Genomic DNA, 110,315 nt, shown 5'->3' on the forward strand with positions numbered 1-110,315 from the left:
TGGCCGCGGGCTGCTCGTACGTGGCCTGCTGGCCGTACGGAGCCTGCGGAGTCTGGGGGGCCTGGGACTGTGCCTGGACCTGCGCCGGTTCCTGGTACGCGGGCTGCTGGACCGTCGGCGGCTCGTACGCCGGCGGGGGCGGCCACTCGGGGTTCACGGGAGAGGAGGCAACGGGCTGCTGGGGGTACGCGGACTGCGGCTCGTGGCCCTGGGGGGTCTCGTACTCGCCGCTGCGGCGGAAGCTCTCGGTCATGGAACAGAGCTTGTCCCGCGTGCATGAGAGCTGGCTGAGTGCTCCCTGAGAAGCCCGACAGAACCTCGTATGCCCGAAATAAAGACCTGCGGGGACCCTCTACGGACCTGCGGAAACCCCCGCTCGCGCGGCTATTCGCAGCCGCAGGAACGCCGTACGACCAACCGCGAAGGGAACAGTTTCAGCCGCTCCCGGCGGGAACCGGCCACCCGTACGCCGTCGTCGAGGACCAGGTCCACGGCCGCGCGGGCCATGCCCGAGCGGTCGGAGGCGACCGTGGTGAGCGGCGGGTCCGCCAGCGCCGCTTCCTTGATGTCGTCGAAGCCGGCCACCGCCAGCTCGCCGGGTACGTCGATGCGCAGCTCGCGGGCCGCGCGCAGCAGGCCGATCGCCTGGTCGTCGGTGGAGCAGAAGATGGCCGGGGGGCGGGTGGCCGGGTCGGCGAGGATCTCCAGGGCGGCCTTGTAGGCGTCGTACCGGTTGTAGAGGACCTGGTAGAGGCGGCCCTCCGTGGAGACGCCCGCCTCGTCCATCGCGCGTCGCCAGCCCTGGACGTGGTCGGAGACCGGGTCGCCGACCGCGGGGGTCTCGGCGATGCCGCCGATACAGGCGACGTATTCGTAGCCGTGCTCCAGCAGGTGGCGGACGGCGAGGTGGGCGCCGCCGAGGTCGTCCGTGACGACGGCGACGTCGTCTATCGCCTCGGGGCGTTCGTGCAGCAGGACGACCCGGGCGTCCCAGGCGTCGATCTCCGCCGCCGCGTTGTCGTTGAGGGCGTGGCTCACCAGGATCAGCCCGGAGACCCGCATCCCGAGGAAGGCCCGCAGATAGTGGACCTCGCGCTCGGCGACGTAGTCGGAGTTGCCGACCAGCACCATCTTTCCGCGCTCGGACGCGGCCTGTTCGACCGCGTGCGCCATCTCCCCGAAGAAGGGCTGGCGCGCGTCCGGCACGATCAGGCCTATGAGGTCCGTGCGCCGCGATGCCATCGCCTGGGCGACTCGGTCGGGCCGGTACCCCAGTTCCTTGATCGCGGCGAGGACACGCTCGCGCGTGGCCGGGGCAACCGGCCGGGGTCCGTTGTTGATGACATAGCTGACGACGGCAGTCGACGTCCCTGCCAGTCGCGCTACATCATCCCTGGTTACCTTGGCCACGCGCGGAGTCTACGCGGATGGACCCGCTCTGGGCAGGGCGTAAGGACTTCGTTACTACCCGCCCGGAGCGCGGACCATGCCGTGCGCCGTCAAGCGTGTACCGCAGGTCATGCCTCGGCGGTGACCTCGGCGGACTCCTCCACGGCGTCCAGGGCGGCCGAATCGCCCGTGGCGCCCGCGTTCTCCGACTTTGCGAGGGCCGCCTTGGCCTTCGCCTCGTCGCTCGTGCGGTCGCCCTTCTCCGGCGTAACGAATCGATAACCGACGTTCCGGACGGTCCCGATCAGCGACTCGTGCTCGGGGCCGAGCTTCGCGCGCAGCCGTCGTACGTGCACGTCGACCGTGCGGGTGCCACCGAAGTAGTCGTAGCCCCAGACCTCCTGGAGGAGCTGCGCGCGTGTGAAGACGCGGCCCGGGTGCTGGGCGAGGTACTTCAGCAGCTCGAACTCCTTGAAGGTGAGGTCGAGGACCCGGCCCTTCAGCTTCGCGCTGTACGTCGCCTCGTCGACGGAGAGGTCGCCGTTGCGGATCTCCATGGGGGAGTCGTCGTTGACGATCTGCTGGCGGCCCATGGCCAGCCGCAGTCGTGCCTCGACCTCGGCCGGACCGGCCGTGTCGAGCAGTACGTCGTCGATGCCCCAGTCGGCGGTGACGGCCGCGAGGCCGCCCTCGGTGACGACGAGGATCAGCGGACAGCCGGGTCCGGTGGAGCGGAGGAGCTGACACAGGCTGCGCACCTGGGGCAGATCACGCCGGCCGTCGATCAGGATGACGTCGGCACCGGGGGTGTCGACGAGAGCGGGTCCCTCGGCCGGAGCCACGCGCACGTTGTGCAGCAGCAGGCCGAGGGCCGGAAGCACCTCGGTCGACGGCTGAAGGGCATTGGTCAGGAGCAGCAGAGAACTCATACGTCTGGTTCCTCCTCGGTCCCTGCGAGGACGTTTGCGGCACTGCGGCACTGCATGCACGATCCCGAAGCCCCGTACAACCTGCGGTCACCTTGCGTTTCCCGCTTCGTATACAACGCGTTCGAAAGCACAAAAGGACTCGGGGGCTACGCTGCCCGAGTCCTCTGCCCAGCAGAATAGCCCACATGAGCACTGGTCCGGCAGGTCATGTGACGCGATCTTTCGCCGTCCCGCACTCTGAGACGGCTGATCGCACCCCTCTGCGGAGGTTTCTGAGCACCGACGACGGGGTGACGATCGATGCCGTATACGAGCCGGGAGGCGTTGTATACGACGCTTCGACGCCATCTTCCGATCATCTGGCGTTCGTCGTCGCGCACGGTTTCACGGGCGATGTGGACCGCCCGCATGTTCGACGGGTGGCGGAGTCGTTCGCGCAGTACGGCGCCGTGGTGACGTTCTCCTTCCGGGGCCACGGCGCCTCGGGCGGACGTTCGACGGTCGGCGACCGAGAGGTCCTCGACCTGGCCGCCGCCGTCAGATGGGCACGTGAACTCGGGCACACCCGGGTCGCCACGGTCGGCTTCTCGATGGGCGGCTCGGTCGTGCTCCGGCACGCGGCGCTGTACGGGCCGAAGCACGAGGGGCGCACGGACGCGGTGTCGGACGCCGTGGTTTCGGTGAGTGCGCCGGCCCGTTGGTACTACCGGGGTACGGCCCCCATGCGCCGCGTGCACTGGCTGGTGACCCGTCCCGAGGGCCGCCTGGTGGGCCGCTACGGCCTCCGTACGCGCATCCACCACCGGGACTGGAACCCCGTACCCCTCTCCCCGGTGGAGGCGGTGCCCCGGATCGCGCCGACCCCGCTGCTGATCGTGCACGGCGACCGGGACGGCTACTTCCCGGTGGACCACCCCCGGATGCTCGCGGAGGCGGCGGGGGACGCGGGCGAACTGTGGCTGGAGCCGGGCATGGGCCACGCGGAGCACGCGGCGGACGACGAGCTGTTGCGGCGCATCGGGGACTGGGCGGTCGCACAGGCGGGCTAGCCTGAGTGCTGTCACAGCCGATTGATTGAGGAAGCAGAGATGCCAAAGGTCACGGTGCGCTACTGGGCCGCCGCGAAGGCCGCGGCCGGGGTCGCCGAGGAGCCGTACGACGCGGCCACCCTCGCCGAGGCGCTCGACGAGGTCCGCGAGCGACACCCCGGCGAACTCGTCCGCGTCCTGCGCCGATGCTCGTTCCTCATCGACGGTGACCCCGTGGGCACCCGCGAACATGAGACGGTACGGCTGGCCGAGGGCGGCACGGTCGAGGTGCTCCCGCCGTTCGCAGGAGGGTGAGCGCAGGGCTATGAGCGACCAGCAGCAGCCGTACGGGCAGCAGTACGACGGCCAGTACGAGGGCCAGTACGGCGACGCGTACCAGCACCAGAACCAGGGTTACGACCCGTATCAGCAGCAGCATCAACAGCAGCAGCCCCAGGCGCAGGCCTGGCCCGGGCAGCAGCAGGCGTACGACGAGGCGCAGGCGCAGCAGTACACGCAGCAGTGGCAGGGCCAGACCTGGGAGACCCAGATGCAGGCCCCGGTGCAGACTCCCCAGGTTGTCCCGGCCGCGGTGGCCGAGGTGCCGGAGACCCCGTACCTGCCGCCGCAGAGCGCTGCCGGGGACACCACCGGGTACGGGCCCGCCACGGTCGCGGGCAACGCCCGGATCACCGACGCGCAGCGGGCCCGCCTCGAAGGGCGTTCGCCGATCATCGAGCCCGGGATGCAGCCCGCCGCCCTCGCAGCGGTGCTGGGACTGCTCCTGTCCGGTACGGCGGCCATCGGGTCGTACGCGCTGGTCGTGCCGCTCGTCGTCCTCCAGGCGGTCACCGCGGCCGGCTGGTTCCGGCTGAACGGCATGTGGCCGGCCCGGCAGGGCATCGCCCTCGCCTTCGCGGGCGGGCTCACGGCGGACGTGGCGCTGCTGGCGGCGGGGCGCGAGAACGGTCCTGCGGCGATCCTCGGCACGCTCGGTGCCTGGGTCCTGCTGACCCTGGTGCTCCAACTCCGGTCCCACGCGGATCCGGACACCCGGATGTACGGCCTGATGGCGACGGTCGCCTCGGCGGCGCTGACGATCATCGCGGCCGGTCACCTCGCGGCGGACCCGGACGCGGTGAGCGTCGGGGCGGCGGCGGTCGCGGTGGCCGTACTCGCTCGTGCGCTGCCGTTGCCGACACCGGCCTCGGTGGTGGTCGCCCTGCTGGCGGCCGCGGGGGCCGGGGTCGCGGTCGGCGGGATGACGGATCTGGGGAGCGAGGGCGCGCTGCTCGGGTTCGCGGCGGGCGTCTGCGCCCTCGTCGGACACCGGGTGGCCAGCTACGACTACCCGTCGCGGTTCGTGCACTTCACGGCCGGGGTGGCGCTGCCGTTGGCGGCGGCTGCTCCGGCGGTGTATCTGGTCGGGCGGGCGCTGACCTGAGGACCTGAGGAGCCGACTGCCCCGGCGGGGCGGATCGGAGGCGGATCCGGAGCGTTCGGCGCTTCGGGTCCGCCTTTCTGCATGCCCGAACAGTCCCGCCAACAGTCCCTCCGAGCACGTGTGTTGTGCAATGCGAAATTTTGTATTGCAGATGTAGTGCTCGGCTGGGCGTACCTCCTACGTTCCCCTCTCAACAGACCGGTCCTCACCCCCACTCACCCGTCATCCGGGCCCTTCGACGGGCCCGGACACCCTTCGAGGGATTCGAGGAACTTCGATGAACGCACGTTCCGTACGCGGTGCGGTGGCGGTCGCCGCCACCCTCTGTGCGCTGGCCGGCGTCGCCGCGTGCAACGTCCAGTCCGACAGCGACACCGCCGCCGACGCCAGTGACAGTGCCTCGGGCGCCACGCAGGCCAAGAACCTCAAGGTCGGCTGGTCGACCATCTACCTCACCCCGTCGTGGATGCAGCAGACGCTGAAGATGCTCCAGACCGACGTGGACAAGCTGAAGTCGAGCGGGAAGGTGTCGGCGTTCGAGACGTTCAACGCCAACGGCGACACCTCGCAGCAGATCGCGCAGATCCGCGCCATGATCCAGCAGAAGTACGACGTGATCCTGGTCGACGCGGGCTCGTCCACCGCGCTGAATCCGGCCCTTGAGCAGGCCGTCGCCGCCGGGATCACGGTCGTCGCCTTCGACTCCCTCCCGACCAGCACGAAGGTGATCCGGGTCGGGACGGACCAGAAGGCCTGGGGCTCGATGATGGCCACCTGGCTGGCCAAGAAGCTGGACGGCAAGGGCAGCATCATCGCCATGAACGGGCCCGCCGGGGTCGCCGTGAGCGAGGACCGCTGGTCGGGCGCCGAGGCGGTGTTCAAGAAGTACCCGGACATCAAGATCGTCAGCAATGTGCACAGCGAGTACAACCTCGCCCCGGCCGCGCAGGCCTTCGCCTCCGCCTACTCCGCGCACTCGGACATCGACGGCGTCTTCTCGCAGGGCGGTGCCCTGTCGGCGGCGGCGCTCCAGACGCTGGTCAAGCAGGACAAGAAGCTCGTCCCGATCACCGGCGAGAACTACAACGGCTTCCTGAAGCTGTGGCAGAGCAAGCAGAAGGAAGGTTTCTCCTCCATCGCCACCGCCCAGCCCAACTACCTGTCCGTGATCGCCCTGGAGGCGGCGATAGCCAAGCGCGAGGGCGCGTCCGTCCCGCAGGACATCACCGTCCCGCTGCCCGAGATCACCGACGACAACCTCGCCCAGTACGCCAAGCCGGACCAGCCGGACGACTCCTACCCGATCAACGACATCTCCCAGTCCGAGATCGACAAGCTCATCGGCAAGTGAGCGGGTGACGACCGTGGCGCTGCTGAGCGTGGAGAAGGTGTCGAAGTCGTTCGCGGGCAACCGGGTGCTCACGGACGTGAGTTTCGAGGTCGGGCCCGGGGAGGTGCTGGCGCTCGTCGGGGAGAACGGGGCCGGCAAGTCCACCGTGCTCTCCCTGATCACCGGGCTCCTGACACCGGACTCGGGCCGCGTCGTCTTCGACGGCGCTCCGGTTGCCCGGGCGTGGTCTCCCCACCGCGCCCGGGCCGCCGGGATCGGCTCCGTGCACCAGGAGCTGAGCCTCAACCCGCACCAGAGCGTCGCGGAGAACGTCTTCCTCGGATCCTGGCCCTCCCGGCGGGGCCTGGTCCGGGCCCGGGACCTCGCGGCCCGCGCCGAGCCGCTGCTCGCCCGGGTCGGCCTGGACGTCGACCCGCGTACCCCGGCAGGCCGACTGCCCCTGGGCCGGCAGCAACTGGTCGAACTGGCAAAGGCGTTGGCGGGCGACCCCCGCCTCCTCATCCTCGACGAGGCCACGTCCGCGCTGGACGAGGACCAGGTGGCCGCCGTGTTCCGGGTGGTTCGTGAGCTGCGTGAGGCGGGCGGCGCAGCGATCTTCGTGAGCCATCGCATGGCCGAACTCTTCGCCATCAGCGACCGGTTGACGGTCCTGAAGGACGGTGCCGTGATGGCGACCCGGGACCGGGAGGACACGGATCACGACGACATCGTGCGGTTGATGGTGGGACGGGAACTGTCGGACCTGTTCCCGCCGAAGGCGGGTTGCCGAGCGGCGACGGTCTGGGCGGCCGACGCAGACCCCCGAGGTCCGTCCGCCGCGGGCGGCACGGACGGGGAGGCCGCCCTGGCCGCCTCTCCGGGCGGAGGGCCTGCCGCCTTGCCCGGTGCGCCGGCGACCACCGCACCCCCCGGCTCCGTCAGCGCCCCCGAGCCCCTGCTCCGAGTGCGGGGGCTCACCGTTCCCAGGGCCTGCTCCGGCATCGACCTCGACCTCGTCCCCGGGCGGATCACCGGACTCGGCGGACTCCAGGGGCAGGGCCAACGCGAGGTGCTGCGGGCCCTGTTCGGGCTCGTCCGGCACACCGGGGCCGTCACCCACGACGGCCGTCCGGTGCGCCTCGCCTCTCCCCGGGACGCCATCCGGCACCGGATCGCGTACGTGCCCGAGGACCGCAAGACCGAGGGCGTGCACGCCGTGCGCAGCGTGCGCGACAACCTCGTACTGCCCAGCATGCGCGAACTCGCCCCGGCCCGGCGGCTCACCACCGTCTCGCGCGGTGCCGAGGCCGCGCTGGTCGACGAGTTGATCGGGCGGCTGCGGGTGAAGGCGGCCTCGCCCGCGCAGGAGGTGCGGCGGCTGTCCGGCGGCAACCAGCAGAAGGTCGCGCTGGCCAAGTGGCTGCCGACCGGACCCCGGGTCCTGCTGCTCGCCGAGCCGACCCGGGGCATCGACATCGGGACGAAGCGCGAGATCTACCATCTGCTGCGCCGCCTGGCCGACGACGGCCTCGCGGTGCTCGTCACCTCCGGAGACACCATGGAACTGGTCGGCCTGTGCGACGAGGTCGCCGTCCTGTACGAGGGGACGGTCGTCGACCGCCTCAGCGGCCCCGAGCTGACCGAGGAACGCCTGGTCAGGGCGTCCGTCATGGGCACTACTGCCGACGGCACCGGGAGCGTGGTCCGTGCGTGAGCGCCTCACGGGTGCCGCACGCGGCAACACCGACCTCCTCGCCCTGGCCGCCCTGTTGCTCGTGCTGCTGGTCGCCTACCAGCACTACGACTCGACTCTCCTCACCCCCGCGTCGATCACCATCCTGTCCGCCCAGTTCCTGCCGCTGATCCTGGCGGCGGCCGGACAGACGACGGTGATGCTGCTCGGCGGGATCGACCTGTCCCTGGGCGCGGTGCTCGGCCTCGCCATGGCCGTGTTCGCGACGTACGACGCCCAGGGCGCGGGCGGAGTGATCACGGCGGCCGTACTCGCCCTCCTCGTCGCCGTCGCCGCCGGAGCCGTCAACGGCACGCTCGTCGCGTACGCCGGACTGCCCCCGATCGTCGTCACGCTCGCCGCGTCGTTCCTCTGGGGCGGGGTCACCCTCGTGGTGCTGCCGCAACCGGGCGGGACGGTGCCCGGCGGCCTCGTCGACGCGTACAACAACGGCTGGAACGGGGTCGCGCTGCCCGCAGTGGCCGTAGCCGTAGTGCTCGTCGGCTGGAAACTCCTGCGCACGACTCGCCACGGCCTCGCGCTCTACGCCGTCGGCGGCAACGAGCACGGCGCCTACGCCAGCGGCCTCCACACCCGGGCGGTGAAGATCTCGGGGTACGCGCTGGCCGGCGCGTTCACCGGGCTCGCCGGGATCGGGCTGGCCGTCCAGACCGGCTCGGCGGATCCGACGATCGGCGCCCCGTACACCCTCAACTCCATCGCCGCCGCCGTGCTGGGCGGCATCAGCTTCTTCGGCGGGGTCGGCCGGATGCGCGGCACGGTGCTGGGCGCGCTGGTGATCGGCCTGCTGACCAACCTGCTCCTCTTCACCGGCATCTCGCCGTTCTACCAACTCGTCGCGCAGGGCGTGATCCTCGTCGTCGCGCTCGCCCTGAAGACGTACCTCACGAGGGAGGCGGCCGTATGAGCAGCCTTGCTGTGTCGGTGGCCGCGCTGCGCGGGAGTCGTGCGGCCTGGGCGTTCGGCGTGCTCGGGGTCACCTGGCTCGCCGCCGTCCTGTTCGCGGACGGCTTCGACAGCCTCGCCAACTTCCGCTACCTGGTGCAGACGGCGTCCTTCCTGGGCATCGTCGCCGTCGGCCAGACGCTGGTCGTCATGATGAGCGGCATCGACCTGTCGGTGTCGGGCGTGGTCGCCCTGTCGGCGGTGGTGTGCGCCAAGGTCGCCTCCGGTACGGGCGGCGGCGCGACGGGCATTGCGGTGGCGCTGCTGCTCTGCGCGCTGGTCGGCGCGGTGAACGCGGCCGGGGTGGTGTGGCTGCGCGTACCGCCGATGGTGATGACCCTCGCCAGCGGCACGATCCTGGCCGGTGCCCTGCTGGTGTACACGGACGGTTCGCCCAGCTCGGCGCAGCTGCCGCTGCTGGACGCGCTGGCCAACGACCGGGTGTTGGGCGTCCCTTGGGCGTTCGTGCTGTGGCTGGCTCTCACGGCCGCCGCGTTCTGGCTGCTGCACCTCTCCCGCACGGGCCGGTACGCCTTCGCGCTCGGCGCCGGCGAGGACGCGGCCAGGGCGTCCGGGGTGCCACTGGTCACGACGGCGTTCATCGCGTACACGGCCTGCGCGCTGCTGGCGGGTGTGGCCGGCCTGGTGCTCCTCGGCTTCACCGGCACCAGCTCGCTGACCATGGGAAACCCGTACCAGCTCCTCTCGATCGCCTCGGTGGTGCTGGGCGGCACATCGATCCTCGGGGGCCGCGGACACCTCCTCGGCACGGTCGGCGGCGCCCTCCTCCTCACCCTCCTGACCGCGCTCCTCACCTCCTGGAACCTCTCGGAGGGCGTACGGCAGGTGGTCCTCGGCCTGCTGATCATGGGTCTGCTGCTGGTGTACGCGAGGGAGCGCCGTACATGACGACGGAGGTCGAGGGGTTGCTGCGGGACCTGGTGCGCATCCCGAGCGTCAACCCCCGTGGCGGGCCGGGCGACGGCGGTGAGACGGCCGTCGCGGAGTACGTCCGGGACTGGCTGCGACGGCGGGGCGTACGGGCCGAGTTGTACGAGGTCCTGCCGGGCCGCCACAACGTCGTGGCCGTCGTACCGGGCCGCAGCGCGGAGGCGGTCCTGCTGGAGTCCCACCTCGACACGGTCGAGACGGACGGCATGACCGTCGACCCGTACGCCGGGGAGATCCGGGACGGCCGGCTGTACGGGAGGGGCGCCTGCGACGCGAAGGGTCCGCTGGCGGCGTTCATGCTGGCCCTCGCCGACTTGGCTCTGGGGGAGCCGCCGCCGCGCACGGTCGTACTGGCGGGGGTCTGCGACGAGGAGCACGCGTACCGGGGTGTCCTGCACCTGCTGGACACCCTGGCCGACCGCTCGGTTGTGGGCGCGATCGTAGGCGAACCGACGGGACTGGTCCCGGCGGTCGCGCACAAGGGGGTCGTCCGCTACACGATCCGTACGAGGGGCCGGGCCGGGCACAGTTCACGCCCCGAGGAGGCGGTGAACGCGATCACCCTGATGGCACCGGTCATCGCCCACCTCGCCGCCCACGCCCCGACCACCCCTCTCCACCCCCTCCTCGGCCCGGCGACCCGCACGGTCACCCGTATCCGGGGCGGCACGGGCCCCAACACGATCCCGGGAGTGTGCGAGGCGGACATCGACCGCCGCACACTTCCGGGTGAAGACCTGGACACCGTCTGGCAGGCCGACCGGACCGAACTGGCCGCCCTGGGCGCCGAGGTGGACCCACCGTTCACGGTGGACCCGGCCCTGGAGACGGCATCCGACGCGGACATAGTCACGGCGCTGCGCGAGGCGCTCCGCGAACACGGCCATCCGTACGAGGTACAGGGCATGCCTTTCGGCACGGACGCCAGCAAGTTGGCGGGGGCGGGGATCCCGTCGGTGGTCTTCGGCCCGGGAAGGGTGGAGGACGCACACGCGGCGGAGGAGTCGGTGGAGGTGAAAGAGGTGGAACTGGTAACGAGGGTGGTGATAGCGACCCTTAAGGGGCGCGGGGCTGTGTCTGTTCGCGGCTCCGCCGCAGGGCGCGACCAGCCACAACGCACCCGCACCCGCCCACCATCGGAAAGGCCCCCCACATGCGCCTGACCCCTCACGTCACCCTCGTAGCCAGCGGAGCATACGGTTTCGACCTGACCGACCCCCTCGACTGCCACGCCTACCTCGTACAGGGCGCCAGGCACACCGCCCTGATCGACGCAGGAGCAGGAAACTCCCCCCTGCCCCTGGACCTGGACGTGGCCCCACCGGACCACCTCCTCCTCACCCACGCCCACGCCGACCACGCAGGCGGCGCAGCCGAACTGGCCACCCGCCGGCCCGAGTTGCGCGTAAGAGCCGGCGCAGCCGCCACGCACTGGATCGCGACCGGCGACGAACAGGGCATCAGCCTCGACAAGGGCAAGGCGGCCGGCTACTACCCACCCGACTACACCTTCGCCCCCTGCCCGACGGTCGAGCCCATCGCCGACAACGAGGAGATCGACCTCGGCGGCGGAGTGGTCCTGCGTGCCGTCGCGACCCCCGGCCACGCCGACGGCCACACCTGCTACCACCTGCGCACCCCGGACTACACCGCCCTCTTCTCCGGGGACTGCGTCTTCACCGGAGGCCGTATCTCCCTCCAGAATCTGCACGACTGCCGAGTACCCGAGTACGCGGCGAGTCTGACCAGGCTGGCGGCCCTGGACGTCGACGCCCTCTTCCCCGGCCACCACGAGATCTCGCTCGCCCGCGCCGGACGCCACCTGGCCGCAGCCCGCGACACGGTCGCCCGCGGACTGCTGCCGAGGAGTACGACATGACGGACACCCCGACCCCGGGCTCGCCGGCCCGCCGCAACCAGTCCTCGTCGCTGCGCCGCGCGCTCACCGTCCTGGAGCACGTGCGCGACCACGCGGGCCCCGGCCGGGGCATCTCGCTCACCCGGCTCGCCGAGGATCTCGCCATCAACAAGAGCACGGTGCTCCGGCTGGCCGCCCCCCTCATCGACGCCGACCTGCTGGTCCGCGACCGCGAGACGGGCTGGTTCCGGCTCGGCCACGGGACGCTTCGGCTCGGTCAGTCGTATCTCTCCTCGCTCGACCTGCGGACCGTGGCGACGGAACCGCTGCGGCTGCTCCAGCACGCGGTGGGGGAGACCTGCCATCTCGTCGTCTACCAGCCGCCGGACATCGTCTACATCGACAAGGTGGAGAACGAGACCAACGTCCGGATGGCGTCCCGGGTCGGCAGCCGGGTCCCCGCGTACCGCACGGCCGTCGGCAAGGCGATCCTCGCCTGGCTGGGCGAGGAGGAGTTCCAGGTCGTGGTCGCCGCCGGGATGCCCCCGGTCACCCCGCACACGACGACCGACCCGCAGCGGCTGCGCGCCGAGCTGGACCGGGTCCGGCGGGAGGGCTACGCCATCGACGACCGCGAGAACGAGCCGGAGGTGCGGTGCGTGGCCGCGCCCGTCTTCGACCACACCGACGCGGCGGTCGGGGCGGTCAGCGTGTCCGGCCTCACCACCCGGATGACGCCCACCCGGGTCCGCGAGGTCGGCCCGATGGTCGTCCGGACGGGCCTGGAGATCTCCCACGTCCTCGGCTCCTCCCGGGCCAGGGACAAGGACAACGGCCACTGACCCCGCGAAGGAGCCGCACGATGAAACCGCCCTCGGAGTCCTCGACGCCCACGGCGTCCCCGCTGCTGGACACGTCTGTGGCGCCCTCGACGCCCGTGGCGTCCCCGACGTCCCCGCCCCCGCCCCCGTCGGCGTCCGCGTACGTCTTCGTGGAGGACCTACGAGCCGAGGGCCCCACCACCGTCCTGGACCGCGTAGTGAACACCTATGGCTGCGACACCCTCACCGTCGCCGCCGCCTACCACCGCGCCCGCGACGTCACCCCGCACGGCCCGGCCAGGGTCACCCTGCGCGGGGACGGCGCCCACTTCGTCCCGCCCGCCGACCTCTTCGACGGGCTGCGCCTCACCCCGCCCACGCAGCCGGGGGCGGCGGAGGAGCCGCTCCGCGAGATACGGCGACTGACGGCCGAGCGGGGAGCCGCCCTGCACGGCTGGACCGTCTTCCTGCACAACACCACCCTCGGCCTGGCCCACCCCGACGTCACCCAGCAGAACTGCTTCGGCGACCGGGCCGCCCCGGCCGACCTGTGCCCGGCCCACCCCGACGTACGGGCCTACGCCGTGGCCCTGGCCCGCGCGGTGGCCCGCCAGGGCGTGGACGCGGTGGTCGCCGAGTCCCTCCACTACGGCACCTTCGGCCACGGCTACCACCACGAACGCAGCTTCGTCCCCCTGGGCCCACTGGAGGACTTCCTCCTGGGCCTGTGCTTCTGCGACCACTGCACCGCCCGCGCCCAGACCGCCGGAGCCGACCCCGAAGCGGCCCGCACCGAGGCCGCACGGCTGGTCGGCCGGGTGCTGGACGGCGCGGAGCCGCACCTCGCCGAGCTGACGGCCCCCGACGCGCTCCCCGATCCCCTCGCCGCCTACGTCCGTACCCGCGCCGCCACCGTCACCTCCCTGGCGGCGACCGTCGCCGACGCCGTCGCCGGCGAGGGATCCCAGCTGCTCTTCCTCGATCTGACCGGTGCGGTCAAGGGCTACGCGGACGGCCGTCCGACCGGCGCCCTCGCCGTCGACGAGGCCTGGCGGATCGGGGTCGACCCGGCGGCGGTCGGCGCGGTGGTCCCCGGATACGTGGTCCTCGCCTACGCGCGGGACGCCGAGCGGGTCGCGGACGACACCGCCGCCTATCGGGACGTACTGCCCGACTCCTGCGCCCTGCGCGTGGTGCTGCGCCCTGGAGCCCCCGACACCACCTCCGCCGAGCACCTCGCGGCCAAGGCCGTCGCGGCCACCGGGCCGGGCGGGGCGGACGCCGTGGACTTCTACCACTACGGCCTCGTGCCGTTCCCGGTGCTGGACCGCGTCCCGGTGGCCTTGGCGGCCTTGACGGCGTTGGCGGCGCCGGGGAAACGTCACACCTGATCTACAACCTCCACACCCCGCCCCCTGCCACGCCCGCCCCCGGGTACCGTCGCGAGCATGCGTGCATTCCGAATTCTCCTCATCGTGGCCGTCGTCCTCGGCGGCCTCTTCGTGATCGCCGACCGCGTCGCCGTCGGCTTCGCGGAGGACGAGGTCGCGGACCGCCTCAAGGCCAGCGAGGGCCTGGCCACCACCCCGGACGTGTCGATCAAGGGCTTCCCCTTCCTCACCCAGGTCGCCGGCGGCGAACTCGACGACGTCGAGGTCGGCATCAAGGACTACGAGGCCGCCACCGGGGTCTCCGGCCAGAACATCCGCATCGACGACCTGAACGCCCAGATGCGCGGCGTCGAGTTCACCGGCGACTACAGCTCCGCCACCGCGGCCACCGCCACCGGCAGCGCGACCATCTCCTACGACCAGCTCCTCAAGGCCGCCAACGCGCAGGAGACCCAGCTGCCGCTGGGCATCACCGCGAAGGTCGTCGGCCTCTCCGACGGCGGCAACGGCAAGATCAAGGTCGCCGTCGAGGTGAGCACCCTGAAGCAGCCCGTGTACCTGCTGAGCAGCGTCACCGTCGTCGACGGGAACACCGTCCGGGTGCGCGCCGACTCGATCCCCAACCTGAACGACGACATCCAGCTCGCCGACGCCGAGGTCCAGTCGATCGCCGACTTCGAACAGAAGATCGAGGGCCTGCCCGGCGGCATCGAGCTGGACTCGGTCGAGGCGGGGAAGACCGGTGTGGACATCTCGGTGAAGGGTTCGAACGTCAGCCTGGCGGGGTAGGACGCGTCAGGCCGACAACCGCCGCCCGGGACGAGGGCGTCCAACTGGCGAGACGGGACTGTCCGTACAGCAGATGGGTGACGGGCGCATGCCCGCCGCCCCGGCCCGCACCCCTGTGGCGAGGGCACCCCTCCCCCCTCGTATCCCACATTGTGGACGATCGCATCTCACCATACGACATGCCGGTGACATCCCCGGCAATCCGTCCCTACGATCGACGCTATGCAGCGACAGGCGGACCTCACGAAGCGGCGGGCAGTAGACCTGTGCCGCGTCGCCGCCATGCTCTGTCGCCCTTTCTGAGCGGAAGCGCGCGGCCTCAGCGGCCCCATTCCTTCCGCACCCCTGGCGCCCTGATCCAAGGGCCCGGTGCGCGAGTCGCACCCCGCCACCCCTGCCATACCTGCCCCCGCAACTGCCCCGGAGGAGAAACAGCATGAGCCGCAGCGACGTACTGGTCGACGCCGACTGGGTCGAGGCCAACCTCGACAACGCCGACATCGCCATCGTCGAGGTGGACGAGGACACGTCCGCCTACGAGAAGAACCACATCCGCAACGCCATCCGGATCGACTGGACCAAGGACCTCCAGGACCCGGTCCGCCGTGACTTCATCGACCAGGAGGGCTTCGAGAAGCTCCTCTCGGCGAAGGGCATCGGCAACGACACCCTGGTCGTCCTCTACGGCGGCAACAACAACTGGTTCGCCTCGTACGCCTACTGGTACTTCAAGCTGTACGGCCACGACAGCGTCAAGCTGCTCGACGGCGGCCGCAAGAAGTGGGAGCTGGACGCCCGCGAGCTGGTGGAAGAGGTCCCCTCGCGCGCCACCACCGACTACAAGGCCAAGCCGCAGGACAAGTCCATCCGTGCCTTCCGCGACGACGTGGTCGCCGCGATCGGCTCGCAGAACCTGGTCGACGTCCGCTCGCCCGACGAGTTCAGCGGCAAGCTGCTCGCGCCTGCCCACCTCCCGCAGGAGCAGTCGCAGCGCCCGGGCCACGTCCCGTCCGCCCGCAACATCCCGTGGTCGAAGAACGCCAACGACGACGGCACCTTCAAGTCGGACGACGAGCTGAAGGAGCTCTACGCCGACGAGCAGGTGGACCTCGCCAAGGACACCATCGCCTACTGCCGCATCGGTGAGCGTTCCGCGCTCACCTGGTTCGTCCTGCACGAGCTGCTCGGCGTGGAGAACGTCAAGAACTACGACGGCTCCTGGACCGAGTACGGCAGCCTGGTCGGCGTCCCGATCGAGCTCGGCGCCAACAAGTAAGCGAACCCCCGTACACCCCGACCGGCCTTCCCTGCCGTCCGGTCAAACCCCTCTTGGAGTAAGACATGTGTGGAGCGAAGGCCGGCGGCCCGGACGCCTCGACGATCAAGCCCGGTGAGACCACGATCCAGGGTCAGGTGACCCGCGACGGCGAGCCGGTGGTCGGATACGTCCGCCTGCTGGACTCGACCGGCGAGTTCACCGCCGAGGTCCCGACCTCGGCGACCGGGCAGTTCCGCTTCTACGCGGCCGAGGGCACGTGGACCGTCCGGGCCCTCGTCCCCGGCGGCACGGCGGACCGCACGGTCGTCGCCCAGACGGGCGGCCTCGCCGAGGTCGCGATCGCCGTCTGACACCCGGTGTCCGAAGGGCCGTACCCCGTGGTTCCGGGGTACGGCCCTTCGCCGTGCACGGGCCTACCCTGGACACATGTACGCACGTCGTCGGCACGTGTACTTCGCCATGATGGGCACCTGCATCACGCTCTTCGTCCTGGCCTGGTCCGTCGTACGCCTGTGGTCGATGCCGGTGGCGGTCGGCATGTGTCTGGTGGCGATGGTGATCCCGCCCCTGGCGGCGATGACCGCCAACCGCCGCGGCCCGGACGACCGCTGGTGGGACGACCCGTCCGGCGACCCCAAGTCCGACGAGTGGTGGGACGAGCTGGACGGCAAGAGACGGCGACAGCAGTAGACGGAGAGGGCCCGCATGGGACGTACGGGTACGAGAGTGTCCACCGTGGTGCTGGACGCGCACGACGCGCACGAACTGGCCGGCTTCTACCTCCGCCTCCTCGGCTACGAGATCCGCCGCGAGGAACCCGACTGGGTCCTCATCGGCCCACCGCCGGGAGAGGAGGGCGTCTCCCTCTCCTTCGAGACCGAGCGTGCCTACGTCCCCCCGGTGTGGCCCACCCGCATCCCCGGCGACCAGCAGATGATGCTCCACCTGGACATCGAGGTCGACGACCTGGCGGGGGAGACGGCGAGGGCGGTGTCGGAGGGCGCCCGCCTCCACGACTTCCAGCCCCAGGACGACGTACGAGTCCTGCTGGACCCGTCGGGACACCCGTTCTGCCTGTGGACGCAGGCCACGCCCTGATCAGCCCCGGTCGCCGCGGCCGAACTCGATCCCCGTGACGGCCGTGCCCGCCAGTCGGTCGGCCAGGGAGCGGCGGCTGGGGGAGAGGACCGGCAGGGCGTTGCCGACGAAGACGAGGACGGCCGTCGCCCAGACCAGCGTCGAGAGCACGAACTGGCCCTCGAACAGCAGGACGCAGGCCAGCGCGTAGACGGCGACGTCCGCCGTGGTGGTGACGGCGGCGCGCAGAACCGCACGGCGCGGGGCGGCCGAAGTGACCGGGGCGACCTTCAGGCCGAGCAGGGCCTTGCCGATGGTGCTGCCCGTGAACGCCAGTGCGGCCCACTGGTAGAGGAACGTGCCGAGGATCAGCAGGACGAAGGCCTGCTCCACGTACAGGACCGCCTTGTTCCACAGCACGAGACCGAGTTCCGCCGACGCGTCGATGAAGGCGCCGCGCGACATGAGCAGTTCCAGGCCGCCGCGCGCCGCCAGGACGGGCACGTCGGTGACGAGCGCGGACACACGGTGGAAGGTGAGCACGGCGAGGGCCGAGGCCCCCGCGACCACCAGCGCGAAGTCGATGAACCACGCCACGACACGGCGAAGCTTCGGCATGGAGTCCCCCATTGGTCACGTTCAGTCACGATTCGGTGCATCAGCGTAGTGACGAGACGTGGGGGAGTGGCGGGTTCACCGGGGATCAACTCAACCGGGTGAACGGTTCAGTAGACGAGTGCCTGTGTCCCGTCCGCCATCGCCTCCTGGACGAACACCTGCGCGCCCGCGATCCGTACGCCCTCGATGACGTCCTTCTCCGTGATGTCCCGGCGGGCCGCGCACTGGGTGCAGAGGGTGAGGCGGCCGGCCGCGAGGACCGAGTCGATCAGGTCGGGCAGCGGCGCCGCGTGCGGCAGCTCGAACTCGGCGGCCCGGCCCGGCAGCGCGAACCACGCCGACTCCCCGGTCAGCCACAGCGACACCTCGACCCCACTGGCCACGGCCACCGCCGCCACCGTGAACGCCTGAGAGCAGCGCTCGGGGGCGTCGGCCCCCGCTGTCACCTTGATCACGAGCTTCTTCGCCATGCCCGAATCGTAATCAACTTCCTTGCAACCCAAGGCGTTGGCCATGGGTCTCCTGTGCGCGCGGATAGGGAATCCGTGCTTCGCGTTGCGTGGGGGATGTCTTGGAAGTGCCGGAAGCGCCGGAAGTGCCCGAAGCACCGGAAGTGCCCGAAAGACCTGCGCGTCGGCGTGGGCGTACCACCCTGCTGATCGCCACGGCCGCCGTGCTCGGGCTCGTCGCCGGAACCTGCGTCGGCTACCTCGTACAGGCCGACCGCGACCCCACCCCGCTGCCCTCGCTCTCGCAGGTCACGCTCGCGCAGGCCGAGGGGGAGGCACCCGAGCCGTTGTCCGCGGCACGGGACCGGCGGGTGCGGACCGACGGGGATCTGCGGAAGCTGCTGCTGAAGAAGCCGAAGGGGGCGAAGGAGGCCGAGTTCCTGACGGGCGGGGACGGCTGGATGGACCTGGCCGGCTACGCGGCCGAGTACGACGAGTCCGGCAACATGTTCGGCAGCTTCCTGGGCTCCGAGTTCCGGCGGGCCGCCGTCACAGGCTGGGAGGCCGGTGACACGAGTGTGGAGATCCGGCTGGTCCAGTACCGGCAGGAGGAGACCGTCGCCGCCCCCGAGGCCGCCGAGAACGGCCACTACTGGGCCGAGCAGGAGGACGGCACCAAGAGCTACCCGGTCCCCGGTACCGGGGACGGAACGGCGTACGTCCACACGGAGCCGGTCGCCGAGCTGGAAGGCGTGTCGGCCTACAACGCCGAGGCGTATGCCTGGCGGGGTGACATCGCCATGGAGATCTGGGTCTACGACTCCAAGCCGATCTCCAAGCAGCTGATCGTGGACCTCGCCAAGCGCCAGATGGAGCAGCTGTGACCGAGCCAGAGTCCGTACCCGTGACTGAGTCCGACCCCGGCCCCGACCCCGTACCCGTACCCGTACCCGTACCTGAATCCGAGGCTGTACCGGCCAGGAAGCGCCCGCGTCCGAGCCCGCGCCGTGTCGCCCTCGCCCTCGGGTCGGTCCTGCTGGCCGGGGCCGTCGTCGCCGGGGTCGGCTACACCGTCGTCACCGTGGCAGGGGCGGACCGGGACGCGGGCGCGCCCGCGTTCGAGTTCCCGAAGCCGACGGCCGACGACGACGCCAAGGCGGCGGCCCCGTCCGGGCTCGCCGGGGTGCTCGTGCCGTACGGGGAGAGCGGCTGGCACCGGGGTCCCGACCTCGGCGAGTTCGGGTACGACGCCCAGCTGAGCGGCGCCCAGGCGACGGCGCTGCGCAAGGAGTCCCTGAGCGGGCTGCCCCGTACCCAGCGCAAGCAGCTGGAGAAGCAGATCGACAGGCAGCGGATCAAGGGCATGGCGATGCGCAGCTACCTCAGCGAGGAGGTGAGCGACCTCAGTGACAACGAGGGCGTCTACACCGTGAACGTCGTGCTGGCGCGCATGGGCAGCTCGGCGGCCGTACGGGACCTCGGAACCTTCCAGCAGGAGTTCCTCGACGCCCTGGACGTCTTCCGCGCGGGCCCGGAGATCAAGGGCCACAAGAACGCCAAGTGCTTCCTGCCGCCCGAGGACGACGAGGAGGACGCGTCGGACGGTCCCGGCCTCGAAACCATGTACTGCTCCGCCTACCAGGGAGACGTCCTGGTCACCGCCACCGCCGACGGTCCCGCACCACTCGACACCAAGGGAGTCGCGATGCTCCTGAGCGAGCAGCTCGACCGCATCGCCGCGCCGGGGGTGGCGGTATGACCGAGCCCACAGTTACCGAGCCCACAGTTACCGAACCCGCAGTCACTGAGCCCGTGGCTACGGAGCCCGTCGTCGCCGTACCCCCGGTGCGCAAGGACCGCCGGGTCCTGCGGGCCGCCCTGCGCTGGACCGCCGCCGTGGTCGTCTTCGCGGCCGTCGGGGCGTCGGCGGCGTACGGGATCACGCGGATGGAGCGGACGGACGTACCGGGGCTGGCGACCGCGTCGGACGGGCGGTGGGAGTACCCGGAGATCAGCCTGCCGCCGCTGCCGTCCGGCAGCCCGGGGCCGTTCGCCGAGGGGAACACGGCCGGTACCCACCACGCCGATCTGCGCGCCCTCGTACTGCCCGCTCCCGAGGGGGCGACGGAGGACAAGTCGCTGAGCGGCTCGGACGGATGGCTCGCGCCGAGGGTCCTCCTGACGGAGTTCGCCGACGAGGGGGAACGGGACACGTTCCGGCAGAAGCTCGTCGACGACGGCCTGCGCCACATCGCGGCACGCGGCTGGACCACCGAGGACGGTACGCACACCCGTATCTATCTGCTCCGCTTCGAGAGCGCGGCCGTCGTGGACGACCTGTTCGCCGCCGACTTCGCCGCGTTCAGCAGCGCGGGACTCCAGATGCGCGGCGCCGACCTGACCGAGGTCGACGAGGACTTCCCGGCGGAGGCCGCTCGGACGGAGGACATCCAGCCTGCCGTCTACACCGAGTCCGAGCCGTACGGCGCCGAACAGGTCCGCTACGCCTACCTCGCCGCCGGGGACACCCTCGCGCTGATCATGCAGTCCCGGAAGGGCGAGGCCCCGGCGGTGCCCTTCCAGCAGACGGTGACCCTCCAGAGCCAGCTGCTCGGCTAGTACGGGCCCACCTGGCAGAGAGAGCCGGGCCCAGGCCGCGTAAGCTTGGGCCCGGCTCTTGTGCACACAACCGATCGTCCGAGGAGCACCCCGTGCTTGAGGCATTCTTCGAAGCCCTGCTGGTTCTGGTCGCCGTCGGCGTTCTCGCCTTCGCCGGTCTGACGGTCAAGAAGCTGTACCAGGGTCAGCGCTGACCCCCGTCTGACCCCCGTCACCACGAATCGCAGGAACTGCCGCTCATGATCGAGATCCCGTCCGACCTGCACAAGGATCTTGTGCCGCTCGTCTTCCTGCTCGGCAAGTGGGCCGGCGCGGGCGTCCACGACTTCCCTGGCGCCGAGAAGTGCAACTTCGGGCAGGAGGTCACCTTCACGCACGACGGACGTGACTTCCTGGAGTACCACTCCCACTCGTGGGTGCTGGACGCCGACGGCAACAAGGTCAGGCCCCTGGAGTCCGAGTCGGGCTACTGGCGCATCGACGCCGACCGCAAGGTCGAGGTCGTCATGGTCCGCCAGGACGGTGTCGTCGAGGTCTGGTACGGCGAGCTGGCCGCCAAGAAGCCCCAGATCGACATCGTGACCGACGCCGTGGCACGCACGGCGGCCTCGGGTCCGTACAGCGGCGGCAAGCGGCTGTACGGCTATGTGAACAGCGACCTGATGTGGGTCGGCGAGAAGCAGACCCCGGACGTCGAGCTGCGCCCGTACATGTCGGCCCAGCTGAAGAAGGTCGTCACCCCGGAGGACGTCGAACGCTGGGCGAAGGCCCTGCCGGACGACATGCCGGACGACGGGATCGCTTTCTTCAAGTAGACCTAGACTCTGTGGTGTGGTGAGCACCGATTGGAAGAGCGACCTCAGGCAGCGCGGGTACCGGCTGACCCCCCAGCGGCAGCTTGTGCTCGAAGCCGTGGACACCCTTGAGCACGCGAGCCCCGACGACATCCTCGTGGAAGTGCGCAAGACGGCGTCGGGGGTCAACATCTCCACGGTCTACCGGACCCTGGAGCTGCTGGAGGAACTGGGGCTGGTCAGCCATGCCCACCTCGGGCACGGGGCGCCGACCTACCACCTCGCCGACCGGCACCACCACATCCACCTCGTCTGCCGCGACTGCGACAACGTGATCGAGACGGATGTCGCCGTCGCCGCGGACTTCACCGCCAAGCTGCGCGAGACCTTCGGGTTCGAGACCGACATGAAGCACTTCGCGATCTTCGGGCGCTGTGAGGACTGCGCGCAGAAGGCCGCCAAGGCTTCCTCTGCCAAGGTTTCAACTACCGAGTCGTAGGCTTGTGCGTATGAAGAGCCCTCTGCTGTCCCTGCCCGGCGCCGTCCCCGCCGAGGGCGTGGACGAAGGCGTCGCCGCCCACTACGGCGAACTGTTCCGTGAACAGCGTGCCCTCGCCGAGGGCACCGGATTCGTCGACCTCTCCCACCGCGGCGTGATCACCGTCACCGGCGACGACCGGCTGAGCTGGCTGCATCTGCTGCTCACCCAGCACGTCAGCGACCTGCCCGTGGGCGAGGCCACCGAGGCGCTGGTGCTGTCGGCGCACGGTCACATCGAGCACGCCCTGTATCTCGTCGACGACGGCACGACCACCTGGGCCCATGTGGAGCCGGACACCCAGGAGGCGCTGATCGCCTACCTGGAGTCGATGAAGTTCTTCTACCGCGTCGAAGTCGCCGACCGGACAGCTGAGTTCGCCGTCGTCCACCTCCCCGCGGGGGCGATCTCCGAGGTGCCTGAGGGGGTTGTCGTACGGGAGACCCCGTACGGGCGTGATCTCTTCCTGCCGCGTGCCGAGCTGGAGTCGTTCGCCGAGAAGGCCGGGCCTGCGGCGGGGCTGCTGGCGTACGAGGCGCTGCGGGTCGAGCAGCACCGGCCGCGGCTCGGCTTCGAGACCGACCACCGCACCATCCCGCACGAGCTGGGCTGGATCGGCACGGCGGTGCATCTCCAGAAGGGCTGCTACCGGGGCCAGGAGACGGTCGCCCGCGTCCAGAACCTGGGCAAGCCCCCGCGCCGGCTCGTCTTTCTGCACCTGGACGGCAGCGAGGTCCATCTGCCGCCGGCCGGCACGGAGTTGAGGCTCGCGGACGACGGGCCCGACGGCCGCAAGATCGGGTTTATCACGACGTCCGTACGGCATCACGAGCTGGGGCCGGTCGCGCTGGCGCTGGTGAAGCGGAACGTGGCGCTGGACGCGCGGCTGGTCGCGGACAACACGGCTGCTGCGCAGGAGGTCGTGGTCGAGCCGTAGCAGCCGTACGACCGCTCCTACATCTCCAGCAGGACCGTGAACGGGCCGTCGTTCGTCAGGCTCACCCGCATCTGTGCGCCGAAGCGGCCCGTCGCCACCGTCGCGCCCAGGGAACGGAGTTGGGCGACCACCTCGTCGACCAAGGGTTCGGCGACGTCGCCGGGGGCTGCCGCGTTCCAGGTCGGGCGGCGGCCCTTGCGGGCGTCGCCGTACAGGGTGAACTGGCTGATGACGAGCAGCGGGGCGTCGATGTCGGAGCACGACTTCTCGTCCGCGAGCATGCGCACCGACCAGAGTTTGCGGGCCAGTTGGGCCGCCTTCTCCTTCGTGTCCTCGTGTGTGACCCCGACGAGGACGCACAGGCCCTCGCCCGTGATCTCTCCGGTCACTTCCCCGTCCACGACGACACTCGCGCCGTCCACCCTCTGCACCACTGCACGCATGCGCCCATCATGCCGTGCCGACGTGGTGGCTCTGTCGCGGGATTCTTTTTGATCCTTAAGCCCCCATCTGGGGCCGTTCGGGGGCACTCGGTCACATAGCGGCCACTTGGGGTGGCACGATGCTCCCATTCGCCTGTCGAGGGAACGGTAGAGGCACATGAGCACACCGAGTACCGGGCGGCCTCATACGGCCGCCGCCGCTCCGGCTGCTTCGATCGGTTCGTTGCTGGCCGCCGATCCGCCCGAGCACGATCTGACCGTGCTGCGGCTGACCGAGCTGCGCGCCCTGCGCCGGGACGCCCAGCGGGACGAGGCCGACCTCAGTTACGTACGGCGGCTGCTACAGGGGCGTATCGACATCCTGCGCGCGGAACTGGCGCGGCGCGGGCCCACGTCCGTGGTCGCGGTGGGGGAGGGGTCGGTCGTCGAGCGGCTGTCGGAGATCCTCACGGACGCGCCGGCGCGGCAGCGGTCGTCCGCGCGGCATGTGACGCTCGGGACGCCGCACAGCGAGGAGTACGGGCGGCTGGCGGCGGAGATGCTCGCCGAGGTCGAGCTGTCGGATCTGGACGCGCGTACGGATCCGGAGCTTACGGCGGCGATGGGGAGGTTGGTGGGGTACGAGCAGCAGGTTTCGCGGCGGCGGCAGGGGTTGCAGCGGACGGCGGACGACTGTAGCGGGGAGATCGCGCGGCGATACCGGGAGGGCGAGGCCCAGGTGGAGGACCTGCTGATCTGAGGGCTTTTCCTCGCCCCCGCCGCCCCTACCCGTCCCTGGGGGCTGCGCCCCCGAACCCCCGTATCGCGCTGAACGCGCTCGTCCTCAAACGCCGGACGGGCTGGATGTGGTGCCGGCCGGGGGTTGGTCTTTCAGCCCGTCCGGCGATTGAGGACAAAGGTGGGGTCTGGGGGCGCAGCCCCCAGGGATGGGAACGGGTAGGGGCGGCGGGGGCGAAAAAAATCCGCGCGACACCCCCGCGACCTCCCCCCTAGCCTGGCCCCATGACCCCCCGTGATGCCATCGACATACGCCCCGTCAGCGAAGACGGACTCCGGGAGTGGACCCGGGCTCTGAGTACCGGGTTTCTTCGGTCGCCCGAGGTCAGTGATGTGGAGCTGGAGGCGCGGCGCGGAGGGTTTCTGCCGGGGCGGACGCTCGGTGCGTTCGACGGCGGGCGATGTGTCGCGACCTTCCGTTCGTTTCCGCAGGAGCTGAGTGTCGGTGGCGGCGCCACCGTCCCCGCCGACGCCATCTCCAACGTCACCGTCTCCCCCACCCACCGCCGCCGAGGCATCCTCACCCGCATGATGGGTCAGGACCTCGCCGCCGCGAAGGACCGCGGGGACGTCGTCGCCACGCTGATCGCCGCCGAGTACCCGATCTACGGACGGTACGGCTTCGGCCCCGCCACCTGGACCTCCGAGTGGACCATCGACGTACCGCGCACCGGCCTCGACCCCCGCTGGGCGGGCCCGACGGACGGCGGCCGTATCGACCTCGTGGACGCGGAGGACGTACGGAAACTGGGACCCGAACTGCACGCGCGGCTCGTGCGGCAGCAGCCGGGTGCCGTCAGCCGTGACGAGCGCTGGTGGCAGGTCAACACCGGGGTGGTGCGGTTCGGGGGGTCCTGGGACGAGCCCTTCTACGCCGTCTACCGTTCGGCGGACGGGGAGGTCGACGGGCTTGTCTCCTACGAGGCCGACGACAAGTGGGAAGCCAAGCAGCCGCAGGACACCGCCGAGGTGAACTGGCTGATCGCCGCGACTCCGGCCGCCGAGCGCGCCCTGTGGCAGTACCTCTGCTCGATCGACTGGATCACCAAGGTCAAGACCGGCTGGCGGGCCCCGGACGACCTGCTTCCCTTCTTCCTGCCGGACCCGCGCGCCGCCAGGCTCACCGCGCACGCGGACTGGCTGTGGGTGCGGATCCTGGATGTCGTACGGGCTCTGGAGGCTCGTCCATACGACAGCAGTACAAGTGGTCGCGGTCTTGTCCTCGACGTCGTCGACGCGGACGGGTTCGCCGGTGGGCGGTACCGGCTGGACGTGTCCGCCGAGGGCGTCGGGTCATGTGCGCCCGCAACGCGCGACGCCGCCGAACTCACCCTCGATGTACGGGAGTTGGCCGCGCTCTGGCTCGGTGACGAGTCGGCCGTGCGGCTTGCCGCGCTGGGGCGGGTGCGGGAAGAACGAGCGGGCGCCGCCCGAGTGGCCGACGCCCTGCTGCGTACGTCCAGGCGCCCTTGGTGCCCGGACATCTTCTGATCCGACCTCTCTTCCGCGACTCGTGGTGGCTGCCGAGCTCCAGGCTCCCCTCCGGAGAAGAGTTCGGCAGCCAACCTGCTGAAGGTTTGACCATGTTGCCGAAGTTGGTGGTCATTGGTATTCATTGGCAGCCAACTTCACTGTACTTATCTCCACTTGGAGGCGTCTCATAACCACCTTCACTGGAACTGCCCAAAGATGGCGGGAAGTTGTAGTGTTTGGTTGTGGAGCCTCAGAGGTCACACCGCGAGGTGGCCGACGCCCTGCGCACCCGGATCAGGACCGGTGAGCTGCGGCCCGGCCAGCGCATGCCCACCCAGGCCAGGCTGGCCGAGGAGTTCGGGGTCGAGCGGGGTGCCGTACGCGAGGCGTTGCGCGTCCTGCACGCCGAGCGGCTGCTGACCAACGTCAGCAAGGGGAGTCCGGCGACGGTCGCGCCCGATCCCGGACCCGCGCTGACCGGCCCCGCCGCCCCGCCGCTGCCCACCACCGTCGCCCTCGCGCCCCGTATCGAGGCGGCCTTCGCGGTGCCGCACGTCTCCATCGACGCCCTGTGTCTGACGGCCGTCTCGCTCACCCTCGCCATCGGTGAGCCGCTGCGGCAGATCCACACCGGACGACTGAATCCGGCCAGGATCGACGTCCGGGTGCTGCTGCCGAGCCGGGACATCGACCTCGCGTGGCCGGCGCCGGTGGCCCTGGCGGACGGCTCCCCGGCCGGGTCCGAGGCCACCAGCCTGTTGCAGCGCCGCTGGCTGGCCCAGCGCAACGCCCAGGGGCAGGTGCTCCGGCACAATCTGCTGGCCCTGCGCGCCACGCACGGTATCGACGTGCGCGTCTCCTTCCGGGCCCTCCCGTTCACGCCACCGGTGAAGCTGTATCTGCTCAACGAGTCGGAGGCGCTCTTCGCGTACTACACGCTGAAGAGGCGCGCCGCGGAGATCGACCACGAGCAGGTGGAGATGTACGACGCCGAGGGCGTCCGGTCCATGCTGTTCGCGTTCGAGCAGGGTGCCGGACTCCGGGACACGACCTTCGTGGAGCAGTCGCACCTGTGGTTCAACGCGCTGTGGGAGACGATCAGTTCGGAGCTGACGCTCACGGACTGAGGTCTCCCACAGCGGTCTACGACGGTCACAGGGCGGGGCCCGTGACCAGCAGGGCGAGGACCACCGCCCCGATGGAGCTGATCGTCGCGTTCTTGGCCTTGATGCCTACGGTGAGCAGGAGCAGGCCTACGACACCTGAGGTGCCGTACTTCCAGCTGATGAGCTGCTGGAAGCCGCTGATGAAGACGGCGGCGAGGAGGGCGATGGCGGGCATGGTGGTTCCTCCTTCAAGCTCAGGGGCGGTGGCAAGGTGATGGAGGGGAGGTAAACTTATGCCAACTTCACCAAGTTGGCAACCAACTCTGAGTATGTTGTCCCCACTTGGCCCCTAGTCATAAACAACTTTCAAACAACTCCCCATAGATGGATCGAAGTTGTAGCGTTTTGGTCGTGACCCAGGAGAACGTGGCAGTGAACGGCAGCAGAAGACAGTCGCCCCAGGAGATCGCCGACGCCCTGCGTGACCGCATCCGCAGTGGCGACCTACGGCCGGGCGACAGGCTGCCCACCCAGGCCGAGCTGGCCGAGGAGTTCGGGGTCGAGCGGGGTGCCGTACGGGAGGCGCTGCGCGTCCTGCACTCCGAGCGGCTGCTCACCAACGTCAGCAAGGGCAGCCCGCCGCGGGTCGCCGCGATGACCCTGCCCCGGGAAGGGCCCCAGCCGACGATGGTGGGGCTGGCGCCGCGGCTGACGGAGGCGTTCTCGGCGCCGCACGTCCGGATCGACGCGGCCTGTCTCACCGCGGAGACCCTGATGCTGGCCGTCGGCGAACCGGTCCGGCTGATCCACGAGGGCCGCCTGCGACCCCAGTCGATCGACGTACGCATCCTGCTGCCGTCCCGGGACATCACACTGGCCTTCCCGGTCCCCGTCGACGACACCGGCGACGCCGCCGAGGCCCCGGTCCACCAGCGCTGGCTGGCCCAGCGCAACGCCCAGGGGCACGTCCTGCGGCACAACCTGCTGGCCCTGCGCTCCTCGCACGGCATCGACGTACGGGTGACCTTCAGGGCGCTCCCGTTCACCCCGCCGGTGAAGCTGTACCTGCTCAACGAGACCGAGGCGCTCATCGCGTACTACATGATCGCCCGCCGCGAGGAGGCGGTGGAGAGCGGAACGCTCGACATGTACGACACCCTGGGCACCGAGTCACTGCTCTTCTCGTTCGGCAAGGGGGCCGGTGAACGGGACACGGCGTTCGTCGAGCAATCCCAGAAGTGGTTCGACGCCCTCTGGGAAACCATCACTTCGGACCTGACACTCTCCTAGTGACTTCAGATACGAGGCAGACCGGACCGGGCGCCGCAGAGAACGTGAACGAAATCGAGAACGAGATCGAGAACGACCTGGTGGAGAGTCTGCGGCAGCTGATCGCACCCGCCCGCGTCGTCCTCTGGGACTTCGACGGGCCGATCTGCCGGCTGTTCGCGGGCTATTCGGCCGAGCGGGTGGCGATCCGGCTGGTCGACTGGCTCGAAGGCCGGGGGCTGCACGGCCTGTTGACGGACCGGGAACTCGAATCCCTTGATCCGCACCAGGTGTTGCGCGCCGTCGACCGCAGACACTCCGGCAGCGACCTGGTGGCGGAGCTGGAGGAACGCCTCACCCAGGAGGAACTCCGGGCGGTGCCCAGGTCGATGCCCACGCCGTACGCCGACATCCTGATACAGACCTGGAAGGCCGTCGGATCCAGACTCGCGATCACCACCAACAACTCCCCGAAAGTGGTGCGCACTTACCTCGCGGGGCGCAATCTGACCAGGTGCTTCACGCCGCACGTCTACGGCCGCACCCAGGATCTCCATCTCCTCAAGCCGGATCCGCACTGCCTCAACCGCGCCCTGAACGCGATGGGCGCGGCCCCGTCCGCGGCCCTGATGATCGGCGACACCCCCTCGGACTACTTCGCCGCACGCGAGGCCGGGGTGCCCTTCCTGGGCTACGCGCGTAACGAGGAGAAGGAGAAGACGCTCAGGGCAGCGGGCGCGGAAACGATGGTCGACTCGTTGGCGCCGGTGCTACGGGCGGTCCGCAGGCAGGCGCGGGCCGGTCAGGCCTGAGTCATCAGCAGTGCGAACACCACGGCCGCGCCCACGGCCAGGCCGTTGTGACGCGACCTGATTCCGACGAAGATCGTGCTCAGCAGGATCAGGCCGAAGAGCCCGAGTCGTAGCTGCGCCAGCATGCTCAACGCGAACTGGCATAACCCGTAAAGCACTTGAAGAAGAAGCATGTCCCCCACCCGCACCTTCCACAGCAGTCAATCACTCAACTTGTCGTTCCAATTGGACTGGTTGCCTTCGGGATTGGTCTTCCCGGGTAGGGAGATCCCTTAACTGCCCTGCTCAAGTGGTTGGTTGGTTGACGCAAATTGGTGTGGCCGCGGTCCGGAAGAGGTACGGTCGATGTGTGGGTGAGCAACAGGACAACCAGCGTGGCACCGAGGGCGGCGGCAGGGAGTTCGAGCGGATCCTGGCCGAACTGATCCTCCGTATGTCCGGCGACGAGGGGACACCCGCGCTCTATCCCCTGGGCTCTCTGCTGCCTCCCCAGCGTGAACTCGCCCAGGAGTTCGGGGTGTCACGGGACACCGTCCAGCGGGTGCTGCGCGTGCTCACCGACCGGAACCTGATCGAGTCCCGGCAGGGCAGCGGCTCCCGGGTGATCGCCGTACCGGAGCCCGCGCCGCGTACGGCCGGAGCCCAGCCGGGCGGTGCGGTACGGGTCGCGCGTCCCGGGCGTACGACCCTGGCCCCGCACATCCGCGAGGCGTTCACGAAGCCCGAAGTCACCCTGGACGTCTCCACGTTGACCTCCGAGTCCCTCCAGGGGCACATCTGGCTCCAGGCGGAACGGATCAGGACCGGGGAGATCGTCGCCCCCCGGAGCATCGCCCTGCGCATGCTGCTGCCCACCGACGATCTGCCGCTGCCGTATCCGCGGGCCAAGGGCGACGCGGCCGACACCCGCCCCGTGGACCGGCTCCGGGCCATCACCAGCCGGCACGAGACCTCGCTGCGCCATGTGCTGGGCATGCTGCGGGCGGAAGGGCTGGTGGAGAACGTCGAGGTGGCGATCCGGCGGGTGCCGATCGTCCCGACGTTCAAGCTCTATCTGCTCAACGGCACGGACGCGCTGTTCGGAACGTACGAGGTGGTCGAGCGTCCCATCGTGCTGGAGGACGAGACGAAACCCCTTGCCGCGATCGACGTCGTCGGGATCGGCGCCACCCTCATGCACTATGTGCGGGGCGAGGAATCCCCGGATTCCGGTGGATCGGATTCCGGTGGTCCGGAATCCCAGGGGTCGGTGTTCGTGGCGAGTATGCAGTCCTGGTTCGACTCGGTCTGGACACTCCTCGCGAAGGACTGACCGCCCGAAGATGATTCCGCGACCGCCTCGACGACCGGTGCGTGCGAGCCGACCACGAAATCCGCTCCCTGGCCCAGCATTTCGCGCGCCCGGTCGCCGTACGGGGTGAATCCCAGGAAACGTACGCCCGCCGCGACGGCCGCCGTCAGATCCGTCAACTGGTCGCCGATGAGCAGGACCTGCTCCGGCTTCGGATCGCCGAGAAGCCGTAATGCCCGACGGATCGAATCCGGATGGGGTTTCATCAGCCGGGGATCGTGCGGATCGCGTCCGCAGATCGCCTCGAAACGCCGCAGCAGACCGATGTGTTGAAGGTATTCCCGTACGGGACCCTCCGCATTGTTGCTCACGATCGCCAGGGGTTTTCCGCGGGCGTGCAGCGTTTCGACGAGGTCGCCCGCGCCGGCCGTCTCCCGGGCGAGACGCACCGCCGAACGGACCGCGGCGTATTCGTGCCGCTCGACGATCTCGTCCGCCCAGTCGAGCGGTCCGTCGAGGGCGGGCGCGTGCCGGTCCGCCATGGCGGCCAGCAGGCGGAGGATGCCGTGCGAGTCGGCGCAGTCCCGGACGTCCGCGTCCAACCCGGTGCCGGGCCACGCCTGTTCCGCCCGGGCCTTGACCTCGTCGGCGATGTGCCCGGTGGAGGCGCCGCCGAACAGGTCGCAGACGGGGCCGTCGAAGTCGATCAACACCGCGTGTGTGTCGCGCAACAGGGCGCGCAGGCGGTGCGGGTCCTGGGCGCGGGGGTCACCGGGGGCGCCACTCATGAGCCTCCTCGTTCGTCGGAATGTACGTCGGGCGCGCACCCGGCGCTCAATCGCCCGGTGCGGGGACACCGATGCGGGCGGCGGATCGGCTTCTGGCAACATGCTCATTCACGGAGGGGCGGAGGAGTACCGTGCATCTCTCCTCCACCATGGACGTGGGCCCCGTGGGCCCATCGGTGCGGGACCGTCGGTGCGGGTCACGAGGGGTGCCGGGAAAGGGCCCCACGGGTTCCGGGGGGCGAGGCGGGTCCTCACGGATCCTCATGTGTCCTCAGGCAAGAGAGCGGGCGATGTCAGCCGAACGAGTGTCTCCGGCTCCGGAGCGAGCCGTCGATGTGACCCCCGCGAACGCCGTCCAGGAGACGTTCCAGGGCTACCACCACGTGACGCATGTGATCCCGCTCCCCGGGGCCGCCCCGGACGGCAGCCGGGTGCGCGGCAAGGTTCGTGAGCCGCGCGCCAACCTGCTCTGGTTCGACCGGCGTTGCTTCGTCTCGGAGGAGCAGTTGCTGGGTGACCTCCAGGGGCGCGTCGACGGCATTCCCGAGCTGATCGAGGCCGGGGACATGCGGTTGCAGCGGTTCATCGAGGGGCGGACGCTGGCCGCGCGCCACCGCTCGGGCCGGGAGGTGCCCGGCGAGGTCGTCGACCAGGTCCTCGCGCTCTTCGCGCAGATGCTCGCCATCTCGGCGGACACCCTGAAAACGCCCCGTGTGTGCGAGCCCGAGGACCGGGCCACCGACCCCAACAGCTCGGAGTTCCTGGAACGGCTCATCACCTTCGCCGAGGAGCGCGTCTACCGGCGGAATCTGGCGGACTTCGAGTCCCTCTTCGACGCGTTGGGTATCGAGGCGGACTCCTTCAAGAAGCTCAGAAAGAACGTTTCGGACCTGACCGAACGTCCCTTTTGTCTACTCCATGCCGATCTGCACCGGGAGAATCTCATCCTGGACCGGGAGAACAGGCTCTGGACGATCGACTGGGAACTGGCGATGTTCGGCGATCCGCTCTATGACCTGGCCACGCATCTGTACCTCATGCGCTATCCGGAAGGGCAGCACAATTCCCTTGCCGAACGCTGGAGTTCGCTCGCCGAGCAGGTCAGGCCGGGCAGTGCGAAGAACTGGGAGAGCGATCTCCCCAAGATCATGGATTTCAAGCGCGCGCAATCGGTTTTCACCGACGTGATCCGTGCCACGCAGATTCTTGGTTCCGGTGCCAGGTTCAACTGGCCGCAGCTTTATCGCGAGGCTTCGAAAGTGCACGGGGCTCTGTTGGGCGGAGCGGAGCCCCTGGGGCTTATGGGTGTACCAACTCTTCGGTATGTCATGACATCCCTGGTGCGGTGGCATCGTGAACGGCGGAACCGGAATCGGAGTGATCGACAGGGGAATGATCACCAGGATACGGAAATCGCTTTCCCTTGAACTCATTTGAGTGACTCCAGCCTCGTTGGCCACATGAGTGTTCTACAGTCGGTATCCAGCACTACGCACACGAGGCACAGGAACTCCATTGGGCACACCCCCTGCCCCGCACCCCACCGTGTACGGCCTGTTCGTTGAACTGGCGTGCAAAAAGGGGGAGTTGCTCGAAGGGCACCACAACTCGAACTACGTACTCGCGCTGACGCCTGAATTGGCGCAGGTCCTCCGCTGCCGGGAGGGCAGACCGGTCATGGTCCGGATACCCCGCTGCGGCCTGCCGGTCGTGGCGGTGAAGACCTGGCCGGACGAGGAGGCGAGGATCCTCGACGCCATCAGGAGCACCCTGCCGGGCGTGCCGCAGTGCCTGACGCAGGACTGGGGGAAGTCCAGCCTGTTCGACTTCGTGCTCGGCCGCCCGCTGTCCGGCGACTCCCCCCGAGGGACCCCCGTCGACCGTGGGGTGATCGCGACGATGGCCGGCATTCTGGCGAGCCTGACGCTGGTACCCCTCGAAAAGCTGCCCCCGCTGCCGCCGGGCTGGCCCCAGGGCGACGACAGCCGGGCCTTCCTGCGGCACCTGATCCAGCGTGCGGACCGGGTCGTCCGACAGGCCAACACAACCGTCTACGGCCCGCTGTTCCGGGCCCTGGGAATCCCCGACGACGGTCTGCGGAGAATGGCCGGCCGGGTACCGCGGATGACCAGCCGGCCGTACAGCGTCCTGCACGGCGACCTGCACCGGGCCAACGTGATCGTCACCGCCGACGAGCCGCCGCGGCTGATCCCCGTCGACTGGGAACTCGCCACCTACGGCGACCCGTTGCACGACCTCGCCATCCATCTCGTGCGCATGGGCTACCCCGAGGGACAGGCCAAGGAGGCGATCGAGGCCTGGGCGGAGGCGATGCGCCGGGTGAGCCCGGCCTCGGTGCGCGGGCTGGACGAGGACCTGCCCCAGTACCTCGCCTTCGAGCGGGCCCAGTCCGTCTACCCCGACGTGATCCGCGCGGCGTACGACCTGGAGCGGTCGCCCGACCCCCGGCAACTGGTGAAGTCCGTGCGGAGCGTGCACCGGGCGCTGACGGCCGCCGCGGAGCCGCTCGCCCTGCGGGACGTCCCGGACGAGGGGGAGATCGAGGAGGTGCTGGTCCGCTGGACGTTCTTCCGGCTCGGCGCACCGGTCGACAGCGGGCGGGAGACGGAACCCGTCCACTGGAAGCCGGGCCGCGACCACCCGCACCTGCCCGATTTCACCGACGCCCAGGTCACCGACGCGCTTCTCGCCGAGCGCTCGGCGGCTGCCCGCAACGTGCGCACGGGCACGGCGGACGTGAATCCGGTGGTGCGGGTGCGGGGCCGGCGCGACCCGGTCCTCGTACGCCGCCCAGGCAGGACGCCCTCTCCCCGGCGCGAACCGGGTCTGCACGCCGAGCACGTGGTGCTCCAGCTCATCGAGAACGCGGGCGTCCCGGTGGCGGTGCCGCGTGTGCTGGCCATGGGCGACGACGGCGACCCGGCGGGTCCCTTCCTCATCCACACGTACGTCGGTCAGGGTGACGGCGGCACACCGCCCCGGCGCCCGCTGTCCGGTCTTCGGCTGTACGAGGCCGACGACCTGGTCGACCAGCTCTGCGCCCTCACCGCGGTCGACTACTTCGCCCTCGACCCGACGGCCACCGCCGGAGTCTTCTACGAGCGGATGACGGACCGGCTCGTCCGGCTGGTCGACGCGCTGCCCGACGAGTCGCGCCGCCTCGCCGAGCGGTCCGGCCTGCCCGGTCCCGACCGCCTCCACCGCATCCTGTCCCGCTACCGGGTCAGCCCGCGCACCCCCACGCTCCTGCACGGCGACCTGCGCCTCTGGAACCTCGTACGCCTGAACGAGGAAAGGTTCTCTCTGGCTCTCGTCGACTGGGAGCGTGCGATGGTGGGCGACCCCCTGTACGACCTGGTCCGCCACTTCCACCTCGCCCGCTCCCGCCCGGTCATGCGGCACCGCATGCTGCGCCGCTGGGAGCTGACCCTGCCGCCGCACTACACCCGCGACTGGCGGCGCGACCGGCGCACGTACCACCGACTGGAGATCGTCCGCTCCGCGTACGTCGACCTCGACCGGCTGGCCACCCGCACCGACCTGGAGGCACTCGACGTCGGCCGGGCGGTGGTGTCGGTCCAGGCGACCGTGGTCGCCGCGCTGACCGCGTTGAACCTGGAGCCGGGACCGATCCTGTAACTGTTTCCCGGAGTGGAGGCGGAGGTTCCGAGAGTGCGTACTCTCCCTTCCATGGCAGAGATCGGGCTGCGCGAGCGCAAGAAGCGGCAGACGTACCAGAACGTGTCCGACATCGCGATCGGGCTCTTCCTCGAGAAGGGCTTCGACGCGGTGTCCGTCGCGGAGATCGCCGCCGCGGCCGGGATCTCGAAACCGACGCTGTTCCGGTACTTCCCCGCCAAGGAGGATCTCGTCGTGCACCGCTTCGGGGATCACGAGGACGAGGCGGCGCGGGTGGTCCGGGCAGCCCGTGCGGCGGCTGGCGCGGGCGCGGGTGCGTCGCCGGTCGACGCGCTGCGCCGGCAGTTCCTCGACGGGCTGAGCCGCGAGGACCCGGTCACCGGCCTCAACGACGCCCCCGAGGTGCTCGCCTTCCACGGTCTGCTCTACGGCACGCCGTCGCTGGTCGCCCGGGCGTACGAGTACCAGCAGCGGTCGGAGGCCGCGCTCGCCGGCGCCCTGGGCGGCACCCTGGCGGCCCGGCTCGCGGCCGGGCAGATCATCGCCGTACAGCGGATCCTCGCGCAGGAGAACTGGCGGCGGATAGCCGCGGGGGAGGCGGTGGAGGCCGTGCGCGGGGACGCGGTCGAGGCGGCGGAGGCGGCGTTCGGGCAGCTGGATGTGGGGCTGCCGTGGCTTCGGGACATGAGCCTCGGCGACGCGACTGACAAGACTGGGTAAAATATTTAACTCGGTTACGTTATTTCGGTAGGCTTGCTGGAATGACGCCACCCGACTCCCCGCTCCGCGACGCCCTGCACCGCGAACGTGCCCATCACGACGTCTGCCGTGCCGCCCTCGCCGCGATGATCGCCGGCGCCCAGGAGCATGTCGTCACCGGTGAGGACGTCTCCGCCTCCGGGGCGGACGCGGAAGTGCTCGGGTACCAGCTGCGCAGCAAGGCGAAGGAGCTGGGCGAACTGCCCGAAGGGCCGTTGTTCTTCGGCCGGTTGGACTTCGGGGAGGGGGACGGCGGGGGTGATCACCGCGGTGCGCGCTATCACATCGGGCGGCTGCGGATCTCCGAGCATCCGACCCGCCCGCCCCTCGTCGTGGACTGGCGGGCCCCCGTCTCCCGCGCCTTCTACCAGGCGAGCGCCCGCGATCCACAGGGTGTGGATGTGCGGCGGCGGTTCGGCTGGGCACCCGGCAGTACGGGGGACTCCGCCGACCTGACCGGCCTGGAGGACGAGCACCTGGTGGAAGGGGAAGAGCAGCCTGTGGATGGCGCGGACGGGCTGGTCGCGCGGGAGATCGCCCGGCCCCGGGTCGGGCCCATGCGGGACATCGCCGCGACGATCCAGCCCGAGCAGGACGATCTCGTACGGGCCGGGCTCGGCGTCTCTGTCTGTGTGCAGGGCGCCCCCGGCACCGGCAAGACGGCCGTCGGGCTGCACCGGGCCGCGTACCTTCTCTACACCCACCCCCAACGCGTCCAGCGCGGCGGCCTGTTGATCCTCGGGCCCAACCGCACGTTCCTCTCGTACATCTCGGAGGTGCTGCCCGCCCTCGGCGAGACGGGCGTACGGCAGTCCACGGTCACGGACGAGATCGCGGGCCCGGGTCGTCCCGTGCGGGCGGAGGACGACGAGCGGGCCGCCGTCGTGAAGCACGACGCGCGGATGGCGGAGGTACTGCGCCGGGCGCTGTACGCACGCGTGGTCACCGAGGGGTATCCGAACTCCCTTGAGGTGCCGGACGATTCGTACCGGTGGCGGATCCCCGCGGCGGAACTGGCGCGGATCGTGGCGGGCGTACGGGCCGAGGAACCGCCGTACGGCGTGGGGCGCGAGCGGGTACGGACGCGGGTGGTGGCCCGTGTCCAGCGGGAGGCTGAGCGGCGGGCGGGGGCGCAGTCCAACGGCTGGGTGCGGCGGATCGAGCGGGCGCGGCCGGTCGGGGCATACGTGGAGGCGGTGTGGCCGAGGGTGCGTCCGGAGGAGGTGCTGGCCGAACTCCTCGGCGACGAGCGGGCGTTGGCGCGGGCCGCCGAGGGGCTGCTGGCGGCGGAGGAGCAGCGGGCGGTGCGCTGGGCGCGTCCGCCGAGGTCGTGGAAGTCGGCGCGCTGGTCGGCCGCCGATCTGGTCCTCCTCGACGAGGTCGCGGGCCTGATCGAGCATCCCGAGGGATACGGCCATGTCGTGATCGACGAGGCGCAGGACCTCTCCCCGATGGAGTGCCGGGTGATCGCGCGCCGGGCGCCCTACGGCTCGCTGACCGTCCTGGGCGACCTGGCCCAGGGCACCACGCCGTGGGCGGCACGGGCATGGGAGCCCCTGCTGGGCCACCTGGGCAAGCCGGACGCCACGGTGATCCCGCTGACGACCGGGTTCCGGGTGCCGAGGACGGTGGTCGACTTCGCCAACCGGCTGCTGGAGAGGCTGGAGGTGGCGGTGCCGCCGGCTCGATCCCTGCGCGGGGACGGGGAGTTGAGGGTGGTGGAGGCCGCGGATGTCGCCGGGGAGGTGGTGGCCGCGGTGGGGCGGGCGTTGGGTGGGGAGGGGTCGGTGGGGGTCGTGGCGGCGGAGGGCGAAGTGGCCGCCGTACGGGAGGTGCTGGGGGCGTCGGGGGTGTTGGACGGGGGCCGGGTCGCGGTGATGTCGGCGAAGGCGGTGAAGGGGCTGGAGTGGGACCACGTGGTCGTGGTCGAGCCCGCCGCGATCGTGGAGGGGGAGGGGGCGACCGGGCGGGGGCTGCATCGGCTGTATGTGGTGCTGACGCGGGCGGTGTCACGGCTGGAGGTCGTGCATGGGCGGCTGTTGCCGTTCTGAAGGTGTTGGAGAGGGGTGGGGCGCCTTAAGAGGGGTGGGGCGCCTTAGCGGAAGGCGCCCCACTGTCGCTGCTTCAGAACTTCAGAGCAACGGGATCAACTGCTCTTCCTCGTAGGTGAGATGGGCTTCGAGTTCGAGGGTGAGACGCTCGACCTCCGCCCGGACGGCGGCGGGGTCGGTGTCCTCGCCCTCGCCGTCGCCGGAGAGAGCCCTGCGCAACTGCTCGACGAGGGCGGCGATCCGCTCGTGCTCGGTGCGCAGGCGTTCCAGGGCGGGGGCCGACCGGGGGTGGCGCTCGGCGAGGAAGGGGAACAGGCCGATGTCCTCGCCGGTGTGGTGATTGTGCAGCCCCGCGCAGAAGGTGAGGCAGTTGGCGCGCAACTGGGCGCCGAGGGGCGAGGTGTTGCTCGTCGCCTCGCTCATCTCCTTGCGTATCAGGGCGAGTTCATGCCGGAAGGCGTCGTGGACGACCTTGATGGCCTCGCCCATGCCGGACGCGTTGATACGGGGCGGCCCGCCCTGCGCGATCTCGTACAGGGCGACCACGGGAATGATCCGGTCGGTCTTCTCCTGGTACGTGGCCCACCCCGGCTCGGCCTCGACGGCACGCGCGAAGATCCGGTCGCGCTCCTCGCGGTCGAGGACGACGGCACGGGCCTCGTAGGTGAACACGCCTGACTCGACGGTGACTTGGGGGTGGGCGAGGATGTTGCGGTACCAGTCGGGATGCCTGGAGGAGCCCGCGGCCGAGGCGATGACGAGGACTCGCTCGCCGCCGTCGGGGAGGTAGCCGAGGGGTGTGGTGTGCGGGGTTCCGGTACGGGCGCCGGTGGTGGTGAGGAGAAGGAGACGGGCACCTTCGAAGTAGCCGCCTACCTGGCCGTGGTTGGCCCGGAACTCGTCGATGACGGGCTGGTTGAAGTCGTTGGGCATGCTCTGCTTTCTGTGCGAGTGGTTTCTCTGTCGGTCACACGGACTCCCCGAGGAAAAGGGGGAAGCCCGTGGAAAGGGGGAAAGAGAAACCGGCGGGCCCCTGGCCCACCCCGACCTCACTCAGAGGCCGGGCACCCAACTCGCTCACGGCACAAGGCCGACCCGGCAGTCATGGGGATTACGGTATCAAGGGGGGCGATGACGAACCCCTCCCTTACTCCGGCCGCGCTTCCTCTCCTCTTCCTGGACGTCGACGGACCGCTGATCCCGTTCGGCGGGACACCGGAGCAGTATCCGGACGGCTATCCGACGTACGAGCCCGCCCGGCGACCGCGACTCCCGGCGTCCGAGGCGAACCCTCTGCTGCCCAGGATCGACCCCGCACTCGGGCCTCGACTCGCCGCGCTGGGTTGTGAGTTGGTGTGGGCCACGACCTGGATGGGCGAGGCGAACGAGTGTGTCGCGCCGTGGCTGGGGCTGCCGGACCTTCCGGTGGTGGCCTGGCCGGAGCCGGGCTCCGATGCCTCGCCCGAAGTGCCCGGCGTGCACTGGAAGACTCGCCCTCTTGTCGAGTGGGCGGCCGGGCGGGACTTCGTCTGGCTCGATGACGAGATCGGTGGGGGCGATCGGAGGTGGGTGGCGGCGCACCATCCGGGGCGGGCCCTGCTGCACCGGGTCGATCCTCGGTATGGGCTGCGGGACGCGGACTTCGGGGTCGTGGAGGCGTGGCTCCGCTGATTCGGGATCCGGATTCGGCTACCGCTCCGGATTCGGCTCCGGATGCTTACTCCTTCGTCATCGAAGTGGTTGTGGCACGCGTACTACTCTGTGGCTCCTGAACAGCTGTGCGGCACAGGGGTTTTGGGAAGGTGGGCGGCGATGCCGCTGAGCGCCGGGGAATCTGGGGCCGTCGGGGCGTCCGTCGGCGGTTATGTGCTGGGCGAGCGGCTCGGCAGTGGTGGTATGGGGATCGTCTACCTGGGGAGTTCGGCCTCGGGGCGGCAGGTCGCGGTCAAGGTCGTGCACGCGCAGTACGCCCAGGACGAGGAGTTCCGTACCCGGTTCCGGCAGGAGGTCGCGGCGGCGCGGCGGGTCAGCGGGGCCTTCACCGCCTCCGTGGTGGACGCCGATCCGGACGCCGAGGTGCCCTGGATGGCGACGCTGTACGTGCCCGGGCGCACCCTGGCCGACATCGTCAGCAAGGAAGGGCCGTTGGCCGGGCGGGAGTTGCGTACTCTCGCCCTCGGGCTCGTCGAGGCGCTGCGGGACATCCACCGGGCGGGTGTCGTGCACCGGGATCTCAAGCCGAGCAACGTCCTGATGGCCGAGGACGGGCCGCGCGTCATCGACTTCGGGATCTCGCGCGCCGTCGACAGCCAGGCGCTCACCGTGACCGGCCGGCTGATCGGCACCCCGCCCTTCATGTCCCCGGAGCAGTTCGCGGCGCCCCGGGACGTCACCGCCGCCTCGGACGTGTTCTCGCTGGGCTCGCTGCTGGTGTACGCGGCCACCGGCAACCGTCCTTTCGACGGGGAGAGCCCGTACATGACGGGCTATCAGGTCATGCACGAGGCGCCCGCCCTGGACGGCGTGCACGAGCCCCTGCGGAGCATCGCCGAGCGCTGTCTGGACAAGGATCCTGGCGCCAGGCCCGAACTCACCGAGCTGTATGGGCTGTTCAGGGCGCTGCCGGACGCGGCCACCGCCACTCCGGACGTGGTCGCCGCCACTCTGGGCGCGGTCGCCACCCCGCCGGACATGGCTGCCACCTCGGGCGTGGCCGGTCCGCCGGCCGGTCCAGGGCATCGGAGGGTCTCCCGGCGGTCCGGTGGTGCGACGACCGTGACCGGGGGCGGCGGTCGCGGGCGACGGGTGCGCCGCCTGGTCGTCGTCGGGGCGGCCCTGGCCGTCACCGTGGTGTGCGCGTCGGTGTACCACCTGGTGTCGAGTTCGAGGACCACGGACGGTCCGCCCGCGGCCGACGCCCCCGCCTCCCTCACCCCGGCGCTTCCCACCGGCTGGCAGCCCTGGCAGGCGAGCCTCTTCCGGCCCGTCAAGGACGAGTCCCTGATCTTCAACGCGGACAGCGTGGATTCCGGCTGTGTGTCCGGTGGATCCGCTGTGTACTGCTCGGGGACCGGCTTCACGGTCGCCCGGATCGACGCCGCCTCGGGCCGCGTCGACTGGCGGTTCGGCAGCAGCCCCCTGTCCGCCGAGCGGCCCCTCGGCGTCCGGGACGGGATCGTGTACGGGGCCGACCAGCCGAACGTGACCGACGTGCAGTCGACCCAGCGGCTGTTCGCCCTCGACGCGAAGACCGGGAAACCGGTCTGGACCCGGGAGATCGACGCGGGCCGTGGCGCCGCCCTGTTCGACGGCGGCGTTCTGGCGATGCCGGACGGGGCGAGGGAGTTCGTCGCCGTCGACGCCAGGACGGGCAAGGACATGTGGCGCACACCGGCGACGTCGTCGGCCGGCACCGCGTGCGACGTGCTGGTCCTGGGCGGTGTGCCCTACGGCACGTGCCTCGACGCGGACGATCCCACCCAGGGCTCGAACGCCCTCCTGCGCCTCGACCCGGCCGACGGCACGCCGCATGAACTCGCCGAACTGCCCCTGGACGCGCTGCCGCTCGGCGTGGTCGGTGGGCAGCCGCTGTTCGCGCTGCCGCGGCAGGCGGAGTGGGAGTCGAACGACGGGCGGGACGAGGCGTACAAGGCGCTGCTGCGGGTGAACCCGACCAGCGGTGCGGTCGTCGAGATCCCGCTGGCGGGGACACCGCGCGGCACGGTCACCCTCGTCGACGGGGTGGTGTACTGCGTACGGCCCGACGGGACCGTCACCGCGAACGGGGTGAGCGACGGGGCTCGGCTGTGGCAGGCGGGCACGCAGGTGGAGAACCTGTCGGCGCCGGTGCGGTCGGTGACGTACGACGAGTTGTACTTCGCCAATCGGTACGGTCGGTTGCTTGCACTGGACCGTGGGACGGGTGGGGTGCGGTGGAGTACGGACAAGCTGGGGGACGGGGGGACTTCGGCGGAGGACAGGTTTCCCAGCGTGTTGCTGGTGCAGGACGCGATTGTGGCCGTGGCGGGCGACACGGCGTTCTCCGTCCGGGCGGACGGGTCTGCGGCGCGCACGCCGACGCCGGCTGCACCGGCCTCGAACTGACCGGTGCAGCCGCCTGCTCTAATGCGTTCGGCTGCGGGCCCGGTGGGGGGCTGGTCGCGCAGTTCCCCGCGCCCCTAAAAGCCCGTCCGTCCCGATGCGTTTGGCTGCGGGCCGGTGGGGGTTTGCCGCGCAGTTCCCCGCGCCCCTAGGAGGGCGCTTCGCGCCCGTCCAAACCGCCCAGCCTGCGGGCATGCGTGCCGCTAGGGGCGGCACGGGTGGGCGCAGGCGGCACCCCGTAAGCGCCGGGCTGCGCGACCCACCCCCCCGCCCCAGCGTGCCCGCTCAGCCGCCCACGTACCCCGCCAAGTGCTCCCCCGTCAGTGTCGAGCGTGCCGCCACCAGGTCCTCCGGAGTGCCCTCGAAGACGATTCGGCCGCCGTCGTGGCCTGCGCCGGGGCCCAGGTCGATGATCCAGTCGGCGTGGGCCATCACCGCCTGGTGGTGTTCGACCACGATGACCGACTTGCCCGCGTCCACGAGGCGGTCGAGGAGGCCGAGCAGGTGTTCGACGTCGGCGAGGTGGAGGCCGGTCGTCGGTTCGTCGAGGACGTACACGCCACCCTTGTCGCCCATGTGCGTGGCCAGCTTGAGGCGCTGGCGTTCGCCGCCTGAGAGGGTGGTGAGCGGCTGGCCGAGGCTGAGGTAGCCGAGGCCCACGTCGGCCAGGCGGTCCAGGACTCGGTGCGCGGCCGGCGTACGCGCGTCGCCCGCGCCGAAGAACTCCTCCGCCTCCGTCACCGACATCGCGAGCACCTCGCTGATGTCCCGGCCGCCCAGGCGGTATTCCAGCACCGCCGCCTGGAAACGCTTGCCCTCGCAGTCCTCGCAGGTCGTCGCCACCCCCGCCATCATCGCCAGGTCCGTGTAGATGACACCCGCACCGTTGCAGGTCGGGCACGCACCCTCCGAATTCGCGCTGAACAGGGCCGGCTTCACCCCGTTGGCCTTGGCGAACGCCGTACGGATCGGGTCCAGGAGTCCCGTGTACGTCGCCGGGTTGCTGCGCCGGGAGCCGCGGATCGGGGTCTGGTCCACCGACACCACCCCGTCGGTGACCGCGCCCTTGGTGTCCACCAGCGAGCCGTGGATCAGTGAGCTCTTGCCCGATCCCGCCACGCCCGTCACCACGCACAGCACCCCCAGCGGGATGTCCACATCCACGCCCTGGAGGTTGTGCTTCGTCGCGTTTCGGATCGGGAGCGTGCCGGTGGGTTTCCGGACCGACTCCTTCAGCGTGGACCTGTCGTCGAAGTGGCGGCCCGTGACCGTGCCGCCCGTCCGCAGGCCCTCCACCGTGCCCTCGAAGCAGACCGTGCCGCCCGCCGTACCCGCCCCGGGGCCGAGGTCGACGACATGGTCGGCGATCGCGATCACCTCGGGCTTGTGCTCCACGACGAGCACGGTGTTGCCCTTGTCGCGCAGCCGCAGCAGCAGGTCGTTCATGCGCTGGATGTCGTGCGGGTGCAGGCCGATCGTCGGCTCGTCGAAGACGTACGTGATGTCGGTGAGGGAGGAGCCGAGATGGCGGATCATCTTGACGCGCTGCGCCTCGCCGCCCGAGAGGGTGCCCGAGGCGCGGTCCAGCGAGAGATAGCCGAGGCCGATCTCCACGAACGAGTCGAGCGTGTGCTGGAGCGCCGTGAGCAGCGGGGCGACCGAGGGGTCGTCCAGGCCGCGTACCCATTCCGCCAGGTCCCGGATCTCCATCGCGCAGGCGTCGCCGATGCTGAACTTGCCGATCTTCGACGACCTCGCGCCCTCGCTCAGCCGCGTGCCCTCGCACTCGGGGCAGGTCGTGAAGGTGACCGCCCGCTCCACGAAAGCGCGGATGTGCGGCTGCATCGCCTCCTTGTCCTTGGACAGGAACGACTTCTGGATCTTCGGGATCAGGCCCTCGTAGGTGAGGTTGACGCCGTTGACCTTGACCTTCGTCGGCTCGCGGTAGAGGAAGTCCTGCATCTCCTTCTTGGTGTAGCGGCGGATCGGCTTGTTCGGGTCGAGGAAGCCGGACTCGGCGTAGATGCCGACGGTCCAGACGTTGTCCGACTTCCAGCCGGGGATCGTGAACGCGCCCTCGGCGATCGACTTCGAGTCGTCGTACAACTCGGTGAGGTCGATGTCGGAGACCGCGCCCCGGCCCTCGCAGCGCGTACACATCCCGCCGGTGCGGTTGAAGGTCGCCTTCACTGTTTTTGTTTTGGCCGCGCCGCGGTCGACCGTGATCCCGCCGCTCGCCCGCACCGACGCCGTGTTGAACGAGTACGCGCTCGGCGGGCCGATGTGCGGCTGTCCGAGCCGGCTGAAGAGGATGCGCAGCATCGCGTTGGCGTCGGTGGCCGTGCCGACCGTGGAGCGCGGGTCGGAGCCCAGCCGCTGCTGGTCGACGATGATCGCGGTCGTCAGCCCTTCGAGCACGTCGACCTCGGGCCGCGCCAGCGTCGGCATGAAGCCTTGCAGGAACGCGCTGTACGTCTCGTTGATCAGCCGCTGCGACTCCGCGGCGATCGTGTCGAACACCAGGGAACTCTTGCCGGAACCGGAGACACCGGTGAACACCGTCAGCCGACGCTTGGGCAGCTCGATGCTGACGTCCTTGAGGTTGTTCTCGCGCGCACCGAACACACGGATGAGGTCATGACTGTCGGCGCTGTGCGGCTCGGCGGCCGGCTTCGGGGCCGGCTGGGCCGACTTCGGGGGCCTGCTCATCGGGTCTCCGTATCGTCCGGTTTTCTTACATCCTTACGGTCTCTTGCGGGTGTATCTAGCCTTTCGGCTTCTGCGAGATCCGTACGAGGTTGCCCGACGGGTCCCGGAACGCGCAGTCGCGCGGGCCCCACTGCTGGTCCATGGGCTCCTGGAGCACCTCGGCGCCGGAAGCCCGTACCTTCTCGAACATGGCGTCGAGGTCGTCGGTGCGGAAGACGAACATGGGCATGACGCCCTTGGTGAGCAGTTCCTGGAGGGCGTCGCCGTCGGCCGGGGAGCGGCCCGCGTGCGGTTCGGAGAGGACGAGTTCGAGGTCGGGCTGCGCGGGGCTGCCGAGGGTGACCCAGCGGAAGCCGCCGGAGGCGACGTCGTTGCGGACCTCGAAGCCGAGCGCGTCGCGGTAGAAGGCGAGCGCCTCGTCGGGGTCGTTGACCGTGATGTGGCAGTAGTGCAGTGCGATGTCCATGCCGACCACGCTAGGCGGCGGCCGTACGGCCCGCTTCTCGAATCCTGCTCGGCATGTTTTCGGCCGCGGCTTCGGGAGCGTCCGGGCTCGGTACGGGGTTCCGGCTGGGCCGCGTGAACACCTTCGCCACGCACGCGGGCATCGCCGTCACCGCGTCGTGCCCCCGCCCGCGGTACGCGCTCGGCGTCTCCCCCACGATCTCGGTGAACCGCGAGCTGAACGAGCCCAGCGAGGTACAGCCGACGGTCATGCACGCGTCGGTCACGCTCATCCCGCCGCGCAGCAGCGTCATCGCCCGCTCGATCCGCCGGGTCATGAGATAGCTGTACGGCGTCTCGCCATAGGCGGCCCGGAACCGCCGCGAGAAGTGCGCAGGCGACATCAGCGCGTGCTTGGCCATCGTCGGCACGTCCAGCGGACGCGCGTACTCCCGGTCGATCAGATCCCGTGCCCGACGCAGATGCGCGAGGTTGGCGAGTTCCTGCGGGTCCATGCGGCGACCGTACCACCGGGGTACGGGGGCCGGTCAGGGCCTGAACGACCGGCCCCAGGGGCGTTGCGGCCCCCGCGCGAGGGCATCAGACGGTGATCTCCCGGCACAGGCCGCCCTCGTCGTCGTACAGCTCCAGGCCGAAGCGCAGTCCGAGCCGGGAGAGGAGCGTCGCGAGGGCGTCGAGCCCGTCCGGGGCGATGACACCGTTCAGCAGGATGTCCGGCCCGTCGGCCGGCTCGAGGTCGACCCGGCACCAGCCCGTCCCGACCTCGTACGCGTCCCAGGACGACGACCGGGACGTCCAGCCGGCCCGGACGAAGTGCTCGGCCACGGCCGAGGCGTCGAGGTGCCCGCGCAGCACACCGCACAGGTTGTTGCCGGCCTCCCGTAGAGCGGGGGCGAGATCCGGGCCGTCGTCCGAGGTGTCCACGATCGGATTATCGGTGTTCGGCGGAATGGGGAGCCCCCGTAGGATCCAGGGGGCGGGCCGTCCTCGCTCCGGGGTACGCCTGGTTGACCTGCGAAGACGGAGGCATCGGCACCATGGACGACGAACGGCCGCTCAAGGAGCTGGACGCCGGGCTGGAGGCGGCGGCGGACGTGTTCCAGGGGCTGCGGCCGAGGCTGTTCGGGATCGCCTACCGCGTCCTGGGCAGTGTGTCCGAGGCCGAGGACGTGGTGCAGGACGCGTGGGTGCGCTGGCAGGGCGCCGACCGGGGCGCGGTGCTGGATCCCGGGGCGTTCCTGGCGAAGACGACCACCCGGCTGGCGATCAACGTGGCCCAGTCGGCACGGGTCCGGCGCGAGGCGTACGTCGGGCCGTGGCTGCCCGAGTTCGTGGACACCCGGGTGGATCCACAGGTCGGCGCGGAGCGCGGCGAGGCGCTGGAACTGGCCGTACTGCTGGTCCTGGAGAAGCTGAACCCGGTCGAGCGGGCTGCCTATGTGCTCAGGGAAGCGTTCGACTACCCGTACGACGAGATCGCGGGCATGCTCCAGCTGGGCCAGGCCAACACCCGGCAGATCGTCAGCCGGGCCCGTAAGCGGCTGGCCGCCGAGCGCCGCGCCCCCGTCGACACGGCGGAGCACCGGCGGCTGCTGGAAGCCTTCGTCGCGGCGGCCCGGGACGGTGACGTCGCCGCGCTGGAGGACGTCCTGTCCGCCGATGTCGTCGCCTACGCGGACGGCAACGGCATGCGCGGCGCGGCACGGCTGGCGGTCCTGGGCGCCGGACGCGTGGCCATGATCACCGTCTTCGCCAAGAAGTTCTTCCCCGGTGCCGACTACGGCATCGTCGAGGCCAACGGCGGCCCCGCCCTGCTGATCGCCCAGGACGGGACAGCCGTCGCCCTGATGAGCGCCACCGTCGGACCGGACGGGATCGACGGGCTGTACTGGATCCTGACACCCGAGAAACTGAGGGCGTACGAGCGATCGGCGAACCGGCTCGCCGGGCCGTCGGACGGGGGTTTTCATGAGTGACAGTGACAGTGACAGTGACTTCGACATTGACGTGATCGTGGTCGGCGGTGGGCCCACCGGCCTGATGCTGGCCGCCGAACTGCGGCTGCACGATGTGCGCGTGGTCGTGCTGGAGCGGGACACGGAACCGACCCCGGTCGTCCGCTCGCTCGGTCTGCACGTACGCAGCATCGAGGTGATGGACCAGCGCGGACTCCTCGAACGGTTCCTCGAACACGGCAAGAAGTACCCGGTCGGCGCCGGTTTCTTCGCCGGCATCACCAAGCCCGCGCCCGACCTGGACACCGCGCACGCCTACGTACTCGGCATCCCGCAGACCCTCACCGACCGCCTCCTGGAGGAGCACGCCGTCGAAGCCGGCGCCGAGATCCGGCGCGGCTGTGAGCTGGTCGGGCTGAGCCAGAGCGAGGACGGGACCGGGGTCACGGCGGAACTCGCCGACGGTACGAGGCTGCGCTCGCGCCACCTCGTCGGCTGCGACGGCGGCCGCAGCACCGTGCGCAAGCTGCTCGGCGTCGGCTTCCCCGGCGAGTCCGCCCGGGTCGAGACGCTGATCGGCGAGATGCGGGTGGACGTACCGCAGGAGACGGTGGCCACCGTGGTGGCCGAGGTCCGCGAGACGCACCGGGGCTTCGGCCTCGGGCCCCTCGGGGACGGGGCGTACCGAGTCGTCGTACCGGCGGCGGGGGTGACCGAGGACCGCTCGGTCCCACCGACCCTCGACGAGGTGAAACGGCAGCTGCGGGCGTACGCCGGTACCGACTTCGGCGTGCACTCCCCGCGCTGGCTCTCGCGTTTCAGCGACGCCACCCGCCAGGCCGAGCGCTACCGCACCGGCCGGGTCCTGCTGGCCGGCGACGCGGCGCACATCCACCCGCCGGTCGGCGGGCAGGGCCTCAACCTCGGCATCCAGGACGCGTTCAACCTCGGCTGGAAACTGGCCGCCGAGGTGCGCGGCTGGGCACCGGCGGACCTGCTGGACAGCTACCACGCCGAACGGCACCCGGTGGCCGCCGACGTCCTGGACAACACCCGCGCCCAGATGCTGCTCCTGTCCGCCGAGCCGGGCCCGCGGTCGGTGCGCCGGCTCCTGTCGGAACTGATGGACTTCGAGGACGTCAACCGCTACCTGATCGAGAAGATCACCGCGATCGGCGTTCACTACGACCTCGGCGAGGGCCACGAACTCCTCGGCCGCCGCCTGCGCGACGTACCCCTGAAGCAGGGACGCCTGTACGAGCGGCTGCGCACCGGCCGAGGCCTCCTCCTCGACCGGACGGGCGGCCTCTCGACGGCGGGCTGGTCGGACCGCGTCGACCACGTCGTGGATACCGGACAGGAGCTGAACGTGCCCGCGGTACTGCTGCGACCGGACGGGTATGTCGCGTGGGCCGGTGCGGAGCAGCGCGAACTGCGCGACCGGCTGGCGAAGTGGTTCGGACCGGAGGTGCCATGACCCTGCAGATGAAGTTGGTCGCGATAACGCTCGACTGCCCTGATCCACTGGCTCTGGCGGAGTTCTACCAGCAGGCCACCAGCTTCGAACCCCACCCGAAGTCGGACGCCGACTTCGCGGGTCTCAACCGTGAGGACGGACTCCTCCTCGGTTTCCAACGGGTCGACGACTACCGGGCTCCGCGCTGGCCCGGCCAGGCCGTCCCCCAGCAGCTGCACATGTGCTTCGACGTGCCGGACCTGGACGAGGCAGAGGCCCGACTGCTGCAACTGGGCGCGGGCAAACCGGATCACCAGCCGCACGACCCCACCAGGGCACGGGTCCTGACCGACCCGGCAGGTCATCCCTTCTGTATCTGCCGGGCTTTGCTGGGGGGTTGAGGAGGGCCCACGTAACCTCTTCCTGTGCCCGTCCCCCGCCTGCATCGCGTCGCCGTTCTTGTGCTCGAGGGTGCTAAGCCACTCGATGTCGGGATTCCCGCGCAGGTCTTCTCGACCCGCGCGAGCATGCCGTACGAGGTGCGGGTGTGCGGGGCGGCGCCGGGTCCGGTGACCGGCGGCGACGGTCTCGCGTACTACGTCGCCGACGGCCTCGACGCGCTCGCGTGGGCCGACATCGTCTTCGTGCCCGGTTATCGGTTCCCGGACCGCGACGATCCGCCGCAGGCCGTCGTCGACGCGCTGATCGCCGCCCACGCGCGCGGTGCGCGGCTCGCCGCCATCTCGACCGGCGCCTTCGCGCTCGCCGCCACGGGCCTGCTCGACGGCAGGCGTGCCACCACGCACTGGCACTACACGCGGGCACTCATGGCCAGGCACCCGCTCGTCCAGGTCGACGAGAACGTGCTGTTCGTCGACGAGGGCAGCGTGCTCACCTCGGCCGGCGCCGCCTCCGGCATCGACCTGTGCCTGCACATCCTGCGCGGCGACCTCGGCGTGGCCGCGTCCAACCACGCGGCCCGGCGGCTGGTCGCGGCCCCCTACCGCAGCGGCGGCCAGGCCCAGTACGTGCCCCGCAGCGTCCCCGAGCCGCTCGGCGAGCGGTTCGCCGACACCCGCGAGTGGGCGCTGCACCGGCTCGGCGAGCCCCTCACCCTCGACATACTGGCGCGACAGGCGGGCGTCTCGCCGCGTACGTTCTCCCGGCGCTTCGTCGAGGAGACCGGCTACACGCCGATGCAGTGGGTGATGCGGGCCCGGATCGACCTGGCCCGCGAACTGCTGGAGCGCTCCGAGCGCGGTGTCGAGCAGATCGCCGCCGACATCGGGCTCGGCACCGGCGCGAACCTGCGTCTGCACTTCCAGCGCATCCTCGGGACGACTCCGAGTGAGTACCGGCGCACGTTCACCCGAGGCGAGTGACCTACTCACATACGGGCATGGCGGGATCCTTTCGAACCATGGCGATCCCGCCACTGTCAGCGGCGCCGACCGCGCGCGAGCCTGGGGGCGAAGGGTCTGGACGGAAAGGGACACCACTCATGACTCGCATCGCCATCAACGGATTCGGCCGCATCGGACGCAATGTGCTGCGCGCCCTGCTGGAGCGCGACAGCGCCCTGGAGATCGTCGCCGTCAACGACCTCACCGAGCCCACCACCCTCGCCCGGCTGCTCGCCTTCGACAGCACGGCCGGCCGGCTCGGGCGCCCGGTGACCGTCGACGGGGACACCCTCGTCGTCGACGGCCGCCGGATCAAGGTGCTGGCCGAGCGCGAACCGGCGCAGCTGCCGTGGGCCGAACTCGGCGTCGACATCGTCCTGGAGGCCACCGGCCGCTTCACCTCGGCCAAGGCCGCCCGCGCCCACCTCGACGCGGGCGCGCGCAAGGTGCTCGTCAGCGCGCCCTCGGACGGCGCCGACGTCACGCTCGCGTTCGGGGTCAACTCCGACTCGTACGACCCGGCCGTGCACACGATCGTCTCGAACGCCTCCTGCACGACCAACGCGCTCGCGCCGCTGGCCAAGGTGCTCGACGACCTCGCCGGTATCGAGCACGGGTTCATGACGACGGTGCACGCCTACACGCAGGAGCAGAACCTCCAGGACGGTCCGCACCGCGACGCCCGTCGCGCCCGGGCCGCCGGCGTCAACATCGTGCCGACCACGACCGGCGCCGCCAAGGCGATCGGCCTGGTGCTGCCGAACCTCGACGGCAAGCTGTCGGGCGACTCGATCCGCGTACCGGTGCCGGTGGGCTCGATCGTCGAGCTGAACACGACCGTCGCCCGCGACGTGACCCGCGACGACGTGCTGACGGCGTACCGCACGGCGGCGGAGGGCCCGCTGGCAGGCGTCCTCGAATACTCGGAGGACCCGCTGGTGTCGTCGGACATCGTGGGCAACCCGGCCTCGTCGATCTTCGACTCGGCCCTCACCCGAGTCGAGGGCCGTCACGTCAAGGTGGTCGCCTGGTACGACAACGAGTGGGGCTTCTCGAACCGTGTGATCGACACGCTCGAACTCCTCGCCACCGGCTGACGGGACGCAGTCACTTCTCTCGAGGGCTCTGGTCGACCGGTCTGGTCGGCCAGGGCTGTCAGGCTCTCAGCCGGGCGGCAGCGCGCCGAGAACGGCCGCGAGGCTGTACGGGTCACGGCGGGCGATGTTGTGCCCGACGGGAATCTCGTGAACCCGCCAGCCCGGGTCGTCGCGCAGCCGTTCGGTCAGGGCCACGAACGGGCTGCCCGCCCACGCGCCACCACTGATGTACGTCCGGCCGAGGGCGGGGCCGGGACTGCCTCCCAGCCTGATCGACTGGACGAAGCTCGGCATGGGATGCGGTCGCGCACGAGGGTCGAGCCCCTCGGGCACCGCGACCCATCGACCGTCGGCACGGGCGCCAGCTATGAACGACTCCCGGAAGCTGTCGCTGGTCAAGGACCAGCACGAATCCCCGTCGTCCGGGACATAGGCGTCGATGAAGACGAGCTGATCGAGGCGGTCGCCGAGCCGATCCGCGACACCGGCGATCACCATCCCGCCGTAACTGTGCCCGCACAGCGCGAGGGGGGTTCCGTCGCTCCGGTCGACGATCTCGGCCACCTGGTCGATATGGGTGTCGAGGTTCGGCGGACGGTCCACATCGACCGGGCCGTCCAACTCCAGCCCCGACAGCGTCACCGCCTCGACGTGATGCCCGCCCCGGCGCAACTCGGCGGCCACCGAGTCGAACACCCACCCGCCCTGCCAACCCCCGGGCACCATCACGAACTTCACCGCGCCATCGTAGGCCAGACAGAACCGGACGAGTCCGGCTGGTAGGCAGGGGAGCGACGACCCCAGCCGACAGGGGCCGAGCGTCCCGTCGGTGGTCGGGTGAGGGTGGCGGTCACGGTGGTGGGAGGCGGGGGTCGCGTCGGTGGTCGGGTGAGGTTGGCGACGACGGCGGTAGGAGCCGAGCGTCCCGCTGACGGCTAGGTGAGGGTGGCGGTCACGGTGGCAGGAGGCGAGGGTCGCGCCGGTGGCCGGGTGAGGTTGGCGACGACGGTGGCAGGGGCCGAGCGTTCCGCCGACGGCCGGGCGATCTTGGCGGTCACGGCGTCGAGGCCCCGCTCCAGGTCGGTCGCGAACGATGTCCCGGCGTCCATGTCCGTGCCGTCGTACACGGCCGTGGCCGGCGCCGGGAAGCGGCCTGTGGCCGGCATGCCAGCCGTCACCTGCGGGCCGGAGGCGTGCTGCCGGTCGAGCTTGGACAGACCCGTCGCGCGCTCGGCCCGCAGGTTCGCGGTCTCCCGCCTCATCGCGCCGATGACGTAGGCGCTGACGGTCTCCACGGCACGGCGCGCATGACGGTGTCGAGGTCGGCGAGCCCGTCGAGGGCGGCCGGCTCGGCCTCGGTCACGGCGAGCCCGTTCGGACCCGGGGTCGGGCGACCGCCAAGCACGTCGGCCATCCATACGGGACGGAGAGCGGCGACCTGCCTGGTGCGCCGGGCGAGGACGCGCAACGCCTCCCGCCCGTCACCGGGCTGCTCCTCGGGGTGGATCTCGGGCGTGGCCCCATCACGAACAGCCGCCCGGACAAGGCGCGTTGGCCACAAGCAGGCGTCAAGCAGGCGTCAAGCAGGCGTTACGCAGGCGTCCCGGCCCGCGAGGCGCGCTCGGTCAGGACCGCGCGGTCCTGAACGCGAGATACCGGCTGAAGGCTTCGTGGCTGTCGGGGGTGAAGGGCCACTCCAGCAGGGCCGACCGCAGCTCCGGCTCGGTCAGCCGGCCATGCCAGGCGACCTCATCAGGATCGGCGGCCACGGCCTCTGGCACCACGGCTTCGTGCACGCCGAGCCAGTGAGGGCTCAGACCGCTGCGGTTGAGGAACGTGAACAGCAGGCGCGGCTGCACACGGACGCCCAGCTCTTCGGCCAGCTCCCGCGCGGCGGCCCGTTCATAGGACTCACCGACACCCACGGCGCCACCGACCACGACCTCGTACAGCCCGGGGAAGCGCGACAGCTGCTCCGACCGCCGGTGAACGAGGATCCGCCCACGCTCATCACGACACACCGTCACGGCGACCCGGTGCAGCCAACCCTCCCGGACGGCCTGCCGACGGCTGACCACCACCCCCAGCACACGATCCTGATCGTCGACCCGCTCCACCAGTTCGTCCACGACGCACACCCTGGCAGGGCCCACTGACAACGCCGCCTCTGCCGACCGGAGCGCCCAGCCGCAGTGGCGTAGCGCACTTTTGCAAGCGCCTGCTTGCAATAGTTAGCAACGGTGCGGCAAGCTGGACTCATGGCATCGCTCAACGTCGGCAATCTTGGTGAGTATCTGCGTGAACAGCGGCGCACCGCGCAGCTGTCGCTCAGGCAGCTCGCCGATGCCGCCGGGGTGTCCAATCCGTATCTGAGCCAGATCGAGCGCGGGCTGCGCAAGCCGAGCGCGGAGGTGTTGCAGCAGGTCGCCAAGGCGCTGCGGATCTCCGCCGAGACGCTGTACGTCCGGGCCGGCATCCTCGACGCCGAGCGTGACCGGGTCGATGTGGAGACGCGTGCCGTCATCCTCGCCGATCCGACCCTCAACGAACGGCAGAAGCAGGTGCTGCTTCAGATCTACGAGTCCTTCCGCAGGGAGAACGGGTTCGAGATCGCCGATCCGGACAGCGCGCCGGCCTCGATGGACGTCCCTGTGCCGGACGTTCCGGACACCGACGCGGATACAGCGGATGCAGCGGACACGGCGGATCCGGACGAACACATAGGCACCGGCAGCGACGCCGACGCCGACCCGCAACAGACGGCCAGTTGATGCAGTTGATGAGCTGATGCATGTGCAGCACGTGAGACCGGCCCGACGTTCGCCGCAACCCAAAACCCTCAGCCCCAAGCAACCCGGGAGGACCATCACCATGGCCATCACCGACGACCTGCGCAAGACCTTCAGCGACCCCACCCCGTTCTACTTCGCCGCCGGCACCGCCGACCTCGCCCTTCAGCAGGCCAAGAAGGTCCCCGGTCTGGTCGAGCAGCTGCGTACCGAGGCGCCGGCCCGGATCGAGGCCGTCCGCGGCACCGACCCGAAGGCGGTCCAGGAGAAGGCCGCCGCCCGTGCCAAGGAGGCGCAGGAGAAGGCCGCCCTCCGTGCCAAGGAGGCGCAGGAGACCATCCAGACCAAGGTCGGCGAGTTCATCGGCACGCTGGACGGCGACCTGAAGAAGCTCGGCTCCACGATCGACGCCGACCTCAAGAAGCTCGGCGAGAGCGCCCAGGACCTCGCCCTGCGCGGTGTCGGCGTCGCCGCCGAGTACGCCGTGAAGGCGCGCGAGACGTACGAGAAGGTCGCCGAGCACGGCGAGCAGGCCGTGAAGACCTGGCGCGGCGAGGCCGCCGAGGAGATCGAGGAACTGGCCGTCGCCGTCGAGCCGAAGTCCGAGCCGAAGGCCGAGTCGGCCGAGGTCAAGACGGCGACCGCGGAGACGACGCCCGCCCCCGTCGAGGCCAAGGCCGCGCCCGCCCCGGCGAAGAAGACCGCCGCCAAGAAGGCCCCGGCCCGCAAGCCGGCCGCCAAGAAGACGACTCCGCCCGCCAAGTAGGCAGAGCCGAGCGGGTGAAACCGCGTGTACGGGGACGGGTCGGGCACTCCATGCGTGCCCGGCCCGTTCTCCGGGTAGCGGGTTTGCGGATACGGGTACGGTGACCGCAGATACGAACTGACGGACTTGGTGGTGGACGTTGTGCTGATGCAGGGGTTCGCAGGGTTCATGTGGCTGCTGAGCGTGGCCCTGATCGTTTTCAGCGGCTTCGCGCTGATCGACGCCGCCGTGCGCCGCGAGGACGCCTACCGGGCGGCGGACAAGAAGACCAAGCCGTTCTGGCTGATCGTCCTGGCCCTCGCCTTCGTGGTGAACCTGATCTTCAACATCCTGTCGTTCCTGCCGATCATCGGCCTGGTCGCGACGATCGTGTACATGGTCGACGTACGCCCGGCCCTGCGCGGTCTCCCGGGCGGTGGCCGCAGCCGCAGGGGCGGCGGCTCCAGCAGCGACGGCCCGTACGGCCCCTACAACGGCGGCCGCTGAAGCCCGAGGGCTACGCCACTCGGTCCAGCAGCAGTACGGCCAGGTCGTCCGTCAGCTCCCCGCCGTTCAGTCTGCGCACCTCGCTCACGGCCGCCCGGAGCAGCTTCTCGCCGCGCAGGCCCTGGGCCAGCTGACGGCGGATCATCGCCACCATGCCGTCCTGGCCGAGCCGTTCCCGCCCCTCGCCGACATGGCCCTCGATCAGGCCGTCCGTGTAGAGCATCAGCGTCCACTCGGCCCCCAACTGCACCTGCGTACGGGGCCAGCGCGCCCCCGGCAGCAGCCCCAGCGCGGGGCCGTTGTTGTCGAACGGCAGCAGTTCCGCCACAGCGGATTCCGAGGGCCCCGTAGACCCCGTAGACCCCGTAGACCCCGTAGACCCAGAAGACCCCGAAGACCCCGAAGGCACGGGCGCCGGGCGCACCAGCAGCGGGGCCGGGTGGCCGGCCAGGCACAGGCCCGCGCTGCGGCCGTCCGGCGCGATGTCGACCGTACAGAGCGTCGCGAAGATCTCGTCGTTCTCGCGCTCGTGCTCCAGGACCTGCTGGAGCGTGCCCAGCAGCGCGTCGCCGCACAGGCCCGCCAACGTCAGCGCGCGCCACGCGATCCGTAGCTCCACACCGAGCGCCGCCTCGTCCGGGCCGTGCCCGCACACATCGCCGATCATCGCGTGGACCGTGCCGTCGGGCGTACGGACCGTGTCGTAGAAGTCGCCGCCGAGCAGCGCGCGGGAGCGGCCGGGGCGGTAGCGGGCGGCGAAGCGCAGCGAGGAGCCGTCGAGGAGCGGGGTGGGGAGCAGGCCGCGTTCGAGGCGGGCGTTCTCCTGGGCCCGCAGTCGGGACTCGGTGAGCCGGCGTTCGGCCTTGTCGGAACGTTTCCTCTCCACCGCGTAGCGGATCGCGCGGCTCAGCAGCCGGCCGTCCAGCTCGTCGCGGAAGAGATAGTCCTGGGCGCCGACGCGCACGGCCTCCGCGCCGCGTTCGGCGTCGCCGGAGGCGGTGAGCGCGAGGACGGCGTGCCGGGGCGCGAGCCGCAGGACGTGCTTGAGCACCGCCAGCTCGTCGTCGTTGCCGTCCTCCGTGTGTGGGGGCGCGGGCAGCGCGAGGTCCAGCAGGATGCAGTGCACGTCGTCGGTGAGCAGCCGCTCGGCCTCGGTGAGGTTGCGGGCCGTACGGATACGGATCGGCTTGCCCGCGGCGTCGAGCAGCTCGGGCACGACGGGCGAGCCGCCCGGGTCGTCCTGGATCAGCAGCAGGGTCAGCTGCGTGCCGGTGCCGGTCCCGGCGGTGATCCCGGTCGCGCCGGCGGAGTCAGGGCCGGGTGTCGTCCCGGCGGAAGGGCCACGGGGGCCGGGGCCACCGGGAGCGCCTGCGGAGGGCGTTCCTCCGGGCACGGCGGGAGCCTGCGCCTGACCGTTCTCGACGGCCGGGATCGCTCTCTGCCGCGGTACGGGTACGGGCATCGTCGTGGGTTCCTTCCCTCCCCCCGAGGGCACGATGGGCGAGGGGTCTCGATCCACCGACCGGGACCATAGCGGTTGACGGGGCAGGAACGGAATGGTGGGGCGGCGCGTCGGCGGGGTGGCACAGGTGTCATATGCCGTGTTCCGTAACGCACTTGGGCACGGGGTTGCCCCTCAGGGGATGACGAATGTCACGTCCGCGGGAGGGGCTGAGGGCGCTCGTGGGTGCGGTGGGTCACGTGGGGCGGGTCACGCGCTGTACGGAATATGCCGTACGGCGTGAAAAGTTCCGTACGTGATGGTTCGCGGGGTCAGTTGGGCCGGACCACCCCGAGTATCGGCATCGACCCCGCTCCCGCGATCGTCACCGTCCGCCCCGGCCGCGGGGCGTGCACCATCGCGCCGTCGCCCACGTACATCGCGATGTGGCTCGCGTCGTCGAAGTAGACGATCAGGTCACCGGGGCGCATGTCCTCGACGTCGACGTGGGGAAGCTGCGCCCACTGCTGCTGCGAGGTGCGCGGGATGGTGACGCCGGCCGCCGCCCAGGCCGCCGAGGTCATCCCCGAACAGTCGAACGAGCCCGGACCCTCGGCGCCCCACTCGTACGGCTTGCCTATCTGGGCCGTCGCGAACTCCACGGCTTTCTTGCCCTGCGCGGTCGCCTTGCCGTCGATGTCGTCGAGGATGCCGGAGCTGAGCCAGGACGTCTGCGCCTTGTAGGCGGCCTCGCGCTCCAGCTCCGCGAGGCGTTCCTTCTCCTCCTTCTCCAGCTCGGACTCCAGCTTCTCGGCCGCCGCGATCTGCTCCTTGATCGTCTTCTGGGCGGCGGCCTTGGCCTTCCGGCCGGCCTCCAGCTTCGTCCACTGGGCCGAGGCGTCCTGCGTGTACTGCTCCAAGTCCTGCTGGGTGCGGGTCATTTCGGCGAGCAGGCCCGTGGTCGCCTTCTGGCCCTGCCGGACCCGGCTGACGCCCTCCAGCCAGGCCTGCGGATCGTCGCTGAGCCACAGCCGCGCCTCCGGCGGCAGGCCTCCGGAGCGGTACTGGGCGCGGGCGGCGGCACCCGCGCGGTCCTTCAACTCGGCCAGCCGCTCCTGCCCCTTGACGATCTCCCGGGCCAGCTCGACGATCTCGGTGGACTGGCGCTCGGTCTCCTCCTCCGCCGCGTTGTACGCGTCCGTGGCGACCGCGGCGTCGTGGTAGAGCTTCTCCAGCCGCTTGCGTACGGCTTCCAGGTCCTTGTTCGGCGGCAGCGTCACGCTCGGGGTCGTCGTGGGCGACGGGGTCGGTGCCGGAGCCGCGAACGCGGTGCCCGCTCCGCCGAGGACGGTGACCGCGCAGACCAGTCCCACGGCTGCCGCGCCCCAAATCCGCTTGCCGGCTCCCATTCCCCGTACCCCCGAACCTTTCGCCCACTTGATTAACCGTCAGTAACTTACGGACGCCTGGGGATGGTGACATGTCACCGCGAAAAGAAACAGGCCTCCGGCGAGGTGCCTGCCCCTCCCTTGTCCTCCGCATGTGTGACGAACGAGGTACGGAGATCGTTGCCCGTGATTCGTGAGCAATTTGGGGCGCCAGGGAAGTAATCAAATATGCCAAAAGGTAGCTAAAGTGGCGCCAACGCCCCCCACTCCACGGTCACTTCCCCCTGCCGCCACCGCGCCGGCCCGTCCAGCACGGGCCAGTCCGCCGTCAGGTCCCGCACCGCCCGGATCCAGCGCTGGCGTGCCCCGTACGAGGCGTAGGGCGCCGCCGCTGCCCACGCGCGGTCGAAGTCGCGCAGGAAGGCGTGCACCGGTTCGCCGGGGATGTTGCGGTGGATGAGGGCCTTCGGGAGGCGCTCGGCGAGGTCGGAGGGGCGGTCCAGGGAGCCGAGCCGGGCCGCGAAGGTGACCGTGCGCGGCCCTTCCGGTCCGAGGGCGACCCACACGTGCCGCCGCCCGATCTCGTCGCACGTCCCCTCGACGAGCAGCCCGCCCCCGGGGACTTCGGTGACCGGCGCGAGCCGGGCGCACAGCCGCGCCCAGACGCCGGCGACCTCGCCCTCCTCGTACTGCCGCAGCACGTTCGCCGCGCGGATCAGCGCCGGCCGTTCCGGGACCGGGATCTCGAAGCCGCCGTGCCGGAAGACGAGCCCCTCGCGCTCGTACGGTTTCGCCGCCGCGACCCGCGCCGGTTCGATCTCGACGCCCACCACGCGCGCGCGTGGCGCCACGGTACGCAGCCGCGCGAGCAGCTCGACGGCCGTCCAGGGCGCGGCGCCGTACCCGAGGTCGACCGCGACGGGGGAGGGGGTGCGGCGGAGCGCGGCGCCGTGCGTGGCCGCGATCCAGCGGTCCATCCGGCGCAGGCGGTTGGGGTTGGTCGTCCCGCGTGTGACTGTTCCCAAGGGTCGGGGCGTCGATGTGCGGGCAGCCATGGATACGAGGGTAAGGGGTGGCCAGGTATCGAACGGTTGAGCGTAAAGGGTAATGATTGGGTAAAGAGGAAATGGGTTGCGTTCTTCTGGCGTTGACCCTTCGGACCTCTGTCGGACCTTTGGGAAAAGAGATCCGCGCAGGACGGCAGGAGAACGAGGCTGGAGGAGGAACGCCACGTGAGCCAGTACATCGGCAGGCTGGGGCGCCGTCGCAGGCCCCGCCGCGTCGCCATGCTCTCCGTGCACACCTCCCCCCTTCATCAGCCCGGCACCGGCGACGCCGGCGGGATGAACGTCTACATCGTCGAGCTGGCGCAGCGCCTCGCCGCGATCAACATCGAGGTCGAGATCTTCACCCGGGCCACCACGGGCACCCTCCCCCCGGCCGTCGAGCTGGCCCCCGGTGTCCTCGTCCGGCACGTCGACGCGGGCCCCTACGAAGGCCTCGCCAAGGAGGACCTCCCGGCCCAGCTGTGCGCCTTCACCCACGGCGTCATGCAGGCCTGGGCCGGCAACCGCCCCGGCTACTACGACCTCGTCCACTCGCACTACTGGCTCTCCGGCCACGTCGGCTGGCTCGCCGCGCAGCGCTGGGGCACCCCCCTGGTGCACGCCATGCACACCATGGCCAAGGTCAAGAACGCCGCCCTGGCCGACGGCGACAACCCCGAACCAGCCGCCCGCGTCATCGGCGAGATGCAGGTCGTGGCCGCCGCCGACCGGCTCGTCGCCAACACCGCCGAAGAGGCCGACGAACTCGTACGCCACTACGACGCCGACCCCCGCAAGGTCGCCGTCGTCCACCCGGGCGTCAACCTCGACCGCTTCTCCCCGGCCGACGGCCGCGCCGCCGCCCGCGCCCGCCTCGGCCTCCCGCAGGACGCCCTGATCCCCCTCTTCGCGGGCCGCATACAGCCCCTGAAGGCCCCCGACGTGCTGCTCCGCGCGGTCGCCGTCCTCCTGGACGAGCGCCCCGAGCTGCGCTCCCGGATCGTCGTCCCCGTCGTCGGCGGCCCGAGCGGCAGCGGCCTGGCCAGGCCGGAGGGCCTACAGAAACTCGCCGCCCGGCTGGGCATCGCGGACGTCGTGCGCTTCCGCCCGCCGGTCGGCCAGGAGCAGCTCGCGGACTGGTTCCGGGCGGCGTCCGTCCTGGTCATGCCGTCCTACAGCGAATCGTTCGGCCTGGTGGCGATAGAGGCGCAGGCGGCGGGCACACCGGTCCTGGCGGCAGCGGTGGGCGGCCTCCCGGTGGCGGTGGCGGAAGGACGTACGGGATTCCTCGTACAAGGCCACGATCCGGCCGCCTACGCGCGCGTGCTGCGCGATTTCGCCGACGACGAGACCCTGTCGGCCCGGATGGGCGAGACGGCGGCCCGGCACGCGAAACGTTTCGGCTGGGATGCCTCGGCGGCGGCCACGGCGGACGTCTACACGGCCGCGATGCAGGCCCACAGGCGTCGCGTACGCTCGCTGCATGGCTGATGCGGCGTCGATCATCGAACAGGTCCTCACCGAGGCGGACCTGGAGTGGGAGAGCCCGAACCCCGGCAACTACGTCGTAAAGCTCCCGGGCACCCGCAAGTTGTCGACGACGGTCTCACTCCTGGTCGGCAAGCACTCCCTCTCCCTGAACGCGTTCGTGATCCGCCACCCCGACGAGAACGAACCGGGCGTCCACCGCTGGCTCCTGGAACGCAACCTCAAGCTGTACGGCGTGAGTTACGCGGTGGACCGCCTGGGCGACGTCTACGTCACCTCCAAGCTGCCTCTCTCCGCGATCACCCCGGAGGAGATCGACCGTCTGCTCGGCTCGGTCCTGGAGGCGGCCGACGGCGGCTTCAACACCCTGCTGGAGCTGGGTTTCGCGTCGGCGATCCGCAAGGAGTACGCCTGGCGCGTGTCCCGGGGCGAGTCGACCCGCAACCTGGACGCGTTCGCCCACCTGACCCGGCGTCCTACGACGGACTGACGTCTCCTACGGACCGACTCCGCCGCTGAGCCGGTAGCGCCCGGGCGGCACACCCACCAACTTCTTGAAGTGCCGCGTGAGATGCGCCTGGTCGTAGAACCCGGTGGCGGCGGCGACCTCGCCGGGAGCCTGCCCGTCGAGCAGCAGCCGCCGGGCGCGCTCGACCCGCCGCGCGGTCAGATACTGATGCGGCGGCATCCCGAAGGCCGCACTGAACGCCCGTACGAGATGCGCGGGATGCGCGTGCACGAGCCGCGCGGCCTCGTCGAGCGCGATCCCGCCGACGAGCCGCTCGTCGAGCAGCTCGCGCAACTGCCGGGCGAGCGGCGGATCGGCGCGCGGAGGACGAGGGGGTACGTCCGTCGCCCGCAACCGCGTACGCAGCCGCTCCGCGACAAGCGCCAGCCGACTGGCCGCCTCGAACTCCTCCCCGGCCTGCACGAGCGCCCCGTGCAACTGCCCGACGCGCAGCCGCAGCAGGGGATCGCGCAGATCGGGCCGGTCGACGGCGGCCCCGATGAACTCGTCGCCGAGATGCGTGGAGTCGAGATACAGCACCCGCTTGCGGAACCCGTCCGGAGTGGCGGCCGACCCGTTGTGCGGCACATGCGGCGGCAACAGGGTCACGGTGTCGTGCGGGGTACCGCGCTCATGCCGGTCGAGGTCGTACCGTACGGCGCCGTCGTCGACGATGAGCAGCGTCCAGGTGTCGTGTACGTGCATCGGGTACGCGTACTCGGTGAAGTGGGCGTGGAAGACCTCGACGACGCCCGTCACGGCCGGGCGCCAGGCGGAGACTTCCTGCCGGGTGGCCATGCAAAGAACGTACAAGACGGGATCGTACGGGACTCGGCAGTCTCGAAGCATGAGCACAGAGACCCCCGCGGGCACCGCCCCCACCCCCGCTCCGACCCGCTTCGACACGAAGATCGCCGTCCTGCTGCGCGAGGACCTGGAGCCCTGGCAGCGCCTGAACGTGACGGCGTTCCTGGTCAGCGGCCTGGGGACGACGGTCCCAGAGGTGATCGGCGAGCCCTACGAGGACGGAGACGGAGTGCGCTACCTTCCGATGTTCCGCCAGCCGGTCCTGGTCTTCGAGGCGACGAAGGAGACGCTGACCGCCGCCCACGCGCGCGTGCTGTCCCGTTCCCTCCCGCGCGCGGTGTTCACCGGCGACCTCTTCGCCACGGGCAACGACCACGACAACCGGGCGGCGGTACGGGCCGTACGGACCGGGGAGCTGGATCTGGTGGGGCTCGCGGTGTACGGGCCGAAGAACGCGGTGGACAAGGTGATCAAGGGGTCGCGGATGCACCCGTGACGGTGTCGGCGGGCGCGGGTTTCTCGCTTGCGTCCTGCACCGGTTCCTCCTCGGGAACCCGCCCCATCAGCGCCCAGTACCCCACCCCCGCCACCGTCCCCACGACCGCGCACAGCCCCCACAGCCACTCCGCGCCGAGGTGGTCGATGACGAAGCCGGACATCAGTGGGGCGACGAGGCCGGCGACCGACCAGGCCATCGTGTACATGCCCTGGTAGCGACCGCGGCCGTGCAGCGGGGACAGGCGGACGACCAGCCCGGTCTGGGTGGGCGCGTTGACGATCTCGGCCAGGGTCCAGACGCACACGGTGAGGATGAAGACGCCGACCGACCCGGCGAAGGCGGTGAGCCCGAACCCGTACCCGGCGAGCAGGGACGAGGCGAGCAGCAGCCGGCGGGCGTCCCGGTGTTCGATGAACCGGGTGACGGGGATCTGTAGCACGACCACCAGTACGCCGTTGACGGCGACGACCATCCCGAAGTCCGCCGGGGTGAACCCGGCCTCGCCCATCGCGATCGGCAGCCCGACCAGGCCCTGCTGGAAGATGAGCGCGACGAGGAAGGCCAGCCCGACGACGCTCATGAAGCGCCCGTCGCGCAGCACGGTCCCGAGCCCGACGGAGTCCTCCTCCGCCTGCTCGGCCTTCGTGGCCCGCGTCGGCCGTGACTCGGGCAGCTTCATGAAGATGATGACCGCGCAGGCCAGCGTCATCCCGGCCTCGACGAGGAACCCGGCGACGTAACTGACCTCGACGATGAAGCCGGCCCCGGCGGAGGAGACGGCGAAGCCGAGGTTGATGGCCCAGTAGTTCAAGGAGAAGGCGCGGACTCGGTCCTCGGGCCGCACGATGTCGGCCATCATCGCCTGGACTGCGGGCCGCGAGGCGTTGCTGGCCATGCCGACGAGAAAGGCGACGGCGGCGATGGCGACGGGGTCGTGCATGAACCCGAGCAGCGCCACGGAGAAGGCGGTGGACGACTGGGCGATGAGGAGAGTGGGCCGACGCCCCAGCCGGTCGGTCATGACACCGCCGCCGATCGACGACACCACCCCACCGAGCCCGTGGAGGGCTACGACGAGACCGGCGTACGAGGCGGAGTACCCGCCGTCGAGGGTCAGATAGATCGCCATGAACGTGGCGACGAAGGCCCCGAGCCGGTTGACGAGGGTGCTGGTCCACAGCCACCAGAACTCGCGGGGCAACCCGGAGACGGACTCTCGGGCGGCGCGTTTCAGGGCGGCGAGTGACACAGGGATCCCCCACGAACGTAAGCAGCACAGATGGTGGTGACAACTTACGAGCGTGCCTCTCGGAGGAGCCACTCAATTAACAGATCCCGTCAACTGTCCGGTTGCCGGGCGGCCGAGCAAGGGATCAGGACGTTCTATTACGCTCGGGGCATGGCCGACGCACCGTACAAGCTGATCCTCCTCCGCCACGGCGAGAGCGAATGGAACGCGAAGAACCTGTTCACCGGCTGGGTGGACGTCAACCTCACCGACAAGGGCGAGAAGGAGGCGGTCCGCGGCGGTGAGCTGCTCAAGGACGCCGGCCTGCTCCCCGACGTGCTCCACACCTCCCTCCAGAGGCGCGCGATCCGCACGGCCCAGCTGGCCCTGGAGTCCGCGGACCGCCACTGGATCCCCGTGCACCGCAGCTGGCGTCTGAACGAGCGCCACTACGGCGCCCTCCAGGGCAAGGACAAGGCCCAGACGCTCGCCGAGTTCGGCGAGGAGCAGTTCATGCTGTGGCGCCGCTCGTACGACACCCCGCCGCCGCCCCTCGAGGACGGCACGGAGTTCTCCCAGTCCGACGACCCGCGCTACGCGACGATCCCGCCGGAGCTGCGCCCGCGCACGGAGTGCCTGAAGGACGTCGTCGTCCGCATGCTCCCGTACTGGTACGACGGCATCGTCCCGGACCTGCTGGCGGGCCGTACGGTCCTGGTCGCGGCCCACGGCAACAGCCTCCGCGGCCTGGTCAAGCACCTCGACGGCATCTCCGACGAGGCGATCTCGGGCCTGAACATCCCGACGGGCATCCCGCTCGCGTACGAACTGGACGCCGACTTCAAGCCGGTGAAGCCGGGCGGTACCTACCTGGACCCGGACGCGGCTGCGGCGGCGATCGAGGCGGTCAAGAACCAGGGCAAGAAAAAGTAGGTTGCACGATCGTGCCCCCGACCTGCGCACACGGCGCGGATCGGGGGCATTTTCGTGGCCAGGGCCAGGCCGATCGGCAAGATTGCACAACCCCCCACCCGCCCCGTCAGTCTCACGCAGGTGAAGGCACCACCCGATTCACCTAACAGGGGAAACCACGCCATGCGCATACGCGCCACCGTCGCCACAGCTACCGCCGCTGCCCTCAGCGCCGCTCTGGCCGTCACCGCTCTCGCCGCCCCGGCGGCCGGGGCCGACCAGGACGACTCGGCCTCGAAGTTCTCGAACATCGACGTCAACCACGACTGGCAGGACTACACCGTCGGCGTCGAGGCCGCGAAGAAGAGGCTGATCCCGATCTCCACGACGGTCACCGACCCGTCCGGCATCAGGAGCGTGTCGGTCGAGCTGCGGCGCGGAGACGACCCGGAGAAGCCCGACGCGGTCATCACCGCGTCCGCCAACTGCCACGAGATCAACGAGATCACCTCCTGGTGCGAGGGACTCCTGACCGCCGACCCGAAGGTCAACCTCCACAGCAATGCCCTCGCCGGTCTCTGGTACTTGAGCTTCACGGCTGTGGACGGTGACGGAAACGTCACCCGCGCGGACGGCCTCTACGACCTCACCTCCTTCGCCCGCATCAAGCGCACGACCTACATGACCCAGACCGACGCCACCCCCGAGCCGGTGACGAAGGGCAAGAACCTCACGGTCAAGGCCCAGATGACCGTCGCCAGCTGGGAGACGAACAAGAACGTGCCCCTCATCGGGCACCAGGTGCTGCTCCAGTACCGCAAGGGCACGAGCGGCGCCTTCGTCACGCTGAAGAAGATCAAGACCGACCGCAACGGCTGGGCCAAGGCCACCGTGAAGGCGACGGCGGACGGCGCGTACCGCTACACCTTCGCGGGCACGAGCCTCACCCTGCCCGCGGCCGGCTGGACCGACTACGTCGACGTGAAGTGAGGCTCGGACGGGCCGGTGAGGTGACCGTCCCGGAAGCAGCAGCATGACGAAGGGCTCCGGCACGGTATGTGCGCCGGAGCCCTTCACTGTCGTACGAGACCCCCGTCAGCGTCCGGGGAACCCGGGGCCGCTGCTTCCTGGCGGCTCCGGCAGATTGGTCCGGGGCGAGGCGGGGGGCAGGCGCGGGTGGTCGGGGGAGATTCGCGATGGGCTCCGGTACCCGATCTCGGGCACGCGGGACTCGAGGCTGCTGCTGCTCGGCACACTGGGCACCCACGGCAGCCTGCGCCGGCGGGGGGCTTGCCGCGCGGGGAGGGTGACCGACTGAGACGGTGTGGGCGTCACCGAATCTCGCTCCGGGAGCGGCTCGACAGCCGGTGCGGGTGAGGGCGCTTCAGCGGCTGACGGCACGTAAGGCAGCTTGCGCCGGCTAGGGGTCTGCCGCGCGGGGACGGTGATCGACTGCCGCTTCCCGGGCGGATCGAGGGCCGGTGCGGGTGGGGTCCCCGGTTGCGCCCGGTTTCCGGTGGAGGCCGTGCGAGGCAGCTCGCCTGCGCGACGCTGCGGGCGCGAGGACGCTACGGGCTGCTGGGGGCCGACGACGCCCGGTGTGCGTGCCGGGGTTCCCCTGGCGGCCCTGCGAGGCAGGACGCGTTGAGAGGGCGTCGTCGGCTGCCGGGACGGTACGCGAGGTGGGGGCAGTGGCCCGTTTCCCGGGGCGCCGGGGGTCGTGGGGGCAACGCCCCGTACGGATCCGGTCGGCCTGGGAGAGGACGGTGGCGGCGTTCGTGGTGTCGGCGGTACCTGGGGCATCGGGTCTCGCGGCGCAGGGGGTTCCGTGCTGCGAAGTGTCTCCGGCCTTTTCGGCACCGACGGCCCGCTGGTTCCGGCGTGTGAGGTGCTCGGCTGCGGCACGCGCTCCGGTCGGGCGGCCGACCGCTCGGGCGTGGGCGCGGGGGGCGCGGTGCGGTCGCTGTTGGAGCCGGGCCGGCCGAACGCCTCATGAGACGCCGACGGGGTCTTCGGCTGAGACGGGGGCACCTGCCCTGGCCCGTTCGGGAGGGCGGCCGGGGCAGTCAGGGCGACCTGCGACTCCACCGGTTCCGGTACGCCGACGACCGGCGACGACACCAACTCCTTCCTGCACAGCGTCAGTTGACGTTGGAGGTTGATCCACCGCCACGCCGCCACAGCCTCCGCGAGCATCCTCGTCAGGTCGTCGATCAGGCCTACGAGGGGTACCGAGATCGCGTACACGAGGAGCTTTCCGAACGCCCGCGCCCAGAGCTGCTCCGCGTCCCCCGTCAGCGCGCTGACGCAGGCGGCCGTGACGGCGTCCGGGCCGCCCGTCAGGGTTCGTTGGACGGAGGCGGCGAAGAACAGCTCCGGCAGGTCGTGGCTCTTCCCCGGTCCCCCCGGGGTCCGCAGCTCGTCCAGTACCCCGATCACCGCGGCCCCCGCCTTGACCACCGCTCCGGGCGCCCACTGTCCGGGGTCACCGGGCGGCGGCTGCACTCCGGGGAGGAACGTCGCCAACTCCCCGTACGATCGCGCCACTTCGTACGCCAGCGCCGTCACGTCCCCGCCCGGCGCGGGCGTGGCCCGGTGTATCGCGATCAGGCGCTCCCGGGCCCAACCGGCCATCAGTTCCTGGTTGTTCACCCCGAACTCCCTCGTTCGTCGTGAACTCCCAGGTTCCTCCCACCGAACCCCTCGCGGGAGGGCGCACACCGGAGACACGGAAACCGCCGGCTGCGCGCAACGCGCCCCCTTACCGTCGGCGCACCACCCCACCGCTCAAGACCCTGCCCCGTGGTTCCCGCCGGTCTCGGCCAGGTGGTGGAAGGCCTGTGTGGTCCGGGGATGGGCGATCTCGTCCAGGAGGTGGCGCCAGTCGGGGTCGGCGACGGTGGGGTGGGCCCGGTCCCACGCGGTGAGCAGCGGGGCGAGATCGCTCTCGCGGGGGTCGCGGGGTACCTCGGCCGGGGATTCCTTCGTGGTGCTCGTCTGCGAGGGCAGCGTCCGCTTCATGGGGTCTCCCTTCCGGGGCGGACCGCGAGCCGGGCATCCGGTGCGCGGTCCGCCCGCGGAGTCACCGGGTTCTCACACCGTCAGCGGCACCGGATGGATCTCGTCGGCGAGATGACCGGCGCGCTCGTGGATGCGCTGGACCGCTTCCGCGGAGGGGGCCTCCGAGAGGCAGTAGACCGTGCCGGAGGCGGGGTCCGCCCAGGCCTTCTCGAAGTGGACCGACTCGTCCTTCTCTATGGCGAGGTCGGCGTTGTGGGCCTCACGCAGCTGGTCGGCCGTGATGCCCTTCATGTCGTGGTGGACGTCCATGAACCGGGGCATGGCGTCGCACCTCCTATCCCTGATCCGATCTGTGATCTTCTGGCGTACGGGGTGCCGCCTGTCTTCCATCCTCTGCCCGTACGCCCACCCTGGCGACCCCGTACGCGGCCCTCCCGCTACTTGAGGCCGATCTCCTCGCAGGCCGCCTCGTACTCCGGGGTGCAGATGTCCTGGACGGTGTAGATGCCGTCCTGGATCACCGTGTCCTTGATGTTGTCCTGGGTGAGCGCCACCACGGGGACCAGCATCGACGGGATCTGCTTCTGCGTCGGGCTGTCGACGTTGTCGCGGGTCAGCGCGTCGAACTCGATCGAGCGGCCCTGGACCTTGGCCACCGCCATGGACGCGGCGTTGTTGGCCTCCAGGATGAACGACTTGTAGACGCTCATGTACTGCTCGCCCGAGACGATCCGCTGCACCGCCTCCAGGCTCGCGTCCTGCCCGGTCACCGGCGGGATCGTGCTGGCGCCGGCCTCCTTCATCGCGTCGATGGCCGCGCCGGCCATGTCGTCGTTCGCCGAGTAGACCGCCTTGATGTTGCTCAGTCCGACGGACGTGATCGCGGCCTCCATGTTCTTCTTGGCGATCTCGGGCAGCCAGTCCTTGGTGTTGTACGACGCCGCGATCTGGACCTTGCCCTGCAACTCGTTCATCGCGCCGGTCTTGAACCGGTTCGTGTTCGGGTCCGTGAGCGAGCCGTTGATCATGACGATCTTGCTGGTCGCGGCCTTGGTGCCGAGGGCCTCGACGATCGAGCGGCCCTGCACCTCGCCGACGAGCTCGTTGTCGTGGGAGACGTACGCGTCGATCGGGCCCTCCGCGAGCCGGTCGTACGCGATGACCGGTATGTCCGCGTCCTTGGCCTTCTCGATGGCCGGCGCGATGGTGTGGGCGTCGATCGCGTCCACCACGAGGACGTCGACCTTCTCGGCGACCATCTCTTCGAGCTGCTGGTTCTGCTTGGTCTTGTCCGCCTCGGCGTTGGCGTAGAGGACCTTGCCCTTGCCGTTGGTGAGGGCGGTGACCTGCTTCTTGAAGAGCGGGTAGTCGAACTTCTCGAAACGCGTCGTCTTCTTGTCGGGCAGAAGGAGTCCCACAGTGATGTCGTCGCCCTTCTTGGGCTCCGCGGAACCGCTGCTTCCACTGGCGCTGTCGATGACGCCGCACGCGGCGAGCGAGAGGGCCGAGGCGGCGGCCGTCACCGCGATCGCGGTACGACGTGCGGCGATCCGACGGGGGGTACGAGCGTTCACGGGAGGTGCCTTCCAGGCGGGGAAGCATGACGAACCCAGATACAGATACGGAAGCCAACGCCGGGACAGCACGTAACGTCAAGAAGCACTGGTTAACGAGATGGCAACAGGGTGCCTGTTGTGCATGTACAGCGCCAGAGCGTCAACTGGTGTGAAGTGTATGCCCGTTCGGCGACGACCGGGGCCGCCGTCCCCCGGTCCGGAACAGGGCGAACGGCACCACCGCGCACAAAAGAACCCCGCTCTCTCCACATGGGGAGGGAGCGGGGTCCCGGTGACTGACGCCGGGCGTCAACCGCACTGACAAGGGGCACCCGACTGGCAGCCGCACCCGCAGCCGGAGCCGCAGCCGCAGGCGCCGAACAGGGGCAGATGCTTGATCTCGGCGGGATGCTGCGTCTCGCGCTCCTGCGTCGGGTCGGGCGTGCTGGGGGTCTCGGCCATGGGGCCCTCCTGGAGGGTGGTCCTAGAGATCCGGATCCGCTGGATCCTGGAGACCGGATCCAGCGGATCCGGTGCCTTCTCCCCATTGCATGCCCGTTCCGCCGGGCGCATCAACGGCGCACAGGTGTACGGAGGTTCAGGCCCCTTCGACGCCCGTGGGCGGCTGTACGTCCGGCTGCAACTCGTCCGCGTGCTCGCCCGTCACCAGGAACACCACACGCTTGGCGACCGACACCGCGTGGTCCGCGTAGCGCTCGTAGTAGCGGCCGAGCAGCGTCACGTCGACCGCCGTCTCGATGCCGTGCTTCCACCGCTCGTCGATCAGGTGCTGGAACAGCGTGCGGTGCAGACGGTCCATCTCGTCGTCGTCCGTCTCCAGCTGCATCGCCAGATCGACGTCCTTGGTGATGATGACCTCGGCCGCCTTCGCCATCAGACGCTGGGCGAGCTGGCCCATCTCCAGGATCGTGGCGTGCAGGTCGCGCGGGACCGCCCGCTCCGGGAAGCGCAGCCGGGCCAGCTTGGCGACATGCTGGGCGAGGTCGCCCGAGCGCTCCAGGTCGGCGCTCATGCGCAGCGACGTGACGACTATCCGCAGGTCGGTGGCGACCGGCTGCTGGCGGGCCAGCAGCGCTATCGCGCGGCCCTCCAGGTCGTGCTGGAGCTCGTCGACCTTGGCGTCGGCCTCGATGACGCTTTCGGCCAGCTTCAGGTCGGCGTCGAGGATCGCCGTCGTCGCGCGCCCGATCGCCGACCCGACGAGACGGGCCATCTCGACCAGACTGTCGCCGATCGAGTCAAGTTCTTCGTGGTACGCGTCACGCATCAGGTGTCCCTCTCTTGACGTCCATTCGGGGGCAGCACCAGGCCCCGTGACCCCCACGCTCCCACGTTCGGGCAGGCACGCGTCGTTTTCCGCCCCGACAAATGAACCAATACTGGCTCCAAGGTGAACTCTGGGCGACGAGTGTTCGAGGTCGCACACTGATGGCTGTGGCCATGTCGTACCCCATGCCTAACCTGGGGGCATGGACGTGAACGCGGCGGTCGCCGCAGCGGCAGCGATCGCCGGTGTGCTCACCGGCGTCATCGCCATGCTGGCGTTCCGCTGGAGCGAGCGCGACCAGAAACGCCCCACCCGCACCTCGCTGCACACGGACCCCGTGCTGCCGCCCGGTGTGGACACGGTGCTGTCCGTGCTGCGCTCCTCGGCCGTCGTACTCGACGAGGCGGACGCGGTCGTCAAGGCAAGCTCGGCGGCGTACGCCCTCGGGCTGGTCCGTGGCGGAAAACTGTCGGTCGAGCCGATGCTCCAGATGGCCCGGGACACCCGCCGCGACGGCGAGATACGCCAGGTCGAGCTGGACCTCCCCCGACGCGGCACCGGCCGCGGCGAGGCCCTCGCGGTCTCCGCCCGCGTCGCCCCCCTGGGCTCGCGCCTCGTCCTCCTCCTGGTCGAGGACCTCACCGAGGCCCGCCGTATCGAGGCCGTACGCCGCGACTTCGTCGCGAACGTCAGCCACGAGCTGAAGACCCCCACCGGCGCGCTCTCCCTGCTCTCCGAGGCCGTCATGGGCGCCTCGGACGACCCGGAGGCCGTCGAGCGCTTCGCCGGCCGCATGCAGATCGAGGCGACCCGCCTCACCAGCCTCGTCCAGGAGCTGATCGACCTCTCCCGGGTGCAGAACGACGACCCGCTGGAGGACGCCGAACCGGTCCGCGTCGACGAACTCGTCGCCGAGGCCGTCGACCGCTGCCGCCACCAGGCCGGCACCAAGCAGATCACCATGGCCGCCGGCGGCACCGCCGACCTGCGCGTCTGGGGCAACCGCGGCCAGCTCGCCGCCGCCCTCGGCAACCTCGTCGAGAACGCCGTCAACTACTCGCCCTCCGCCACCCGCGTCGGCATAGCGGCCCGCCGGGTGAGCGCCACGGGCGGCGACCTGATCGAGGTCGCCGTCACCGACCAGGGCATCGGCATCTCCGAGAAGGACAAGGAGCGCATCTTCGAGCGCTTCTACCGCGTCGACCCGGCCCGCTCCCGCGCCACCGGCGGTACGGGCCTCGGCCTGGCGATCGTCAAGCACGTGGCCGCCTCGCACGGCGGGGAGGTCACCGTGTGGAGCTCCGAAGGCCAGGGCTCCACGTTCACCCTGCGCCTCCCGGAAGCGGGCGCCGCCCGCCGCGCCCGCGCGAACCGGGCACATCTGTACGACCATGACTCGCACCCCGAGTCACTCCCAGACTCCGACCCCGAAGCCGGGGACGGACCGTCCGACCCCGGCGAAGAGGCCGACCGGACCACCGGCACATCCCCTTACGATCCGCTTCACGCCCCGGAGGTCCTTCCGTGACCCGAGTGCTCGTCGTCGAGGACGAGGAATCCTTCTCCGACGCCCTTTCGTACATGCTCCGCAAAGAGGGCTTCGAGGTCGCCATCGCGGCCACCGGGCCCGACGGACTCGACGAGTTCGAGCGCAACGGCGCCGACCTCGTCCTGCTCGACCTGATGCTGCCCGGCCTGCCCGGCACCGAGGTCTGCCGCCAGCTGCGGGGCAAGTCCAACGTCCCGGTGATCATGGTCACCGCCAAGGACAGCGAGATCGACAAGGTCGTCGGCCTGGAAATAGGAGCCGACGACTATGTCACCAAGCCCTTCTCCTCCCGCGAACTGGTCGCCCGCATCCGGGCCGTCCTGCGCCGCCGCGGCGAGCCCGAGGAGGTCACCCCGGCCGCGCTGGAGGCCGGCCCGGTCCGCATGGACGTGGACCGCCACGTGGTCACCGTCTCCGGCGCCAAGGTCGACCTCCCCCTCAAGGAGTTCGACCTGCTCGAAATGCTCCTGCGCAACGCGGGCCGCGTACTGACCCGCATGCAGCTCATCGACCGGGTCTGGGGCGCCGACTACGTCGGCGACACCAAGACCCTCGACGTCCACGTCAAGCGCCTCCGCGCCAAGATCGAGCCGGACCCGGGCGCGCCCAGGTACCTGGTGACGGTGCGCGGCCTGGGGTACAAGTTCGAGCCGTAAACCGGGGCTCACGTCGGCCGCCGGACGGAGTTCGGCGCAGCACTCCGAAGCCCGCGAAGCGGTGCGAGGGGTGCGTCGAGGATGGTGTTCGAGCCGGACCCGGGCGCGCCGCGCTACCTGGTCACGGTCCGTGGCCTCGGGTACAAGTTCGAGCCGTAAACCGGCCCGCACAACAGCTCGCCGGTACGCCGAAGGGCGGGACCTCCCCGAGGAGGCCCCGCCCTTCGGCGTGTACGACGGTTCAGCCGCCGTCGGCAGCCGTGTCCGTCTCCGAGGCCGACGTGCTCGGGGTCGCCCCCGCCGCGGGCGTCTCGGCGGCCCCGGTCGCGGAACCGGACGTCTCCGGCTCCGCGGAGCCGGTCGGCGCGGGACTGGTCTCGACGGGGGCCGCCGGGACCTCGGTCGGGCCCCACGAGGAGAAGAAGCTCTCCGCCGGGACGACGAACGCGCGCAGGCTCACGTCACCGGTCTTGCTGAAGGCGAAGGTGATCTTCTGCGCGTTGCCGTCCTGCACCGCCTCGCGGCTGCTGGGCAGCACGGCGGACGCGTTGTTCGCGCCGCCGATGATGAGCGAACCACCGGCCGGGATGCTCAGGCTCCCGCCCTTCGCGGCCGTCAGCTCGGCGGTCTTGCCGGTGCCGGGGACGGTGATCGACTCCAGCGTCTGGGCCGTCGTACCGCTGTTGAACACCGTCGCGGAGACGGCGGCCGGGCCGGTCGACTCCAGCTCCGGCTGGGTGATGATGACGACGTTCTGAAGCTTGATGTCACCGACGGAGGTGGCCGCGTTGTCCGGCTTGATCTCCAGCGTCTGGGCGTTGTTTCCGGCTGCGCACCCGGCGAGCGTGGCGACCGAGAACGCGAGGGCGGATGCGGCGAGGGCGCCGCGTCGAAGGCTGCTGCTCACGGCGGCGGCAACTCCTTGGAACGCACGGGCAGCTCCTTGTAAAGCCACCCTAAGTGTCTGTCAGCGGCCTTAGGTTACCGAGCCGTTCCCACGCCACCGCACCCGACCCGCCTCTAACGACGGGCGGGGGTGGTTCCCCGGGAGTGCGGGGCTGTCCGCAAGAGCCACTTCGACATTCACATTTACTGTGAAGGGAATGAAGGGATCGGAAATTGATCACCCGTAGATCACCTGGAGATCACCCGGAGATCGCCAAGCGGTGATCAATTCCGGATTCGTCGCACAGCCGACTCCGCTCACCGAACGGAGTAGCGTAAGTCGCACACTTGGAAGCGGACATAAGTGGATGTTTGGTTGCCCAGCGGGGTCCCCAGGTGTGTGTAACGCCCGGGTTTCACTTCGTTCGGAGAGCCGCTCCGACCTGCGAATACCCCCTCCCCCTTCGCCTCCGGGGCCCTCCCGAAGCACGTTCCTGTTGCTGTTGTCAAGCCCCGAGATATGCCCTGACCTGCGAAAACGCCATTCAGAAGCTGTCGTTTCCGTGTTACCCTGGATAGCCACGGAAGGGGTACCTGTCACATGACGTTCAAGGTTGGCGACACCGTGGTCTATCCCCATCACGGGGCCGCGCTGATCGAGGCCATCGAAACTCGCCAGATCAAAGGCGTGGACAAGACCTACTTGGTGCTGAAGGTCGCCCAGGGTGACCTGACTGTACGTGTGCCAGCGGACAATGCGGAGTTCGTCGGCGTACGTGACGTGGTCGGTCAGGACGGGCTGGACCGGGTCTTCGAGGTGCTGCGCGCTCCGTATGCCGAGGAGCCCACGAACTGGTCACGTCGCTACAAGGCAAATCTGGAGAAGCTCGCCTCCGGTGATGTCATCAAGGTCGCGGAAGTCGTACGTGACCTGTGGCGTCGTGAGCGGGAGCGCGGACTGTCCGCCGGTGAGAAGCGCATGCTCGCCAAGGCTCGCCAGATCCTGGTGAGTGAGCTCGCGCTCGCGGAGAACACGAACGAGGACAAGGCCGAAGCCCTGCTCGACGAGGTGCTCGCGTCCTGAACCCGAACTGACTGAACGCGGGCCCTGGAAGCCCGCGCACTCAGTCAGTTTTAAGCAGCACAGCAAGCAGCACAGTGAAAATGCCGCGGTGCCCGATGACGTATCCAATGTCGCCGGGCGCTGCGGCATGTTCGTGCCCGGAAGTGAATTCCCCAGCACCCACTGAAGCCGTCAGTAGTACCGAAGTACTGATATTGGTGCCGGGCCCGGAGACCGCTCGACCGGATGTCACGGAAGGGTCCGATCGAGGCTCGCGCCCGGCACTCCTCCAGGCCATACCCACGAGGGCTCGGCACACAAACCTGACAGGAACCGATGTCTGACGAATCGCGCCCCACACCGCCCGGGGCACGTACGGCCGCCGTCATTCCGGCCGCCGGCCGGGGCGTACGCCTCGGTCCGGGCGCCCCCAAGGCGCTTCGCGCGCTGAACGGCACGCCCATGCTCATCCACGCGGTGCGCGCGATGGCCGCGTCCCGTGCCGTCTCCCTGGTCGTGGTCGTGGCCCCGCCGGACGGCGCCGCCGAGGTGAAGACCCTCCTCGACGCCCACGCGCTCCCCGACCGCACGGACTTCCTGGTCGTCCCCGGCGGCGAGTCCCGGCAGGAGTCGGTGAAGCTCGGCCTGGACGCCCTCCCGCCCGGCATCGACATCGTCCTCGTCCACGACGCGGCCCGCCCGCTCGTCCCGGTGGACACCGTGGACGCGGTCATCGAGGCGGTACGGGAGGGTGCGCAGGCCGTCGTCCCCGCGCTGCCGCTCGCGGACACCGTCAAGGAGGTCGAGCCGACGACGACGCCCGGGGAACCGGAGCCGGTGCTGGCGACGCCGGAGCGGGCGCGGCTGCGGGCGGTCCAGACCCCGCAGGGCTTCGCGCTCGACACCCTCGTCCGGGCCCACGAGACGGTGACCGAGAACGTCACCGACGACGCGAGCATGGTCGAACAGCTGGGCCTGCGGGTGGTGGTCGTGCCCGGGCACGAGGAGGCGTTCAAGGTGACGCGGCCGCTGGATCTGGTGCTGGCGGAAGCGGTACTGGCCAGGAGGAGGCTCAACGATGGCTTCTGAGAGGCAGTTCCCGGTGCTGCCCCAGGTCGGCATCGGTACCGACATTCACGCTTTCGAGGAGGGCCGGGAGCTGTGGTGCGCCGGCCTGAAGTGGGAGGGCGAGGGGGCGGGGCTCGCGGGCCACTCCGACGCGGACGTCGTCGCCCACGCGGCGTGCAACGCGCTGTTCTCGGCGGCGGGCCTTGGTGACCTGGGGCAGCACTTCGGCACCGGGCGGCCGGAGTGGTCCGGGGCATCCGGGATCACGCTGCTGACGGAGGCGGCGCGGATCGTGCGGGCGGCGGGGTTCACGATCGGCAATGTCGCGGTGCAGGTGGTGGGGCCGCGGCCGAAGATCGGGAAGCGGCGCGAGGAGGCGCAGAAGGTGCTGTCGGAGGCGGTGGGGGCGCCGGTCTCGGTCTCCGGCGCGACAACGGACGGCCTCGGCTTCCCGGGCCGCGACGAGGGCCTGATGGCGGTGGCGACAGCACTGGTGGCCCGCCTGGGCTGAGGTCCAGTGTTCTCGCCCCCGCCGCCCCTACCCGTTCCCATCCCTGGGGGCTGCGCCCCCAGACCCCCCTTTGTCCTCAAACGCCGGACGGGCTGGGTATTCAGCCTCTCCGGCGTTTGAGGAGCGGGGGTTCGGGGGCAGCGCCCCCGAGGATGGGACGGGTAGGGGCGGCGGGGGCGAATGTCACGAATACGTGGCCCTTGTGGGGAAGGGTCGCCGGGCACTCCGTGTGGGCCACTACCCTTGTCTCGTGACCATTCGCCTGTACGACACCAGCGCCCGGCAGATCCGTGACTTCGCCCCGCTCACGCCGGGTTGTGTCTCGATCTACCTCTGTGGCGCCACCGTGCAGGCCGCCCCGCACATCGGGCACATCCGGTCGGGGCTGAACTTCGACATCCTGCGCCGGTGGTTCACCTACCGCGGATACGACGTCACCTTCATCCGCAACGTCACCGACATCGACGACAAGATCATCAGGAAGGCCGACGAGCAGGGCCGCCCCTGGTGGTCCATCGGCTTCGAGAACGAGCGCGCCTTCAACGACGGGTACAGCGCCCTCGGCTGCCTGCCCCCGACCTACGAACCGCGTGCCACCGGGCACGTGACCGAGATGGTCGAGATGATGCGCGGGCTCATCGAGCGCGGACACGCGTACGAGGCCGACGGCAACGTCTACTTCGACGTGCGCTCCTTCCCCGGGTACCTGGCACTGTCCAACCAGGAACTCGACAACCTGCTCCAGCCTTCGGGGGACGGCGAGACCGGCAAGCGGGACCTGCGCGACTTCGCCATGTGGAAGGCCGTGAAGCCGGGCGAGCCCAGCTGGGAGACGCCCTGGGGGCGGGGACGGCCCGGCTGGCACCTCGAGTGCTCCGCCATGGCTCACAAGTACCTGGGTACCGCCTTCGACATCCACGGCGGCGGCCTCGACCTGATCTTCCCCCACCACGAGAACGAGATCGCCCAGGCCAAGGCCTTCGGCGACGACTTCGCCTCGTACTGGGTGCACAACGCCTGGGTCACCATGAGCGGCGAGAAGATGTCGAAGTCCCTCGGCAACTCCGTCCTCGTCAGCGAGATGGTCAAGGCCTGGCGGCCCATCGTCCTGCGCTACTACCTCGGCACCCCGCACTACCGCTCGATGATCGAGTACAGCGAGGAGGCCCTGCGCGAGGCCGAGTCCGCGTTCGCCCGGATCGAGGGCTTCGTGCAGCGCGTCGTCGAGAAGGCCGGGGGTGTCGTCGAGCCCGCCGCCGAGGTGCCGCCCGCCTTCGCCGAGGCCATGGACGACGACCTGGGCGTCCCGCAAGCCCTCGCCGTCGTGCACACCACCGTCCGGCAGGGCAACAGCGCCCTCGCCGCCGACGACAAGGAAGCCGCCGTGGCCCGCCTCGCCGAGGTGCGCGCCATGCTCGGCGTCCTCGGCCTCGACCCCCTCGACCCGCACTGGGCCGGGGACGGCGCAGACCGCGGCGAGGATCTGCACGGGGTCGTCGACAGCCTCGTACGACTGGTCCTCGACCAGCGTGAGGCCGCCCGCGGACGCAAGGACTGGGGCACCGCCGACGCCATCCGCGACCAGCTCAACCAGTCGGGGCTCGTCATCGAGGACGGTCCGCAGGGCCCGCGCTGGACCCTCGGCCCGCGCTGAGCATTTCCCCGCAAATTCCCCACAAACCCGTATATCTCCTTGATCGATTGTGCCGCCCGGGCCCCCGGGCGGCACACTCATAGACGTACACACGCACGCCTTCACACAGACAGGTAGGTCATGGCCGCTAACAACCGCCGCATGTCCGGCAAGAAGGGCGCGCAGGTCGGCAGTGGCGGCCAGCGGCGCCGGGGGCTCGAAGGCAAGGGGCCGACGCCGCCCGCCGAGATGCGCAAGGGACACAAGAAGAACCGTATTGCCGGTGCGAAGGCCAAGCAGATCCAGCGGCGGCCCGCACCCAAGGGACGCGGCGGGAAGGCCTCCTCCGAGCTCGTCGTCGGGCGCAACTCGGTCGTCGAGGCGCTCCGCGAGGGCGTGCCGGCCTCGATGCTGTACGTCCAGCAGTTCATCGACAACGACGAGCGCGTGCGCGAGGCGCTTCAGCTGGCCGGTGAGCGTGGCGGCATCCATCTCATGGAGGCTCCGCGTCCCGAGCTGGACCGGATGACCAACGGGCTCAACCACCAGGGGCTCGTCCTCCAGGTCCCGCCGTACGAGTACGCGCACCCCGAGGACCTCGCCAACGCCGCCTACGACAACGGCGTCGACCCCCTCATCGTCGTCCTCGACGGCGTCACCGACCCGCGCAACCTCGGCGCCGTCGTCCGCTCCGTCTCCGCCTTCGGCGGCCACGGCGTCGTCGTGCCCGAGCGGCGCGCCGCCGGTATGACCGCCGGCGCCTGGAAGACCTCCGCCGGCGCCGCCGCCCGTACGCCCGTCGCCCGCGCCACCAATCTGACGCGCACCCTGGAGGCGTACCAGAAGGCCGGGATCGTCGTCGTCGGCCTCGCCGCCGACGGGGACGCCGAGCTCGGCGACCTGCCCGCGCTCGGCGGGCCCGTCGTCATCGTCGTCGGCAGCGAGGGCAAGGGGCTGTCCCGGCTGGTCGGGGAGACCTGCGACCACCTCGTCCGGATCCCGATGCCCGGCGGCACCGAGTCCCTCAACGCCGGTGTCGCGGCCGGGATCGTGCTCTACGAGGCGGCCCGCCGACGCGCCTGAACACGCGTGCGCGACGTCACCCGTACGGGCGGATCCGGCCGGGTGACGTGACCTTGACGGGGTCCGGACACATCCGCCAAGTCAAAGCAGTGTCCTAACCACACGTCACTCGGTTAGATGAGTGTGGACACCAGAACACCGTCGGGATACGACGACGCTCCCGCGCTGAGCATGGTGAAAGTGCCGAGCGATCCGGCGCAGGTCATCGTCAACCATGCGAGCTTCCGCGTGCAGTTGGGGGCCTCGACGCGGCGGGCCGCACCGTCGTCCCGTGTCGCCCGGCACCTCAGCGCCTCCGAGGACACGGCTCGCATTCCCGTCGTCGGGGCCGGCGGCGCCACGCCCGGCCGCCGCCGCGCGGTCGTCTGGAGCGGGAAGTCCGCACCCGACGACACCGGCGCGCACCGGCTGCTCCAGGCCGTACGGGGCTCCAGCGTGCGCCACGGCGAACAGCCGCCGCCCGCCGACGCCGGAGCGACGCAGGTCATCCCCCGCATCGGCGACGAGGACCTCGACTACGCCGGCAGCACCCTCGACCAGACCGTCGAGACGCCCATCGTCGGCAGCCAGCGCACCCACAGCCCCGACTCCGGCCGCCTGCTCCCCAACATGCGCACCGTCGGCAGCGTGTACGACGAGCCCGCATACGGCGACTCCGGGTACGGCGACTCCGGGTACGGCCAATCCGGCTATGGGGACGCCGAGTTCGACGAGGACGGCTACGAACGGCGCACCGGCGCCAAGCGCCACGCGGGCGACCCGGTCCGGCACGCCTATTACCCCGGCCGCCGGATGAACCTCGGCGTCGTCCTGCTCCCGCTGCGCATCTTCCTCGGCTTCATCTCCATCTACGCCGGCATGGGCAAGCTCTGCGACCCCGTCTACTTCGACGGCGGCAAACGCGGCTCCATGATGAAGTGGCTCAACACCCTGCACCCCTGGGAAGTCGCCGAGCCACTACGGCAGTTCGCGCTCCAGCACCCCGTCGGCTCCGGCCTCGTCATCGCCTTCCTCCAGGTCATCGTGGGCGTCCTCACGGTCCTGGGCCTGTGGCAGCGGGTCGCCGCGGTCGGCGGCGCCCTGCTCTCCGCCGCACTGCTCGTCACCGTCAGCTGGAAGAGCGTCCCCGTCTACGACGCCCCCGACATCATCTACCTGGCCGCCTGGTCGCCGCTGATCATCGCCGGCGCCCCCGTCTACTCCATCGACGGCCGCCTCGCGGGCAGCGCCTGGCGGCGCCTCGGACCCCGTACGGACATCTGGGAGCTGCGCAGTTACGTCCTGCGGCGCGGCGCCCTCGTCACGGCCGTCGTCGTCGGGCTCACCCTCCTCATCGGCTCGCTCCTCGGCGGCGCCGTCCGCGACGCCGACCGGGTGGTCGTCCCCGGCCCCGGCGAGGCACCGCGCAACGAACTCCCCGGCTCACCGCTCCCGGAGGAGTCCGGCGAACGGCAGGCCTCGAAGAGCCCCTCGGCGGCCACCAAGCCGCCGACCCAGGACGCCACTTCGGCCAGTCCCACGACCGGCGACGCGGCGACCACCCCCGAGGAGGCCCGCGAGAGCGGCAGCGTCACCGGAAGCCGGCCCAGCCAGACCCAGGGCAACGACGGCGGCGGCCAGGCCCCGCCGCAGCAGACCACCCCGGTCCAGGAGGCGCCCAGCACCAGCGCCGGACCGTCCTCGTCGGGCGGCTCCACGGGATCGCCGGGCGGTACGAGCGGCGGCTCCACGGGCGGCAGCAGCACTGGCGGAAGCGGCGACGGCAGCACCGGGGGCTCCTCGACGGGGCAGCCGGGGCTGGTGGGTGGACTGCTCGGCTAGCCGCGGTAGTTGTACGTCAATGGGGTCCCGCACTGTCACAGTGCGGGACCCCATTGACGTACGGGAAAAGAGCCTTGGCGAACCGTCGGCTCAACGGCCCAGCGCAGCCAGCTCCTTCGCGGCCTCCGTGAGGTCCTTCGCGGTGTCGATGGCGCGCCAGTAGGCGCCGTGCGGGATCGGGAAGCCGGCCAGGCGGCGTTCGCGGGCCAGGTGGGGGAACGTGGTGCGTTCGTGGTCGCCGCGCTCCGGGAGCAGGGCGGCGAACTCGGAGGAGAAGACGTACACGCCCGCGTTGATCTCGAAGGTCGACGGAGGGGACTCTATGAAGTCCGTGATGTGACCGAAGCCGTCCGTCTGGACGGCGCCCCACGGCAGCCGGGGACGGGCCAGCGCGAGGGTCGCGACGGCGTCCCGCTCGGCGTGGAAGTCGGCCATGTCGCGCAGCGAGAAGCGGGTCCAGATGTCGCCGTTGGTGGCGTACCAGGGCTGGTCCGGGGCGGGGAGGTGCGCGGCGGCGTACTTGAGGCCGCCGCCACGGCCGAGGGGCTCGGTCTCGACGACCGTCGTGACGTTCAGCGGCAGGTCGGTGCTCTCCAGCCACTTCTGGAGGACCTCGGCGAGATGACCGCAGCTGACGACGACGTCCGTCACGCCCTCCTCGGCCAGCCAGACGAGCTGGTGGCCGATGATCGGCGTTCCCGTGCCGGGGATCTCGACCATCGGCTTGGGGCGGTCGTCGGTGTACGGGCGGAGCCTGGAGCCCTGGCCTCCGGCCAGGACCACGGCTTGGGTGGGGCGCGTCATGCCGTGAACTGTACGGGGCGCTCCGCGAGGGCTGCGGGCTCGGTGGGGGCTGGTCCCGCAGTTCCCCGCGCCCCTGGGGGACGCTGCGCGCTCAGCCCCCACCGAGCCCGCACTGACTGCTAGCTGTGCGCCGCTGCCACTCCCGTCGCGAAGGACGTGTCGCAGACCGGGCGGGAGTACGACTGGGCCCGGGACGGGCCGTACACGCGGACGGCGGCGCGGCCGAGGGCGCGGGCGATCGAGGTGCAGTGCTTCGCCAGGGACGGGTGGCCGTTCACCGCCTGCTGGAGGTGGGTGAGGGCGGTGCCGGGGTCCTTGTCCTGGAGTTCCAGGAGCAGTTGGTCGCGCAGGACGTCCTGGGGGGCGGGGGCAGCGGCGGCTCGGGCGGCCAGATCCTCGGAGGACGCGGTGAGCACCGAGTCCGAGGGATTCCCCGACCAGTTGACTCGGGTGACCGCGAGGGTCCCGGACAGCACCAGGACGACGGGCAGGACAAGGGCGAGGCTACGGCCGATCCGGCGGGCTGGGCCACGGCCACTTCGCGTCAGTTGGTTAGTGGAGTGCTTCACGCGAGTGAGGGTAGCGCTCGGTGCTGATTTGGCGACATTTAGTCACCAATTTGGGGGATGAATTGGTGCCGTTCACTGGGTAGGGCGTTGACGCACATGATTCGAAATGACCGGTGTGCCAGGGTTTCGGGCTTGTGATGGATGGGCAAGGCGAAGGGCCCCGCGGCAAGCCGCGGGGCCCTTCGGTGCGCAGTCGGCGTCTCAGTCGGCGACTCAGTCGGTGACTCAGTCGGTGAGGCGCTCGCCCGTGGAGGTCGAGAACACGTGGATCTCGCCCGGACGCGGGACGACGTGCAGCGTGGCGCCCTTGTCCGGGACGGCACGGCCGCTGACGCGGACGACCAGGTCCTTGAGGTCGTCGCCGACCTTGGCGCTGCCGTAGACGTAACCGTCGGCGCCCAGCTCCTCGACGACGTTCACGGAGACGGCGAGACCGGCCGGAGCGTCCTCGGTGGCCTTGGACAGGGCGTCGGCGGCGGCACCGTTGTGCTCGACGACGTCGAAGTGCTCGGGACGGACGCCGACCGTGACAGTGGTGTCACCCTTGTCGGAGGCGGCCTTGAGGGCCTCGCGGTTGACCGGGACGACCGAGTTGCCGAACTTCACACCGCCGTCGGTGATCGGGACCTCGATCAGGTTCATGGCGGGGGAGCCGATGAAGCCGGCCACGAAGAGGTTCTTGGGGCGGTCGTACATGTTGCGCGGCGAGTCGACCTGCTGGAGCAGACCGTCCTTCAGTACGGCGACCCGGTCGCCCATGGTCATGGCCTCGACCTGGTCGTGGGTGACGTACACGGTGGTGATGCCGAGACGGCGCTGAAGCGAGGCGATCTGCGTACGGGTCGAGACACGGAGCTTGGCGTCGAGGTTCGACAGCGGCTCGTCCATGAGGAAGACCTGGGGCTCACGCACGATGGCACGACCCATGGCGACACGCTGACGCTGACCACCGGAGAGCGCCTTCGGCTTGCGCGACAGGTAGTCGGTGAGGTCGAGGATCTTCGCCGCGTCCTCGACCTTCTGGCGGATCTCGGCCTTGTTGACGCCGGCGATCTTGAGCGCGAAGCCCATGTTGTCGGCGACGGTCATGTGCGGGTACAGCGCGTAGTTCTGGAACACCATCGCGATGTCCCGGTCCTTGGGCGGCAGGTGCGTGACGTCGCGGTCACCGATGCGGATGGCGCCGGCGTTCACGTCCTCGAGCCCCGCGAGCATGCGGAGCGAGGTGGACTTACCGCAACCGGACGGACCGACGAGCACGAGGAACTCACCGTCCCCGACCTCGATCTCCAGACCGTCTACGGCGGGCTTCTCGGTGCCCGGGTAAATACGGGTCGCCTTGTCGAACGAAACAGTGGCCATGGTGATGGGCCCCCTTCTACCGGCAGGAACGTGCCGGACGATCCGTTGTAGGAAGGTGGTGTAGTCCACATACGCGGACTGAATCTGGACGGTACCTGGGGATTCGTCTTCTGTCAGTAGGTGGGGGAGTGTGAACTTCGCGGAAATTTTCGACAGGGGGGCGGCCGGGACCTGGGTACACTGCACGGGCACGCATGCCTGCACGGTCTGTGCACGCGCGCGGCAGGCCTCCTTAGCTCAGCTGGCCAGAGCAACGCACTTGTAATGCGTAGGTCGTCGGTTCGAATCCGACAGGGGGCTCCAGTACTACGAATTCCGCAGCCGCCGAACCATCTCCAGCCCCGCTTCCTCCACCGGATCCCCGTCCTCGATGTTCCACAGGGCGTTCTGGAGTACCCGGGCCAGGGTCCACGCGCGGGCCCGTTCCCGGTCCAGGGACAGGACGTCCGTCATGGCGTCGAAGCGCCACGTGATGTCGTCGGCGTCGAAGCGGTTGTTGAGGGCCGGCCAGAGGTCGAAGCCGGGGTCTCCTGCCAGGGGTTTTGGGTCGATGGCCAGCCAGGGGGCGCGGGTGGCGGCCAGGACGTTCTCGTCGTGGAGGTCCCAGTGGAGGAGGCGGTCTCCGGGGTCGGGAGCCACTTCGCGCAGGGCTGCCGCGCAGTCCGTGAGGAGGGCGCGGGCTTCGGGGTCCGGGAGCGTGCGCAGTGCGTGGGGTGCATGGTCCAGCATGCGTTCCGCGATGTCGCCCAGGCTGCGGATGCCCGGTGGGGCGGGCATGGCGGTGAGGTGGGACAGGAGGTCTGCGATGACCAGGGTCGCCTCGTGGGCGTCGGGGACGGTCGACAGCATGCGGGTGTGGTCCAGGCGTTCCAGGAGCATCGTGCCTGTGGTGGGGTCGTGGTCCAGGAGGTGTACCGCGTGGTCGCCGTTCCAGTGGTGGAGGGCCGGGGCCTCGCCTTCGCTCTCCTCGTCCAGGAGTTGGAGTTTGAGGGCGGCCGGGGTGTTGTCGGTGGTGACGACCGGGAGGACCAGGGCCGTTACGCCGTGCATCGTCGGGCCGTCCACGCGTAGGTTCCAGCGGTCGAGGAAGTCGGCCGTGCGGGTGGGGAGTTCGGTGATGAAGGCGTGGCCCGCCTCCCCGTTGTACTTGAGCTGTGCGGTGGCCAGTTCGGCGGGGATGTGGATGGGGGTGGGGGTCACCCGGCGACTTTATGTGCGTGCGTAAATTTGGGGCATGCGATTTCCGGTCCGCCCGCGCGGGGTGTGGGCTTACGTCCGTAGTGCTCCGGGCACGTACGTGTGGCTGCTCGTGCTGTTCTTCACGACGGTGGCCGTGCATCACATGTCGGCGGAGTTCCAGGAGGAGTTCCTGCGGCAGCGGTCGACCAACATCAATGAGCTGTCGGACCATCCGGTGCGGGTGCTGATCTCCAGTGCGATGTGGATCGACGGGTGGTGGACCCCGTACGTCGTGCTGTATTCGGTGTTCCACGCGACGGTCGAGCGGTGGCTCGGGACCGTGCGGTGGCTGGTGGTGTGTGTGGCCTCGCATGTGCTGGCGACGCTGATCAGTCAGGGTGCGGTGTGGCGGGCGATCCGGGACGGTTCGGCGCCGGCCTCGGCGGCGGACACGATGGATTTCGGGGTGAGTTACGCGCTGGCGGGGGTGGTCGCCGTGCTCGCGTATCGGATCGCCCGGCCTTGGCGGTATGTGTATGTGGTGGGGGTTATGGGTGTGTATGGGGTTCCGCTCGTCTTCTCTCGTACCTTCACCGATCTCGGGCACTTCACTGCGGCTCTTGTCGGGTTCTGCTGTTGGCCGTTGACGCGTGGGAGGGGTGGGGAGGTGTGGAATCCGAAGAAGACAATGGGGGCGTTGAGGCGTTAGCGTCCGGCGCTATGAGCAGCGGGATCGTCAATGGGCGGGTTTCCTTCTGGTACGCGGAGGACGGGCTGCCTGTCCCTCGTGCGCCTCTGGATGGGGATACGACGGCTGACGTCGTCATCGTCGGGGGTGGCTATACCGGGTTGTGGACGGCCTACTACCTGAAGAAGGCCGCTCCTTTTCTTCGGATCGTCGTTCTGGAGAAGGAGTTCTGTGGGTACGGGGCTTCCGGGCGCAACGGGGGCTGGCTGTACAACGGGGTCGCGGGGAGGGACCGGTACGCGCGCGTGCACGGTCATGAGGCCGCCGTACGGCTCCAGCGGGCCATGAACGACACCGTCGGGGAAGTGGTGCGGGTCGTGGGGGAGGAGGGGTTCGACGCCGGTGTTCATCAGGGGGGTGTGCTGGAAGTCGCCTACACGCCCGCTCAGTTGGCTCGGCTGCGGGACTTCCATGACGTCGAGGTGTCGTACGGGGAGGGCGACCGTGAGTTGTACGGCGCCGACGCGACGGCCGAGCGGGTGCGGGTGGCGGGTGCCCTCGGGTCGTCGTGGACGCCGCACGGGGCGCGGGTGCATCCGGTGAAGCTGGTCAAAGGGCTCGCGGCGGCTGTTGAGGGGTTGGGTGTTGTCGTCTGCGAACGGACGCCTGTTACGGAGATCAGGGCGAAGCACGCGGTCACGCCGTACGGGACGGTTCGCGCGCCCTATGTGCTGCGCTGTACGGAGGGGTTCACGGCCTCGCTCAAGGGGCAGCGGCGGACCTGGCTGCCGATGAACTCGTCGATGATCGCGACCGAGCCGTTGACGGACGCGCAGTGGGACGAGATCGGCTGGGCGGGGCGGGAGGCGCTGGGCGACATGGCGCACGCGTACATGTACGCGCAGCGGACGGAGGACGGGCGGATCGCGCTGGGCGGGCGCGGGGTGCCGTACCGGTTCGGGTCGCGGACGGACAACGACGGGCGTACGCAGGCGGCGACGGTCGAGGCGTTGCGGGAGATTCTCGTGCGGTTCTTTCCCGTGCTGCGTGATGTGCGGGTCGCGCATGCCTGGTCGGGGGTGCTCGGGGTGCCGCGCGACTGGTGTGCCTCGGTGACGCTGGACCGGTCGACCGGGCTCGGGTGGGCGGGGGGTTACGTCGGTTCGGGCGTCGCCACCGCCAATCTCGCCGCGCGGACGCTGCGGGATCTGGTGCGGCTGGACTCGGGTCAGGCGGGGCGTACCGAGCTGACCGATCTGCCGTGGGTCGGGCACCGGGTGCGGAAGTGGGAGCCGGAGCCGTTGCGGTGGGTGGGGGTGCATGGGATGTACGCGACCTATCGGGCCGCGGATCGGCGGGAGTCGGTTGGGGGTGGGGAGCGGTCTTCGCGGCTGGCGCGGGTCGCGGATCGCGTGGCTGGGCGGCACTGAGTTCTTTGCGGGGGCGGGTGCTGGGTGCTGGGTTGGTGCGGCGCCGTCGTGGCTGGTCGCGCAGTTCCTCGCGCCCCTATAGGGCGTCTCTCTCGGCCGGGGTGGCTCCCCCCACCGTGAGTCACGGCTCGAGCACCACCTTGCCTGTCGTGCCTCGGTTTTCGAGGGCTCGGTGGGCGGTGGCCGCCTCGGCGAGGGGGAAGCGGTGTACGGACGGGGTCAGGCGGCCGGTGGCTGCTTCGGTGAGGGCGCGGAGTTCGAGGGTGCGGAGGGGGTCGGGGCCGCCCGCCCTGCTCAGCATCGCCGGGCCGAGGACCTGTTCGGAGACGCCCTCGATGAGGTAGGGGGTGCCGTCGTGGAGGCCCTCGCCCGACCAGCCGAAGACGAGGTGCTGTCCGGTGGGGGAGAGGAGGGCGGTGGCCTCGCGGGCGATCTCGCCGCCGACCCCGTCGAAGACGACGGTGGCGGGCCGTCCGCCGAGATACGCGCGGACCTTCTCCGGCCAGGCGGGGTCCGTGTAGTCGACGGCGAGGTCGGCGCCGTTCGCCTCGACGAGGGCCGTCTTCGCGGGGCCGCCCGCGAGGCCGATCACGGTGGCGCCGGCGTGCCGGGCGTACTGCACGAGCAGGGTGCCGATGCCACCGGCGGCGGCCGGTACGACGGCCACGGAGCCGGGGCCGAGGTCGGTGAACTGAAGGATCCCCATGGCCGTACGCCCGGTGCCGATCATCGCGACGGCCTGGGCGAAGTCGAGGTCGGCCGGGATCTCGTGCAGGCGTTCCATGTCGGTGACGGCGAGTTCGGCGTAGCCGCCGGGCTGGAAGCCGAGGTGGGCGACGACGCGCTTGCCGCGCCACAGTTCCGGGGTGCCTTCGCCGAGGGCGTCGACGGTGCCGGCGACCTCGCGGCCGGGGATGGTCGGCAGGGGGGTCGGCTCCGGTGCCGGGCCGCGCATGCCCTCGCGGAGGGCGGTGTCCAGGAGGTGTACGCCGGCGGCGGCGACGGCGATACGGACCTGGCCCGGGCCGGGGGTCGGGTCGTCCACCTGTTCGTAGGTGAGGTTTTCGGCGGGGCCGAAGGTGTGCAGGCGGATGGCGTGCATGGGGGTCCCCCAAGGGTGTGTGCGGCTCTCGTCGTGGTGTCGCAGGAGTCCCCACTCTTCAACCTCAAGCTTGCTTCAGGTCAAGAGGGTCGAAGGGGGTGCGGGGGCTGAGCGGGCCGAAGGGGTTGCGGGGGTTGGGGCGGCCGTGGAGTCGGCGGTTTCCCGGTGCCAGGGACAGTGCCAGTGATACGGCCGTCAGCGCGCTGTTGAACGAGACCTCCGCGAGGACTCCCGGGGCGGCCACCTGGTCGCCGGCCAGGTAGACGCCGGCGCCGCGTTCGATCGCGGGGCGGTCGCGCCAGGTCGTGCCGGGCAGGTCGACCGCGCCGGTGCGGCCGTTCGAGGTGGCCTCGCGGCGCCAGGTGACGCGGTCGCGCCAGCCGTCGAAGGCCAGGTCGAGCAGTTCCTCGGCACGGGCGATGCCGTCGGCGCGGGCGGCGCCCGGGGCGATCGGGAACTGGCCCTGGAGGAGCTGCTCGCCGGGCGGGGCGAGGGTGTGGTCCTGTGCGGTGAAGCGTTCCAGTCGGCCGGGGGCGTCCAGGTCGGAGACGACGTAGGGGTCGCCGCGCCGGGTCCGTACGGCGAGGTCGAGGAGGGCGGTACGGGCGCCGGTCCAGGTGAGGGTGTCGTCGTTCAGGAGGCGGCGGGCCGCGTCGAGGGAGGTCGCGACGATGACGGGGGTGTCCGTGGGGAGCGTGTCGACGCGGGACAGGGTCTCCATCCGTACGCCCAGGTTCCAGGCGCGGGCGGCCATCCGGTCGATCACGGTGGCCCAGCCGCCGCGCGGGTGGTTGGCCTCGGGCGGGAGGGTGGCGGCGCGGCGCAGGCGTTCCTGGACGAAGGCGGCGGACAGGGTGCCGGGGGCGTGGTGGAAGAGGGTGACGGCGGAGTAGTGCGCGGCGGCCTGGGCGCCCTTCTCGCCCGCCTGCTCGGTGGCCCAGGTCATGAAGTCGACGTCCACGGGCGCTTGGTGGGCGCTGCGGCGGAGCAGTTTGAGCATCGCGAGGGGTGGGGTGCGGCGCAGGGTGCCCTGGTGGCGGAAGTGGAATCGGGCGGCTTCGAGGGGTGGGAGCGGGGCGAGGGGGCCGATGAGGTCGCGGCGGGTGAGCCAGGTCCAGTGCGGGCCGCCGCTGTAGAGGGCGTGCGGGCCGTCGTTCGTGCGGTACGGCCCCTCGGCGGTGCGGCCCCGGCCGCCGAGGGTGTGGTGGGCCTCGTACACGGTGACCTTGGCGCCGGCCTCCGCGGCGGCGATGGCGGCGGTGAGGCCGGCGAGGCCGCCGCCTATGACGGTGAGGGGGGTGTGGGGGCGGGTGTGGGTGCGTGTGCGGGGGTGGGTGCGGGCGGGGGCCATGGTTTGGGTCTCCTTCTGGTGGGTGCCTTTCTGAGGTCCGTCGGTACGACGGGTCGAGGGGGTCGGAATGTGACACGGGGGTGGTGGCGGGTGGGTTTTTGCAGGTCAGGTGGATTGTCAGTGGTGGGGTGCAGGATGGGGGCATGGCTAGGCGTGTGGTGGGTGGAGTGGGTGGTTCCGGGGCCGGTACTGGTTCCGGTTCTGGTTCCGGTTCTGGTTCCGGGGTGAAGGCTGCTCGGCGGGCCGAGGTGCGGTTGCCGGTGCTGGAGCCGTTCGGGGGTGGGGAGTTGGAGGCTGACGGGGACTATGACGGGCTGGAGTTCCGGGACGTCGACTTCGCGGGGCAGAACGGTGGGGGTGCCCGGTTCATGGACTGTGCGCTGACGGGGTGCGCGCTGGACGAGACCCGGTTGCACCATGCCCGGCTGCTCGACTCTGTCCTCACGGGCATACGGGGTGTCGGCACGAACCTTGCCGAGTCGACTCTGCGTGATGTGGAGCTGGTCGATGCGCGGCTGGGTGGGGTGCAGTTGCATGGGGCTGTGCTGGAGCGGGTGGTCGTGCGGGGCGGGAAGATCGACTATCTGAACCTGCGCAAGGCGAAGTTGAAGGACGTCGTCTTCGAGGGGTGTGTGCTGGTGGAGCCGGACTTCGGGGGTGCGGTGCTGGAGCGGGTGGAGTTTGTGGGGTGTGTGGTGAAGGGGGCGGACTTCAGTGCGGCGACGCTGAGGGATGTGGATTTGCGGCGGGCTGCGGAGTTGGGGTTTGCGCGGGGGGTGGATCGATTGGCGGGGGCGGTGATCAGTCCTGTGCAGTTGCTTGATCTGGCGGGGGTGTTTGCGGCGGAGCTGGGGGTGCGGGTGGAGGGGGTTGGGTAGTTTTTCTCGCCCCCGCCGCCCCTACCCGTCCCCATCCCTGGGGGCTGCGCCCCCAGACCCCCCTTGGTCCTCAAACGCCGGACGGGCTGAGATACCCAGCCCGTCCGGCGTTTGAGGACGAGGCCCGTTCAGGGCCGTAGCGGGGGTCTGGGGGCGGCAGCCCCCAGAAGGATGGGACGGGTAGGGGCGGCGGGGGCGAGAAACCTCTGGGGTCGGTCAGCGCACCCGTGGGAAGCGGGACTGTAGCGTCCAGATCGCCGGGTTTTCGCCCAGTGACTCGTGCAGGTCCGTCAGGTCCGCCAGGATGTCGTGGAGGAAATCCCTTGCCTCCCTGCGGAGTTCCGCGTGGGAGAAGGTGAGCGGCGGCTCCTCCGCCGGCATCCAGTCCGACTCGATGTCCACCCACCCGAAGCGGCGCTGGAACAGCATGCGGTCGGTGGACTCGGTGAAGTCCAGTTCCGCGTACTGGGGGCGGGAGGCGCGGGAGCCCGCGGGGTCCTGGTCCAGCTGCTCCACGATGTCGCACAGCGCCCACGCGAAGTCGAGCACCGGCACCCATCCCCAGGCTGTGGACAACTCCCGGTCCGCCTTGGTGTCCGCGAGGTAGACGTCACCGCAGAACAGATCGTGGCGGAGTGTGTGGACGTCCGCGCGGCGGTAGTCGGTCTGCGGGGGGTCCGGGAAGCGGTTGGAGAGGGCGTAGCCGATATCGAGCACGGAGGTGATGGTGTCATGGCACGGCGGGATTCCCACCCGGGAGCCTTGAACCGCGAAAGCCCCCGGCCCAGACGCCAATCGCGCTCGGCCGGGGGCTTTTCAGCCGCCGTTATGACTCGGGACCTCGACTCAGACGTTGACGCCGAAGTCCTGGGCGATGCCCACCAGGCCCGAGGCGTAGCCCTGGCCGACCGCGCGGAACTTCCACTCCGCGCCGTTGCGGTACAGCTCGCCGAAGACCATCGCCGTCTCCGTCGCCGCGTCCTCCGAGAGGTCGTAGCGGGCGATCTCCGCGCCGCCGGCCTCGTTCAGGATGCGGATGTAGGCGTTGCGGACCTGGCCGAAGTTCTGCGAGCGGTTCTCCGCGTCGTAGATCGAGACCGGGAAGACGATCTTCTCGATGTCGGCGGGGAGGCCGGCGAGGTTGACCTTGATCGCCTCGTCGTCGCCCGCGCCCTCGCCCGTGCGGTTGTCGCCGGTGTGGACGATCGTGCTGTCCGGGGTCTGCTTGTTGTTGAAGAACACGAAGTGGGCGTCCGAGTAGACCTTGCCCTGCGTGTTGACCGCGATCGCCGAGGCGTCGAGGTCGAAGTCCGTGCCGGTGGTGGTGCGGACGTCCCAGCCGAGGCCCACGGTGACGGCGGTCAGGCCCGGAGCCTCCTTGGTGAGCGAGACGTTGCCACCCTTGGACAGGCTTACAGCCATTGTTGGGAGTCCTTCCCTCGTTTTTGACGTGCGTACGTGCGTGCGGTGACGAAGCTACCGTCACCTCCTTGAACGCCGACGGGGGTACCGAAGGTTCCGCGCGGCTTTACTTTCTTTACCTGTCTTGACGGCCCGCCTGGTGAAAACGGGGTGACGTGGACCGGACAGCCGGGCGACCATGGTGGGCATGTCCGGTCCCTACCTCATCCGTGGCTCCGTCTCGCTCCCCGAGGCCGAGCTGATGTGGCGTTTCTCGCGGTCCGGCGGGCCGGGCGGGCAGCACGTCAACACCAGCGACTCCAGGGTCGAGCTGAGCCTCGACCTCGCGAACACCGAGTCGCTGCCCGAGGTGTGGAAGCGGCGCGCCCTGGAGCGTCTCGCCGGACGGCTCGTCGACGGGGTCGTCACCGTCCGTTCCTCCGAGCACCGCTCGCAGTGGCGCAACCGCGAGGCGGCGGCCGTACGTCTGGCCGCTCTGCTCGCCGAGGCCACGGCGCCGCCGCCCAAGCCGCGCACCCCCACCCGTATCCCGCGCGGAATCAATGAACGCCGTTTGCGGCAGAAGAAAGCGCGCGCGGATGTGAAGCGGGGCCGTACCGGACGTGACTGGGGTTAGCGGGACCGGAGTTGGGCGGTAACCGGTCGCCGCGATCACCGGATCGGTGGCGCCGGATGAACGATCGTGAATTTCCGAACGGCCGGGAGAAAAAACCGTGGAACGGCCCCGGGAATCAATTTCTGGTCGTGGGATCCGAATCACGCCGAAGCCTTTGTCCGCTCGGCCTACGTGAGTTTCAGCACCCCGACCGTCTGGCCCCCGCTCGTCTCCCCGGTCGGGGTGAAGCCCAGGGCCAGATAGAAGGGCTCGGGGCCGGTCGGGCCGGGGTGCCAGGTGACGTAGAGGTCGGTGCCGCCTCGGCGGCGGATCTCGGCGGCGACGGACTCGACGGCGAAGCGGCCGTAGCCCTTGCCCTGTTCGGTGGCCGCGATGTTCAGGCGCCAGAGGCCGGAGCGCAGGTCGGTGCTGGTGCCGGCCCAGGAGATGTCGAAGAAGGCCATGAGGAAACCGACGGGTCGGTCGCCGTCGAGGATCAGCCGGGGCCAGGCGGTGCGCGGATGGACGTACGCCTCGGCCAGGGACTTCACGACCGGGTCGACCGCGTGTTCCTGGTCCGGGTGGACCCGTACGGCGACGGCCGCCTCGAAGTTGTCGGAGGTGATCCGCTCCAGCCTGAGCGAGGTGTTCGGCACGTCGGGCGCGTTCGTCATGCGGGCAACCTAAGCGGCCGGGAACTCGCTTGACCAGCGAGTTTCCCGTCAGCCCCGCTTCGGTCCCGCTCAGTCCCGCTTCAGTCCCGTCTCAGCCCAACTGCCGGTAGCGGCCCCGGAAGTACGCCAGCGGGCCCCCGTCCGCGCTCGGTGTCGTCGCCGTCAGGACGCGGCCGATGATCAGGGTGTGGTCGCCCGCCGGGATCCGCTGTTCCGTGCGGCACTCCAGGTTCGCCAGGGCGCCGCCCACCAGGGGAGCGCCGGACGCGGCGCCCCGGACGTACGGGATGTCCTCGAAGAGGAGGCGGTCGCTGATGCGGCCCTTCATGGCGAAGCGGCCCGCGATGTGGCGCTGGCTCTCGGTGAGGACGGAGACCGCCCACAGGGGCTGTTCGGCGAGCAGGTCGTCCATCCGGGAGCCCTCGCGCACGCTGACCATGACCAGGGGCGGGTCCAGGGAGACCGACAGGAAGGCGGTCGCCGTCATGCCGACGTCCTCGCCGACCGGTGCCTGGGGGTCGTCGGCGTCGAGGGACGCCTCCCGAGCGGTCACCAGGACCACGCCCGAGGCCAGGCGGGACATGGCGGCGCGGAAGTCGTCGTTGCTCACGCCCCCAGGATGCCCGCCCGGAGAGGCAGGGGTGGCATGGGGGGCGGGCGAGGTGGGTACGGCAGGTACGGCAGGGGGAGTCAGCACACTGGAAAACGTATGCGCCGCTCCTGCCCCACCACATCGGACCAGCGCCCGAACCCGGACCTAGGACTCCCGACCGAGAACCCGACCGAGATCCCCGCAGAGATCCTTACCGACTCCCAAGGGGCGGTAAAGATCGGGAACGGCCACGCCGACTTCTTCTCCCCCGTATCCTCGCTCGTAGTATCCGCACAGATACAAAGTTTGCGTTCAGTAAACGCACAGGGAGAACCCAGAAACTCCACTCAATTGCTCATCTTTCGCTGTGACTTGAGTCACAGGTGCCCCTTTTTGTTGACCCTGTGTACCGAGTGAGCAGCGCGCTGTGATTCAGTGGCGGGGATGGTGGGATAGGCGGAGGGAGGGCGAATGGAGACCGACCAGGAGCCGTACGTCCGTCTCGCGACCTTGCGGCAGCTGCATCAGGTCATGGCGGACATGAACACCGCGCGCAGTCTGGCGGACACACTCCAGACCGTCGCCGACGGGGTCGTGAACGGCCTCGGTTACGAGCTGGCGTGCGTCAATCTCGTCCGCCCCGACGGCGATCTCGTCGTCGCAGCCTTCGCCGGGAACTCCGCCGCCGAGGCCCTCATCACCGGCCGGGTCGGCTCCCGCGACTCCTGGGAGCGCCGGCTCGCGATGGGCGAGGCCTGGGGCGACCTGGTGTTCATACCGCACACCGAGGGCTGGGTCCTCGACGACGACGACGTCCCGCAGTGGTACACCGACGGCCCCGCCCCGCGCTTCGAGGACGAGTGGCACCCCTCTGACCGGCTCTTCGCCCCGATGTTCACGCCCAGCGTGCCCGGCGGCAACAGCTGCGGCGAACTGATCGGCGTCCTGTCAGTGGACCGGCCCCGCAACGGCCGCCGACCGGGGGCATGGGGCAAGGAAGCGCTCCAGATGTACGCCTTTCAGGCCGCGATCGCGATCAGCAACGCACGTCTACGCGCGAATATGCAGCGGGCACTGGTCAGACTCGAACGCGAGCAGCAGGCGCTGCGAGCCAGCGAGGAAAGCTTCCGGCAGGCCTTCGAGTACGCCCCCTCCGGCATGGCCATAGCCGAGATGGGCGGCGACCAGCACGGGCGAATACTCCGCACCAACGACGCCCTGTGCCGCCTCCTGGGCCGCCCCGCCTCCGCGATGCGCCGCTACGCCTTCTCCGACCTCGTGCACCCCGAGGACATCGGCACCCTGCTGCGCACCTCCGCCGAGGGCGGGCGCGCCGAACTCCGGCTCTGCCGCCGTGACGGCTCCTATCTGTGGGTGTCGCTGCGGAACTCCGTCGTCGCGGACGCCGCCGACGGCCCGCGCTTCCTGCTCACCCACGTCGAGGACATAGAGGAGCGCAAGCGCCGCGAGCTTCAGCTCGCCCACCGTGCCTCCCACGACTCCCTGACCGGCCTGCCGAACTCCGCCGAACTGCGCTCCCGGCTCAGCGCCCGCCTCTGCCAGCGCCCGCAGTCGGCGGAGCCAGGCCTGGTCGAGTCGGTCGACGCGGCCTACGGCAACGCCCAGCCCGACCCGTACGGCCGCAACGACCAGTACACGGCGACGGCGACGCCCGTGGCGGCCGACGGCACGCTCCAGACGTACGACGCGAACGGCCACGCCTTCGCCTTCCGCGGCGCCACCGAGGGGTACGGGGCCTACGACCACCACGTCCACACGGTCGCCCCCGAGGGTGAGAAGGACGACGGCACGAAGGGGCTCGCCGTTCTCTTCTGCGACCTCGACGGCTTCAAGTCGATCAACGACCGCTTCGGGCACAACGCCGGCGACGCGGTACTGATCGAGGTGGCCCGCCGGCTCGGCCGCGCCGTGCGCGACGGCGACACGGTGGCCCGGCTCGGCGGCGACGAGTTCGTCGTACTCGCCGACGGCCTCGGCCGGGCCGACGCCCAGGACCTGGCCGTACGCCTGCGCAACGAGATCATCCAGCCCATCCGGGTCGACGGCCGCGCGATGCGGGTCGGCGGGAGCTTCGGCATCGGGTGGGCCCAGTGCGGGATGACGGCGGACGAGGTCCTGAAGTCGGCCGACGAACGGATGTACGTCGAGAAACGATCTCGTCCCAAACAGCACCGCCGGGCCGGATGATCACCAGGTCAGTGGCCTGCCGGTGACCCCGTGCGGGCAGAGTCACCCGTTTGGGGCAGTGGGAGCGGGTAGGCTCGCTATTCGCATTGCATGTTTCGCAGGACCTCGCAAGATCTCGTGGTCCCACCCCGCAGTAGTCCCACCCGCACCTGTTGAGGAGACCAAGGGATGACGCCCGGCAACAGCGGCGCGAGCACGCCCGAGGACGACGATCCGTTCGGCTACCTGTACGAAGACGGTCAGGCCAACGGAGCCCAGCCGCCGTCCGGCGGTTACGGCTACCCGAACTCGGTCGGCCGGGTGCGGCCGGTCGGCGAGCGTCAGTACAGCCCGTCGGCGGGCCAGGGACAGGGTCCCGGCCAGGGCCAGCAGCCGGCGTACGGCCAGACCGCCCCGACCGCGCAGTACGGCCAGGCCGTGCCGCAGCAGGGGGCGTACGGCAGCAGCCCGAACGCCCACTACCAGGCCCCCGAGGCCTTCGGCGGCGGCCCCACGGCTCCCCAGCAGCACGCGTACAGCGGTGGCAGTGGCAGAGGCGGGCGGGGCGGAGGGCCCAACACCAAGGGGCTGCTGATCGGCGCGATCGCGGTGGTCGCCGCGGTCGTCATCGGGATCGGCGTGGCCATGATGGGCGGCGACGGCGACAACGAGGGCGCCGGCGGCGACGCCAGCGCGTCCGCGTCGACCGGGCAGAGCGCCGAGCCGTCCCCGTCGGCCAGCGCCTCGGAGTCCGCCGACGCGGAGCTGCCGACCATCGACGCGAAGGCGCTGCTGCTCGGCGGTGGCGCCAGCGCGGTGTCTGACGTCGAGGGTGCGCAGGCCGCCGGCGGTGTCTATGTGGGCAACTTCAACAACGTGGGCGCGTCCGTCACTTGGAACGTGAGCGGGATCGCGAAGGAGGGGGAGTACCGGCTGTACGTCAACTACGGCGTGCCCGGTAAGGACGCCTCCGCGACGCTGACGGTCAATGGGACGGCGCAGTCTCGGCCGCTCAACTTGAGCAACTTCGCGAAGGCCGCCGAGGGTGACTATGCGAAGGGGTGGACGAACACGTGGGCGTCCGTCCAGCTGAACAAGGGCACGAACACGATCAAGATCTCCTGTGAGCAAGGGGATCAGTGTGATGTGAATCTGGATCAGCTGTATCTGGCTGCTGCTGAGTAGGGCTTTGGGGCTTGGGGTTTCTGGGCTTCGTGCTTTGGCCGCGGGGCGGTGGGGGCTTGTCGCGCAGTTCCCCGCGCCCCTGAAGGGGCGCGCCCCATCGGGCGCGTGCCTACGCGGCCGTTGCTTCAGTTGTCACCCTTACTCGGCTCAGTAGCTGCTCATACGTCGGTCTGTCGAACTCTCCTGCCACCGGGGCCATTACCGTCGCCGCAGACAGGGCCGTTGCCCTTGCCAGGCGTTCGGGCCAGGGGAGTTGGTCGATCAGGCCCGACAGGAGGCCCGCCACCGCTGAGTCGCCCGCGCCTGTCGGGTTGCCCCGGACGCGGGCCGGCGGGGTTGTCCGCCAGCGGCCCTCCGGGGTTACCGCCAGCAGGCCGTCCGGGCCCAGGGAGGCCACCACCGCCCGTGCGCCGCGTCTGCGGACGTCCCGGGTGGCCTGTGACGGCTCGTGGGAGCCGGTGAGTTCGGTGAGTTCGGCGGCGTTCGGCTTGACCAGGTCGGGGCGGGCCGCGACCCCGCGCCTGAGCGGCTCCCCGCTGGTGTCGAGCAGCACGGGTACGCCTGCTGCCCGTGCGGTGCGGATGAGGTGGGCGTACGCGCCCACCGGGACGCCCGGCGGCAGGCTTCCGCAGAGGGCCACCACCGAGACGGACGGCAGCAGCCCCTCGTACACGTCCTGGAAGGCGGACCACTCGGCCGGGGTGATCTGCGGGCCCGGTTCGTTGAGTTGGGTCGTTTCCGGTGTCAGGTTCGCGGCCGATTCCTCGACCACCGCTATCGTGCGGCGAGTTGAGCCCGACACCGGGACCAGGGCGTCCAACACACCTGGTGTGGCGGTGAGTTGGTCCTGTACGGCCCGTCCGGCCGGGCCGCCCGTGAAGCCGGTGACCGTCACCTCGTGGCCGAGGGCGGCCAGGACCCGGGCCACGTTCAGGCCCTTGCCGCCCGGGCGTTCGGTCACCGAGGTGACCCGATGGGAGGCGTACGGGCGCAACTCCCGTACGCGGTACGTGATGTCCAGCGCGGTGTTCAGCGTGACCGTGAGGATCACCGGGACTGCCTCCCTCCCTCGGTATCAGGGCAGTTGAGGCTTCAATACCCAACTCCCCTTGCGCATCACGCCCTTGAGCGCGAAGTCCGCGTCGAGCAGTACCAGGTCCGCGTCCTTGCCCGGTTCCAGGGAGCCCACCCGGTCGTACATCCCCAGCAGGCGGGCCGGGTTGGCGGACAGGGCGGCGACCGCGTCCACGACGGGGATGTGGTCGACGGTGACCGCTCGGCGGAACGCGCGGTCCAGGGTGAGGGTCGAGCCCGCGATCGAGCCGCCCTCGACCAGCCGCGCCACGCCCTCGCTGACCTCGACCTCCAGCGGGCCGAGGAGGTAGCGGCCGTCGCCGAAGCCGGCCGCGTCCATCGCGTCCGTGATGAACGCCACGCGGTCCGCTCCCGCGTGGTGGAACGCGAGTTGGAGGGAGGCGGGGTGCAAGTGCGTTCCGTCGTTGATGAGTTCTACCGTTACGCGGTCGTCCTCCAGCAGCGCGGCGATCGGGCCTGGCGTGCGGTGGCCCAGCGCCGGCATCGCGTTGAACAGGTGGGTCGCGACCGTCGCGCCCGCGTCGATCGCCTCCACCGTCTGCTCGTACGTCGCGTCCGTGTGGCCGATCGCCGCGATGACGCCGTGCTCGGCGAGCAGCCGTACGGAGTCGAGGCCGCCGGGGAGTTCGGTGGCGAGGGTGACCATGCGGGCGTGGCCGCGCGCCGCGTCGATCAGCTTGCGGACCTCCGCCGGGTCCGGGTCGCGCAGCAGAGCCTCGGAGTGGGCGCCCTTGCGGCACGGCGAGATGAAGGGGCCCTCGAAGTGGACGCCGGCGATGTCGCCCTGCTCGGCCAGTTCGGAGAGGAGGCCGGCCTGGGCGGTGAGGGTGTCCATGTCGCCGGTGACCGTGCTGGCCACGAGGGTGGTGGTGCCGTGGGTTCGGTGGGTGTGGATGCCCTTGAGTACGTCTTCCGCTGTGCCGGAGGTGAAGGAGGCTCCGCCGCCGCCGTGGTTGTGGAGGTCCACGAAACCGGGGACCAGCCAGTGGCCCCTTACGTCGATCTCGTGGGCGTTCTCGGGAGCGTGCTCGGTGAACTTGGTGCCCTCGACGGCCAGTTGGGCGCCGTCGGTGATTCCTGTGGGGAGTACCAGCTTGGCGCCCTTGAGCACCAGGTTGTGTGCGTGGTGCGGGGCGGTGGGGGCTGGTCGCGCAGTTCCCCGCGCCCCTAGGTGGGTTGCCATCAGGGCGTTGCCTCCGTGAGGTCGGTGACGGTCAGGAGATCCCAGGCCAACAGGCCCGCGCCCAGGCAGCCTGCTGTGTCTCCGAGGGCTGCGGGGACGATGGTCGGGAGCTTCTGGAAGGTGATCCGCTGTTGTACGGCTGTGCGTAGTGGGGTGAAGAGGGTGTCGCCCGCCTCCGCGAGGCCGCCGCCGATGATCAGGGTGCGGGGGTCGAGGAGGGTGAGGGCGGTGACCAGGCCGTCGGCCAGGGCGTCGATCGCGGCCTGCCAGATGTCGTGGGCGCGTGGGTCGCCCGCGTCCACCGCTCTGGCGCAGTCTGCCGCGTCCGCTTCCGGGGTTTCCGAGGCTGCCGCCCAGGCCTCGCTCACCGCCGACGCCGACGCGTACCGTTCCAGGCAGCCTCGCTGGCCGCACGGGCAGGGGGTGCCGCCGGGGCGTACGACGATGTGGCCGATCTCGCCCGCGAAGCCGTGTGCGCCCGCCTCCACCCGGCCGTCGACGCCGATCGCGCCCGCGATGCCGGTGCCCAGGGCGATGAAGAAGAAACGGTCGGCTCCCTGGCCCGCCCCGATCCGGCCCTCCGCCAAGCCGCCCGTGCGGACGTCGTGGCCCAGGGCGACCGGCAGGCCGAGCCGTTCGGTGAGCAGGGCGCGCAGGGGTACGTCACGCCAGCCGAGGTTCGCCGCGTAGACGGCGATGCCGTGGTCGGCGTCGACGATGCCGGGGACGGAGACCCCGGCGGCCACGGCGCTCTCGCCGAGGTGGGCGATGCCGTGGGCGCGCAGGTCGGCGGCGAAGTCGAGGATCGCCTCGACCACGGCATCGGGGCCGCGCTCGCGTCCGGTCGCACGGCGCGCCTGGTGCAGCAGGGCGCCGTCCGGCCCGATCAGGGCGGCTTTCATCGCGGTGCCGCCCACGTCGAGGGCGATGACATGTCTCACGGGGACAGTGTGGCCCGTCGACCCACAAGAGGTCTAGTCCACTCACGTAGTGTAGAGCTGGTAGCTCGAAGAAATAAATTGAACGTACCAATGAACACATCTGTGAACGTTCGGTCGGGGTTTGGGGTTGAAGCAGTGCAGCGGCACAGGACAGGCATGATCGCGGCGGCGTCCGCACTCGGGATGACGGCGGCCCTCGGGGGCTGCGGAGGCACCGGCTCGGGTGAGGTCACCCTGAAGCTGGTCGCCGCCGACTACGGCGACTCGGACGCCAACAGCTCCCAGAAGTACTGGGACGAGCTGGTCGCGGCGTACGAGGACGCCAACCCGGAGGTGAAGGTCGACGTCAGCGTCTACTCCTGGAACGACGTCGACCGCAAGGTCAAGGAGCTGGTCGCCGCCGGTGACGCACCCGACCTGGCGCAGATCGGCGCGTACGCCGACTACGCGGCCGAGGGCGACCTCTACCAGGCCGACGAGCTGCTCTCCATCCCGACGCAGGCCGACTTCGTCGCCCAGCTGGCCGACGCGGGCAAGGTCAAGCGCACCCAGTACGGCATGCCCTTCGCCGCCTCCACCCGCCTCCTCTTCTACAACAAGAAGCTCTTCACCGAGGCCGGCCTCACCCCGCCCACCACCTGGAGCGAGCTGGCCGCCGACGCCGCCGCGCTGAAGGACGCGGGCGTGAAGTACCCGTACGCCCTCCCGCTCGGGCCCGAGGAGGCGCAGGCCGAGACCCTCCAGTGGCTGCTCAGCGGCGGCGACGGCTACACCAGCGCCGTCGGCACGTACGGCATCGACTCCCCGCAGAACATCGAGACGTTCACCTGGCTCAAGGACGAACTCGTCGACAAGGGACTCACCGGTCCTATCGCCCCCGGCAAGCTCAACCGGGCCGACGCCTTCGCCGCGTTCGCGCGCGGGGAGGTCGGCATGCTCAACGGCCATCCCTCGCTGATGAAGACGGCGGTGGCGCAGGGCGTGGACGTCGGCATGGTGCCGATGCCGGGCGAGGAGAGGTCGACGCGGGCCGCGATGGGCGTCGCCGACTGGATGATGGCGTTCAAGCAGAACGGCCACCGGAGCGAGGCCGGCAAGTTCCTCGACTTCGTCTACGACGAGAAGAACGTGCTCGCCTTCTCCCGCAAGTACGACCTGCTGCCGGTCACCACCTCGGCCTCCGCGACGATGTCCGCCGCTGCCCAGGACCAGGACCTCGCCCCCTTCCTGGAGGAACTCCCGACCGCCCAGCTCTACCCGGTCGGCAAGACGTCCTGGGCGCAGGTCAGCGCGGACATCAAGAAGCGGATCGGTACGGCGTTCGCGGCGAACGGCAGCCCGGAAGCGGTCCTGACGACGCTTCAGGCGGAGGCCAACTCGGCGCAGAACGAGGCCGATACCGCCGAATAGGGCGGTGCGCGAAGGGCCGGGCGGCCGGGAAATGTTGCACGGCCGAAACGCCCGGGGCATTGGACCGGACCCGATGGTGCGGGAGGCTCTACGCGCGTCCACAGAGCGTGACGCGTGTGCCTCCCCGGGAGGGGTCTGCCGTGCGAGAAGTGTGGGGCGGGAGTCGTTGGCCGGTCTTCGCCGCCGTGACGGTTCTGAGTATGGGGTCCGTCCTGGTGCTGGGCGGCTGCGGCGGGAGCGGTGAGGGGTCCGGCGGGGTCACCCTCACCGTGGTCGCCACGAACTACGGCGACGACGTCGTCAAGAACTCGGAGTCGTACTGGAACCGGGTCGACACCGCCTTCGAGGCCGCCAACCCCGGCATCCGGCTCGACGTCAAGGTGTACGAGCCCGGCGAGGCCGAGACGCAGGTCGCCAAGATGGTCGCGGCCGGCGACCCGCCCGACATCGCGCAGATCGGCAACTACGCGGACTACGCCGCCGACGGCCTCCTCTACGCGGCCGACGACCTGCTCTCCATCCGCGTCCAGGGCAACTTCCTGCCCAACCTCGTCGACGCGGGCACCACGGACCGCACCCAGTACGGCCTGCCGTTCCTCGCCTCGACCCGCCTCCTCTACGTCAACAAGACCCTCTTCGCCGAGGCCGACCTCGAACCCCCCACCACATGGGCGGAGTTGAGGAACGCGGCGGAGGTCTTGAAGGACCGGGGCGTGAAATACCCGTACGCGCTCCCGCTCGGCCCCGAGGAGGCGCAGGCGGAGACCCTCCAGTGGCTGCTCGGCGGAGGCGGCGGCTACACGGGTGACACCGGCGAGTACGACATCGCCTCCGCCCGCAACGTCTCCACCCTCACCTGGCTGCGCGACCGCCTCGTGGGCGAGGGTCTGACCGGCCCGGTCCCACCCGACCGCCTCAACCGCGAGGCCGCGCTCCAGGCCTTCGTGGACGGCGAGGCGGGCATGGTCAGCGCGCCGGGCGCGCTCGTACGGGAGATCGCGCGGTCCGTCGACCCCGTGGCGTACGAGGCCGTCCCGATGCCGGGGCGTACGGCGGGCGTGACGGCGGCGACGGTCGGTACGTCGGACTGGATCGCCGCGTTCAAGGACGGCGGCCATGCCAAGGAGATCGGTACGTATCTCGACTTCCTGTACGAGGACAAGAACGTGGTGGATCTCGCGGGCACGTACCAGTTGCTGCCGGTGACGTCGTCGGCGTCCACGTCGATGCGGGCGAACAAGACGTACGAGGACCTGTGGGACGGCCTGGACGCGCTCGGCACCGCCCAGCTGTACCCGGTCGGCAAGCCGTCGTGGGCGGCCACGAGCCGGAACATCCAGAAGACGGTCGGTGGGGCTGTGGTGGGGGAGGGGGAGCCGGGGGAGGTGCTGGGGGCGATACAGCGGGCTGCGACGGTGGAGTAGCTCCGGGTGTCGGTGGTGGGGGCTACGGTTCTTTTCATGGACGACGGGAAGCGGCTGGGGCAGCGGGAGCAGGACATTCTCGCGCTGGAGCGGCGGGGGTTCGCGGGGCCGGGGGCGAAGGAGCGGGCGATACGGGAGGAGCTGGGGTTGGTGCCGGTGCGCTACTACCAGCTGCTGAACGCGCTGCTGGACGATGAGCGGGCGCTGGCGTGTGATCCGGTGACGGTGAATCGGTTGCGGAGGGTGCGGGAGGGGCGGCGGGGTGAGCGGTAGGGGGTGCCGGGTTGTTTTCGCCCCCGCCGCCCCTACCCGTCCCATCCCTGGGGGCTGCGCCCCCAGACCCCCCTTTGTCCTCAAACGCCGGACGGGCTGAAATACCAACTCCGGCCGGGGCTTGATCTTTTAGCCCGTCCGGCGTTTGAGGACGAGGGGGGTCTGGGGGCGCAGCCCCCAGGGATGGGAACGGGTAGGGGCGGCGGGGGCGAGAAAGATAGGGTCGGGCCATGGACTCGCTGCCTACGCCCGTGACGCAGGCCGGTCGTGAGGGGCTGGACGCCATTCTCCGGCGTCCCACCGGCGCCGTCGTCGTCCTCGACTTCGACGGGACCCTCGCTCCGATCGTCGCCGACCCCGAGCAGGCCCGCGCCCACCCCCGAACACTCGACGCCCTCTCCACCCTCGCCCCCCACATCGCCGCCGTCGCCGTCCTCACCGGCCGCCCCGCCGCCGTCGCCGTCCGACTCGGCGGCCTCGAACACCTCACGGTCCTCGGCCACTACGGCACGGAACGCTGGGACGCCGCCACCGGCAAGGTCACCGCCCCCGCCCCCCACCCCGGCGTCGCCGCCGTCCGCGCCGAACTCCCCGGGTTCCTCGAACGCCACGGCGCCTCGCAGGGCACCTGGGTCGAGGAGAAGGGGCGGGCCGTCGCCGTCCACACCCGGCGTGCAGCGGACCCGCAGGCCGCCTTCGAGGCCCTGCGCGAACCCCTCGCCGACCTCGCCACCCGCCACGGCCTCATCGTCGAACCCGGCCGCCTCGTACTGGAACTGCGCCCACCCGGCATGGACAAGGGCGTCGCCCTCCAGGAGTACGTCCGCGAGACCGGCGCCACCTCGGTCCTCTACGCCGGCGACGACCTCGGCGACCTCCCGGCGTTCGCGGCGGTGGAGAAGCTCCGCCAGAACGGCATCCCGGGGCTACTGGTGTGCAGCGGCAACAGCACCGAGGAGGTCACGGAACTGGTCGAGCGCGCCGACCTCGTCGTCGACGGGCCCGCCGGTGTCGTACAGCTGCTCCACACCCTCGGGCAGACCCTCACTCGCCGTTGAGCGCGTTCAGCTGGTCCAGGAACCACTGGGCCGGCGGCAGTGCCGTCGCCGCCGCTGCCAGGCGTTTCGTGCGTTCCGCCCGTTCCCCCGACCCCATGTTCAGCGCCTCCTCCAGAGCCCGGGCCGTCTCGACCACGTCGTACGGGTTCACGACGATCGCGTCCTCGCCCAGTTCCTCGTACGCCCCCGCCTCCCGCGACAGCACCAGCGCGCACCCCTCGTCGGAGACCACCGGGATCTCCTTGGCGACGAGGTTCATGCCGTCGCGGATGGGGTTGACCAGGGCCACGTCGGCCAGGCGGTAGGCCGCCAGGGAGCGGGCGAAGTCGTCCTTCACGTGGAGGACGACCGGGGTCCAGGTCGGGGTGCCGTACGTCGCGTTGATGTCGTCCGCGACCCTCTGCACCTCCGCCGTGTAGTCGCGGTAGACCGCCAGGTCCTGGCGGGAGGGGTACGCGAACGCCACGTGGACGACCCGTTCGCGCCACTCCGGGCGGTCCTCCAGCAGCTGTCGGTACGCCAGCAGGCCCCGCACGATGTTCTTCGACAGCTCGGTGCGGTCGACCCGGACGATGGTCTTCCGGTCGCTCCCGCCGATCTCCTCGCGCAGCGCCGCCATCCGGTCCGCCACGTCCGGCTCGTGTGCACGCCTGCGCAGGAAATCCGCGTCCGCGCCCAGGCCGTGCACCCCGATCAGGGTGTCGCCGAGGCCGCCTACCAGGTCAGTGCAGCAGGCCGTGAACGCTTCCGCCCAGCGTTGGGTGAGGAAGCCCAGGCGGTCCGCGCCGAGCATGCCGCGCAGGAGCTGTGCGGAGATGTCGTACGGCAGCATCCGGAAGTAGTCCGCCGGTGCCCACGGCGTGTGCGAGAAGTGGCCGATGCGGAGGTCCGGGCGGAGGGCGCGCAGCATCCCGGGGACCAGGCACAGGTGGTAGTCCTGGACCACCACCGACGCGCCCTCGGCCGCCTCCTTCGCCAGTGCCTCCGCGAACGCGCGGTTGTAGGCCTCGTACGACGCCCACTGGCGCCGGAACTCCGCGTCGAAGACCGGCTCCAGCGGGGTCTGGTACAGCATGTGGTTCACGAACCAGAGCACCGAGTTGGCGATGCCGTTGTACGCGTCCGCGTGGACGTCGGCCGGGATCGCGAGCATGCGCACGCCCGGCTCGCCCTCGCCGCGCCGTACCGCCTCGCGGTCGCCGTCGCCGAGGGCCGAGCAGACCCACAGGGCATCCGCGTCCGGGCCGATCGCCGACAGGCCGGAGACCAGCCCGCCACCGCCGCGCCGGGCGTGCAGCGAGCCGTCCTCGCGGACCTCGTACGTGACCGGGCCGCGGTTGGACGCGACCAGTACCCGGTAGTCGCCCGGACTGTCCTGTGCACCCTGCGTTGAAGCCATACGCCTCAACCTAGCCCGGCCCGGAAACAATCAAACGTACACACGTACGCCTCAGCCGTATACAAGCCCGCCGCGAGCCTTCCGGTGGCCCTGCACCGGCCTTACGCGACCTTCCTCCGCGCGTACTCCGCGATGTCCGCCATCGGCGGGCGTTCCTCCGTGTCCACCGAGTACGTACGTGGCTCGAAACCGTCCTCCCCGCGTTCGAACTGGGTGATCGCGGGACGGATGAGGTGGCCTCGGGCCAGGCGGAGCTGGGCGGTGCGGTAGATCGCGGCGGACATCCGGCCCAGGGCCTGACCGTCCTGGTGGCGGTGCTTGCGCACGCCCACGTCGACCTGGGCCAGCGCGTCGAGGCCGACCAGGTGGAGGGCGTCGATCAGCATGCCCAGCTCCACGCCGTACCCGACGGGGAACGGGAGCTGTTCGAGGAGCGAGCGGCGGGCCGCGTACTCACCGCCGAGCGGCTGGACGAAACCGGCCAGCTGCGGCCAGTGCATGTTCAGGAGGGGGCGGGCCATCAGTTCGGTGACGCGTCCGCCCTGGCCTGCTGCCTGGCCCAGCGGGCGGTCGTACATCGCCTTGACGAGGTCGACGCCGGGGTCGGTGAGCAGCGGGCCCACGATCCCGGAGACGAAGTCCGACGAGAACTCCTTCAGGTCGGCGTCGATGAAGCAGACGATGTCCCCGCTGGTGACCAGGAGCGAGCGCCACAGCACCTCGCCCTTGCCCGGTACCGCCGGGATGCGCGGCAGGATGTCGTCGCGGTGGACGACCCGGGCGCCCGCGGCGGCGGCCACCTCGGAGGTGCGGTCGGTCGAGCCCGAGTCGATGACGACGATCTCGTCGACGAGGGGGACCTTCAGCATCAGGTCGCGGCGGATGACGGCGACGATCTCACCGACCGTCGCCTCTTCGTTGAGCGCGGGCAGGACGACACTCACCGTGGCGTTCGAGGAACGCTTCGCGGCGATCAGCTTCTTGAGCGGGCGGTCACCAACGGACCAGGAGCGCGTGCTCAGCCAGCGCTCGACGTTCTCCAGCACGTGCGGCTCTCCCTTGCGTTCTCATGGGAAGCGCGTGATTCGCATCTCGCGGTTCGGACGGCTCCCACCACCATCCAAGCCTTCGGTTACAGTCTTGAACAACGCGGATGACCATCGCATGTCCGAGGTCGTCGGTGTTCACAACCTCACAACTTCATACCGCTCATCCAGAGGGGCAGAGGGATACGGCCCGATGAAGCCCCGGCAACCCTCCAGCCGGTCTTGTCGCATGTCATGCGCGAGGCTGCCGGCTCGGGAAGGTGCCAAATCCGTCTCATGGCGAGATGCGCCATGAGGAAGATGAGGAGAAAGGGCCTCCGCCTCCATGGCTGCGCAAACTGTCGAGAGCACCACGACGACCAGCAACGACTCCGTAGACCTCGGTCCCGCCACCGCGCTTTCCTGCCGTGAGTGCGGTCACCGCGTCCCGCTCGGCCCGGTCTTCGCCTGCGAGGAGTGTTTCGGCCCGCTGGAGATCGCCTACGACTTCTCCTCGTACGACACCGAGGAACTCCGCAAGCGTATCGAAGCGGGACCCGCGAACATCTGGCGCTACGCGCCGCTGCTGCCCGTCCCCGCGGACGTGGCGACCAAGCCCAACATCAACCCCGGCTGGACCAAGCTCGTCCAGGCCGACAACCTGGCCCGCGAGCTGGGCGTCGACGCCGGCAAGCTGTTCGTGAAGGACGACTCCGGCAACCCGACGCACTCCTTCAAGGACCGGGTCGTCGCCCAGGCCATCGAGGCCGCCCGGGTCTTCGGCTTCACCACCCTCTCCTGCTCCTCCACGGGCAACCTGGCCGGTGCCGTCGGCGCCGCCGCCGCCCGCGCCGGCTTCCGCTCCTGCGTGTTCATCCCGCACGACCTGGAGCAGGGCAAGGTCGTCATGGCCGCGGTGTACGGCGGTGAGCTGGTCGGCATCGAGGGCAACTACGACGACGTGAACCGCTTCTGCTCCGAGCTGATCGGGGACCCGGCCGGCGAGGGCTGGGGCTTCGTCAACGTCAACCTGCGCCCGTACTACGCGGAGGGCAGCAAGACCCTGGCGTACGAGATCTGCGAGCAGCTCGGCTGGCGGCTGCCCGACCAGCTGGTGATCCCGATCGCCTCCGGGTCGCAGCTCACGAAGATCGACAAGGGGCTCCAGGAGCTGATCAAGCTCGGGCTCGTCGAGGACAGGCCGTACAAGATCTTCGGTGCGCAGGCGGAGGGGTGCTCGCCGGTGTCCGTGGCGTACAAGGCCGGGCACGACGTCGTACTGCCGCAGAAGCCGAACACGATCGCGAAGTCGCTGGCGATCGGGAATCCCGCGGACGGGCCGTACGTGCTGGATATCGCGCGGCGGACGGGTGGGGCTGTCGAGGACGTCAACGACGAGCAGGTCGTCGACGCGATTCGGCTGCTTGCGCGGACCGAGGGGATCTTTGCGGAGACCGCCGGTGGGGTGACTGTGGGTGTGGCGAAGAAGCTGATCGAGAATGGGTTGCTGGACCCGACCCTCACGACCGTCGTGCTCAACACCGGTGACGGGCTCAAGACGTTGGACGCTGTGGCCGACACCGGGCTCACTGCGACGATTCGGCCCAGTCTTGAGTCGTTCCGGGAAGCTGGGCTTGCTTCCTAAGAGGTAGAGGTCGTTGTTCGTCTGCGGGCCTGTGGGGGCTGGTCGCGCAGTTCCCCGCGCCCCTTCGGGGCGCTCCACCTGACCGGAGGTTCCATCGTGAGCGTCAAAGTCCGCATCCCCACCATCCTGCGTACCTACACCGGTGGGCAGGCCGAGGTGACCGCCGAGGGCGGGACCCTTGCCGAGGTGATCGCTGATCTGGAGAAGAACCACACGGGGATCGCCGCCCGGGTGCTCGACGACCAGGGCAAGCTGCGGCGGTTCGTCAACGTGTACGTCAATGACGACGACGTCCGGTTCGAGCAGGGGCTGGAGACGGCGACGCCGGACGGTGCGGGTGTGTCGATCATCCCGGCGGTCGCCGGAGGCTGATCGGCTGATCAAGGGTTCGATACCCACCAGTAGTAACCGTCGGTAACTTTGATTACCGAGAGTTCATCGAATTGCCCCCTCCGTGAGAGAAGCGGAGGGGGCAATTCTGTATGGTTGAGCGGGGTACAGTTGGGGAAGCCGCACCACTTCGCCTGCCGCACGAGTATGAATTCCTGCCGCGCACCCATTGAGAAGTAGCCAAAGTGTGCAGGCCTTTTGCGTTTTTTGCTCCCTTTGTGGGGCCCGACTTGCCCTGAATTCGCGTGAATTCTCCGCATATTCCATGACCTGGTGTGCCCGGATTTCTCGTCCGATTGACCTGTTGCAGAGGGCAGTTGGACAGATACATTCGGCCGCGGTCGACGCGTTCCGGCGCACACTCCCACCGGTTGGGGGGGTGAGGTCTGACCCGGATCCGCGAAGTGCGGATCCGTGCAAGGGCCAGTAATAGGGGAGTTAGGCATGGCTCAGGGCACCGTCAAGTGGTTCAACGCGGAGAAGGGGTACGGCTTCATCGCGGTCGACGGTGGTGCGGATGTTTTCGTCCACTACAGCGCGATTCAGATGGACGGCTACCGCACCCTCGAGGAAGGTCAGCGGGTCGATTTCGAGATCTCGCAGGGCCAGAAGGGGCCGCAGGCGGACATGGTCCGTCTGGCGACCAGCTGAAGCACGCGCCGGCGCACCGCAGCGACGTTCTTCTTCCTTCATCGAAGGATTCGAAGGGCTCGTACCCCGTGGGACCTCACGGGGTACGAGCCCTTCGGCGTGCCTGGGCGTCCCCGTGTTCACCTGCGGATCTTCGAGAGCCGCTTGCACTCGACAGGGGCGAGTGCTAATCATTGGCGTTAGCACTCTGAAGGTGAGAGTGATAACGAAGGACCGGGTCGGTGAGGCCCGCAGGCCAGGTGGTGCAAGGAACCATCGGGGCAGGCTGGCCGTCCGTCGCGGGCGCCAACGCGGTCCGGAGCAATCCACCCCAGTCCGGGAGGACCACTTCACATGGCCAAGATCATCGCGTTCGACGAGGAGGCACGGCGCGGTCTCGAGCGCGGGATGAACCAGCTCGCCGACGCCGTCAAGGTCACCCTTGGCCCCAAGGGCCGCAACGTCGTCCTCGAGAAGAAGTGGGGCGCCCCCACGATCACCAACGATGGTGTTTCCATCGCCAAGGAGATCGAGCTTGAGGACCCGTACGAGAAGATCGGCGCCGAGCTGGTCAAGGAAGTCGCGAAGAAGACGGACGACGTAGCCGGCGACGGCACGACGACCGCGACCGTCCTGGCCCAGGCGCTGGTCAGGGAAGGCCTGCGCAACGTGGCCGCGGGTGCGAACCCGATGGCCCTGAAGCGCGGCATCGAGAAGGCCGTCGAGGCCGTCTCCGGTGCACTGCTCGACCAGGCCAAGGAGGTCGAGACCAAGGAGCAGATCGCTTCGACCGCCTCCATCTCCGCGGCCGACACGCAGATCGGCGAGCTGATCGCCGAGGCGATGGACAAGGTCGGCAAGGAAGGCGTCATCACCGTCGAGGAGTCGCAGACCTTCGGTCTTGAGCTTGAGCTCACCGAGGGCATGCGCTTCGACAAGGGCTACATCTCGGCGTACTTCGCGACCGACATGGAGCGCATGGAGGCGTCGCTCGAGGACCCCTACATCCTCATCGCCAACTCCAAGATCTCCTCGGTCAAGGACCTGCTCCCGCTCCTGGAGAAGGTCATGCAGTCGGGCAAGCCGCTGCTGATCATCGCCGAGGACGTGGAGGGCGAGGCCCTCTCGACCCTGGTCGTCAACAAGATCCGCGGGACCTTCAAGTCCGTCGCGGTCAAGGCCCCGGGCTTCGGCGACCGCCGCAAGGCGATGCTGAACGACATCGCGATCCTCACGGGTGGCGAGGTCATCTCCGAGGAGGTCGGTCTCAAGCTCGAGAACACCTCCCTGGACCTCCTGGGCCGGGCGCGCAAGGTCGTCATCACCAAGGACGAGACGACGATCGTCGACGGCGGCGGCTCCGCCGACCAGGTCGCCGGCCGGGTCAACCAGATCCGCGCCGAGATCGAGAACAGCGACTCGGACTACGACCGCGAGAAGCTCCAGGAGCGCCTGGCGAAGCTCGCGGGCGGCGTGGCCGTCATCAAGGCCGGTGCCGCGACCGAGGTCGAGCTCAAGGAGCGCAAGCACCGCATCGAGGACGCCGTTCGCAACGCGAAGGCGGCCGTCGAGGAGGGCATCGTCGCCGGTGGTGGCGTGGCCCTGCTCCAGGCCTCCTCGGTCTTCGAGAAGCTGGAGCTGACGGGTGACGAGGCGACCGGCGCGAACGCCGTGCGGCTCGCCCTGGAGGCCCCGCTCAAGCAGATCGCCGTCAACGGTGGCCTCGAGGGTGGCGTCATCGTCGAGAAGGTGCGCAACCTTCCCGTCGGTCACGGCCT

General features: G+C 70.2%; 111 protein-coding genes, 1 tRNA gene, 2 pseudogenes and 1 riboswitch (2 of these 115 running past the window's edge). Of the genes and pseudogenes, 71 read left to right on the forward strand and 43 right to left on the reverse strand.

Annotated features, from left to right (window positions below; genetic code table 11):
• The 3 genes from OG787_RS25975 to OG787_RS25985 all read right to left on the reverse strand — a co-directional run.
• Positions 1-253, reverse strand: partial view of a trypsin-like peptidase domain-containing protein gene (locus OG787_RS25975; protein ID WP_405536527.1) — the 5' portion only. The gene continues 944 nt to the left of window position 1, outside the view; the window shows 253 of its 1,197 coding nt (coding positions 1-253); it begins with the start codon at positions 251-253; its stop codon lies beyond the left edge, outside the window.
• A gap of 131 nt (positions 254-384) precedes the next feature.
• Positions 385-1,410, reverse strand: a complete 1,026-nt coding sequence (locus OG787_RS25980; RefSeq protein ID WP_405536528.1) for a LacI family DNA-binding transcriptional regulator — start codon at positions 1,408-1,410, stop codon at positions 385-387.
• 107 nt (positions 1,411-1,517) lie between these two features.
• Positions 1,518-2,318: a response regulator transcription factor gene (locus tag OG787_RS25985; RefSeq protein ID WP_405536529.1), complete on the reverse strand. Its 801-nt coding sequence runs from the start codon at positions 2,316-2,318 to the stop codon at positions 1,518-1,520.
• Positions 2,319-2,503: 185 nt separating this feature from the next.
• Here OG787_RS25985 and OG787_RS25990 point away from each other — a divergent pair, with 185 nt between their 5' ends.
• The 17 genes from OG787_RS25990 (at position 2,504) to OG787_RS26070 (ending at position 17,005) form a co-directional block, all read left to right on the forward strand.
• On the forward strand, positions 2,504-3,367 hold the full coding sequence (locus tag OG787_RS25990; protein WP_369036159.1) for an alpha/beta hydrolase: 864 nt from the start codon (positions 2,504-2,506) through the stop codon (positions 3,365-3,367).
• A gap of 39 nt (positions 3,368-3,406) precedes the next feature.
• A complete protein-coding gene (locus OG787_RS25995) occupies positions 3,407-3,661 on the forward strand; it encodes a MoaD/ThiS family protein (RefSeq protein ID WP_235477113.1) in 255 nt (84 codons plus the stop codon).
• A gap of 10 nt (positions 3,662-3,671) precedes the next feature.
• Positions 3,672-4,790 (forward strand): hypothetical protein, encoded by a 1,119-nt coding sequence (locus tag OG787_RS26000; RefSeq protein ID WP_405536530.1) that lies wholly within the window; start codon positions 3,672-3,674, stop codon positions 4,788-4,790.
• 277 nt (positions 4,791-5,067) lie between these two features.
• On the forward strand, positions 5,068-6,141 hold the full coding sequence (locus OG787_RS26005) for an ABC transporter substrate-binding protein (protein WP_405536531.1): 1,074 nt from the start codon (positions 5,068-5,070) through the stop codon (positions 6,139-6,141).
• A 4-nt stretch (positions 6,142-6,145) separates the two neighbouring features.
• On the forward strand, positions 6,146-7,834 hold the full coding sequence (locus OG787_RS26010; protein ID WP_405536532.1) for a sugar ABC transporter ATP-binding protein: 1,689 nt from the start codon (positions 6,146-6,148) through the stop codon (positions 7,832-7,834).
• The gene (locus OG787_RS26015) at positions 7,827-8,780 is read left to right on the forward strand and encodes an ABC transporter permease (RefSeq protein ID WP_369036163.1); all 954 of its coding nucleotides are present in this window, start codon (positions 7,827-7,829) and stop codon (positions 8,778-8,780) included. The genes OG787_RS26010 and OG787_RS26015 overlap by 8 nt, the downstream gene beginning before the upstream one ends.
• Entirely contained in the window at positions 8,777-9,727 is a 951-nt protein-coding gene (locus OG787_RS26020; protein ID WP_405536533.1) for an ABC transporter permease, read from the forward strand. Before OG787_RS26015 ends, OG787_RS26020 begins: the two co-directional genes overlap by 4 nt.
• Positions 9,724-10,932, forward strand: a complete 1,209-nt coding sequence (locus OG787_RS26025; RefSeq protein WP_405536534.1) for a M20 family metallopeptidase — start codon at positions 9,724-9,726, stop codon at positions 10,930-10,932. Before OG787_RS26020 ends, OG787_RS26025 begins: the two co-directional genes overlap by 4 nt.
• Entirely contained in the window at positions 10,923-11,648 is a 726-nt protein-coding gene (locus tag OG787_RS26030) for an MBL fold metallo-hydrolase (protein WP_405536535.1), read from the forward strand. The genes OG787_RS26025 and OG787_RS26030 overlap by 10 nt, the downstream gene beginning before the upstream one ends.
• Positions 11,645-12,469, forward strand: a complete 825-nt coding sequence (locus tag OG787_RS26035) for an IclR family transcriptional regulator (RefSeq protein ID WP_369036167.1) — start codon at positions 11,645-11,647, stop codon at positions 12,467-12,469. The genes OG787_RS26030 and OG787_RS26035 overlap by 4 nt, the downstream gene beginning before the upstream one ends.
• A 20-nt stretch (positions 12,470-12,489) precedes the next feature.
• Entirely contained in the window at positions 12,490-13,839 is a 1,350-nt protein-coding gene (locus OG787_RS26040) for a hypothetical protein (protein ID WP_405536536.1), read from the forward strand.
• Positions 13,840-13,896: 57 nt separating this feature from the next.
• Complete coding sequence (locus OG787_RS26045; protein ID WP_369036169.1) at positions 13,897-14,628, forward strand: DUF2993 domain-containing protein; 732 nt, start codon at positions 13,897-13,899, stop codon at positions 14,626-14,628.
• Positions 14,629-14,850: 222 nt separating this feature from the next.
• Positions 14,851-14,931, forward strand: coding sequence for an Ms5788A family Cys-rich leader peptide (locus OG787_RS26050; RefSeq protein ID WP_351335063.1), 81 nt, complete (start codon positions 14,851-14,853; stop codon positions 14,929-14,931).
• A gap of 133 nt (positions 14,932-15,064) precedes the next feature.
• On the forward strand, positions 15,065-15,904 hold the full coding sequence (locus OG787_RS26055; RefSeq protein ID WP_369036170.1) for a sulfurtransferase: 840 nt from the start codon (positions 15,065-15,067) through the stop codon (positions 15,902-15,904).
• Positions 15,905-15,969: 65 nt separating this feature from the next.
• Positions 15,970-16,257 carry a DUF1416 domain-containing protein gene (locus OG787_RS26060; protein ID WP_093780197.1) on the forward strand — a complete coding sequence of 96 codons (288 nt, stop codon included), beginning with the start codon at positions 15,970-15,972 and terminating at the stop codon, positions 16,255-16,257.
• Between the two features lie 76 nt (positions 16,258-16,333).
• Positions 16,334-16,597 (forward strand): DUF3099 domain-containing protein, encoded by a 264-nt coding sequence (locus OG787_RS26065; RefSeq protein ID WP_369036171.1) that lies wholly within the window; start codon positions 16,334-16,336, stop codon positions 16,595-16,597.
• Positions 16,598-16,612: 15 nt separating this feature from the next.
• Positions 16,613-17,005, forward strand: coding sequence for a VOC family protein (locus OG787_RS26070; RefSeq protein WP_405536537.1), 393 nt, complete (start codon positions 16,613-16,615; stop codon positions 17,003-17,005).
• Here OG787_RS26070 and OG787_RS26075 read toward each other — a convergent pair whose 3' ends face one another.
• Positions 17,006-17,602, reverse strand: a complete 597-nt coding sequence (locus OG787_RS26075) for an RDD family protein (RefSeq protein WP_369036173.1) — start codon at positions 17,600-17,602, stop codon at positions 17,006-17,008. It abuts the gene before it with no gap.
• A gap of 107 nt (positions 17,603-17,709) precedes the next feature.
• On the reverse strand, positions 17,710-18,072 hold the full coding sequence (locus tag OG787_RS26080; RefSeq protein WP_235477124.1) for a DsrE family protein: 363 nt from the start codon (positions 18,070-18,072) through the stop codon (positions 17,710-17,712).
• A gap of 143 nt (positions 18,073-18,215) precedes the next feature.
• Between OG787_RS26080 and OG787_RS26085 the strand changes: the two genes are divergently transcribed.
• The 6 genes from OG787_RS26085 to OG787_RS26110 all read left to right on the forward strand — a co-directional run bounded on the left by OG787_RS26085 (position 18,216) and on the right by OG787_RS26110 (position 22,939).
• Complete coding sequence (locus OG787_RS26085; protein ID WP_405536538.1) at positions 18,216-18,935, forward strand: hypothetical protein; 720 nt, start codon at positions 18,216-18,218, stop codon at positions 18,933-18,935.
• A 20-nt stretch (positions 18,936-18,955) separates the two neighbouring features.
• Positions 18,956-19,810: a hypothetical protein gene (locus OG787_RS26090; RefSeq protein WP_405536539.1), complete on the forward strand. Its 855-nt coding sequence runs from the start codon at positions 18,956-18,958 to the stop codon at positions 19,808-19,810.
• Positions 19,807-20,670 (forward strand): hypothetical protein, encoded by an 864-nt coding sequence (locus OG787_RS26095; protein WP_405536540.1) that lies wholly within the window; start codon positions 19,807-19,809, stop codon positions 20,668-20,670. Before OG787_RS26090 ends, OG787_RS26095 begins: the two co-directional genes overlap by 4 nt.
• 239 nt (positions 20,671-20,909) lie before the next feature.
• Positions 20,910-21,485 (forward strand): FABP family protein, encoded by a 576-nt coding sequence (locus OG787_RS26100; RefSeq protein WP_369036178.1) that lies wholly within the window; start codon positions 20,910-20,912, stop codon positions 21,483-21,485.
• A gap of 16 nt (positions 21,486-21,501) precedes the next feature.
• On the forward strand, positions 21,502-21,963 hold the full coding sequence (locus OG787_RS26105; RefSeq protein WP_369036179.1) for a Fur family transcriptional regulator: 462 nt from the start codon (positions 21,502-21,504) through the stop codon (positions 21,961-21,963).
• Positions 21,964-21,973: 10 nt separating this feature from the next.
• Positions 21,974-22,939, forward strand: coding sequence for a YgfZ/GcvT domain-containing protein (locus OG787_RS26110; RefSeq protein WP_405536542.1), 966 nt, complete (start codon positions 21,974-21,976; stop codon positions 22,937-22,939).
• 17 nt (positions 22,940-22,956) lie between these two features.
• Here OG787_RS26110 and dtd read toward each other — a convergent pair whose 3' ends face one another.
• Positions 22,957-23,382 (reverse strand): D-aminoacyl-tRNA deacylase, encoded by a 426-nt coding sequence (gene dtd / locus OG787_RS26115; RefSeq protein WP_369036181.1) that lies wholly within the window; start codon positions 23,380-23,382, stop codon positions 22,957-22,959.
• A 157-nt stretch (positions 23,383-23,539) separates the two neighbouring features.
• Here dtd and OG787_RS26120 point away from each other — a divergent pair, with 157 nt between their 5' ends.
• The 3 genes from OG787_RS26120 to OG787_RS26130 all read left to right on the forward strand — a co-directional run bounded on the left by OG787_RS26120 (position 23,540) and on the right by OG787_RS26130 (position 26,759).
• Positions 23,540-24,121, forward strand: a complete 582-nt coding sequence (locus OG787_RS26120; protein WP_369036182.1) for an aerial mycelium formation protein — start codon at positions 23,540-23,542, stop codon at positions 24,119-24,121.
• 263 nt (positions 24,122-24,384) lie between these two features.
• Positions 24,385-25,650: a GNAT family N-acetyltransferase gene (locus OG787_RS26125; protein WP_369035771.1), complete on the forward strand. Its 1,266-nt coding sequence runs from the start codon at positions 24,385-24,387 to the stop codon at positions 25,648-25,650.
• A 224-nt stretch (positions 25,651-25,874) separates the two neighbouring features.
• Entirely contained in the window at positions 25,875-26,759 is an 885-nt protein-coding gene (locus OG787_RS26130) for a winged helix-turn-helix domain-containing protein (protein ID WP_369035772.1), read from the forward strand.
• 25 nt (positions 26,760-26,784) lie between these two features.
• Here the strand turns inward: OG787_RS26130 and OG787_RS26135 are convergent, their stop codons facing one another.
• Positions 26,785-26,973, reverse strand: a complete 189-nt coding sequence (locus OG787_RS26135) for a hypothetical protein (protein WP_369035773.1) — start codon at positions 26,971-26,973, stop codon at positions 26,785-26,787.
• Between the two features lie 170 nt (positions 26,974-27,143).
• On the opposite strand from OG787_RS26135, the gene OG787_RS26140 reads away from it, so the two are divergent.
• Positions 27,144-28,028: a winged helix-turn-helix domain-containing protein gene (locus OG787_RS26140; RefSeq protein WP_405536543.1), complete on the forward strand. Its 885-nt coding sequence runs from the start codon at positions 27,144-27,146 to the stop codon at positions 28,026-28,028.
• Entirely contained in the window at positions 27,977-28,819 is an 843-nt protein-coding gene (locus OG787_RS26145; RefSeq protein ID WP_405536545.1) for an HAD family hydrolase, read from the forward strand. The genes OG787_RS26140 and OG787_RS26145 overlap by 52 nt, the downstream gene beginning before the upstream one ends.
• On the opposite strand, the gene OG787_RS26150 is transcribed toward OG787_RS26145, so the two are convergent.
• Positions 28,810-28,992, reverse strand: coding sequence for a hypothetical protein (locus OG787_RS26150; protein ID WP_369035776.1), 183 nt, complete (start codon positions 28,990-28,992; stop codon positions 28,810-28,812). The two genes, OG787_RS26145 and OG787_RS26150, sit on opposite strands and share 10 nt — an antisense overlap.
• Before the next feature lie 176 nt (positions 28,993-29,168).
• Between OG787_RS26150 and OG787_RS26155 the strand changes: the two genes are divergently transcribed.
• Positions 29,169-30,131 (forward strand): GntR family transcriptional regulator, encoded by a 963-nt coding sequence (locus OG787_RS26155; protein ID WP_369035777.1) that lies wholly within the window; start codon positions 29,169-29,171, stop codon positions 30,129-30,131.
• A gap of 122 nt (positions 30,132-30,253) precedes the next feature.
• On the opposite strand, the pseudogene OG787_RS26160 reads toward OG787_RS26155, so the two are convergent.
• A pseudogene (locus OG787_RS26160) lies at positions 30,254-31,006 on the reverse strand (HAD family hydrolase); the annotation flags it as partial.
• 227 nt (positions 31,007-31,233) lie between these two features.
• Here OG787_RS26160 and OG787_RS26165 point away from each other — a divergent pair.
• The 4 genes from OG787_RS26165 to OG787_RS26180 all read left to right on the forward strand — a co-directional run bounded on the left by OG787_RS26165 (position 31,234) and on the right by OG787_RS26180 (position 37,368).
• Positions 31,234-32,325: a phosphotransferase family protein gene (locus OG787_RS26165; protein ID WP_405536546.1), complete on the forward strand. Its 1,092-nt coding sequence runs from the start codon at positions 31,234-31,236 to the stop codon at positions 32,323-32,325.
• Between the two features lie 88 nt (positions 32,326-32,413).
• Positions 32,414-34,558: a phosphotransferase family protein gene (locus OG787_RS26170; RefSeq protein ID WP_405536547.1), complete on the forward strand. Its 2,145-nt coding sequence runs from the start codon at positions 32,414-32,416 to the stop codon at positions 34,556-34,558.
• A 51-nt stretch (positions 34,559-34,609) separates the two neighbouring features.
• The gene (locus tag OG787_RS26175) at positions 34,610-35,278 is read left to right on the forward strand and encodes a TetR family transcriptional regulator (protein ID WP_369035780.1); all 669 of its coding nucleotides are present in this window, start codon (positions 34,610-34,612) and stop codon (positions 35,276-35,278) included.
• 41 nt (positions 35,279-35,319) lie between these two features.
• Positions 35,320-37,368, forward strand: coding sequence for a HelD family protein (locus OG787_RS26180; protein ID WP_405536549.1), 2,049 nt, complete (start codon positions 35,320-35,322; stop codon positions 37,366-37,368).
• Positions 37,369-37,449: 81 nt separating this feature from the next.
• Here the strand turns inward: OG787_RS26180 and OG787_RS26185 are convergent, their stop codons facing one another.
• Positions 37,450-38,301 carry a nitroreductase/quinone reductase family protein gene (locus OG787_RS26185; protein ID WP_405536550.1) on the reverse strand — a complete coding sequence of 284 codons (852 nt, stop codon included), beginning with the start codon at positions 38,299-38,301 and terminating at the stop codon, positions 37,450-37,452.
• Between the two features lie 198 nt (positions 38,302-38,499).
• Here OG787_RS26185 and OG787_RS26190 point away from each other — a divergent pair, with 198 nt between their 5' ends.
• Together OG787_RS26190 and OG787_RS26195 are read left to right on the forward strand one after the other, a co-directional pair.
• Positions 38,500-39,039 carry an HAD domain-containing protein gene (locus OG787_RS26190; RefSeq protein WP_405536551.1) on the forward strand — a complete coding sequence of 180 codons (540 nt, stop codon included), beginning with the start codon at positions 38,500-38,502 and terminating at the stop codon, positions 39,037-39,039.
• A 141-nt stretch (positions 39,040-39,180) separates the two neighbouring features.
• A complete protein-coding gene (locus OG787_RS26195; RefSeq protein WP_405536552.1) occupies positions 39,181-41,472 on the forward strand; it encodes a protein kinase domain-containing protein in 2,292 nt (763 codons plus the stop codon).
• A 282-nt stretch (positions 41,473-41,754) separates the two neighbouring features.
• On the opposite strand, the gene OG787_RS26200 is transcribed toward OG787_RS26195, so the two are convergent.
• The 4 genes from OG787_RS26200 to OG787_RS26215 form a co-directional block, all read right to left on the reverse strand.
• A complete protein-coding gene (locus tag OG787_RS26200) occupies positions 41,755-44,178 on the reverse strand; it encodes an ATP-binding cassette domain-containing protein (RefSeq protein ID WP_369035785.1) in 2,424 nt (807 codons plus the stop codon).
• A gap of 55 nt (positions 44,179-44,233) precedes the next feature.
• The gene (locus OG787_RS26205) at positions 44,234-44,644 is read right to left on the reverse strand and encodes a VOC family protein (protein ID WP_369035786.1); all 411 of its coding nucleotides are present in this window, start codon (positions 44,642-44,644) and stop codon (positions 44,234-44,236) included.
• Positions 44,645-44,654: 10 nt separating this feature from the next.
• A complete protein-coding gene (locus tag OG787_RS26210) occupies positions 44,655-45,137 on the reverse strand; it encodes a helix-turn-helix transcriptional regulator (RefSeq protein WP_369035787.1) in 483 nt (160 codons plus the stop codon).
• Positions 45,138-45,222: 85 nt separating this feature from the next.
• A complete protein-coding gene (locus OG787_RS26215; RefSeq protein WP_405536553.1) occupies positions 45,223-45,567 on the reverse strand; it encodes a hypothetical protein in 345 nt (114 codons plus the stop codon).
• 113 nt (positions 45,568-45,680) lie between these two features.
• Between OG787_RS26215 and OG787_RS26220 the strand changes: the two genes are divergently transcribed.
• From OG787_RS26220 to gap, 5 genes are all read left to right on the forward strand, one after another.
• Positions 45,681-46,619, forward strand: a complete 939-nt coding sequence (locus OG787_RS26220; RefSeq protein WP_405536554.1) for a sigma-70 family RNA polymerase sigma factor — start codon at positions 45,681-45,683, stop codon at positions 46,617-46,619.
• Complete coding sequence (rox, locus tag OG787_RS26225) at positions 46,612-48,075, forward strand: rifampin monooxygenase (RefSeq protein ID WP_405536556.1); 1,464 nt, start codon at positions 46,612-46,614, stop codon at positions 48,073-48,075. Before OG787_RS26220 ends, rox begins: the two co-directional genes overlap by 8 nt.
• Positions 48,072-48,455, forward strand: a complete 384-nt coding sequence (locus OG787_RS26230; RefSeq protein ID WP_405536558.1) for a VOC family protein — start codon at positions 48,072-48,074, stop codon at positions 48,453-48,455. Before rox ends, OG787_RS26230 begins: the two co-directional genes overlap by 4 nt.
• 24 nt (positions 48,456-48,479) lie before the next feature.
• Positions 48,480-49,436: a GlxA family transcriptional regulator gene (locus OG787_RS26235; RefSeq protein WP_369035792.1), complete on the forward strand. Its 957-nt coding sequence runs from the start codon at positions 48,480-48,482 to the stop codon at positions 49,434-49,436.
• Between the two features lie 119 nt (positions 49,437-49,555).
• Positions 49,556-50,554, forward strand: coding sequence for a type I glyceraldehyde-3-phosphate dehydrogenase (gene gap / locus OG787_RS26240; RefSeq protein WP_235477149.1), 999 nt, complete (start codon positions 49,556-49,558; stop codon positions 50,552-50,554).
• A gap of 66 nt (positions 50,555-50,620) precedes the next feature.
• Here the strand turns inward: gap and OG787_RS26245 are convergent, their stop codons facing one another.
• The 3 genes and pseudogenes from OG787_RS26245 to OG787_RS26255 form a co-directional block, all read right to left on the reverse strand.
• Positions 50,621-51,292 (reverse strand): alpha/beta fold hydrolase, encoded by a 672-nt coding sequence (locus tag OG787_RS26245; RefSeq protein WP_405536560.1) that lies wholly within the window; start codon positions 51,290-51,292, stop codon positions 50,621-50,623.
• A 290-nt stretch (positions 51,293-51,582) separates the two neighbouring features.
• Positions 51,583-52,064, reverse strand: a pseudogene (locus tag OG787_RS26250) (TetR/AcrR family transcriptional regulator C-terminal domain-containing protein); the annotation flags it as partial.
• Positions 52,065-52,179: 115 nt separating this feature from the next.
• A complete protein-coding gene (locus OG787_RS26255; RefSeq protein ID WP_405536561.1) occupies positions 52,180-52,683 on the reverse strand; it encodes an NUDIX domain-containing protein in 504 nt (167 codons plus the stop codon).
• Positions 52,684-52,812: 129 nt separating this feature from the next.
• Between OG787_RS26255 and OG787_RS26260 the strand changes: the two genes are divergently transcribed.
• The 3 genes from OG787_RS26260 to OG787_RS26270 all read left to right on the forward strand — a co-directional run bounded on the left by OG787_RS26260 (position 52,813) and on the right by OG787_RS26270 (position 54,595).
• On the forward strand, positions 52,813-53,325 hold the full coding sequence (locus OG787_RS26260) for a helix-turn-helix domain-containing protein (protein WP_405536562.1): 513 nt from the start codon (positions 52,813-52,815) through the stop codon (positions 53,323-53,325).
• 100 nt (positions 53,326-53,425) lie between these two features.
• A complete protein-coding gene (locus OG787_RS26265; protein WP_369035796.1) occupies positions 53,426-54,109 on the forward strand; it encodes a hypothetical protein in 684 nt (227 codons plus the stop codon).
• A 147-nt stretch (positions 54,110-54,256) separates the two neighbouring features.
• Positions 54,257-54,595 (forward strand): DUF2516 family protein, encoded by a 339-nt coding sequence (locus tag OG787_RS26270; RefSeq protein WP_369035797.1) that lies wholly within the window; start codon positions 54,257-54,259, stop codon positions 54,593-54,595.
• Positions 54,596-54,605: 10 nt separating this feature from the next.
• Here the strand turns inward: OG787_RS26270 and OG787_RS26275 are convergent, their stop codons facing one another.
• The 3 genes from OG787_RS26275 to OG787_RS26285 form a co-directional block, all read right to left on the reverse strand.
• The gene (locus OG787_RS26275) at positions 54,606-56,057 is read right to left on the reverse strand and encodes a PP2C family protein-serine/threonine phosphatase (RefSeq protein ID WP_405536563.1); all 1,452 of its coding nucleotides are present in this window, start codon (positions 56,055-56,057) and stop codon (positions 54,606-54,608) included.
• Positions 56,058-56,368: 311 nt separating this feature from the next.
• The gene (locus OG787_RS26280; RefSeq protein WP_405536564.1) at positions 56,369-57,445 is read right to left on the reverse strand and encodes an NlpC/P60 family protein; all 1,077 of its coding nucleotides are present in this window, start codon (positions 57,443-57,445) and stop codon (positions 56,369-56,371) included.
• Positions 57,446-57,666: 221 nt separating this feature from the next.
• On the reverse strand, positions 57,667-58,479 hold the full coding sequence (locus OG787_RS26285) for a class I SAM-dependent methyltransferase (RefSeq protein WP_405536565.1): 813 nt from the start codon (positions 58,477-58,479) through the stop codon (positions 57,667-57,669).
• A gap of 177 nt (positions 58,480-58,656) precedes the next feature.
• Here OG787_RS26285 and mshA point away from each other — a divergent pair, with 177 nt between their 5' ends.
• Complete coding sequence (gene mshA, locus OG787_RS26290) at positions 58,657-59,961, forward strand: D-inositol-3-phosphate glycosyltransferase (protein ID WP_405536566.1); 1,305 nt, start codon at positions 58,657-58,659, stop codon at positions 59,959-59,961.
• Positions 59,954-60,448 carry a YbjN domain-containing protein gene (locus tag OG787_RS26295; protein ID WP_369035801.1) on the forward strand — a complete coding sequence of 165 codons (495 nt, stop codon included), beginning with the start codon at positions 59,954-59,956 and terminating at the stop codon, positions 60,446-60,448. The genes mshA and OG787_RS26295 overlap by 8 nt, the downstream gene beginning before the upstream one ends.
• Before the next feature lie 6 nt (positions 60,449-60,454).
• On the opposite strand, the gene OG787_RS26300 is transcribed toward OG787_RS26295, so the two are convergent.
• Positions 60,455-61,264, reverse strand: a complete 810-nt coding sequence (locus tag OG787_RS26300) for an AraC family transcriptional regulator (protein WP_369035802.1) — start codon at positions 61,262-61,264, stop codon at positions 60,455-60,457.
• A gap of 49 nt (positions 61,265-61,313) precedes the next feature.
• Between OG787_RS26300 and OG787_RS26305 the strand changes: the two genes are divergently transcribed.
• Positions 61,314-61,769 (forward strand): DUF2000 family protein, encoded by a 456-nt coding sequence (locus OG787_RS26305; RefSeq protein WP_405536569.1) that lies wholly within the window; start codon positions 61,314-61,316, stop codon positions 61,767-61,769.
• Here OG787_RS26305 and OG787_RS26310 read toward each other — a convergent pair.
• Positions 61,744-63,021: an MDR family MFS transporter gene (locus OG787_RS26310; protein ID WP_369035804.1), complete on the reverse strand. Its 1,278-nt coding sequence runs from the start codon at positions 63,019-63,021 to the stop codon at positions 61,744-61,746. The two genes, OG787_RS26305 and OG787_RS26310, sit on opposite strands and share 26 nt — an antisense overlap.
• Positions 63,022-63,171: 150 nt before the next feature.
• Between OG787_RS26310 and OG787_RS26315 the strand changes: the two genes are divergently transcribed.
• Together OG787_RS26315 and OG787_RS26320 are read left to right on the forward strand one after the other, a co-directional pair.
• A complete protein-coding gene (locus tag OG787_RS26315) occupies positions 63,172-63,933 on the forward strand; it encodes a phosphoglyceromutase (RefSeq protein ID WP_235477178.1) in 762 nt (253 codons plus the stop codon).
• A 162-nt stretch (positions 63,934-64,095) separates the two neighbouring features.
• Positions 64,096-64,902, forward strand: a complete 807-nt coding sequence (locus OG787_RS26320; protein ID WP_405536570.1) for a hypothetical protein — start codon at positions 64,096-64,098, stop codon at positions 64,900-64,902.
• A gap of 1,797 nt (positions 64,903-66,699) precedes the next feature.
• On the opposite strand, the gene OG787_RS26325 is transcribed toward OG787_RS26320, so the two are convergent.
• The 5 genes from OG787_RS26325 to phoU form a co-directional block, all read right to left on the reverse strand.
• The gene (locus OG787_RS26325; RefSeq protein WP_369035815.1) at positions 66,700-66,933 is read right to left on the reverse strand and encodes a hypothetical protein; all 234 of its coding nucleotides are present in this window, start codon (positions 66,931-66,933) and stop codon (positions 66,700-66,702) included.
• A gap of 72 nt (positions 66,934-67,005) precedes the next feature.
• On the reverse strand, positions 67,006-67,254 hold the full coding sequence (locus tag OG787_RS26330; RefSeq protein ID WP_369035816.1) for an SCO4226 family nickel-binding protein: 249 nt from the start codon (positions 67,252-67,254) through the stop codon (positions 67,006-67,008).
• A 116-nt stretch (positions 67,255-67,370) separates the two neighbouring features.
• Positions 67,371-68,507, reverse strand: coding sequence for a sugar ABC transporter substrate-binding protein (locus OG787_RS26335; protein ID WP_369035817.1), 1,137 nt, complete (start codon positions 68,505-68,507; stop codon positions 67,371-67,373).
• Positions 68,508-68,798: 291 nt separating this feature from the next.
• Positions 68,799-68,951, reverse strand: a complete 153-nt coding sequence (locus OG787_RS26340; protein ID WP_235477183.1) for a hypothetical protein — start codon at positions 68,949-68,951, stop codon at positions 68,799-68,801.
• Positions 68,952-69,087: 136 nt separating this feature from the next.
• A complete protein-coding gene (phoU, locus tag OG787_RS26345) occupies positions 69,088-69,777 on the reverse strand; it encodes a phosphate signaling complex protein PhoU (RefSeq protein WP_369035818.1) in 690 nt (229 codons plus the stop codon).
• Between the two features lie 202 nt (positions 69,778-69,979).
• Here phoU and OG787_RS26350 point away from each other — a divergent pair, with 202 nt between their 5' ends.
• Both OG787_RS26350 and OG787_RS26355 read left to right on the forward strand, forming a co-directional pair.
• Complete coding sequence (locus tag OG787_RS26350) at positions 69,980-71,305, forward strand: sensor histidine kinase (protein WP_369035819.1); 1,326 nt, start codon at positions 69,980-69,982, stop codon at positions 71,303-71,305.
• On the forward strand, positions 71,302-71,982 hold the full coding sequence (locus OG787_RS26355; RefSeq protein WP_235477186.1) for a response regulator transcription factor: 681 nt from the start codon (positions 71,302-71,304) through the stop codon (positions 71,980-71,982). The genes OG787_RS26350 and OG787_RS26355 overlap by 4 nt, the downstream gene beginning before the upstream one ends.
• Before the next feature lie 241 nt (positions 71,983-72,223).
• On the opposite strand, the gene OG787_RS26360 is transcribed toward OG787_RS26355, so the two are convergent.
• A complete protein-coding gene (locus OG787_RS26360; RefSeq protein ID WP_369035820.1) occupies positions 72,224-72,889 on the reverse strand; it encodes a DUF461 domain-containing protein in 666 nt (221 codons plus the stop codon).
• Between the two features lie 579 nt (positions 72,890-73,468).
• On the opposite strand from OG787_RS26360, the gene OG787_RS26365 reads away from it, so the two are divergent.
• The 6 genes from OG787_RS26365 to OG787_RS26390 all read left to right on the forward strand — a co-directional run bounded on the left by OG787_RS26365 (position 73,469) and on the right by OG787_RS26390 (position 80,046).
• Positions 73,469-73,951 (forward strand): CarD family transcriptional regulator, encoded by a 483-nt coding sequence (locus OG787_RS26365; RefSeq protein WP_003953493.1) that lies wholly within the window; start codon positions 73,469-73,471, stop codon positions 73,949-73,951.
• Positions 73,952-74,266: 315 nt separating this feature from the next.
• A complete protein-coding gene (gene ispD / locus OG787_RS26370) occupies positions 74,267-75,019 on the forward strand; it encodes a 2-C-methyl-D-erythritol 4-phosphate cytidylyltransferase (RefSeq protein WP_369035821.1) in 753 nt (250 codons plus the stop codon).
• Positions 75,009-75,509: a 2-C-methyl-D-erythritol 2,4-cyclodiphosphate synthase gene (gene ispF / locus OG787_RS26375; protein ID WP_405536572.1), complete on the forward strand. Its 501-nt coding sequence runs from the start codon at positions 75,009-75,011 to the stop codon at positions 75,507-75,509. Before ispD ends, ispF begins: the two co-directional genes overlap by 11 nt.
• A gap of 250 nt (positions 75,510-75,759) precedes the next feature.
• A complete protein-coding gene (cysS, locus tag OG787_RS26380) occupies positions 75,760-77,163 on the forward strand; it encodes a cysteine--tRNA ligase (protein ID WP_369037721.1) in 1,404 nt (467 codons plus the stop codon).
• 120 nt (positions 77,164-77,283) lie between these two features.
• On the forward strand, positions 77,284-78,225 hold the full coding sequence (gene rlmB / locus OG787_RS26385; RefSeq protein ID WP_369037722.1) for a 23S rRNA (guanosine(2251)-2'-O)-methyltransferase RlmB: 942 nt from the start codon (positions 77,284-77,286) through the stop codon (positions 78,223-78,225).
• Between the two features lie 117 nt (positions 78,226-78,342).
• Positions 78,343-80,046 (forward strand): DoxX family membrane protein, encoded by a 1,704-nt coding sequence (locus OG787_RS26390; RefSeq protein WP_405536573.1) that lies wholly within the window; start codon positions 78,343-78,345, stop codon positions 80,044-80,046.
• A gap of 90 nt (positions 80,047-80,136) precedes the next feature.
• Here the strand turns inward: OG787_RS26390 and OG787_RS26395 are convergent, their stop codons facing one another.
• The 3 genes from OG787_RS26395 to OG787_RS26405 all read right to left on the reverse strand — a co-directional run bounded on the left by OG787_RS26395 (position 80,137) and on the right by OG787_RS26405 (position 82,781).
• Positions 80,137-80,850, reverse strand: coding sequence for an NDP-sugar synthase (locus tag OG787_RS26395; RefSeq protein WP_369037724.1), 714 nt, complete (start codon positions 80,848-80,850; stop codon positions 80,137-80,139).
• A gap of 119 nt (positions 80,851-80,969) precedes the next feature.
• Positions 80,970-81,419 (reverse strand): hypothetical protein, encoded by a 450-nt coding sequence (locus tag OG787_RS26400; RefSeq protein ID WP_369037725.1) that lies wholly within the window; start codon positions 81,417-81,419, stop codon positions 80,970-80,972.
• A 225-nt stretch (positions 81,420-81,644) separates the two neighbouring features.
• Positions 81,645-82,781: an ABC transporter ATP-binding protein gene (locus OG787_RS26405; RefSeq protein WP_369037726.1), complete on the reverse strand. Its 1,137-nt coding sequence runs from the start codon at positions 82,779-82,781 to the stop codon at positions 81,645-81,647.
• Between the two features lie 226 nt (positions 82,782-83,007).
• Between OG787_RS26405 and OG787_RS26410 the strand changes: the two genes are divergently transcribed.
• Positions 83,008-83,084 (forward strand) — tRNA-Thr (locus tag OG787_RS26410).
• A 3-nt stretch (positions 83,085-83,087) separates the two neighbouring features.
• On the opposite strand, the gene OG787_RS26415 is transcribed toward OG787_RS26410, so the two are convergent.
• Positions 83,088-83,981 (reverse strand): aminoglycoside phosphotransferase family protein, encoded by an 894-nt coding sequence (locus tag OG787_RS26415; RefSeq protein WP_405536574.1) that lies wholly within the window; start codon positions 83,979-83,981, stop codon positions 83,088-83,090.
• A 34-nt stretch (positions 83,982-84,015) separates the two neighbouring features.
• Between OG787_RS26415 and OG787_RS26420 the strand changes: the two genes are divergently transcribed.
• Complete coding sequence (locus tag OG787_RS26420) at positions 84,016-84,669, forward strand: rhomboid-like protein (protein ID WP_405536575.1); 654 nt, start codon at positions 84,016-84,018, stop codon at positions 84,667-84,669.
• An 11-nt stretch (positions 84,670-84,680) separates the two neighbouring features.
• Positions 84,681-86,078, forward strand: coding sequence for an NAD(P)/FAD-dependent oxidoreductase (locus OG787_RS26425; RefSeq protein WP_405536576.1), 1,398 nt, complete (start codon positions 84,681-84,683; stop codon positions 86,076-86,078).
• 121 nt (positions 86,079-86,199) lie between these two features.
• On the opposite strand, the gene OG787_RS26430 is transcribed toward OG787_RS26425, so the two are convergent.
• Complete coding sequence (locus tag OG787_RS26430; RefSeq protein WP_405536577.1) at positions 86,200-87,180, reverse strand: zinc-binding dehydrogenase; 981 nt, start codon at positions 87,178-87,180, stop codon at positions 86,200-86,202.
• A gap of 64 nt (positions 87,181-87,244) precedes the next feature.
• Complete coding sequence (locus OG787_RS26435; protein ID WP_405536578.1) at positions 87,245-88,531, reverse strand: NAD(P)-binding protein; 1,287 nt, start codon at positions 88,529-88,531, stop codon at positions 87,245-87,247.
• Between the two features lie 143 nt (positions 88,532-88,674).
• On the opposite strand from OG787_RS26435, the gene OG787_RS26440 reads away from it, so the two are divergent.
• Complete coding sequence (locus tag OG787_RS26440) at positions 88,675-89,409, forward strand: pentapeptide repeat-containing protein (RefSeq protein ID WP_405536579.1); 735 nt, start codon at positions 88,675-88,677, stop codon at positions 89,407-89,409.
• Between the two features lie 216 nt (positions 89,410-89,625).
• Here the strand turns inward: OG787_RS26440 and OG787_RS26445 are convergent, their stop codons facing one another.
• Together OG787_RS26445 and OG787_RS26450 are read right to left on the reverse strand one after the other, a co-directional pair.
• Positions 89,626-90,126: a hypothetical protein gene (locus tag OG787_RS26445; protein ID WP_369037785.1), complete on the reverse strand. Its 501-nt coding sequence runs from the start codon at positions 90,124-90,126 to the stop codon at positions 89,626-89,628.
• A 129-nt stretch (positions 90,127-90,255) separates the two neighbouring features.
• Complete coding sequence (locus tag OG787_RS26450) at positions 90,256-90,831, reverse strand: TerD family protein (protein WP_030043541.1); 576 nt, start codon at positions 90,829-90,831, stop codon at positions 90,256-90,258.
• A 178-nt stretch (positions 90,832-91,009) separates the two neighbouring features.
• Between OG787_RS26450 and arfB the strand changes: the two genes are divergently transcribed.
• Positions 91,010-91,447, forward strand: coding sequence for an alternative ribosome rescue aminoacyl-tRNA hydrolase ArfB (gene arfB / locus OG787_RS26455; protein ID WP_369037784.1), 438 nt, complete (start codon positions 91,010-91,012; stop codon positions 91,445-91,447).
• Between the two features lie 167 nt (positions 91,448-91,614).
• Here the strand turns inward: arfB and OG787_RS26460 are convergent, their stop codons facing one another.
• Positions 91,615-92,100, reverse strand: coding sequence for a GNAT family N-acetyltransferase (locus OG787_RS26460; RefSeq protein WP_369037783.1), 486 nt, complete (start codon positions 92,098-92,100; stop codon positions 91,615-91,617).
• A 91-nt stretch (positions 92,101-92,191) separates the two neighbouring features.
• The gene (locus tag OG787_RS26465) at positions 92,192-92,797 is read right to left on the reverse strand and encodes a flavin reductase family protein (RefSeq protein ID WP_405536581.1); all 606 of its coding nucleotides are present in this window, start codon (positions 92,795-92,797) and stop codon (positions 92,192-92,194) included.
• A 366-nt stretch (positions 92,798-93,163) separates the two neighbouring features.
• On the opposite strand from OG787_RS26465, the gene cdgB reads away from it, so the two are divergent.
• Both cdgB and OG787_RS26475 read left to right on the forward strand, forming a co-directional pair.
• Complete coding sequence (gene cdgB, locus OG787_RS26470; RefSeq protein ID WP_369037781.1) at positions 93,164-94,900, forward strand: diguanylate cyclase CdgB; 1,737 nt, start codon at positions 93,164-93,166, stop codon at positions 94,898-94,900.
• A 168-nt stretch (positions 94,901-95,068) separates the two neighbouring features.
• Positions 95,069-96,064, forward strand: a complete 996-nt coding sequence (locus tag OG787_RS26475) for a CBM35 domain-containing protein (protein ID WP_405536582.1) — start codon at positions 95,069-95,071, stop codon at positions 96,062-96,064.
• Positions 96,065-96,173: 109 nt separating this feature from the next.
• Here the strand turns inward: OG787_RS26475 and OG787_RS26480 are convergent, their stop codons facing one another.
• From OG787_RS26480 to OG787_RS26490, 3 genes are read right to left on the reverse strand one after another with little or no spacing between them, the layout of a single operon-like run.
• Positions 96,174-97,115, reverse strand: coding sequence for a 1-phosphofructokinase family hexose kinase (locus tag OG787_RS26480; RefSeq protein ID WP_369037779.1), 942 nt, complete (start codon positions 97,113-97,115; stop codon positions 96,174-96,176).
• A 24-nt stretch (positions 97,116-97,139) separates the two neighbouring features.
• Entirely contained in the window at positions 97,140-98,342 is a 1,203-nt protein-coding gene (gene nagA / locus OG787_RS26485) for an N-acetylglucosamine-6-phosphate deacetylase (RefSeq protein ID WP_369037778.1), read from the reverse strand.
• Positions 98,342-99,283: an ROK family protein gene (locus tag OG787_RS26490; protein ID WP_369037777.1), complete on the reverse strand. Its 942-nt coding sequence runs from the start codon at positions 99,281-99,283 to the stop codon at positions 98,342-98,344. Before OG787_RS26490 ends, nagA begins: the two co-directional genes overlap by 1 nt.
• Before the next feature lie 156 nt (positions 99,284-99,439).
• On the opposite strand from OG787_RS26490, the gene OG787_RS26495 reads away from it, so the two are divergent.
• From OG787_RS26495 to otsB, 4 genes are all read left to right on the forward strand, one after another.
• Positions 99,440-100,693: an extracellular solute-binding protein gene (locus tag OG787_RS26495; RefSeq protein WP_369037776.1), complete on the forward strand. Its 1,254-nt coding sequence runs from the start codon at positions 99,440-99,442 to the stop codon at positions 100,691-100,693.
• 200 nt (positions 100,694-100,893) lie between these two features.
• A complete protein-coding gene (locus OG787_RS26500) occupies positions 100,894-102,117 on the forward strand; it encodes an extracellular solute-binding protein (protein ID WP_369037775.1) in 1,224 nt (407 codons plus the stop codon).
• A 36-nt stretch (positions 102,118-102,153) separates the two neighbouring features.
• The gene (locus OG787_RS26505; RefSeq protein WP_369037774.1) at positions 102,154-102,390 is read left to right on the forward strand and encodes a DUF3263 domain-containing protein; all 237 of its coding nucleotides are present in this window, start codon (positions 102,154-102,156) and stop codon (positions 102,388-102,390) included.
• 230 nt (positions 102,391-102,620) lie between these two features.
• On the forward strand, positions 102,621-103,448 hold the full coding sequence (otsB, locus tag OG787_RS26510) for a trehalose-phosphatase (protein WP_369037201.1): 828 nt from the start codon (positions 102,621-102,623) through the stop codon (positions 103,446-103,448).
• Here the strand turns inward: otsB and OG787_RS26515 are convergent.
• Together OG787_RS26515 and OG787_RS26520 are read right to left on the reverse strand one after the other, a co-directional pair.
• Positions 103,435-104,847, reverse strand: a complete 1,413-nt coding sequence (locus OG787_RS26515; RefSeq protein WP_369037200.1) for a trehalose-6-phosphate synthase — start codon at positions 104,845-104,847, stop codon at positions 103,435-103,437. The two genes, otsB and OG787_RS26515, sit on opposite strands and share 14 nt — an antisense overlap.
• A 101-nt stretch (positions 104,848-104,948) precedes the next feature.
• Entirely contained in the window at positions 104,949-105,893 is a 945-nt protein-coding gene (locus OG787_RS26520; RefSeq protein ID WP_369037199.1) for a glucosyl-3-phosphoglycerate synthase, read from the reverse strand.
• Between the two features lie 160 nt (positions 105,894-106,053).
• Positions 106,054-106,200: riboswitch (SAM riboswitch) on the forward strand.
• An 18-nt stretch (positions 106,201-106,218) separates the two neighbouring features.
• On the opposite strand from OG787_RS26520, the gene thrC reads away from it, so the two are divergent.
• From thrC to groL, 4 genes are all read left to right on the forward strand, one after another.
• A complete protein-coding gene (thrC, locus tag OG787_RS26525) occupies positions 106,219-107,517 on the forward strand; it encodes a threonine synthase (protein ID WP_405536584.1) in 1,299 nt (432 codons plus the stop codon).
• 96 nt (positions 107,518-107,613) lie between these two features.
• Entirely contained in the window at positions 107,614-107,889 is a 276-nt protein-coding gene (locus OG787_RS26530) for a MoaD/ThiS family protein (RefSeq protein WP_369037197.1), read from the forward strand.
• Positions 107,890-108,351: 462 nt separating this feature from the next.
• Positions 108,352-108,558 carry a cold-shock protein gene (locus OG787_RS26535; RefSeq protein WP_019057200.1) on the forward strand — a complete coding sequence of 69 codons (207 nt, stop codon included), beginning with the start codon at positions 108,352-108,354 and terminating at the stop codon, positions 108,556-108,558.
• Positions 108,559-108,891: 333 nt separating this feature from the next.
• Positions 108,892-110,315, forward strand: partial view of a chaperonin GroEL gene (groL, locus tag OG787_RS26540; protein ID WP_369037196.1) — the 5' portion only. The gene runs 205 nt beyond the window's last position; the window shows 1,424 of its 1,629 coding nt (coding positions 1-1,424); it begins with the start codon at positions 108,892-108,894; its stop codon lies beyond the right edge, outside the window.

The sequence above is a fragment of the Streptomyces sp. NBC_00075 genome, assembly GCF_045041225.1.
GTDB classification, from domain to species: Bacteria; Actinomycetota; Actinomycetes; order Streptomycetales; family Streptomycetaceae; genus Streptomyces; species Streptomyces adonidis.

What these genes read in the sequence shown, in the direction of transcription:
- OG787_RS25985 (WP_405536529.1), bottom strand. Translation starts at nt 2,318, where the DNA reads ATGAGTTCTCTGCTGCTCCTGACCAATGCCCTTCAGCCGTCGACCGAG.
- OG787_RS25990 (WP_369036159.1), top strand. Translation starts at nt 2,504, where the DNA reads ATGAGCACTGGTCCGGCAGGTCATGTGACGCGATCTTTCGCCGTCCCG.
- OG787_RS25995 (WP_235477113.1), top strand. Translation starts at nt 3,407, where the DNA reads ATGCCAAAGGTCACGGTGCGCTACTGGGCCGCCGCGAAGGCCGCGGCC.
- OG787_RS26000 (WP_405536530.1), top strand. Translation starts at nt 3,672, where the DNA reads ATGAGCGACCAGCAGCAGCCGTACGGGCAGCAGTACGACGGCCAGTAC.
- OG787_RS26005 (WP_405536531.1), top strand. Translation starts at nt 5,068, where the DNA reads ATGAACGCACGTTCCGTACGCGGTGCGGTGGCGGTCGCCGCCACCCTC.
- OG787_RS26020 (WP_405536533.1), top strand. Translation starts at nt 8,777, where the DNA reads ATGAGCAGCCTTGCTGTGTCGGTGGCCGCGCTGCGCGGGAGTCGTGCG.
- OG787_RS26025 (WP_405536534.1), top strand. Translation starts at nt 9,724, where the DNA reads ATGACGACGGAGGTCGAGGGGTTGCTGCGGGACCTGGTGCGCATCCCG.
- OG787_RS26030 (WP_405536535.1), top strand. Translation starts at nt 10,923, where the DNA reads ATGCGCCTGACCCCTCACGTCACCCTCGTAGCCAGCGGAGCATACGGT.
- OG787_RS26035 (WP_369036167.1), top strand. Translation starts at nt 11,645, where the DNA reads ATGACGGACACCCCGACCCCGGGCTCGCCGGCCCGCCGCAACCAGTCC.
- OG787_RS26040 (WP_405536536.1), top strand. Translation starts at nt 12,490, where the DNA reads ATGAAACCGCCCTCGGAGTCCTCGACGCCCACGGCGTCCCCGCTGCTG.
- OG787_RS26045 (WP_369036169.1), top strand. Translation starts at nt 13,897, where the DNA reads ATGCGTGCATTCCGAATTCTCCTCATCGTGGCCGTCGTCCTCGGCGGC.
- OG787_RS26050 (WP_351335063.1), top strand. Translation starts at nt 14,851, where the DNA reads ATGCAGCGACAGGCGGACCTCACGAAGCGGCGGGCAGTAGACCTGTGC.
- OG787_RS26055 (WP_369036170.1), top strand. Translation starts at nt 15,065, where the DNA reads ATGAGCCGCAGCGACGTACTGGTCGACGCCGACTGGGTCGAGGCCAAC.
- OG787_RS26060 (WP_093780197.1), top strand. Translation starts at nt 15,970, where the DNA reads ATGTGTGGAGCGAAGGCCGGCGGCCCGGACGCCTCGACGATCAAGCCC.
- OG787_RS26065 (WP_369036171.1), top strand. Translation starts at nt 16,334, where the DNA reads ATGTACGCACGTCGTCGGCACGTGTACTTCGCCATGATGGGCACCTGC.
- OG787_RS26070 (WP_405536537.1), top strand. Translation starts at nt 16,613, where the DNA reads ATGGGACGTACGGGTACGAGAGTGTCCACCGTGGTGCTGGACGCGCAC.
- OG787_RS26075 (WP_369036173.1), bottom strand. Translation starts at nt 17,602, where the DNA reads ATGCCGAAGCTTCGCCGTGTCGTGGCGTGGTTCATCGACTTCGCGCTG.
- OG787_RS26080 (WP_235477124.1), bottom strand. Translation starts at nt 18,072, where the DNA reads ATGGCGAAGAAGCTCGTGATCAAGGTGACAGCGGGGGCCGACGCCCCC.
- OG787_RS26095 (WP_405536540.1), top strand. Translation starts at nt 19,807, where the DNA reads ATGACCGAGCCCACAGTTACCGAGCCCACAGTTACCGAACCCGCAGTC.
- OG787_RS26100 (WP_369036178.1), top strand. Translation starts at nt 20,910, where the DNA reads ATGATCGAGATCCCGTCCGACCTGCACAAGGATCTTGTGCCGCTCGTC.
- OG787_RS26110 (WP_405536542.1), top strand. Translation starts at nt 21,974, where the DNA reads ATGAAGAGCCCTCTGCTGTCCCTGCCCGGCGCCGTCCCCGCCGAGGGC.
- dtd (WP_369036181.1), bottom strand. Translation starts at nt 23,382, where the DNA reads ATGCGTGCAGTGGTGCAGAGGGTGGACGGCGCGAGTGTCGTCGTGGAC.
- OG787_RS26120 (WP_369036182.1), top strand. Translation starts at nt 23,540, where the DNA reads ATGAGCACACCGAGTACCGGGCGGCCTCATACGGCCGCCGCCGCTCCG.
- OG787_RS26125 (WP_369035771.1), top strand. Translation starts at nt 24,385, where the DNA reads ATGACCCCCCGTGATGCCATCGACATACGCCCCGTCAGCGAAGACGGA.
- OG787_RS26135 (WP_369035773.1), bottom strand. Translation starts at nt 26,973, where the DNA reads ATGCCCGCCATCGCCCTCCTCGCCGCCGTCTTCATCAGCGGCTTCCAG.
- OG787_RS26150 (WP_369035776.1), bottom strand. Translation starts at nt 28,992, where the DNA reads ATGCTTCTTCTTCAAGTGCTTTACGGGTTATGCCAGTTCGCGTTGAGC.
- OG787_RS26175 (WP_369035780.1), top strand. Translation starts at nt 34,610, where the DNA reads ATGGCAGAGATCGGGCTGCGCGAGCGCAAGAAGCGGCAGACGTACCAG.
- OG787_RS26180 (WP_405536549.1), top strand. Translation starts at nt 35,320, where the DNA reads ATGACGCCACCCGACTCCCCGCTCCGCGACGCCCTGCACCGCGAACGT.
- OG787_RS26185 (WP_405536550.1), bottom strand. Translation starts at nt 38,301, where the DNA reads ATGCCCAACGACTTCAACCAGCCCGTCATCGACGAGTTCCGGGCCAAC.
- OG787_RS26190 (WP_405536551.1), top strand. Translation starts at nt 38,500, where the DNA reads ATGACGAACCCCTCCCTTACTCCGGCCGCGCTTCCTCTCCTCTTCCTG.
- OG787_RS26195 (WP_405536552.1), top strand. Translation starts at nt 39,181, where the DNA reads ATGCCGCTGAGCGCCGGGGAATCTGGGGCCGTCGGGGCGTCCGTCGGC.
- OG787_RS26200 (WP_369035785.1), bottom strand. Translation starts at nt 44,178, where the DNA reads ATGAGCAGGCCCCCGAAGTCGGCCCAGCCGGCCCCGAAGCCGGCCGCC.
- OG787_RS26205 (WP_369035786.1), bottom strand. Translation starts at nt 44,644, where the DNA reads ATGGACATCGCACTGCACTACTGCCACATCACGGTCAACGACCCCGAC.
- OG787_RS26210 (WP_369035787.1), bottom strand. Translation starts at nt 45,137, where the DNA reads ATGGACCCGCAGGAACTCGCCAACCTCGCGCATCTGCGTCGGGCACGG.
- OG787_RS26220 (WP_405536554.1), top strand. Translation starts at nt 45,681, where the DNA reads ATGGACGACGAACGGCCGCTCAAGGAGCTGGACGCCGGGCTGGAGGCG.
- rox (WP_405536556.1), top strand. Translation starts at nt 46,612, where the DNA reads ATGAGTGACAGTGACAGTGACAGTGACTTCGACATTGACGTGATCGTG.
- OG787_RS26230 (WP_405536558.1), top strand. Translation starts at nt 48,072, where the DNA reads ATGACCCTGCAGATGAAGTTGGTCGCGATAACGCTCGACTGCCCTGAT.
- gap (WP_235477149.1), top strand. Translation starts at nt 49,556, where the DNA reads ATGACTCGCATCGCCATCAACGGATTCGGCCGCATCGGACGCAATGTG.
- OG787_RS26260 (WP_405536562.1), top strand. Translation starts at nt 52,813, where the DNA reads ATGGCATCGCTCAACGTCGGCAATCTTGGTGAGTATCTGCGTGAACAG.
- OG787_RS26265 (WP_369035796.1), top strand. Translation starts at nt 53,426, where the DNA reads ATGGCCATCACCGACGACCTGCGCAAGACCTTCAGCGACCCCACCCCG.
- OG787_RS26270 (WP_369035797.1), top strand. Translation starts at nt 54,257, where the DNA reads ATGCAGGGGTTCGCAGGGTTCATGTGGCTGCTGAGCGTGGCCCTGATC.
- OG787_RS26275 (WP_405536563.1), bottom strand. Translation starts at nt 56,057, where the DNA reads ATGCCCGTACCCGTACCGCGGCAGAGAGCGATCCCGGCCGTCGAGAAC.
- OG787_RS26280 (WP_405536564.1), bottom strand. Translation starts at nt 57,445, where the DNA reads ATGGGAGCCGGCAAGCGGATTTGGGGCGCGGCAGCCGTGGGACTGGTC.
- OG787_RS26285 (WP_405536565.1), bottom strand. Translation starts at nt 58,479, where the DNA reads ATGGCTGCCCGCACATCGACGCCCCGACCCTTGGGAACAGTCACACGC.
- OG787_RS26295 (WP_369035801.1), top strand. Translation starts at nt 59,954, where the DNA reads ATGGCTGATGCGGCGTCGATCATCGAACAGGTCCTCACCGAGGCGGAC.
- OG787_RS26300 (WP_369035802.1), bottom strand. Translation starts at nt 61,264, where the DNA reads ATGGCCACCCGGCAGGAAGTCTCCGCCTGGCGCCCGGCCGTGACGGGC.
- OG787_RS26305 (WP_405536569.1), top strand. Translation starts at nt 61,314, where the DNA reads ATGAGCACAGAGACCCCCGCGGGCACCGCCCCCACCCCCGCTCCGACC.
- OG787_RS26315 (WP_235477178.1), top strand. Translation starts at nt 63,172, where the DNA reads ATGGCCGACGCACCGTACAAGCTGATCCTCCTCCGCCACGGCGAGAGC.
- OG787_RS26320 (WP_405536570.1), top strand. Translation starts at nt 64,096, where the DNA reads ATGCGCATACGCGCCACCGTCGCCACAGCTACCGCCGCTGCCCTCAGC.
- OG787_RS26325 (WP_369035815.1), bottom strand. Translation starts at nt 66,933, where the DNA reads ATGAAGCGGACGCTGCCCTCGCAGACGAGCACCACGAAGGAATCCCCG.
- OG787_RS26330 (WP_369035816.1), bottom strand. Translation starts at nt 67,254, where the DNA reads ATGCCCCGGTTCATGGACGTCCACCACGACATGAAGGGCATCACGGCC.
- OG787_RS26340 (WP_235477183.1), bottom strand. Translation starts at nt 68,951, where the DNA reads ATGGCCGAGACCCCCAGCACGCCCGACCCGACGCAGGAGCGCGAGACG.
- phoU (WP_369035818.1), bottom strand. Translation starts at nt 69,777, where the DNA reads ATGCGTGACGCGTACCACGAAGAACTTGACTCGATCGGCGACAGTCTG.
- OG787_RS26350 (WP_369035819.1), top strand. Translation starts at nt 69,980, where the DNA reads ATGGACGTGAACGCGGCGGTCGCCGCAGCGGCAGCGATCGCCGGTGTG.
- OG787_RS26365 (WP_003953493.1), top strand. Translation starts at nt 73,469, where the DNA reads ATGACGTTCAAGGTTGGCGACACCGTGGTCTATCCCCATCACGGGGCC.
- ispD (WP_369035821.1), top strand. Translation starts at nt 74,267, where the DNA reads ATGTCTGACGAATCGCGCCCCACACCGCCCGGGGCACGTACGGCCGCC.
- ispF (WP_405536572.1), top strand. Translation starts at nt 75,009, where the DNA reads ATGGCTTCTGAGAGGCAGTTCCCGGTGCTGCCCCAGGTCGGCATCGGT.
- rlmB (WP_369037722.1), top strand. Translation starts at nt 77,284, where the DNA reads ATGGCCGCTAACAACCGCCGCATGTCCGGCAAGAAGGGCGCGCAGGTC.
- OG787_RS26390 (WP_405536573.1), top strand. Translation starts at nt 78,343, where the DNA reads ATGAGTGTGGACACCAGAACACCGTCGGGATACGACGACGCTCCCGCG.
- OG787_RS26395 (WP_369037724.1), bottom strand. Translation starts at nt 80,850, where the DNA reads ATGACGCGCCCCACCCAAGCCGTGGTCCTGGCCGGAGGCCAGGGCTCC.
- OG787_RS26405 (WP_369037726.1), bottom strand. Translation starts at nt 82,781, where the DNA reads ATGGCCACTGTTTCGTTCGACAAGGCGACCCGTATTTACCCGGGCACC.
- OG787_RS26420 (WP_405536575.1), top strand. Translation starts at nt 84,016, where the DNA reads ATGCGATTTCCGGTCCGCCCGCGCGGGGTGTGGGCTTACGTCCGTAGT.
- OG787_RS26425 (WP_405536576.1), top strand. Translation starts at nt 84,681, where the DNA reads ATGAGCAGCGGGATCGTCAATGGGCGGGTTTCCTTCTGGTACGCGGAG.
- OG787_RS26430 (WP_405536577.1), bottom strand. Translation starts at nt 87,180, where the DNA reads ATGCACGCCATCCGCCTGCACACCTTCGGCCCCGCCGAAAACCTCACC.
- OG787_RS26435 (WP_405536578.1), bottom strand. Translation starts at nt 88,531, where the DNA reads ATGGCCCCCGCCCGCACCCACCCCCGCACACGCACCCACACCCGCCCC.
- OG787_RS26440 (WP_405536579.1), top strand. Translation starts at nt 88,675, where the DNA reads ATGGCTAGGCGTGTGGTGGGTGGAGTGGGTGGTTCCGGGGCCGGTACT.
- OG787_RS26450 (WP_030043541.1), bottom strand. Translation starts at nt 90,831, where the DNA reads ATGGCTGTAAGCCTGTCCAAGGGTGGCAACGTCTCGCTCACCAAGGAG.
- arfB (WP_369037784.1), top strand. Translation starts at nt 91,010, where the DNA reads ATGGTGGGCATGTCCGGTCCCTACCTCATCCGTGGCTCCGTCTCGCTC.
- OG787_RS26460 (WP_369037783.1), bottom strand. Translation starts at nt 92,100, where the DNA reads ATGACGAACGCGCCCGACGTGCCGAACACCTCGCTCAGGCTGGAGCGG.
- cdgB (WP_369037781.1), top strand. Translation starts at nt 93,164, where the DNA reads ATGGAGACCGACCAGGAGCCGTACGTCCGTCTCGCGACCTTGCGGCAG.
- OG787_RS26475 (WP_405536582.1), top strand. Translation starts at nt 95,069, where the DNA reads ATGACGCCCGGCAACAGCGGCGCGAGCACGCCCGAGGACGACGATCCG.
- nagA (WP_369037778.1), bottom strand. Translation starts at nt 98,342, where the DNA reads ATGGCAACCCACCTAGGGGCGCGGGGAACTGCGCGACCAGCCCCCACC.
- OG787_RS26495 (WP_369037776.1), top strand. Translation starts at nt 99,440, where the DNA reads ATGATCGCGGCGGCGTCCGCACTCGGGATGACGGCGGCCCTCGGGGGC.
- OG787_RS26500 (WP_369037775.1), top strand. Translation starts at nt 100,894, where the DNA reads ATGGGGTCCGTCCTGGTGCTGGGCGGCTGCGGCGGGAGCGGTGAGGGG.
- OG787_RS26505 (WP_369037774.1), top strand. Translation starts at nt 102,154, where the DNA reads ATGGACGACGGGAAGCGGCTGGGGCAGCGGGAGCAGGACATTCTCGCG.
- otsB (WP_369037201.1), top strand. Translation starts at nt 102,621, where the DNA reads ATGGACTCGCTGCCTACGCCCGTGACGCAGGCCGGTCGTGAGGGGCTG.
- OG787_RS26515 (WP_369037200.1), bottom strand. Translation starts at nt 104,847, where the DNA reads ATGGCTTCAACGCAGGGTGCACAGGACAGTCCGGGCGACTACCGGGTA.
- thrC (WP_405536584.1), top strand. Translation starts at nt 106,219, where the DNA reads ATGGCTGCGCAAACTGTCGAGAGCACCACGACGACCAGCAACGACTCC.
- OG787_RS26535 (WP_019057200.1), top strand. Translation starts at nt 108,352, where the DNA reads ATGGCTCAGGGCACCGTCAAGTGGTTCAACGCGGAGAAGGGGTACGGC.